General features: G+C 36.8%; 99 protein-coding genes and 1 pseudogene (2 of these 100 cut by a window edge). 55 read left to right on the forward strand and 45 right to left on the reverse strand.

The window, feature by feature from the left end:
- The 7 genes from FN817_RS02300 to FN817_RS02330 all read right to left on the reverse strand — a co-directional run.
- Nucleotides 1-999: the 5' portion of a M28 family peptidase gene (locus FN817_RS02300; protein ID WP_142716539.1), read on the reverse strand. It extends 360 nt beyond the left edge of the window; the window shows 999 of its 1,359 coding nt (coding positions 1-999); it begins with the start codon at nucleotides 997-999; its stop codon lies off the left edge, out of view.
- Nucleotides 1,000-1,003: 4 nt separating this feature from the next.
- A complete protein-coding gene (locus FN817_RS02305; RefSeq protein WP_142716540.1) occupies nucleotides 1,004-2,362 on the reverse strand; it encodes a M28 family peptidase in 1,359 nt (452 codons plus the stop codon).
- Nucleotide 2,363: 1 nt separating this feature from the next.
- Nucleotides 2,364-3,767, reverse strand: coding sequence for a M28 family peptidase (locus FN817_RS02310; RefSeq protein ID WP_142716541.1), 1,404 nt, complete (start codon nucleotides 3,765-3,767; stop codon nucleotides 2,364-2,366).
- Between the two features lie 55 nt (nucleotides 3,768-3,822).
- The gene (locus tag FN817_RS02315) at nucleotides 3,823-5,067 is read right to left on the reverse strand and encodes a DUF1015 domain-containing protein (RefSeq protein ID WP_142716542.1); all 1,245 of its coding nucleotides are present in this window, start codon (nucleotides 5,065-5,067) and stop codon (nucleotides 3,823-3,825) included.
- 2 nt (nucleotides 5,068-5,069) lie between these two features.
- On the reverse strand, nucleotides 5,070-6,035 hold the full coding sequence (locus FN817_RS02320; protein WP_142716543.1) for a D-2-hydroxyacid dehydrogenase: 966 nt from the start codon (nucleotides 6,033-6,035) through the stop codon (nucleotides 5,070-5,072).
- A 121-nt stretch (nucleotides 6,036-6,156) separates the two neighbouring features.
- Nucleotides 6,157-7,221 (reverse strand): 3-phosphoserine/phosphohydroxythreonine transaminase, encoded by a 1,065-nt coding sequence (gene serC / locus FN817_RS02325; protein WP_142716544.1) that lies wholly within the window; start codon nucleotides 7,219-7,221, stop codon nucleotides 6,157-6,159.
- A 112-nt stretch (nucleotides 7,222-7,333) separates the two neighbouring features.
- Nucleotides 7,334-7,684 carry a 4Fe-4S binding protein gene (locus FN817_RS02330; protein WP_047375361.1) on the reverse strand — a complete coding sequence of 117 codons (351 nt, stop codon included), beginning with the start codon at nucleotides 7,682-7,684 and terminating at the stop codon, nucleotides 7,334-7,336.
- A 59-nt stretch (nucleotides 7,685-7,743) separates the two neighbouring features.
- On the opposite strand from FN817_RS02330, the gene FN817_RS02335 reads away from it, so the two are divergent.
- The 3 genes from FN817_RS02335 to FN817_RS02345 are packed head-to-tail and all read left to right on the forward strand — an operon-like array spanning nucleotide 7,744 to nucleotide 9,991.
- On the forward strand, nucleotides 7,744-8,778 hold the full coding sequence (locus FN817_RS02335) for an acyl-CoA reductase (protein WP_142716545.1): 1,035 nt from the start codon (nucleotides 7,744-7,746) through the stop codon (nucleotides 8,776-8,778).
- A 48-nt stretch (nucleotides 8,779-8,826) separates the two neighbouring features.
- The gene (locus FN817_RS02340) at nucleotides 8,827-9,264 is read left to right on the forward strand and encodes a peptidylprolyl isomerase (RefSeq protein ID WP_228451446.1); all 438 of its coding nucleotides are present in this window, start codon (nucleotides 8,827-8,829) and stop codon (nucleotides 9,262-9,264) included.
- 37 nt (nucleotides 9,265-9,301) lie between these two features.
- A complete protein-coding gene (locus tag FN817_RS02345; RefSeq protein WP_142716547.1) occupies nucleotides 9,302-9,991 on the forward strand; it encodes a Bax inhibitor-1/YccA family protein in 690 nt (229 codons plus the stop codon).
- Between the two features lie 981 nt (nucleotides 9,992-10,972).
- On the opposite strand, the gene FN817_RS02350 is transcribed toward FN817_RS02345, so the two are convergent.
- From FN817_RS02350 to FN817_RS02370, 5 genes are all read right to left on the reverse strand, one after another.
- Nucleotides 10,973-11,221, reverse strand: a complete 249-nt coding sequence (locus FN817_RS02350) for a DUF6952 family protein (RefSeq protein ID WP_142716548.1) — start codon at nucleotides 11,219-11,221, stop codon at nucleotides 10,973-10,975.
- Nucleotides 11,221-11,529: a thioredoxin family protein gene (locus FN817_RS02355; RefSeq protein WP_034698499.1), complete on the reverse strand. Its 309-nt coding sequence runs from the start codon at nucleotides 11,527-11,529 to the stop codon at nucleotides 11,221-11,223. The genes FN817_RS02350 and FN817_RS02355 overlap by 1 nt, the downstream gene beginning before the upstream one ends.
- Before the next feature lie 126 nt (nucleotides 11,530-11,655).
- Complete coding sequence (locus tag FN817_RS02360; RefSeq protein WP_047098363.1) at nucleotides 11,656-12,288, reverse strand: peroxiredoxin; 633 nt, start codon at nucleotides 12,286-12,288, stop codon at nucleotides 11,656-11,658.
- A gap of 147 nt (nucleotides 12,289-12,435) precedes the next feature.
- Nucleotides 12,436-15,375, reverse strand: coding sequence for a M16 family metallopeptidase (locus FN817_RS02365; protein WP_142716549.1), 2,940 nt, complete (start codon nucleotides 15,373-15,375; stop codon nucleotides 12,436-12,438).
- A 34-nt stretch (nucleotides 15,376-15,409) separates the two neighbouring features.
- Complete coding sequence (locus FN817_RS02370; protein ID WP_142716550.1) at nucleotides 15,410-16,603, reverse strand: pyridoxal phosphate-dependent aminotransferase; 1,194 nt, start codon at nucleotides 16,601-16,603, stop codon at nucleotides 15,410-15,412.
- Between the two features lie 265 nt (nucleotides 16,604-16,868).
- Here FN817_RS02370 and FN817_RS02375 point away from each other — a divergent pair, with 265 nt between their 5' ends.
- From FN817_RS02375 to FN817_RS02400, 6 genes are all read left to right on the forward strand, one after another.
- Nucleotides 16,869-18,206, forward strand: coding sequence for a M28 family metallopeptidase (locus FN817_RS02375; protein ID WP_142716551.1), 1,338 nt, complete (start codon nucleotides 16,869-16,871; stop codon nucleotides 18,204-18,206).
- 97 nt (nucleotides 18,207-18,303) lie between these two features.
- The gene (gene rsmG, locus FN817_RS02380; protein WP_142716552.1) at nucleotides 18,304-18,939 is read left to right on the forward strand and encodes a 16S rRNA (guanine(527)-N(7))-methyltransferase RsmG; all 636 of its coding nucleotides are present in this window, start codon (nucleotides 18,304-18,306) and stop codon (nucleotides 18,937-18,939) included.
- A 62-nt stretch (nucleotides 18,940-19,001) separates the two neighbouring features.
- The gene (locus FN817_RS02385; RefSeq protein ID WP_047422686.1) at nucleotides 19,002-19,406 is read left to right on the forward strand and encodes a hypothetical protein; all 405 of its coding nucleotides are present in this window, start codon (nucleotides 19,002-19,004) and stop codon (nucleotides 19,404-19,406) included.
- Nucleotides 19,406-19,942: a DUF922 domain-containing protein gene (locus FN817_RS02390; RefSeq protein WP_142716553.1), complete on the forward strand. Its 537-nt coding sequence runs from the start codon at nucleotides 19,406-19,408 to the stop codon at nucleotides 19,940-19,942. Before FN817_RS02385 ends, FN817_RS02390 begins: the two co-directional genes overlap by 1 nt.
- Complete coding sequence (locus FN817_RS02395) at nucleotides 19,939-22,626, forward strand: PD-(D/E)XK nuclease family protein (RefSeq protein WP_142716554.1); 2,688 nt, start codon at nucleotides 19,939-19,941, stop codon at nucleotides 22,624-22,626. Before FN817_RS02390 ends, FN817_RS02395 begins: the two co-directional genes overlap by 4 nt.
- A 179-nt stretch (nucleotides 22,627-22,805) precedes the next feature.
- Nucleotides 22,806-25,169: a patatin-like phospholipase family protein gene (locus FN817_RS02400; RefSeq protein WP_142716555.1), complete on the forward strand. Its 2,364-nt coding sequence runs from the start codon at nucleotides 22,806-22,808 to the stop codon at nucleotides 25,167-25,169.
- 156 nt (nucleotides 25,170-25,325) lie between these two features.
- On the opposite strand, the gene FN817_RS02405 is transcribed toward FN817_RS02400, so the two are convergent.
- The 6 genes and pseudogenes from FN817_RS02405 to FN817_RS02430 all read right to left on the reverse strand — a co-directional run bounded on the left by FN817_RS02405 (nucleotide 25,326) and on the right by FN817_RS02430 (nucleotide 33,997).
- Entirely contained in the window at nucleotides 25,326-27,281 is a 1,956-nt protein-coding gene (locus tag FN817_RS02405) for a T9SS type A sorting domain-containing protein (protein WP_142716556.1), read from the reverse strand.
- A gap of 518 nt (nucleotides 27,282-27,799) precedes the next feature.
- Nucleotides 27,800-27,928: pseudogene (locus FN817_RS02410) on the reverse strand (acyl-CoA dehydrogenase); the annotation flags it as partial.
- Nucleotides 27,929-28,254: 326 nt separating this feature from the next.
- A complete protein-coding gene (locus tag FN817_RS02415) occupies nucleotides 28,255-30,207 on the reverse strand; it encodes a T9SS type A sorting domain-containing protein (RefSeq protein WP_142716557.1) in 1,953 nt (650 codons plus the stop codon).
- 493 nt (nucleotides 30,208-30,700) lie between these two features.
- Nucleotides 30,701-31,879, reverse strand: coding sequence for an acyl-CoA dehydrogenase family protein (locus FN817_RS02420; RefSeq protein WP_142716558.1), 1,179 nt, complete (start codon nucleotides 31,877-31,879; stop codon nucleotides 30,701-30,703).
- Between the two features lie 128 nt (nucleotides 31,880-32,007).
- Nucleotides 32,008-32,796 (reverse strand): NUDIX hydrolase, encoded by a 789-nt coding sequence (locus FN817_RS02425; RefSeq protein ID WP_052186399.1) that lies wholly within the window; start codon nucleotides 32,794-32,796, stop codon nucleotides 32,008-32,010.
- Between the two features lie 16 nt (nucleotides 32,797-32,812).
- The gene (locus tag FN817_RS02430) at nucleotides 32,813-33,997 is read right to left on the reverse strand and encodes an MFS transporter (RefSeq protein ID WP_228451448.1); all 1,185 of its coding nucleotides are present in this window, start codon (nucleotides 33,995-33,997) and stop codon (nucleotides 32,813-32,815) included.
- 176 nt (nucleotides 33,998-34,173) lie between these two features.
- On the opposite strand from FN817_RS02430, the gene FN817_RS02435 reads away from it, so the two are divergent.
- The 6 genes from FN817_RS02435 (at nucleotide 34,174) to FN817_RS02460 (ending at nucleotide 44,689) form a co-directional block, all read left to right on the forward strand.
- The gene (locus tag FN817_RS02435) at nucleotides 34,174-37,095 is read left to right on the forward strand and encodes a SusC/RagA family TonB-linked outer membrane protein (protein WP_142716559.1); all 2,922 of its coding nucleotides are present in this window, start codon (nucleotides 34,174-34,176) and stop codon (nucleotides 37,093-37,095) included.
- Nucleotides 37,096-37,106: 11 nt separating this feature from the next.
- Nucleotides 37,107-38,657 carry a RagB/SusD family nutrient uptake outer membrane protein gene (locus FN817_RS02440; RefSeq protein ID WP_142716560.1) on the forward strand — a complete coding sequence of 517 codons (1,551 nt, stop codon included), beginning with the start codon at nucleotides 37,107-37,109 and terminating at the stop codon, nucleotides 38,655-38,657.
- 2 nt (nucleotides 38,658-38,659) lie between these two features.
- A complete protein-coding gene (locus FN817_RS02445; RefSeq protein WP_142716561.1) occupies nucleotides 38,660-40,084 on the forward strand; it encodes a glycoside hydrolase family 30 protein in 1,425 nt (474 codons plus the stop codon).
- 9 nt (nucleotides 40,085-40,093) lie between these two features.
- Nucleotides 40,094-42,316 carry a beta-glucosidase BglX gene (bglX, locus tag FN817_RS02450; RefSeq protein WP_142716562.1) on the forward strand — a complete coding sequence of 741 codons (2,223 nt, stop codon included), beginning with the start codon at nucleotides 40,094-40,096 and terminating at the stop codon, nucleotides 42,314-42,316.
- Nucleotides 42,317-42,403: 87 nt separating this feature from the next.
- Nucleotides 42,404-43,213: a glycoside hydrolase family 16 protein gene (locus tag FN817_RS02455; protein WP_142716563.1), complete on the forward strand. Its 810-nt coding sequence runs from the start codon at nucleotides 42,404-42,406 to the stop codon at nucleotides 43,211-43,213.
- A 36-nt stretch (nucleotides 43,214-43,249) separates the two neighbouring features.
- Nucleotides 43,250-44,689: a glycoside hydrolase family 30 protein gene (locus tag FN817_RS02460; RefSeq protein ID WP_142716564.1), complete on the forward strand. Its 1,440-nt coding sequence runs from the start codon at nucleotides 43,250-43,252 to the stop codon at nucleotides 44,687-44,689.
- A 175-nt stretch (nucleotides 44,690-44,864) separates the two neighbouring features.
- Here the strand turns inward: FN817_RS02460 and FN817_RS02465 are convergent, their stop codons facing one another.
- Nucleotides 44,865-45,674: an enoyl-ACP reductase FabI gene (locus FN817_RS02465; RefSeq protein ID WP_142716565.1), complete on the reverse strand. Its 810-nt coding sequence runs from the start codon at nucleotides 45,672-45,674 to the stop codon at nucleotides 44,865-44,867.
- A gap of 120 nt (nucleotides 45,675-45,794) precedes the next feature.
- Entirely contained in the window at nucleotides 45,795-46,094 is a 300-nt protein-coding gene (locus FN817_RS02470; RefSeq protein ID WP_114821904.1) for a hypothetical protein, read from the reverse strand.
- A gap of 139 nt (nucleotides 46,095-46,233) precedes the next feature.
- Here FN817_RS02470 and FN817_RS02475 point away from each other — a divergent pair, with 139 nt between their 5' ends.
- Both FN817_RS02475 and FN817_RS02480 read left to right on the forward strand, forming a co-directional pair.
- Nucleotides 46,234-46,791, forward strand: coding sequence for a DNA-3-methyladenine glycosylase I (locus FN817_RS02475; RefSeq protein ID WP_142716566.1), 558 nt, complete (start codon nucleotides 46,234-46,236; stop codon nucleotides 46,789-46,791).
- A gap of 130 nt (nucleotides 46,792-46,921) precedes the next feature.
- Nucleotides 46,922-47,683, forward strand: coding sequence for a Rossmann-fold NAD(P)-binding domain-containing protein (locus tag FN817_RS02480; RefSeq protein ID WP_142716567.1), 762 nt, complete (start codon nucleotides 46,922-46,924; stop codon nucleotides 47,681-47,683).
- Nucleotides 47,684-48,004: 321 nt separating this feature from the next.
- On the opposite strand, the gene FN817_RS02485 is transcribed toward FN817_RS02480, so the two are convergent.
- Together FN817_RS02485 and FN817_RS02490 are read right to left on the reverse strand one after the other, a co-directional pair.
- The gene (locus FN817_RS02485; protein WP_047422702.1) at nucleotides 48,005-48,859 is read right to left on the reverse strand and encodes a nucleoside phosphorylase; all 855 of its coding nucleotides are present in this window, start codon (nucleotides 48,857-48,859) and stop codon (nucleotides 48,005-48,007) included.
- Between the two features lie 21 nt (nucleotides 48,860-48,880).
- The gene (locus tag FN817_RS02490) at nucleotides 48,881-49,366 is read right to left on the reverse strand and encodes a hypothetical protein (protein WP_142716568.1); all 486 of its coding nucleotides are present in this window, start codon (nucleotides 49,364-49,366) and stop codon (nucleotides 48,881-48,883) included.
- A gap of 232 nt (nucleotides 49,367-49,598) precedes the next feature.
- Between FN817_RS02490 and FN817_RS02495 the strand changes: the two genes are divergently transcribed.
- From FN817_RS02495 to FN817_RS02505, 3 genes are all read left to right on the forward strand, one after another.
- Nucleotides 49,599-51,428 (forward strand): cytochrome-c peroxidase, encoded by a 1,830-nt coding sequence (locus FN817_RS02495; RefSeq protein ID WP_142716569.1) that lies wholly within the window; start codon nucleotides 49,599-49,601, stop codon nucleotides 51,426-51,428.
- Between the two features lie 339 nt (nucleotides 51,429-51,767).
- Nucleotides 51,768-53,921, forward strand: a complete 2,154-nt coding sequence (locus tag FN817_RS02500) for an alkaline phosphatase PhoX (RefSeq protein WP_142716570.1) — start codon at nucleotides 51,768-51,770, stop codon at nucleotides 53,919-53,921.
- A gap of 58 nt (nucleotides 53,922-53,979) precedes the next feature.
- Complete coding sequence (locus FN817_RS02505) at nucleotides 53,980-54,879, forward strand: leucine-rich repeat domain-containing protein (RefSeq protein WP_142716571.1); 900 nt, start codon at nucleotides 53,980-53,982, stop codon at nucleotides 54,877-54,879.
- A gap of 2 nt (nucleotides 54,880-54,881) precedes the next feature.
- Here the strand turns inward: FN817_RS02505 and FN817_RS02510 are convergent, their stop codons facing one another.
- Nucleotides 54,882-55,205: a translation initiation factor gene (locus FN817_RS02510; protein ID WP_103293686.1), complete on the reverse strand. Its 324-nt coding sequence runs from the start codon at nucleotides 55,203-55,205 to the stop codon at nucleotides 54,882-54,884.
- A 205-nt stretch (nucleotides 55,206-55,410) separates the two neighbouring features.
- Here FN817_RS02510 and gpmI point away from each other — a divergent pair, with 205 nt between their 5' ends.
- The 5 genes from gpmI to FN817_RS02535 all read left to right on the forward strand — a co-directional run bounded on the left by gpmI (nucleotide 55,411) and on the right by FN817_RS02535 (nucleotide 60,344).
- A complete protein-coding gene (gene gpmI / locus FN817_RS02515) occupies nucleotides 55,411-56,952 on the forward strand; it encodes a 2,3-bisphosphoglycerate-independent phosphoglycerate mutase (RefSeq protein ID WP_142716572.1) in 1,542 nt (513 codons plus the stop codon).
- A gap of 150 nt (nucleotides 56,953-57,102) precedes the next feature.
- Nucleotides 57,103-58,080: an acyl-ACP desaturase gene (locus FN817_RS02520; protein WP_142716573.1), complete on the forward strand. Its 978-nt coding sequence runs from the start codon at nucleotides 57,103-57,105 to the stop codon at nucleotides 58,078-58,080.
- Between the two features lie 100 nt (nucleotides 58,081-58,180).
- Entirely contained in the window at nucleotides 58,181-58,612 is a 432-nt protein-coding gene (locus FN817_RS02525) for a BT0820 family HAD-type phosphatase (RefSeq protein ID WP_047422710.1), read from the forward strand.
- Nucleotides 58,613-58,767: 155 nt separating this feature from the next.
- On the forward strand, nucleotides 58,768-59,577 hold the full coding sequence (gene map / locus FN817_RS02530) for a type I methionyl aminopeptidase (RefSeq protein ID WP_142716574.1): 810 nt from the start codon (nucleotides 58,768-58,770) through the stop codon (nucleotides 59,575-59,577).
- Nucleotides 59,577-60,344 carry a class I SAM-dependent methyltransferase gene (locus tag FN817_RS02535; RefSeq protein WP_142716575.1) on the forward strand — a complete coding sequence of 256 codons (768 nt, stop codon included), beginning with the start codon at nucleotides 59,577-59,579 and terminating at the stop codon, nucleotides 60,342-60,344. The genes map and FN817_RS02535 overlap by 1 nt, the downstream gene beginning before the upstream one ends.
- Before the next feature lie 42 nt (nucleotides 60,345-60,386).
- Here FN817_RS02535 and FN817_RS02540 read toward each other — a convergent pair whose 3' ends face one another.
- The 3 genes from FN817_RS02540 to FN817_RS02550 all read right to left on the reverse strand — a co-directional run bounded on the left by FN817_RS02540 (nucleotide 60,387) and on the right by FN817_RS02550 (nucleotide 62,383).
- Nucleotides 60,387-61,100, reverse strand: a complete 714-nt coding sequence (locus FN817_RS02540) for a T9SS type A sorting domain-containing protein (protein WP_142716576.1) — start codon at nucleotides 61,098-61,100, stop codon at nucleotides 60,387-60,389.
- Nucleotides 61,101-61,246: 146 nt separating this feature from the next.
- Nucleotides 61,247-61,579: a DMT family transporter gene (locus FN817_RS02545; protein WP_047422714.1), complete on the reverse strand. Its 333-nt coding sequence runs from the start codon at nucleotides 61,577-61,579 to the stop codon at nucleotides 61,247-61,249.
- A 240-nt stretch (nucleotides 61,580-61,819) separates the two neighbouring features.
- Nucleotides 61,820-62,383: a Crp/Fnr family transcriptional regulator gene (locus FN817_RS02550; RefSeq protein ID WP_142716577.1), complete on the reverse strand. Its 564-nt coding sequence runs from the start codon at nucleotides 62,381-62,383 to the stop codon at nucleotides 61,820-61,822.
- Between the two features lie 349 nt (nucleotides 62,384-62,732).
- Here FN817_RS02550 and era point away from each other — a divergent pair, with 349 nt between their 5' ends.
- Both era and FN817_RS02560 read left to right on the forward strand, forming a co-directional pair.
- A complete protein-coding gene (gene era / locus FN817_RS02555) occupies nucleotides 62,733-63,608 on the forward strand; it encodes a GTPase Era (protein WP_047384549.1) in 876 nt (291 codons plus the stop codon).
- Nucleotides 63,609-63,674: 66 nt separating this feature from the next.
- Entirely contained in the window at nucleotides 63,675-64,103 is a 429-nt protein-coding gene (locus FN817_RS02560; RefSeq protein ID WP_142716578.1) for a DoxX family protein, read from the forward strand.
- 56 nt (nucleotides 64,104-64,159) lie between these two features.
- Here FN817_RS02560 and FN817_RS23030 read toward each other — a convergent pair whose 3' ends face one another.
- On the reverse strand, nucleotides 64,160-64,312 hold the full coding sequence (locus FN817_RS23030) for a bacteriocin-like protein (protein ID WP_167498800.1): 153 nt from the start codon (nucleotides 64,310-64,312) through the stop codon (nucleotides 64,160-64,162).
- 118 nt (nucleotides 64,313-64,430) lie between these two features.
- On the opposite strand from FN817_RS23030, the gene FN817_RS02565 reads away from it, so the two are divergent.
- Complete coding sequence (locus tag FN817_RS02565; RefSeq protein WP_142716579.1) at nucleotides 64,431-66,833, forward strand: alpha/beta hydrolase family protein; 2,403 nt, start codon at nucleotides 64,431-64,433, stop codon at nucleotides 66,831-66,833.
- A 139-nt stretch (nucleotides 66,834-66,972) separates the two neighbouring features.
- Here FN817_RS02565 and FN817_RS02570 read toward each other — a convergent pair whose 3' ends face one another.
- The gene (locus FN817_RS02570; protein WP_142716580.1) at nucleotides 66,973-67,662 is read right to left on the reverse strand and encodes an HAD family hydrolase; all 690 of its coding nucleotides are present in this window, start codon (nucleotides 67,660-67,662) and stop codon (nucleotides 66,973-66,975) included.
- 76 nt (nucleotides 67,663-67,738) lie between these two features.
- Between FN817_RS02570 and FN817_RS02575 the strand changes: the two genes are divergently transcribed.
- Nucleotides 67,739-68,302, forward strand: a complete 564-nt coding sequence (locus FN817_RS02575; RefSeq protein WP_142716581.1) for a Crp/Fnr family transcriptional regulator — start codon at nucleotides 67,739-67,741, stop codon at nucleotides 68,300-68,302.
- A 325-nt stretch (nucleotides 68,303-68,627) separates the two neighbouring features.
- A complete protein-coding gene (locus tag FN817_RS02580; protein WP_142716582.1) occupies nucleotides 68,628-69,131 on the forward strand; it encodes a GNAT family N-acetyltransferase in 504 nt (167 codons plus the stop codon).
- Nucleotides 69,132-69,285: 154 nt separating this feature from the next.
- Here FN817_RS02580 and FN817_RS02585 read toward each other — a convergent pair whose 3' ends face one another.
- The 9 genes from FN817_RS02585 to FN817_RS02625 all read right to left on the reverse strand — a co-directional run bounded on the left by FN817_RS02585 (nucleotide 69,286) and on the right by FN817_RS02625 (nucleotide 79,138).
- On the reverse strand, nucleotides 69,286-70,647 hold the full coding sequence (locus FN817_RS02585) for an MATE family efflux transporter (RefSeq protein ID WP_142716583.1): 1,362 nt from the start codon (nucleotides 70,645-70,647) through the stop codon (nucleotides 69,286-69,288).
- Between the two features lie 97 nt (nucleotides 70,648-70,744).
- On the reverse strand, nucleotides 70,745-71,929 hold the full coding sequence (locus tag FN817_RS02590; protein WP_047422724.1) for a sigma-54-dependent transcriptional regulator: 1,185 nt from the start codon (nucleotides 71,927-71,929) through the stop codon (nucleotides 70,745-70,747).
- A 56-nt stretch (nucleotides 71,930-71,985) separates the two neighbouring features.
- Nucleotides 71,986-72,645 (reverse strand): YggS family pyridoxal phosphate-dependent enzyme, encoded by a 660-nt coding sequence (locus FN817_RS02595; protein WP_142716584.1) that lies wholly within the window; start codon nucleotides 72,643-72,645, stop codon nucleotides 71,986-71,988.
- A gap of 75 nt (nucleotides 72,646-72,720) precedes the next feature.
- Entirely contained in the window at nucleotides 72,721-73,587 is an 867-nt protein-coding gene (locus FN817_RS02600; RefSeq protein WP_142716585.1) for a polysaccharide deacetylase family protein, read from the reverse strand.
- Nucleotides 73,588-73,879: 292 nt separating this feature from the next.
- A complete protein-coding gene (locus tag FN817_RS02605; protein WP_228451449.1) occupies nucleotides 73,880-74,611 on the reverse strand; it encodes a DUF72 domain-containing protein in 732 nt (243 codons plus the stop codon).
- A 1-nt stretch (nucleotide 74,612) separates the two neighbouring features.
- On the reverse strand, nucleotides 74,613-77,474 hold the full coding sequence (locus FN817_RS02610) for a heavy metal translocating P-type ATPase (RefSeq protein WP_142716586.1): 2,862 nt from the start codon (nucleotides 77,472-77,474) through the stop codon (nucleotides 74,613-74,615).
- A 200-nt stretch (nucleotides 77,475-77,674) separates the two neighbouring features.
- A complete protein-coding gene (locus FN817_RS02615; protein WP_142716587.1) occupies nucleotides 77,675-78,235 on the reverse strand; it encodes a helix-turn-helix domain-containing protein in 561 nt (186 codons plus the stop codon).
- The gene (locus tag FN817_RS02620; protein ID WP_142716588.1) at nucleotides 78,232-78,627 is read right to left on the reverse strand and encodes an acyl-CoA thioesterase; all 396 of its coding nucleotides are present in this window, start codon (nucleotides 78,625-78,627) and stop codon (nucleotides 78,232-78,234) included. Before FN817_RS02620 ends, FN817_RS02615 begins: the two co-directional genes overlap by 4 nt.
- A gap of 97 nt (nucleotides 78,628-78,724) precedes the next feature.
- Nucleotides 78,725-79,138, reverse strand: a complete 414-nt coding sequence (locus FN817_RS02625) for a DUF6157 family protein (RefSeq protein ID WP_142716589.1) — start codon at nucleotides 79,136-79,138, stop codon at nucleotides 78,725-78,727.
- A gap of 363 nt (nucleotides 79,139-79,501) precedes the next feature.
- On the opposite strand from FN817_RS02625, the gene FN817_RS02630 reads away from it, so the two are divergent.
- Nucleotides 79,502-79,867: an RNA recognition motif domain-containing protein gene (locus FN817_RS02630; RefSeq protein ID WP_047384580.1), complete on the forward strand. Its 366-nt coding sequence runs from the start codon at nucleotides 79,502-79,504 to the stop codon at nucleotides 79,865-79,867.
- 138 nt (nucleotides 79,868-80,005) lie between these two features.
- Entirely contained in the window at nucleotides 80,006-80,764 is a 759-nt protein-coding gene (locus FN817_RS02635) for a hypothetical protein (RefSeq protein WP_142716590.1), read from the forward strand.
- Nucleotides 80,765-80,821: 57 nt separating this feature from the next.
- On the opposite strand, the gene FN817_RS02640 is transcribed toward FN817_RS02635, so the two are convergent.
- The 3 genes from FN817_RS02640 to FN817_RS02650 are packed head-to-tail and all read right to left on the reverse strand — an operon-like array spanning nucleotide 80,822 to nucleotide 83,721.
- Nucleotides 80,822-82,606, reverse strand: coding sequence for a DUF4153 domain-containing protein (locus FN817_RS02640; protein WP_142716591.1), 1,785 nt, complete (start codon nucleotides 82,604-82,606; stop codon nucleotides 80,822-80,824).
- Nucleotides 82,607-82,630: 24 nt separating this feature from the next.
- Nucleotides 82,631-83,110: a BlaI/MecI/CopY family transcriptional regulator gene (locus FN817_RS02645; protein ID WP_047422732.1), complete on the reverse strand. Its 480-nt coding sequence runs from the start codon at nucleotides 83,108-83,110 to the stop codon at nucleotides 82,631-82,633.
- 8 nt (nucleotides 83,111-83,118) lie between these two features.
- Entirely contained in the window at nucleotides 83,119-83,721 is a 603-nt protein-coding gene (locus FN817_RS02650; RefSeq protein WP_142716592.1) for a phosphatase PAP2 family protein, read from the reverse strand.
- A 486-nt stretch (nucleotides 83,722-84,207) separates the two neighbouring features.
- Between FN817_RS02650 and pdhA the strand changes: the two genes are divergently transcribed.
- From pdhA to FN817_RS02700, 10 genes are all read left to right on the forward strand, one after another.
- The gene (gene pdhA / locus FN817_RS02655) at nucleotides 84,208-85,209 is read left to right on the forward strand and encodes a pyruvate dehydrogenase (acetyl-transferring) E1 component subunit alpha (protein WP_047422734.1); all 1,002 of its coding nucleotides are present in this window, start codon (nucleotides 84,208-84,210) and stop codon (nucleotides 85,207-85,209) included.
- An 86-nt stretch (nucleotides 85,210-85,295) separates the two neighbouring features.
- Nucleotides 85,296-86,891 carry a pyruvate dehydrogenase complex dihydrolipoamide acetyltransferase gene (locus FN817_RS02660; protein ID WP_142716593.1) on the forward strand — a complete coding sequence of 532 codons (1,596 nt, stop codon included), beginning with the start codon at nucleotides 85,296-85,298 and terminating at the stop codon, nucleotides 86,889-86,891.
- Nucleotides 86,892-87,219: 328 nt separating this feature from the next.
- Nucleotides 87,220-87,888 carry an ABC transporter ATP-binding protein gene (locus tag FN817_RS02665; RefSeq protein ID WP_047422736.1) on the forward strand — a complete coding sequence of 223 codons (669 nt, stop codon included), beginning with the start codon at nucleotides 87,220-87,222 and terminating at the stop codon, nucleotides 87,886-87,888.
- 82 nt (nucleotides 87,889-87,970) lie between these two features.
- Nucleotides 87,971-88,483 (forward strand): murein L,D-transpeptidase catalytic domain-containing protein, encoded by a 513-nt coding sequence (locus FN817_RS02670; RefSeq protein ID WP_228451450.1) that lies wholly within the window; start codon nucleotides 87,971-87,973, stop codon nucleotides 88,481-88,483.
- Nucleotides 88,484-88,500: 17 nt separating this feature from the next.
- Complete coding sequence (gene radC / locus FN817_RS02675) at nucleotides 88,501-89,178, forward strand: RadC family protein (RefSeq protein WP_142716595.1); 678 nt, start codon at nucleotides 88,501-88,503, stop codon at nucleotides 89,176-89,178.
- Nucleotides 89,175-90,089, forward strand: a complete 915-nt coding sequence (locus FN817_RS02680; RefSeq protein ID WP_142716596.1) for a hypothetical protein — start codon at nucleotides 89,175-89,177, stop codon at nucleotides 90,087-90,089. The genes radC and FN817_RS02680 overlap by 4 nt, the downstream gene beginning before the upstream one ends.
- Before the next feature lie 74 nt (nucleotides 90,090-90,163).
- Entirely contained in the window at nucleotides 90,164-91,096 is a 933-nt protein-coding gene (locus FN817_RS02685) for a phytanoyl-CoA dioxygenase family protein (protein ID WP_142716597.1), read from the forward strand.
- Nucleotides 91,097-91,241: 145 nt separating this feature from the next.
- Nucleotides 91,242-92,363, forward strand: a complete 1,122-nt coding sequence (locus FN817_RS02690) for a hypothetical protein (protein ID WP_167498801.1) — start codon at nucleotides 91,242-91,244, stop codon at nucleotides 92,361-92,363.
- A gap of 24 nt (nucleotides 92,364-92,387) precedes the next feature.
- Nucleotides 92,388-92,900 carry a DUF7935 family protein gene (locus FN817_RS02695; RefSeq protein ID WP_047375228.1) on the forward strand — a complete coding sequence of 171 codons (513 nt, stop codon included), beginning with the start codon at nucleotides 92,388-92,390 and terminating at the stop codon, nucleotides 92,898-92,900.
- A gap of 17 nt (nucleotides 92,901-92,917) precedes the next feature.
- Entirely contained in the window at nucleotides 92,918-93,529 is a 612-nt protein-coding gene (locus FN817_RS02700) for an inorganic pyrophosphatase (RefSeq protein WP_047422742.1), read from the forward strand.
- 82 nt (nucleotides 93,530-93,611) lie between these two features.
- On the opposite strand, the gene FN817_RS02705 is transcribed toward FN817_RS02700, so the two are convergent.
- Complete coding sequence (locus FN817_RS02705; RefSeq protein WP_142716599.1) at nucleotides 93,612-95,333, reverse strand: amidohydrolase; 1,722 nt, start codon at nucleotides 95,331-95,333, stop codon at nucleotides 93,612-93,614.
- Nucleotides 95,334-95,468: 135 nt separating this feature from the next.
- Here FN817_RS02705 and FN817_RS02710 point away from each other — a divergent pair, with 135 nt between their 5' ends.
- Nucleotides 95,469-98,195, forward strand: coding sequence for a sodium-translocating pyrophosphatase (locus FN817_RS02710; protein ID WP_142716600.1), 2,727 nt, complete (start codon nucleotides 95,469-95,471; stop codon nucleotides 98,193-98,195).
- A 152-nt stretch (nucleotides 98,196-98,347) separates the two neighbouring features.
- On the opposite strand, the gene FN817_RS02715 is transcribed toward FN817_RS02710, so the two are convergent.
- A complete protein-coding gene (locus FN817_RS02715) occupies nucleotides 98,348-99,487 on the reverse strand; it encodes an aminotransferase class I/II-fold pyridoxal phosphate-dependent enzyme (RefSeq protein WP_142716601.1) in 1,140 nt (379 codons plus the stop codon).
- 160 nt (nucleotides 99,488-99,647) lie between these two features.
- On the opposite strand from FN817_RS02715, the gene FN817_RS02720 reads away from it, so the two are divergent.
- The 6 genes from FN817_RS02720 to FN817_RS02745 all read left to right on the forward strand — a co-directional run bounded on the left by FN817_RS02720 (nucleotide 99,648) and on the right by FN817_RS02745 (nucleotide 104,962).
- A complete protein-coding gene (locus FN817_RS02720; RefSeq protein WP_142716602.1) occupies nucleotides 99,648-100,688 on the forward strand; it encodes a M28 family metallopeptidase in 1,041 nt (346 codons plus the stop codon).
- Nucleotides 100,689-100,768: 80 nt separating this feature from the next.
- The gene (locus FN817_RS02725; RefSeq protein ID WP_228451451.1) at nucleotides 100,769-101,218 is read left to right on the forward strand and encodes a GNAT family N-acetyltransferase; all 450 of its coding nucleotides are present in this window, start codon (nucleotides 100,769-100,771) and stop codon (nucleotides 101,216-101,218) included.
- Nucleotides 101,215-101,583, forward strand: coding sequence for a VOC family protein (locus tag FN817_RS02730; RefSeq protein WP_142716603.1), 369 nt, complete (start codon nucleotides 101,215-101,217; stop codon nucleotides 101,581-101,583). The genes FN817_RS02725 and FN817_RS02730 overlap by 4 nt, the downstream gene beginning before the upstream one ends.
- 3 nt (nucleotides 101,584-101,586) lie before the next feature.
- Nucleotides 101,587-102,087: an endonuclease V gene (locus tag FN817_RS02735; RefSeq protein WP_142716604.1), complete on the forward strand. Its 501-nt coding sequence runs from the start codon at nucleotides 101,587-101,589 to the stop codon at nucleotides 102,085-102,087.
- 148 nt (nucleotides 102,088-102,235) lie between these two features.
- Nucleotides 102,236-103,411, forward strand: a complete 1,176-nt coding sequence (locus tag FN817_RS02740) for an acetyl-CoA C-acyltransferase (RefSeq protein ID WP_142716605.1) — start codon at nucleotides 102,236-102,238, stop codon at nucleotides 103,409-103,411.
- 240 nt (nucleotides 103,412-103,651) lie between these two features.
- Entirely contained in the window at nucleotides 103,652-104,962 is a 1,311-nt protein-coding gene (locus FN817_RS02745) for a T9SS type A sorting domain-containing protein (RefSeq protein ID WP_142716606.1), read from the forward strand.
- Between the two features lie 107 nt (nucleotides 104,963-105,069).
- On the opposite strand, the gene FN817_RS02750 is transcribed toward FN817_RS02745, so the two are convergent.
- Nucleotides 105,070-108,411, reverse strand: a complete 3,342-nt coding sequence (locus tag FN817_RS02750; protein WP_142716607.1) for a DEAD/DEAH box helicase — start codon at nucleotides 108,409-108,411, stop codon at nucleotides 105,070-105,072.
- A gap of 134 nt (nucleotides 108,412-108,545) precedes the next feature.
- Between FN817_RS02750 and FN817_RS02755 the strand changes: the two genes are divergently transcribed.
- From FN817_RS02755 to FN817_RS02780, 6 genes are all read left to right on the forward strand, one after another.
- Entirely contained in the window at nucleotides 108,546-109,343 is a 798-nt protein-coding gene (locus tag FN817_RS02755; RefSeq protein ID WP_142716608.1) for an SDR family oxidoreductase, read from the forward strand.
- Between the two features lie 77 nt (nucleotides 109,344-109,420).
- Nucleotides 109,421-110,335 (forward strand): helix-turn-helix domain-containing protein, encoded by a 915-nt coding sequence (locus tag FN817_RS02760; protein ID WP_142716609.1) that lies wholly within the window; start codon nucleotides 109,421-109,423, stop codon nucleotides 110,333-110,335.
- A gap of 181 nt (nucleotides 110,336-110,516) precedes the next feature.
- Nucleotides 110,517-111,518 (forward strand): T9SS type A sorting domain-containing protein, encoded by a 1,002-nt coding sequence (locus FN817_RS02765; protein WP_142716610.1) that lies wholly within the window; start codon nucleotides 110,517-110,519, stop codon nucleotides 111,516-111,518.
- Between the two features lie 218 nt (nucleotides 111,519-111,736).
- Complete coding sequence (locus FN817_RS02770) at nucleotides 111,737-112,894, forward strand: MFS transporter (protein ID WP_142716611.1); 1,158 nt, start codon at nucleotides 111,737-111,739, stop codon at nucleotides 112,892-112,894.
- Nucleotides 112,895-113,006: 112 nt separating this feature from the next.
- Entirely contained in the window at nucleotides 113,007-113,864 is an 858-nt protein-coding gene (locus FN817_RS02775; protein ID WP_142716612.1) for an AraC family transcriptional regulator, read from the forward strand.
- 91 nt (nucleotides 113,865-113,955) lie between these two features.
- Nucleotides 113,956-114,696, forward strand: a complete 741-nt coding sequence (locus FN817_RS02780; protein ID WP_228451452.1) for an HD domain-containing protein — start codon at nucleotides 113,956-113,958, stop codon at nucleotides 114,694-114,696.
- Here FN817_RS02780 and FN817_RS02785 read toward each other — a convergent pair.
- Together FN817_RS02785 and FN817_RS02790 are read right to left on the reverse strand one after the other, a co-directional pair.
- Nucleotides 114,677-115,066 carry a hypothetical protein gene (locus tag FN817_RS02785; RefSeq protein WP_142716613.1) on the reverse strand — a complete coding sequence of 130 codons (390 nt, stop codon included), beginning with the start codon at nucleotides 115,064-115,066 and terminating at the stop codon, nucleotides 114,677-114,679. The two genes, FN817_RS02780 and FN817_RS02785, sit on opposite strands and share 20 nt — an antisense overlap.
- A 37-nt stretch (nucleotides 115,067-115,103) precedes the next feature.
- A protein-coding gene (locus FN817_RS02790) for an MFS transporter (protein ID WP_142716614.1) crosses the window boundary here: on the reverse strand, nucleotides 115,104-115,343 show its final stretch. 1,137 nt of this gene lie beyond the right edge of the window; the window shows 240 of its 1,377 coding nt (coding positions 1,138-1,377); the start codon falls outside the window, past its right edge — the gene reads right to left on this strand; the stop codon is at nucleotides 115,104-115,106.

The following is a 115,343-nucleotide window of genomic DNA, read 5'->3' on the forward strand; positions in this document are numbered from 1 at the left end:
ACCGTATTGAATTCCGCCTTTTACTCCGTTTTCTTCATTGGCAAAGCAAACTACTCTGATGATATGGTTATTTTGTATTCCCATCTTTTTAAAAGTTCGCAAAACCTCTATACTCTGAACAATTCCGGCTCCGTCGTCATGAGCGCCTTCACCTACATCCCAGGAATCAAGGTGTCCGCCGACAACAATAACGCTCTGGTCTTTTTTACCGGTAATTTCCCCGATTACAGAATGGGAAAGCTTTTCGCCTTTCATACCGCAGTTGGAATTAAGTTTAGCGCTGATTTTCTGGCTTTTCAGTAAAGCTTCCAGTTCATCTGCTGTTGTGCTTCCGATAGCTACGGCCGGTATTTTGGAGACTTTATCTTCGTAGCGCATGGCTCCTGTGTGAGGTACATCATCAAAAGCGGAAGAAAGTGATCTGACGATGGCAAACTTACCTCCTTTTTTAGCCGTTAAAGAAGCTGCAGTAGTTCTGTATTTTGCAGCATCACCATAGGCTTTGAAAGTCTCGACAAATGACTGGCTGAAAGGGTAATTGAAGAATACAATTTTATCTTTCACCTTTTCAGCCGGAAGTTTGTCGTATTCTTCCATAGATTTTACCATAATAATTTCTCCCGAAACATCTTTTCCTCCTGTTCCTTCAGAATTTCCAAGGGAAAGCATCTTAAGACTCTTCCATTTTCCGTTAGCAGCCTGGATGTGCAGGGACTCTTTTCCTCTTTCCCATACCGGGATCATGACTTCCTGAAGCCATACTTTATCAGCTCCGGCATCACGGAGTTTTTGTTCTGCCCATTTGACAGATTTTTCATAGGCTTCAGATCCGCTTAAACGGTGACCTATGTTTTTTGTAAGCTCTCTCAGCTCTGTATATCCTTTTCCATTGTTCAGGATTTCTGTAGAAATTTTTCTGAACTGGATAGAATCTTCTTTAGACTGGCCAAAAGCAGCCATTCCAACAAGTAATAATGAAGTTCCAAGTATCTTTTTCATTGTTTTACCAATTTTTATCAATCATATAAATAAGTTGTGTCATTACCGCTGAACCAAGCAGCAGTTCTCTTCGGTTGACTTTTTCAAAAGTATCTTCTTCGGTGTGGTGAATATCAAAATAACGCTGCGGATCAGGAACCAGTTCAGCTGTGGGAACTCCCATCTCATGGAGCGGAGCAATATCTGATCCGGAATATTTCCCTTCGAAATTATAAACCCCATAAGGTAAAAACAGGTTGACCCAGCTTTTGATCTGATTTCTTTGAGAGTCATCCATTTCGAGGGAAATCCCCCGTGGTGAGAAACCTCCGGCGTCTGTTTCTATAGCAAAAAGATGTTTTTCGTTGTTTTCTTTAGCAATTTTGCCATATTGTTTTCCGCCTTTCGTTCCATTTTCTTCGTTGGCAAAGCAGACGGCGCGGATAGTATGGTTGTTCTGTATCCCTAATTCTTTAAATGTTCTCAAGACCTCGATACTTTGTACAATTCCGGCTCCGTCATCATGAGCGCCTTCACCTACATCCCAGGAATCAAGGTGACCGCCGACAACAATAACGCTCTGGTCTTTTTTACCGGTAATTTCCCCGATTACAGAATGGGAAAGCTTTTCACCTTTCATTCCACAGTTGGAATTGAGCTTTGCTGTCACTTTCTGTTTTTTCAACAGCGTTTCCAGTTCATCAGCAGAAGTATTTCCGATGGTAATGGCTGGTATTTTTGAAATGTTTTCATCATAGCGCATATTGCCTGTGTGAGGAACATCGTCAAGAGCGGAAGAAAGTGACCGGATGATGGCAAATTTACCTCCTTTTTTAGCCGTTAATGAAGCGGTGGTTCGTCTGTAAGCACTGGCATCGCGGTAAGAAATGAAAGTCTGTACATTTTCCTGATTAAAAGGATAGTTGAAAAATACAATCTTATCTTTCACCTTTTCTGCGGGAAGTTGATCATATTCTTCAAGCGATTTTACCATAATAATTTCTCCTGAAACATCTTTTCCTCCTGTTCCTTCAGAATTTCCAAGGGAAAGCATTTTAATACTTTTCCATTTTCCGTTTGAAGTCTGGATGTGCAGAGATTCTTTTCCTCTTACCCATACCGGGATCATGACATCCTGAAGCCATACTTTATCAGCTCCGGCATCCCGGAGTTTCTGTGCAGCCCATTGTACTGATTTCTCATACGCTTCAGAACCGCTTAAACGGTTGCCTATCGTTTTGGTGAGCTCTCTCAGTTCATTGTATCCTTTGCCATTGTTCAGAATTTCTGTGGAAATTTTTCTGAACTGGATCGAATCTTCTTTAGCCTGACCAAAAACAGCCATTCCAAAAAGCAATAATGAAGCTCCTGCTATCTTTTTCATATTACCAGTTTTTATCAACCATAAAAATCATTTGTGTGATGGCTACTGCTCCGAGAAGCAATTCTCTTTTATTCACTTTGTCAAAAGTATCCTGTTCGGAATGGTGGTAATCGAAATACCTTTGGGTATCAACTACCAGCTCTGCTAAGGGAATATCAAGCTTTTTTAAAGGAGAAATATCCTGAATTGCCTCAGTTTGGTCGAAATCATAAACGCCATAAGGAAGAAAATATTCTTTCCATGGATAAATCAATCGTCTTCTCTGAGGTGACATATCCAGAGAAAATCCTCGTGGAGAATAACCTCCTGCATCTGTTCCTAAAGCAAAAACATGTTTTTCATCTCTCTTTTTTACAAAAGCGGCATACATCTCGCGGCCCTGGCCTCCGTTTTCACTATTGGCGTACAGGACTACCCGGATGGTATGGTTATTTTCGTATCCAAGCGCTTTCAGTGTTCTTAAAACTTCGATACATTGTACAACACCGGTTCCATCATCAATAGCACCTTCGCCAAAATCCCACGAATCAAGCTGAGCGCCTAGAAGAATGACTTTAGAATCTTTCTTACCTTGAATTTCAGCAATAATGTTAGGATTTGTAGTGTCTCCTTTTGATTCAGCAGTCATATTGATTTTGGCCATGACCTTTTGTTTTTTCAATGTTTTTTCCAGTTCATCTGCAGATCTTACTCCAATGGATAAAGCAGGAATTTTAATTTTATCATCCGGTTCATAATAAATCATTTTAGCATGAGGAGTATCATCATTGGCGGTTGTAAGTGATCTTATAATTAATCCTTTTGCGCCTGTTTTGGCAATGATAGAAGCGGAAATTAATTTTGATTTTGCAGTCTGTAAATAGGAGTCACTTGTATTGATGATTTTCGGATCCATAGGAACGTTCACGAAAACGATCTTGTCTTTTAACTGTCCTATGGACATGGCATTAAGCTCTGAAGTGGAATTAATCAAGACAATTTCACCTGTAAGGTCTTTTCCTCCTGTTCCTTCAGAGTTTCCGAAAGAAAGCATTCTGATATTTTTCCAGTCTCCATTTCCTGCTTTTATTTGTAAAGATTCTTTTCCTCTGATCCAGACAGGTGCTTTGGCTTCCTGTCTCCAGATCATGTCAATACCAATTTCCTTGAACTTTTTTTCTGCCCATTCTACGGCTTTTGTATAACCGGGACTTGCACTGAAACGTGATCCGATTCCTTTCGTAAGTTCTCCAAGATTGTCATAAGCCTTACCATTGGTCATGATTTCATCTGAAATTTTTCTGAACTCATCATGATAATTGAATTTGGCAAGCGTTGTTTTTTTTGCCGGATTTTTTTGTGGCTTTTTTTGAGAAAATAAAAATCCACTCAAAAAGAGTGGAAGTATAATGAATATTTTTTTCATTTTTTATTTACCTTTCTTTTTCCTCTGATAAAAGTAGGGAAAAAATAGGAATTTATTAAGGTTTCATATCGTACATTACCAGGGCTGTAATCAATTTTGGTTCAATAAATGTACATTTTGGAGGCATACTTAATTTTAAATCCGAAATTTTAATCATATCATTAAAACTTACAGGATAAATTCCGAAACCAACTTTGCCTTCACCGCTGTCTACCTTCTCTTTTAAAAGATTTATTCCGTTGATGTTTGAAGTTCCTTTTACATAAGAGATAAGTTCAGAGCTGTCCGGATCTTCAATTTTTAGGATATTTTTGAAAATATACTTGTCAATAAGGTGGTGATCCAGGTTATCAAGAGACATCTCTTTGGAACGAAGATCATGCTTCACGTGAAGAGAGTAGAACTTCCCATCCATATACATTGAAATGTGGAATTTTTGAGAAGGGTAGTAGGAGGTTTCTCCTTTTTCATGAATAAGGAAGTATTTTTCAAGTTCCTTCAGGAAATCTTCGGGAGAAATGCCATTCAAATCATGTAAGATTCTGTTATAATCATGAATTTTAATCGACTGATTGGAAACAATAAAACTGTATACAAAGTTGTAAAGTTCTGTACCGTTATGTTTTTTGTTTTTCTCCTTATGATATTTTGCATTTATTGCTGTAGAACCAATTCTATGGTGCCCGTCAGCAATATAAAATGAATCAATCTGATCTATTACTTCTTTAAACTGCTGTAGTTTCAGACGGTTGTCTATTCTCCAGATTTTATGTCTGATACCGATAGTATCTACATGGTTGAAGATAGGAACGTTTTTCTCCTCATGATTCATCAGCAGCTCAATTTTTGAGTTGGCCGGATAGGTAAGGAGTACGGGTTCTGCCTGCAGATTTACTTTTTCAAGGTAATGAGCTAGTTTTTCTTTTTTCTGAGGAATGGTACTTTCATGTCTTTTGATTTTTCCATTCCAGAAATCTTCAATACTCGCTAATCCCAGAAGTCCTCTGAACACCTGTTTGTTGGGGTAGATCTGCTCATAAAGATAGTAAGCTGAATTATCCTGGACCAATTTCTTCTCGTCCAGAAGTTCTTCAAATGTAGAACGGATCTTTCGCAGATTCCGGTCAATATCTTTAGATTTACTTACAACATAGGGCTTAATCATATTGATGTAAGTATTTTCAACTTGAGCTTTCTCTGCAATCTCTTCCTGGGTAAAATTATCCAGTGGATGCGTAGGGAAAGTACTCTCAAAGTCTCTATGAGGTCTTATTCCACGGAAAGGTTTAAAAACAGGCATATTTATCTTATAGTTTCTTTTTGTAGCTTAATAATTTGTTCAGCAAGTTCGATACCGATTTTTTCCTGCGCATCCACTGTATTTCCGCCAACGTGCGGAGAAAGAGATAATGCAGGGTTCATCAGTAAAGGAAGTTCGGGGCTTGGCTCATTTTCAAAAACATCCAATGCTGCTCCGGCTATTTTTCCTGATTCAATAAAATCGATTAGTGTCACTTCATTGATGACACCTCCTCTTGCAGTATTTACAATATAGACTCCGTCTTTCATTTTTTCAAACTGAGGGGTATCTATAATATATTCATTCGTTTTCGGCGTATTGATACTGATGAAGTCCGCATCTTTCAGGAATGCATCCATATCATTGGTGGAAGTGATTTCAAAGTCGACAGACTGTCCGTTGAAGAAGTTCAGGGTAAGAACTTCCGTTTTTGGGCTTCTTGTCAGAACGGTTACTTTCATTCCTAAAGCAATTCCTATTTTAATAACTTCCTGGCCAATACTTCCAAAGCCAATTACTCCTAATGTTTTCCCTGAAAGTTCATAGGCATTGCTGAATGACTTTTTCATAGCACTGAAATGAGTATCTCCTTCCAAAGGCATCAGTCTGTTGGATTCGTGAAGGAATCTTGCCAGTGAAATGAAATGTCCGAAAACTAATTCTGCCACTGATTTTGAAGATGCTGTAGGGGTATTGATTACTTTAATACCTTTGCTTCTGGCATATTCCACATCAATGTTGTCCATCCCGATACCGCCTCTTCCAATGATTTTAAGGCCGGGACATGCATCAATCAGTTCCTGTCTCACTTTCGTCACACTTCTTACAAGAAGGACGTCCACATTATTATCGTTGATAAAATTAATAACGTGATCCTGAGCGACTCTATTGTCCAGGATTTCAATTCCAGCTTCTTTTAAAGCGTTTTCTCCTGCTTTTGAGATTCCATCGTTTGCTAAAACTTTCATGAATTATTTGATTTAAAGATTGAAAAATGTAATATTTCAAAATTTTAAAACTGAGGTGCAAATTAATAAATTTAAATTAACTGCTTTTCACTCTTTCAATCTTTGAATTTTTAATACTTTATTATTTGATTGATTTCATTACATCCACCAAAACCTGTACGCTTTCAATAGGTAAGGCGTTGTATAAACTTGCTCTGTAACCGCCAAGGCTTCTGTGTCCGTTCAATCCACTGATACCTGCCGCTTTCCATGCATTGTCAAATTCTTCTTTTTTGCTTTCGTCTGTGATTTTGAAAGAAACATTCATCAGTGAACGGTCTTCTTTTACGCAGAAAGTTTCAAATAGGGGATTGCTGTCGATTTCATCATATAAAAGCTTTGCTTTAGCTTCATTTCTTTGTTCTGCAGCTGCAATTCCTCCGTTTTTTTCAAGATACTGAAGGGTAAGCAAAGAAGCATACACAGGAAATACCGGCGGCGTATTGTACATTGATTCTTTAGCGATGTGCTGAGAATAATCAAGAATCGAAAACATATTTTCTCTTCCTGTTTTTCCAAGAATTTCTTTTTTGATCACCACTAAAGTAACTCCTGCAGGTCCCATATTTTTCTGAGCACCGGCATAGATCAAATCAAATTTGGAAAAGTCCAGCTGTCTTGAGAAAATATCAGAACTCATATCACAAACCACCAGCGTATCCACTTCAGGGAAAGATTTCATCTGAGTTCCATAAATAGTGTTGTTCGAAGTACAGTGGAAATAATCGTATTCTGAACCAACCGTATAATCTTTAGGGATAAAAGAGTAATTTTCTTCTTTTGAAGAACCTACCACATCTACCGTTCCTACTTTTTTTGCTTCTTTGATGGCTCCGGCTGCCCATGTTCCTGTATCCATGTAAGCTGCTTTTCCACCTACTTTCATCAGGTTGTAAGGAACCATTGCAAATTGCAGGCTGGCACCTCCTCCTAAATAAAGGACTTCATAATCATCACCAAGATTCATTAGTCTTTTTACAATTGCACGCGCTTCGTCCATTACAGCTACGAAATCCTTACTTCTGTGAGAAATTTCAAGAAGAGACAATCCTATACCGTTAAAGTCCAGAATAGCCTGTGCTGATTTTTCAAATACCTCCTGTGGCAAAATACATGGCCCTGCGCTGAAGTTGTGCTTTTTGTTCATATTTTTTATTTTTTGGTTTGCTTCCGGATTGTATAATCCTTCAGCTTTATTTTTGGTTACATTGGGTTTTTGGACAAAAAAACCGCCTCACAGATGATGAGACGGAATTTTTTTATTCGCCGTGTAAGAATGCTTTTTTATTAAGAAGAGATTCTTCAGATTCTACGTGATCCTCGTCAGGAACGCAACAGTCTACAGGGCATACCGCCGCACACTGAGGTTCTTCATGGAATCCTTTACATTCTGTACATTTATCTGTTACAATGAAATATACATCATCACTTACAGGTTCCTGTGGTGCATCTGCATCTACAGTAAGTCCGGACGGCATTGTAATCGTACCTTGAAGAGCCGTACCGTCAGAAGCTTTCCAATCTACAGCTCCTTCATATATTGCATTGTTGGGACATTCTGGTTCACAAGCCCCACAATTAATGCATTCATCAGTTATTTTAATAGCCATCGCTAATTTTTTTTAAATTTGCACAAAATTACAAAATATTCCCCAATTTTAAAGTAATTATGAATACCGAAAATCAAGTTTTAGGACTTATTAAATTAAGTGACTATATAAAAGCGTTTTTAGCGAAGAAACCGGAAGATCACAATGAGGATGATGCAGATTTTGAATTATTATTGAAAAGGTCTGAAATAGAAAATCCATGGTTTACTATTGATAATCAGAAATTTGCTTTACAGCAATGGGCAGGTCTTTTGACTGAAGAAAACATCAAAAAGTGGCTGGGAAATTATTCAACCTCTAAAGTATCAAAAAGAGTTGGACTTATTTTAGCCGGAAATATTCCTTTGGTGGGCTTTCATGATGTGATGTCTGTGGTGTTGAGCAATCACATTCCTGTTATTAAACTGTCTTCAAAAGATAAATACATGGTTCCGTTTTTATTAAAAAAATGGAATGAGTTTTCTGACGGAAATGTAGTGTTTGAGTTTGTAGAAAGATTAGAAAATTTTGATGCTGTAATCGCTACAGGAAGCAATAATACAGCCAGATACCTGGAATATTATTTTAAGAATCATTTAAGCATTATCCGTAAAAACAGAACTTCTGTTGCCGTATTGAAAGGTGATGAAACGGAAACGGAACTACAGCTGCTGGCAAAAGATATTTTCCAGTATTTTGGGCTTGGATGCCGTAATGTGACGAGAATTTTTATTCCACAGGACTTCGTTATTGACAGGCTGTTTGAGAGCTTCATCGGATTCCAGGATATCATCAATCATAATAAATATGCCAATAATTATGACTATAACAGGGCAGTTTATCTTTTAAATCAAGATAAATTCTGGGATAATAATTTTGTGATGCTGAAAGAAGATGATAAACTTTTCAGTCCGCTTTCTGTAATCAATTTCAGCAGATATGACTCTTTGGATGACGTAAAAACATTTATTGCTGAAAACGAAGAAAATATCCAGTGTGTGGTGTCTAAAGAAGAGTTGGGATTGAATGCTATTCCTTTTGGAGAAGCACAAAATCCAGGACTTGATACTTATGCAGATAATGTAGATACAATGAAATTTTTAGAACTGGTCTGATTTTCGTATCTTCCATCACTTATTTCACCAGATAACAAAATGAATACTATGAAAAAATTATTGCTGGGAATTGCTCTCGTGGGTGCACAGCTGATGTTTGCTCAGAAAGTAGCAGGTGTAAAGGTTGAGGGTGGCCAGAAGAAAGAGCAGCCGGCTGCTATAAGTAAGGAGAAAGTAAGTCTGTATAATGATAACTTTCTTAAGTTTGTTGAGGCTTTACAGGCTTCTGACCGTAAGGCAATTGATGGATTACTTTCTGAGAAGGTAAAGGAAATTGTAACGGATGATGTTCTTAAGAAAGTAAAAGATGGCATTGATCCCAATAAAAAGCTTGAAATCTTAAAAGCAGGATATTACAAAACGATGGATGGTATTAATCATCCAAGTATTAAGTATAAATATACAGGGGAATCATCATCCAAAGAGGCTATTACGGCTGTATTTGAGGATGACGGAAAAATTCTGGGTGTATTGCCTGCGAAATAGATAAAATTTATTTTCGATTAACTAAAAAATATTAACTATGATGACAGACGTTTTAGTTGCTCATTCTTCTGATGTGGAGAAGGCGGCTTTTTACAAGAAGACCTATTTGCATGTTGCTTTATCTATTCTTGCATTTATTGGAGTTGAAACGATATTATTGAAAACGGTTCCGAAAGAAATTATTTTCATGATGTTTGCTCAGAAATATATTTGGTTACTAATCATTGGCGTTTTCTGGTTAGCTTCTGTTTTGGCTTCTAAATGGTCACTTTCACAAAGTAAGTCTACTCAGTATCTGGGATTAGGATTTTACATTCTTTTGGAAGCGATTATTTTTATGCCTCTGCTTTTTATTGCAACCAATATGGCAGGCGGTTCCAATGTAATCTTCCAGGCTGCTACTTTAACGATTGCGATGTTTGCAGGTATTTCCGCAGTGGCGTTTACTTCTAAAAGAGATTTTTCTTTTCTGAGAAATATCATTGTAATCGGTGGGTTTATCTCCATCGGACTGATTGCAGGAGGAATGATCTTTGGTTTTAACCTTGGATTATGGTTTTCAGTAGGAATGGTAATTTTAGCTTCGGCTACTATTTTATATCAGACAAGTAAATTAAAAGACTCCTACGGGACAAACCAATATGTGGGTGCGGCATTGCAGCTTTTTGCTTCTATTATGCTTCTTTTCTGGTATATTCTAAGCATTCTGATGAGCAGAAGAAACTAATTGATTTTTTATCTTTTAAAATAATAGTCCCGGTGATTTTTCATCGGGATTTCTTTTTTTAACACAAATTGTACAAATGATTTCACGGATTACACAATTGAAGAGGATTGGGATTTATTTTATAACCACAGATTTCACAGATAGGCACAGATGATTGTGTGTTGACAGAATAATTTCACATTCTCTATTTGTGAAATTAGTGCAAAAATACTTGTGTTATTAGTGGTTTTTAAGATTAAACACAAATGGCACGAATGATTTCACGAATAACACTAATTTAATAGGGGATATTTTACCTTAGATCATTATGGTGAATTCAATAGGAGCGGGCTTTAGCCCGCTTATCTTATGGGTAATGTCTCAATGGCTTTAGCCAAAAATTATATTGATTTTAAAATTGTTTTTATAACCACGGATTTCACAGATTGGCACAGATGATTGCGCATATTTTTTGATGAATAAATTTCTCATTCTTCTATTTGTGCTATTTGTGGTTTTTAAGATTAAACATAAATGTCACTAATGGCTTCACAAATAATACGAATTCAATAGGAATGGGCCCGTTTGACTTTAAATGAATATTTTTCAATGGCTTTAGCCAAAATTATATTGATTTTAAAATTGTTTTTATAACCACAGATTTCACAGATTGGCACAGATGATTGCATGTAATTTTGATGAATTGATTGGTTTTATTCTATTTGTGAAATTTGTGTAAGACATTTGTGTTATTTGTGGTTTTGGGAATTTAAACCCAAAAAATCCAGATGAAACTTCACCGGATTTTATTGGATATTCTTTAAAAGTTTTCATGCAACCAGCAGCTTCATGAGACTGGTTAAGGTCCTTTGAAGTAAGTAAGTTTTACTGTTGATGCAAAAAAAAGATTCTTAAAGAATAGAAAAAGTATAGTAATGAGGAAAACCTCAGGTATTGTATTTTGTGTTTTTTACAATCTTTTAATTAAATAATCAAAAGATATTATTTGTCGATTGATCCTAAAACCTTCTGAGCAAAAGAGTTTAAAGCATCTTTTTCACTCATTCCGTTTTGTACGTTGGCGTGAACTTCCAGAGCTCCACAAATATTGGTGATCAATTCTCCTGCAACATTTAAGTCTTCTTCGCTTGTTCCTCTGAATTCGCAAAAACTTTCCAGTACCTCTAATGTTTTTTCAAGGTTTTCAAGAGTCTGATTCTGATAAAACTGTCTGATTACGGGTAATTTCATTATGCTAATTCATTAAAAAGGTTAATTAAACTTTCTGCCTGGTTAGATTGAACCTGGTTGACCAATTCTCCGTTTTTAAAGATCGCGAAAGTAGGTAAGTTGTCCACTTTTGCTAATTTTCTGCTTTCAGGAAGCTTTTCAGCATCTACATATAAAAATGGAATAGAATCATTTTCAGATGCCAGTTTTTTGAATTTCGGCTTCATGATTCTGCAGTTTCCGCACCATGTTGCGCCATATTGAACAACTACTTTTTCGTTGTCGTTAACTATATTTTGTAATGTATCTTCGGTTAATTCTGTGTACATGATTGTAATTTGAAAATTTATTAATTTGAAAATGTGTCAATGCTTTGTAAAGAAGAAAATGAGATAATTTTTAACTATCCTGAGATTAATTTTCAAATTATCTCATTTTCAAATTAACACATTATATTAGTTCTTAGCTAAGTATTCTGCTGTAGAAGTTCTGTCAGCTTTCATTGCATCTTTTCCTTCTTCCCAGTTTGCAGGACATACTTCACCATGTTTTTGAACGTGTGTGTAAGCGTCAATTAATCTTAAGAATTCTTTTACGTTTCTTCCCAGAGGCATATCGTTTACCGCTTCGTGGAAGATTTTTCCAGTTTCGTCGATAAGGTAAGTTGCTCTGTAAGTTACGTTAGAACCTGTGAAAACTTCTTCTCCTTCTTCATTGTATTCAAAATCCTGGTCAACAATACCCAATGTGTTTGCCAATTGTCTGTGTGTATCAGCTAAAAGCGGGTAAGTTACTCCTTCAATACCTCCGTTATCTTTTGGTGTGTTCAACCATGCGAAGTGTACTTCGTTAGTATCACAAGATGCACCAATTACTTTAGTGTTTCTTTTTTCGAACTCTCCTAAAGCCTCCTGGAAAGCGTGAAGCTCAGTAGGGCATACGAAAGTAAAATCTTTAGGGTACCAGAATAAAAGAACTTTTTGCTGGTTGTTTACTGCTTCATCAAGGATGTTGATTCTTAAATCGTCACCCATTTCGGACATTGCGTCAATTGTTAAATTGGGGAATTTTTTTCCTACTAAAGACATAATTTTCTGTTTTTATATTTAAATTTCTATGGCAAAGATATGAAAGATTCATCTATCGAACAAACAAATATTGATAAATAAAATCTATAATTGTTTTTGACGTGTTGTTAAATAAAAAAGCCCTGACAACAGGGCTTTTTGTTTATTTTAGTAACCAAATACTTCGGTTAAATTAAGTTTTTTTACCTCACCTAATTTCTGCATATCGGCCTCATTTACTTTATCTTGAGAGGCGACAAGGCAGTATGTGTAGTTTTTGTTCTTCATTTCCTTATCGTGGAAAGTATTGATGTCTGTGAAAGACAGTTTTGGTGCCTGTTCATAGACATTCTGTCTCATGTCAAAATTGTTTCCAAGTCTTTGAGATTTCAGATAGGAGAAGATGATTCCGTCCTGAGTGATTCTTTCAGAAGCAATTGATTTTTTCAATCCGCTTTTTGCAGTTTCAAATAACTGTTCAGATTTTGGAAGAGTTGTTAAAAGTTCATTCATTGCTGTTGTAGACTCATTGAATTTATCAGCCTGTGTTCCTACATACGCCATAATCATATCCTTGTCTGTTTTCTTGCTTGGAAGTGCAAAATAAGAGTACGTAGAATAAGCCAGTGCTTTAGATTCTCTGATCGTCTGGAAAACAATAGATCCCATTCCGCCTCCAAAGTAGTTGTTAAACAAGCTTACGGTAGGAGTAGTTGCAGGATTGTATTGGTCTGCATTTCTTACCCAAAAAATTTCTGCCTGCACCATATCATAATGAGCAAACAATACTTTGTTTTTATCAGTCGGGATCTGAGCGAAAGTTTTAGACTTAGGCAGGTCTTTCAGGGTTGCAGGAAGCTTGTGAACAGGTTTTAGAGATGCTACCACTTCATTTCCTGTTTTAGGACCGTAATACAATACTTTATGCTTGAAATTAAACAAATCATGAAGAACGTTAATCAGATCTTCTGCTTTTAATGCGTCAAGTTCAGCATCGCTCAGTACATTGTTGAAAGGATTCTGTGCACCATATTGTGCATAACTTCTCAGTCCGGCCATGATGGTTCCTTTATTTTGCTTCGCATTGGCTCTGGCTTTCTTCAGTCTTGTTTTGTAAGCATCAAGAGCTGCCTGATCTGCCTGACAGTTTTTAATCAGATCTTCAAATAAAGAAATCGTTTTATCGAAGTTTTCATTTAAACCTTCAAGCGATACATAAGTTTCTTCATTTCCGGCACCTACATTGAAGCTTGAAGCAAGTTTGTAAAACTCTTTACTGATAACTTCTGAAGATTTGTCCTTAGTTCCTAAATACTGAAGATATTCTGCGGCTATAGGAAGTATTTTGTTGTTCCATTTTCCGGAATCAAAGTGATAATACATTCTGAACAGTGCATTGTCTGTATTTTTTACAGAAAGTACGTCTACGTCGGCCAATTTGTTTTTAGCGATGTCTTTATCATAATTTAACCATACCGGAGCGATAGGGCTTTCAGGCATTTCATCAATCTTCTTAAGGAAAGGAGACTGGTCTTCTCTGTTAACGGACACCGGAGTGATGGTTGGTTTGTCAACTTTCACAATGCTCTTATCTTCACCTTTTCTTTTGTAAACCGCAACGTAGTTGTTGTTCTGAAGATATTTGGATACGAAATCCATGATATCTTTCTTCGTAAGTTTTGAAATTTCGTCAACATATTCAAGTGATGCTTTGTGGTCAATGTCTGAAGTAAATTCATCCATCAGGATACTTGCTCTTGACGAATATTTTTCATCCTTCTGAATAATACCTTTCTTTTCATTGTTGACGATAGACTGAATAAGATCATCAGAAAATTCCCCTTTTCTTAATTTATCAATTTCCTGAAGAAGAAGGTTTTTTACTTCATCCAGAGATTGCCCTTCAGTAGGTTTCCCTTGTAAAAGTAATACGGAATAATCTTTTAAGGTATAAGAACCTGCGTATGCTCCCAGTAACTTTTGTTTTTTTACCAGATCAAGGTCAATCAATCCTGCCTGCCCGTTGGTAAGCATGTTTCCAACAAGGTTCAGCATTCTTGCATCTTTCGTGGAAGCACCCGGAAATCTGAAACCAAGCATTACATTTTCAGGATTAGGCCCTGTAACTTCTTTTACAATTGGAGCTGTAATGGGTTTTTCCTGACCAACTTTATATTCAGGAATAGGTTTAGGCTTCATATATGAGAAAGCCTTGTCAATTTTTGCAATCACTTCATCCGGGTTAAAATCTCCGGACATGATGATTCCCATATTGTTGGGAACGTAATAATTATTGTAATATTCTCTGATAGCGTGTAGAGAAGGGTTTTTCAAATGTTCAATCGTTCCGATGGTGGTCTGCTTTCCGTAATTGTTGTTAGGGAAAAGGTTGGCAAACATGGTATCGAAAACTTTATCTCCATCATCATCTAGAGATCTGTTTTTTTCTTCATATACCGCCTCAAGCTCTGTATGGAAAAGTCTCAAAACAGGCTCTCTGAATCTTTCAGCCTGCACCGCAAGAAATTTGTCAAGAACATTGGCTGGTACATCTTCTGTGTATACGGTTTGTTCAAAGGAAGTGAAGGCATTGGTTCCGTCAGCTCCCATACCGGCCATCATTTTGTCGTATTCATTCGCAATTGCATATTTGGCAGCCTCTCCGGAAACCTTGTCAATCTCTTTGTAGATTTCTTTTCTTTTAGCTTCATCTTTGGTTTGGTTGTACTTTTCGTAAAGCGCGTCAATCTGGTCTAAAAGAGGTTTTTCTTTCGCCCAGTCTTTAGATCCGAACTGATTGGTTCCTTTGAAAAGCATATGCTCCAGATAATGGGCAAGACCGGTGTGGTCTGCAGGGTCGGTTTTGCTTCCTGCCTTTGTGGCGATATACGTTTGAATTCTCGGGTCCTTGTTTGTTGGACTCAAAATAACTGTTAATCCGTTTTTTAAGGTGTAATACCTTGCGGAAGTAGGGTCGTTGGTAACGTATCTATACTTATAGCCATTAGAATTTCCTTCTTTCCATTGGAAATCCTGGCCAAAAGCATGGCCTGCAAAACTTGCAGCGGCAATACTCGTTGCGATGGTTAGTTTTTTTAACAGATTCATTGCTGTTGTGCTTTATTTTGGGTTATTAATTTTATTAGTTGAATTGTTCCAATAAATTTTTGATTCGCTTCATAGCTTCTCTTAAGTCTTCCTCAGATGCAGCGTAAGAGAATCTGATACATTCCGGGCTTCCGAAAGAGAATCCGCCGACACAGCCTACATGAGCATTTTCCAGAAGGAACATGGCAAAGTCATCAGAGTTATTAATTTCAGTTCCGTTAAGGGTTTTTCCGATATAGTGTGAAATATCCGGGAAGAAATAGAATGCTGCTTTAGGAAGCAATACTTTGAATCCTGGGATTTCTTTGATCAGTTCATACACCAGATCTCTTCTTTCTTTGAAGGCATCAATCATGTATCTGTATTCAGAAGGGTCTGTTTTCAATGCCGTGATAGAAGCTCTCTGTGCCATGGTGTTGGCTCCGCTGGTCATCTGTCCCTGTACTTTTTCACAAGCTTTTGCCAGCCATTCCGGACAAGCAGAATAACCGATTCTCCATCCTGTCATTGCAAATGCTTTTGACATTCCGTTGATCACTGCGGTCTGTTCATATACTTCAGGAAACTGTGCGATAGAAGTTGTTTTTGTTTCGTAATTGATATACTCGTAAATCTCATCAGAAATTATCGTTACCTGAGGGTATTTAGCGATAACTTTCGCGATAGATTTTAATTCGTCATATGTGTAATAACCACCGGATGGGTTACATGGAGAACTGAAAAGTACTGCTTTGGTTTTCTCCGTAATAGCCTCTTCAAGCTGCTCTGCTGTTACTTTAAAGTCTGTTAAATAAGAAGTAGGAAGCATTACGGAAGTTCCGCCCATCATTTTTACCATTTCATCATAGCTTACCCAATACGGAGCGGGAAGAAGAACTTCATCACCATCATTGATAATGGAGGCAAGAACATTTATAATTGCTTGTTTAGCACCATTTGAAACACAGATCTGGGTAGGTTTGTATTCCAGATTGTTATCTCTTTTCAATTTATGAGCAATAGCCTCACGCAGTTCCAGAAATCCCGGAACAGGAGAGTAGTGGCTGTAGTTTTGGTTGATGGCATCGAAAGCAGCCTGTTTGATATTGTCCGGAACATCGAAATCCGGTTCGCCAAGAGTTAAGCTGATCACATCTATTCCGTTGGCTTTCATTTCTCTGGCTTTGTTTGACATTACAAATGTCTGGGAGTATCCTAGTCTTTTTACTCTATCTGAAAGTTTATCCATTGTATTTCTTGAATTTTAACAAATATATAATAAAAACGTCTTCTGGGGGCAATAAAAGTAGGGGTACTTAAAAGATTTTTGTCAGGTTTTGAACAGATTTTTCCTGTTTGGAATCATTATGTTACCTGGACAGGGATAAACACTTGACTCGTGTTTTGGTCAAATAAAAATCAATAATATGAAGATAAGTGAAAATTTAGATTAAATAAAAAGTATTTCCGAAGTTTACGGTTTTGTATCTTTAAACAATCAAGATCATTATTCTATGAAATATTCCGTTTTTTTATTGCTGATTTCCTGTACTGTCTTTTCTCAGAAACATTCAAAAGATGATGAAGTGAAGAAATATGTCTCGCAGGTGAGTGAAGATTCATTGAAGTCATACATTGGTAAGTTGGTAAGCTTTGAGACCAGACATACCTTAAGCACGGTGGATGATCCAAAGCATGGAATAGGTGCCGCACGGAATTGGGTTATTAAAAAATTCAAAGATTATGCTGAAAATTCCGGTGGCAGAATGGAAGTCTACCTTCAGCAGGAAGATATTCAGCCGGATGGAAAACGAATTGATCAAGCAGTCAGTCTTGGAAATGCCGTTGCTTTTCTGAAAGGTACAGATCCTGATGACAAAAGAATCTTCCTGATCGGTGGACATCTTGATTCAAGAGTAACAGACGTGATGAACCGGACTTCAAAAGCACCGGGAGCCAATGATGATGGCAGTGGAGTAAGCGCTGTTATTGAATCTGCAAGGATATTAAGTAGATCTTCATTTCCGGCCTCCATTATCTTTGTAGCGCTTTCCGGAGAAGAGCAATCACTGTTGGGATCCAAACAATTGGCTGAAAAAATTAAGAGAGAAAATCTACAGTTGGAAGCTGTCCTGAACAATGATATGATTGGTAATCCTAAAGCAGGAGAAACAGGAGAAATCAATACCCGTACCCTCCGTGTATTCAGTGAAGGTCTGCCGTATGAAGATCTCGATAAAAAAGCAATGGCAATCAGAAATCTGGGTTTTGAAAATGACAGCGAATCCAGACAGCTGGCAAGATATATCAAAGAAATTACAGAACAATACATCAAAGGACTTGAAATTAAGCTGATCTACAGAAATGACAGGTTTTTGCGTGGAGGAGATCATACCAGCTTTGTCAATAACGGATTTCCTTCTGTCAGATTAACCGAGTATTATGAAAATTATGATCATCAGCATCAGGATATAAGAGTAGAAAATAATAAGCAATATGGCGATCTTCCGGAATTTATAGATTTTAAATACCTGAGGAAGAATGTGGCTGCCAATATCGCGGTACTTGCCAGTCTTGCAAAATCTACTTCAAAACCAGAAAAAGTGGAAATGGACGTTAAAGAACTTACCAATTCTACAATCCTGCATTGGGAGAAGCCAAAATCAGGAACTCCGGCAGGTTATTATGTGCTGGTACGGGAAACGGACAGTCCGGTATGGCAGAAAAAAATATTTACAACAGGACTTTCCATTAAAGTTCCGCTTTCCAAAGACAATTATATTTTTGCCGTACAGACCATCAGCCAGTCCGGAAACCTGAACGTACCTGTAATTCCGGGGATTGCGAAGTAATGCTCTCTGTTGAAAACAGGGGATCAGGGTCTGCCGGGAAAAGTAGATTTGAATACAAGAGAAATAAAACTTATTTTTGTGGTTTATAATAATTCACATGTCTGCATCGTTACTATTAAAATATTTCCCGGATCTTACTGAAAAACAGAAAGAACAGTTTTCACAATTGGAAAACCTGTACAATGAATGGAATGAAAAAATCAATGTAATTTCCAGAAAAGATATGGAGTCGCTGTATGAAAAGCATATTCTCCACTCTTTGGGAATTGCGAAAGTAATGGAATTTGCGCCGGGAACAAAAGTTTTGGATATCGGAACCGGAGGTGGTTTTCCGGGAATTCCTCTGGCGATCCTGTTTCCTGAGACAGAATTTACTCTGATTGATTCTATCGGTAAGAAAATCAGTGTGGTACAGGCAGTAGCAGAGGGGGTAGGATTGACGAATGTAACGGCTATCCACGGAAGAGCAGAAAAACTCAAAGAAAAATTCCACTTTGTAGTCAGCAGAGCGGTAACCCAGATGCCTGAATTTTTAAGATGGTTGAAAGGAAAATTTGAAAAAGAACAGTTTAATTCTAAACATAACGGAATTTTATATTTAAAAGGCGGTGATCTTGCAGAAGAGCTGGCCGGACTTAAATGTGAAATATTCAATCTTAAACACTATTTTGATGAAGAATTTTTTGATACTAAGAAAGTAGTTTATGTGTCAAAAGGTAATTTTAATTCCTGATTTTTATGTAAATAAGGAATAATTTTTGCTAATATTTGTTAATAATCAGAAAAGTAAAGGTTATGAAAAAACTTTTAAATATTGGATTTTCAGTATTACTGTTTGGCGGGCTTCTGGTTTCGTGTAATGATGACGATTACCATACAATCGAATCTATCGATAAGATCAAAATAGACAGTGTAAAAATTGTCAATGATACCATGGATGTTTTTGCGATACAAAGCATAAAGACTTATTCCACCTATCCGTCTCATTGTGAAGGCTTTTACGGGTATGATTATGTTTACAATAATGATCTTGACAGAACAGTTACTTCCTACAAATATATCACAAACGGACCTTGTGCGCAGGGAAATTATGTAGGAGGCAATCAAATCAACTTCAGTCCGCAGAGAAAAGGAACCTATACTTTTAAATTCTGGAACGGAGGAAATAACTGGATTACGAAAACAATTGTGGTAGAATAATGAGATTGACTTTTGTATTGTGCTTATTGGCAGCTGAGTTGGTATTCGGACAAAAAATTACATGGGAGGAAGGCAGAAAGCTGACATGGGATAATTTTAAAAGCCCGGTCAATAGGAAAAAAAATCCCGATGTAGCAGCGTATACCCATTGCGGCTGGGAGTTTTCTTCTATAAAATCTTCCAATCCAAAAGCGCCGGTTACGATTACCATAAAAACCATATTTAACGAAGAAAAATCCTGGAAGGACGTGAAAAAGATGGATGATTACATTCTTCTTCATGAGCAGAAGCATTTTGATATTGCAGAATTATTTGTAAGAAAATTCAGAAAGGCAGTCGCTGAAAAAATCAGGACTTCCGGTGATTATAACAAGTATTTCAAAGCCATTTATGACGGAATATCCAATGATTACCAAGACTTCCAGATGGCCTATGACAGAGAAACCCGTCACGGCATCAATAAAGAAAAACAGACAGAATATAATAATACGATTTCTGAACAACTAGACAACCTAAAAAGCTATCAAGCCCCTTGAAATTCCTCAATAAGATCATTCACGAACTGCTGGCGCAAAACCCGGATCTTTCTGCGTTTAATATCATTCTGCCCGGAAAACGTCCCATTGTGTTTATCAGACAAATTCTGGAGGAAAACAATTACTCAGGGCTTCTTCCCAATTTTTTTACCATAGAAGAACTTATCAATAAAATTTCTGATCAGCAGCCGATTCAGGGAATTCCATTGTGGCTTTTCTCATTCGATGTATACAGAAGCCTGAATCTTATTCCCAGGGATGATTTTTCGGACTTTTTGAAGTGGTTTCCTACGCTGCAGAAGGACTGGGATGATATTCTCAAATTCTCAGACAGTGATCAGGCAGTTCTGCAGTATATGTTTGATGAGGAAAGGATTAAAGAATGGGCTCAGGATCTTGGTGAGGATGATGATGTCCCAAGAAAGAAGTTTCTTAATTTCTGGCAGAATATGAACGTTTTTCTCCCTGTTTTAAAAGAGAGACTGAGGGAAAAGAATTGGGCGACTTCCGGAATGATTCATGAGGCAGCTAAAGCTAAGATTGCTGATTTTGCAAAAGATACCAAAGAAGAATTTATCTTTTGTGGATTCAATGCCTTTACTCCGGTAGAGGAAAAGCTGGTAAGAAATCTTTTGAAATGGAATAAAGCGCAATGTTTTTTTCAGGCAGACCGTTATTATTTCAATGACGAGAGACAGGAAGCCGGAAAGTTTCTGAGAAATCATAAAACCTGGAAAGAATTTGATGATAACAGGACTTTTCAATGGATAGAAGACGATTTTAACCAACCTAAAAAAATTAAGGTATACGAAGTATCCGGAAATGTGACCCAGACGAAAGTGCTGCCGGAAATTTTTAAGGAAATCAATAATAAAACGTATTCCAATACAGCCGTAGTATTGCTGGATGAAAACCTTCTTCCCGCAAGTCTGGATGTAATGCATGGTGTGGATAATCTGAATATCACAATGGGATTCCCATTGAAGAACCTGTCTTTCTCCAATGCTGTGAAACGTTTGTTCTATCTGCAGAAACAACTGGAAAAAAATAAATCCTCCTATTACTACAGAGATGTTTTTCCGATTCTGGAAGAACTGCCTAAATCTGATGAAGATGAGCTTCTTATCAACGATTTTAAAGCCAAAGTAGAGGAGAGGAATATTGTTTATATTTCTAATAAGCTTCTGCATGAACTGCTGAGTGGGTTATCATATTTTAACCTTCTTCAGAAAGCCCAGGGGACGAATATTTATCTGGATATGCTTATTACGTTTTGCCAGCAGGTAAAATGGCTTGAAATAGACGATATCCAGTATGAGAATGTTTCTCACTTTGAAAATGCATTCAGGATCATCAAAAACCAGCTGACTCCTTACAATATTGAGATCAAAATGGAAACGCTGGAAATTCTGATCAACCAGCATATTAATTCTGAAAGTATCGATTTTCAGGGAGAACCGTTGAGAGGACTGCAGATCATGGGATTGCTGGAAACCCGTCTCCTGAATTTTGAAAATGTTATTCTGCTTTCTGTCAACGAAGGAAAACTTCCTCTTGGAAACTCTCAGAATACCTATATTCCTTTTGATATCCGAAGGTTTTTTGATCTTCATACTTTCCTGGAAAATGACAGCATCTATGCTTATCACTTTTACAGACTGATTCAGGATGCAAAGAATGTACACTTGTTATATAATGCTCTAAGTTCCGGAGTGAATACAGGGGAGAAGAGCCGTTTCATTACACAGATTGAAATGGAGAGCTCACACGAGATTGAACATCTGATTATTGAAAATTCTTCCGAGCCTATTACCACCAAACCTATAGAAATTTCCAAGACGCAGATTGTACAGGACCGCCTTCAGAGATGGAAAGAAAAAGTATCTGCCTCCCACCTTACAAGTTACCTCTATAATCCGATTGATTTCTACCTTTCCAAGATTTTGAATACCTCAGAAACGGATGAAATCGAAGAAGAGCTGTCTGTGAAAAATTACGGAAACCTGGTCCATTATTCACTTCAAGAAGTATATGAGGTGTTGAAGGGTAAGGTTTTAAAAGAAAGTGATTTAAAAGATTCAGTTAAAGCGATAGATCACTATACAAATATTGCTATTGAAAAGCTGAAACATCAGCCGGAATTCTATGAGAAGGGAATGAATTATATTCATAAAGCAATTGCTAAAAAAGTGATTGAAAATGTCCTTAGCCATGATCTTGAATTAATAAAACAGGGAAACAAACTGGAGATTGTTGATATCGAAAGAAGGTTTGAAAACATTGATTTTCCTTTGGATGGGAATGATAAAATTTCTTTCTTCGGATTCATTGACCGGATTGATAAACTGAACGGCACTTTAAGAATCATCGATTATAAAACAGCCAAGATCAAAAATCTCAGCGTTAAAATTGATGGAGATAACGTAGCTGAATATTTCCACAACAGTGAAAGAAAACAGGCGCTTCAGCTTTGTATTTATCATTATGTGGTGCAGCATCTTCCTGAGTTTTGGGGATACCCGATTGAAACAGGAATCTGGAGCTTTGCAGATGCTAAAAAAGGAATGGTTTCCCTGCAGTTTGACAAAGGAAATATTGATGATGCCATGAAATCAGTCAAAAGTCTGATCCTTGAAATCCTGAATCCGGACGTTAATTTTGTGGAAACAATAAAAACCTATTAAAATTATTTAATATTGAGTAAGTGATATTTTTACTTGAAAATCAATAGGTTAATTATTTGAAGTGACAGGCTGAAATACATTGATTTACTTCGTAAAACAGCCGTAAAGCAGACGGTTTTTGTGTATCTTTACTCTTTATAACTTTTAAAGTTTTCAATCGGATACCCTAAGAATCACCAATGAAAAAGATCCTGATATTTTTTGCCATCGCTTTCTCTCTTACGATCAAGTCTCAGCAAAAGAATGATTCTCTGAATATTGCCCTTCAGAATGTGACTAAAGATACTAAATTTGGTCTTGCGCTCAGTGGCGGTGGTGCAAAGGGGTTTGCACACATTGGGATTCTGAAGATGATTGATTCATTGGGAATCAAGGTAGATTACATCACAGGAACCAGTATGGGTGGGATTCTGGGCGGTTTGTATGCGATGGGGTACAATGCGGACCAGCTGAAGCGTACGATCTATAAAATGGACTGGAACAGGATTCTGAGTAATAAAATTCCTTACAGCAAAGTCAATATCAGTGAAAAAGATGAGTATGACAAATACATTCTTGAATTTCCCGTAGTCAAAGGATTTCCAACTCTCCCAGGCTCGTATATTGAAGGGCAGTATATGGGAGAAGTTCTTAATACACTTACTTTCAATGCAAAACATATCAATGATTTCAGCAAGCTGAGAATTCCTGTTCAGCTTACTTCTTCTGATATCGAAAATGGCGGACTGGTGATGCAGAAGCAAGGCTCTTTACCGCTTGCTATTCGTGCTACATTGGCAATTCCTGCGGCTTTTGCACCTGTTTATATTGATGGGAAGCTTTTGGTGGATGGCGGATTGGATCGTAATTATCCAGCCAATGAGGTTCGGGAGATGGGAGCAGATTTTGTGATTGGCGGTTATACAGGTTTCAGGCTTTTTACCAAAAAAGAAATTGAAAATCCGATGAAGATGATTTATCAGACTCATGCCATCCGTTCGGTAGAGGATTTTAAGCATCAGAAGGAGCTGTCTAATGTATTGGTAGATTTTGTAGATCCTTTGGGTGAGATTACAACGAAGGATTTTGCCAAATTCAGGAGGATCATCAAAATTGGAGAAGTGGAAGCCAGAAAACACCTTCCTGAGTTTGTGGCCCTGGCAGAAGCTCAGCGAAAGGCCGGAATCCAATATGAACATCAGATGATTGAAGAGGTGAAACTGCCTACTACAAAATTCACGTTTAATGAAGAAGATGGAACTCCTATTAACGATGCCGCGGAGATTGAGGTGCTTAAAAAACAAATGGGACTGACAGAAGGAAAATATTATGATGCAAAAACCGTAAATGAAGCAATAGACAGAGTATTTGGAATGCGTCAGTATGTAAAAGTGTATTATACTTACACGAACGAAAATGATGGTCTTGTCATGAATGTTTTTGTGAAAAGAGCAAAAAAAGGGGCTTTTAAGCTGGCTCTGCATTACGATACAGAACAGTCGGTTGGGATTATTGTTAATTATACCTACAGGAATATTCTCCTGAACAGGTCCAGATTTTTAGCAACCGTAGATATTTCAGAACGTTTTAAGGCTAAACTGGCTTATCAGCAGTTTCTGGACAGCGGAGAGCGTTTGTGGCTGGATCTGGAAGCTAAGATGATTAATCTTAAAAGTAATGACCTGAACTTCAGACTGTATGATGTAAATGATGATGGCAGTGACCGTTTTCCCAATCATATGTATCGTAATATAACGGGAAAGATTGCTTTGAATTATAATGTAAGTCCAAATGCCTATCTGTCATTGGGAACAGAATTCAGTACGGAAAGAATGTACAGTTTACTGGATAAAGTGGATCAGTCAAAAGTGGATAATTACAGTAAAAAACTATATAACCATAGTAATTTCAACACATTTCTGAAGTTTGAACATAACAGTCTCAACAAAAGATACTTTACCACAAAAGGGAATCATCTTCAGGTGAGTACAAGATTTTATTACGGAGATCAGTATGAACTTTACGATCTGAATACAGTACAGCCTCTTCTGTATCTGATACTCAACCCTAAAGACTCCTATTATTACGAACCTAAAAACCTTATTTCTTTTACTTTAAATGAGAATTTTTTCTATCCGATTACACGAAGACTGACTGTCAAAGCAAATGTGTTTTTAGGAGCCAGTTTTGGATCAAAAAGAGGCGATCAGGTTCCTTATTTATTCCTGAATCAGAAATATAATCTTGGAGGAAGCGAATATAATAATGATCTATTAAGTCCTGAATTCAACGGTCTTCGTCAGAAAGAACTTCCTATGACTTCTGTTGCCAAAACAGCAATATCACTTCAGTACAGGATTATGAAAAAACTTTATCTTACCCCTTCTTTCAGCTATGGAAAAGTGAGTGAAGAGCTTTCTCCTTTTAATAATAGTTTCGATATGTTTGGGTATGGAGTGAACCTTGGATATGAATCTCTCATAGGTCCTATAAGTATCAATGTTTCCAGAAACAACCAGCTTGATTTTTCAAGGATATATTTCAGCGTTGGTTTTAAGTTTTAAGCGTCAGTAGAATTTGTTACTTAAATTATTAATTTAAGTAAGGATGTTTATTGTTTATTATATTAATGACTTATTGTAATTATTGCTATAAAAAAGCACCTCATTGCTGAAGTGCCAAAAATTAACTTGAAATGAGATATGTAAGAGTGATTGATTCTACAATTTTACTTTTTTATTAATGACTTTTCCATTAGAAAGCGTTAGTTGAACTATATAGACTCCAGCTTCTAAGCTTCCTGACTCAAATTGTGTCTTATTAACTTCCTGCTGATGTACTAAAGCCCCAGAAATACTGTAGATACTGATGTTTTTAATAGCATCATTAGCTCTGGCCTTGATTTGACGATTTTGCGTGAAGATATCGGTGCTGCTTTGTAAGGATTGGCTACCAATGGCTTTATTGAACTGCAGATTATAAAAAGGGGTTACCACTTCGAAAGTGTACATTTGAGAATCCAGTTTTTTCAGATCAATACCTCCCGCTTCCTTGTATTTTTCTTTTGAAATGCTGGTGATCAAATTTTTATTCTGATCGAAAATATTCACTGAAGAAAGCTCATCCTGACCAATTTTTAATTGTAAAATATGATTGATTTCTGACTGTACGATTTCATTTTCAGCAATCGTTGCAGGTGTATTCTTGATATACGGGATCATTTTATTTTCATTGTTTTCCGTTACTTTAAGCAGATAAACTCCATCTTTTAAAGTAGATAAATTTTGGTTTGCAGTAGATCTGCCGACTGTTTTTTCTTTATTAAAATCTGTAATTTCCATCAATTGCATATTTCCAAGATCAGGTTTTATCTGGGAAGAAGATAACGGGTTCGTATCAGGTGATTTATTGTCTGATTGCTTACCAAAAATAGACCCTGCTATTGCCCATTGGTTTAGCAATCCTCCACTTCTAAGAGAGTTAAACTTTGCATTAGATGCTAAAACAAAAGGTATAGCTCCTCCGCTGTGACCTAAAGGTCCCCACGATAAGCTCTTGATATTATATTTATTAAAATCATACCAAGGATAATAACCTCGCTGTGTATCCACTGTACTATAGGAATTGTTAGGAGGAATGATTTCATCTATTGTAGAAGTTCCCATAGTTGTAGGTGTTTTGTTGTACCAATCAGAAACATTATTGGCTTTCAGGCATTTTCTGGCGTTTGCATTCTGATTATTGATTACATCATTGATGAATTCTGATGTGAACATATTCCTCCATATAATTGGTCCCCATAATAACCCACCATTATCTTTTGTTACATGATAATCAAAGGCATTTAGATAATCAGGTGAGATAACTTCAGAAATACTGTTTGTGTATATATTATAACCTGCAGATTGACAGGAGTTTAAGATGTAGCCTATAAATGCCGTTACCGGGTAAATGTCTTTTTGCAAAATACCTTCATTAAGGGTAATGCCAGAAAGATCATAAGGACCATCTCCCATGAAAGCATATTTTATTTTAAGGTTATCAGGATTATTTACACTAAGATATTTTAAGGTAGACATTGCAGCGTGTCCTCCTTGCGAATAGCCTGCTAAGAAATATTCATCATATCTTTTTACATTCAACTGAGATAAAACCTTGTTTGCCGCTTTTACAAAATCTACGGTTGCCCCACCTTCTGTTACAGAATTTATATAGGGATGAATTCCATCTCCGGTTCCCATTCCCACATAATCAGGAGCCATTACGATGTATCCGTTCAATGCATAAGAAAGTTCCATGGCAAAACCAAACCAGAAAATACCTTTTAGATTCGATGGAACATTATTACGAGAATCTGTTGTCGGGTGGTCATGAATAACAGTAGATAGTTTGTAGTTTACATTAGGATACATGACAAGTCCAGTTGCTTTTACAAGAGCATTTTTTTCATTTTTGGTATAATAGGTAATTTTGTAAGCCTTCAATCCTACATTAAAGCCATTGAGGTAGCTTACAAAATCCGGAGCGTTCTGTTCACCAAGATTATTACCGATAAAGTTAGTAACTCCTTGTGGTGTTAGATCTAGTTTTTGTTCTACACTTACAAGGTCACCTGCTTGTTGGCCAAAATAAAAGGGCGCAGCAAAGCTTAACAGAAATAAAGATAATTTTTTCATGTGTGTGTGTGTTTAAATTATTGTTTGATTTTTAAATATTATGGGTTGATTATGTTGAATTATTAAAGTGAAATTATTTAATGTTTAGTTATTGTTTGATCTTTGAATATCATTTTTTAAGTATTGTTATTTCATCGTTTAGGGTGATAATGAAGGATGATTTAATTGCTTGAAACGGTATTCTAAAAAAGGCTTTTTTATGTATAAATGTGCTTTTTGGTTTTTAATTTATGCTTTTACATATGAAATTAACTGTATCTAAGGAATTCTTTTGGTTAAATATTTTGATATAGTTAAAAGAATATTAGCGCTGTCCGATTGTTTATTTCTTGTTATATTATAAGTTGGCTGCTTCATGTTTAATTTGTGTTTAATTTTTTGAAGTTAACTATTTATTAACAATGGTCTTGATTTTACTAGCTAAACAATTATTCATTGAATATCAATTCCTAGGAAAGTGAATAAAATAAAAGAGTCTGATCAATTGACCAGACTCTAATGATATATTTTGGCTTTACTTAAAAAGCGTTAATTCCCGTAATATCTAAACCGGTGATTAACAAATGAACGTCGTGAGTTCCTTCATATGTAATTACGGATTCCAGATTGGCAGCATGTCTCATCATTGGGAATTCACCCATAATACCCCATGCCTCACAGAATTTGTCTTTTTTCATGGAGATTTAAAAAGACTAAAGTGATTAAAACAATAAAGCTTTGTTCGGGATAGTTATTAATCAGGCCTCAGCAATTGATACCATTGAATATAAATTCAGCATTACACTTGGCTTGCAATGATCCAGAAAGCTATACTAAAATTGACAACTGAAATATTCAGCGCTTATGTTTACAGGAAGTGAAAACTTCGCCCCCTTTTGGTAACTTTCCTGTTTTGTATAAACTAAAAAGCACCCCATCCATCGCCGGAGTGCTCAAAATTAACTTGAAATAAGATATATAAGAGTGATTGATTCTACAATTTTACTTTTTTATTAATGACTTTACCATTAGCCAGCGTTAGTTGAACTATATAGACTCCAGCTTCTAAGCTTCCTGACTCAAATTGTGTCTTATTAACTTCCTGCTGATGTACCAAAGCCCCGGAAATACTGTAGATACTGATGTTTTTAATAGCATCATTAGCTCTGGCCTTGATTTGACGATTTTGCGTGAAGATATCGGTGCTGCTTTGTAGGGACTGGCTACCAATGGCTTTATTGAACTGCAGATTATAAAAAGGGGTTACCACTTCGAAAGTGTACATTTGAGAATCCAGGTTTTTCAGATCAATACCTCCCGCTTCTTTGTATTTTTCTTTTGAAATGCTGGTGATCAAATTTTTATTCTGATCGAAAATATTCACTGAAGAAAGCTCATCCTGACCAATTTTTAATTGTAAAATATGATTGATTTCTGACTGTACGATTTCATTTTCAGCAATCGTTGCAGGTGTATTTTTGATATACGGAATCATTTTATTTTCATTGTTTTCCGTTACTTTAAGCAGATAAACTCCATCTTTTAAAGTAGATAAATTTTGGCTTGCAGTAGATCTGCCGACTGTTTTTTCTTTATTGAAATCTGTAATTTCCATCAATTGCATATTTCCAAGATCAGGTTTTATCTGGGAAGAAGATAACGGGTTCGTATCAGGTGATTTATTGTCTGATTGCTTACCAAAAACAGACCCTGCTATTGCCCATTGGTTTAGCAACCCTCCACTTCTAAGAGAGTTAAACTTTGCATTAGATGCTAAAACAAAAGGTATAGCTCCTCCTTCATGGTCTAAAGGTCCCCAAAAAAATGAATTTAATTTATATTTATTTAAATCCCAAGTAGAGTAATAACTTCGTTGTACATTAAGTGTTTTTGACGTATTCTCAGGTGCAATTGTATGATCTATATTGGAATGTGATAGAGTTGTAGGAGTATTATTAAACCAGCTGTAGACATCCTTAGATCTTAGACATTTTCTAAATATGTTATTTTGATTATTAATTGCATCATTGAAACTTGAGGTGAAAAGCTCTCTCCAAATTTTGGGTCCCCATGACATACCTCCGTTATCTTGTATAACATAATAATTGTATTTCTCCAAATATGCTGGAGAAATTACCTCTGAAATGTTAGTATTATATGTTTTGTACCCTGTGTTATTGCAGGAGTTCAAAATATTGGCAATAAATGCAGATTTAGGATAGGTATCATTTATCAGTATATTTTCAAAAGTAGATTCCGAAAGGTCATATGGCCCGGCACCGAGATATGCGTATTTAAATTTTAGATTATCATTTTTTTTAAAATCACTTAATTTTTTTAATGTAGCCATTGCGGCATGTGCTCCTTGCGAGTAGCCTGCCAAAAAGTATTCATCATAGCGTTTCACCTTCAGTTGTGCCAAAACATTATTGGCTGCTGTAATGAAATCAATGGTTGCTCCGGCTTCGGTGGCAACATCTATATAAGGATGAATGCCATCTCCACTTCCCAATCCCACATAGTCAGGAGCCATTAAAATATAGCCATTGAGTACATAGGACAATTCGATTACAAATCCGAATTTTTTGATACCTTTAAGATTAGATGGGACATTATTCCTACTGTCAGTAGCCGGATGATCGGATACTATAGTTGATAATTGATAATTAACATTAGGATACATCAGTAAGCCGGTAGCTTTTACAAGAACATTATTTTCATTCTTTGTATAATACGTGATCTTATATCCTTTTAAACCTACATCGAAACTATTAAGATAGCTTGCAAAGTTCGGAGCATTTTGGTCTCCTAGATTATTGGCAATGAAATTGACTACTCCTTGTGGTGTTAAATCTAATTTTTGTTCTACACTTACAAGGTCACCTGCTTGTTGGCCAAAGTAAAAGGGCGCAGCAAGGCTTAACAGAAATAAAGATAATTTTTTCATGTGTGTGTTTTTTTAATTATTGTTTGATCTTTAAATATTATGGATTGATTATGTTGAATTATTAAAGTGAAATTATTTAATATTTAGTTATTGTTTGATCTTTAAGTATTGTTATTTTATCGTTTAGGGTGATAATGAAAGATGATTTAATTGCTTGAAACGGTATTCTAGAAAAGGCGCTTTTATATCTAAATGTTCTTTTTGTTTTCCAATTTATTCTCTTACATATGGAATTAGCTGTTGTATCTAAAGAATTCTTTTAGTTGAATATTTTGATGTAGTTAAAATAATATTCGTGCTGCCTGATTGATATTATAAGTTGGCTGCTTTATGTTTAATTTGTATTTAGTTTTTTGAAGTTAATTATTTATTAACAGTGGTGTTGATTTTACTAGGTAAATAATTATTCATTGAATATCAATTCTCAGGAAAGTGAATAAAATAAAGGAGTCTGATCAATTGACCAGACTCTGATGATATATTTTGACTTTAATTAAAAAGCGTTGATTCCCGTAATATCTAAACCGGTGATTAACAAATGAACGTCGTGAGTTCCTTCATACGTAATTACGGATTCCAGATTGGCAGCATGTCTCATCATTGGGAATTCACCCATGATACCCATACCTCCCAGAATTTGTCTTGATTCTCTGGCAATGTCGATAGCCATTTTTACATTGTTACGCTTAGCCATTGAAATTTGTGCAGGAGTAGCTTTGTGAGCATTTTTAAGAGTTCCTAACTGAAGGCATAACAACTGAGCTTTTGTAATTTCAGTTAAGAATTCAGCCAGTTTTTTCTGCTGAAGCTGGTAAGAACCGATTGGTTTTCCAAACTGTTTTCTTTCCTTAGAATACTGAACCGCAGTACAGTGGCAGTCAATAGCTGCACCGATTACGCCCCATGAAATTCCATATCGTGCAGAGTTCAGACAAGATAAAGGTCCTTTCAGTCCTGTTACTCCCGGAAGAAGGTTTTCTTTTGGTACTTTTACATCATTGAACACCAATTCTCCGGTTTTTGAAGCTCTTAAGCTCCATTTATTATGAGTTTCAGGAGTGGTGAAACCTTCCATTCCTCTTTCAACGATCAGTCCCTGCACTTTTCCTTCTTCATTTTTTGCCCACACCACAGCGATATCACATAGAGGGGAGTTCGTAATCCACATTTTAGCCCCATTCAAAAGATAATGATCTCCCATATCTTTAAAATACGTTTCCATAGAACCGGGGTCTGAACCATGATTAGGCTCTGTCAATCCAAAAGATCCAATCATTTCTCCGGCAGCAAGCTTAGGAAGATATTTCATTTTCTGTTCCTCAGAACCGAATTCATTGATAGGAAACATCACCAAAGAGCTTTGTACCGAAGCTGCAGAACGTACTGCAGAATCACCTCTTTCCAACTCCTGCATAATCAGACCATAAGAAATCTGGTCTAATCCTGAACCGCCATACTCAACCGGGATATAAGGTCCCAATGCCCCGATTTTCCCTAATTCTCTCATAAGATTAGGTATATCAGTATGATTTTGAGCGGCCTGATCTATCTGCGGCATTACAAAACTCTCAACCCAGTCTCTTACAGATTGGCGGATTAGTTTGTGTTCTTCAGTAAGTAAAGCATCAATTCCATAATAATCAGGGATGCTTGTAAGAGGATAATATGACATGATTTTTTGATTTGGTTAAAAGTAACATTTTTCGTGGTGTCTTGAAAATTTTTTTGAAAACTTATCTTTCGGTTGGTTTTCAGACAGATAATGTTCTTTTTATTTGTTTATAAGATAAATACTGTGTTTTAAGCCTCCTCATCATTGGAGATAGGATACTGATTGGTAGAATTGTGGACCTTGCTTTTAAATTTATACAGATAAGGTGCTTTATTAGCCGAGCCATCATATAATTTTTCCAGCCGGTCAAGGATATTTAAACTTAAAATTTTCCGCTGGAAGTTATTTCTTCTGAATTTTTGGCCCAAAATAGTTTCATAAAGAGACTGAAGATCTTTCATTGTGAACTTTTCAGGAAGAAGATTGCTGGCCGCTACTTCAGTATTGATATTCATCCGCAGATATTCCAGCCCTGTTTCAATGATTCTGTCATGATCAAAAGCCATTTTGGGCAGATTGTTTACCTCAAACCATTCACAACTTTCATTGAAAGCATCAGGGAAAGTGTTGGCCATTGAAAAATCAATAAGGCTGCAATATCCTACTGTAATGAATCTTTGAAAAATCCAGTGATCTTCCGGTACCTCAATTCCCTTATTGTTAAGAAGAATCTGGTGAACATTATTTTCTGTACGGTCTATTCTCCCAAACGTATGAAATTGTTTCAGAAATATATCTTTAAGGTGTGTTCTTTCGTATAAAACCCTTGCTGCAGCTTCTCTTAAATCTTCATCATTGAAAACAAAACCACCCGGAAGTGACCATAAATCCAGATCGTGATACTTCAAAAGAAGAACTTTCAAAATGTTATTATGAAAGCCGAATATAGTACAGTCCACAGAGATATGGGCAACAAAATCTTTGGTATCGATAAGTTCCCGAAGTGTTTCTTTACTTTTTGTGTCTTTGATTTTCATGGCAGTAAAAATAAAACTATTTTCTTTTTGTAACGTTAAAAAATACTAAACTGGTAACAAAAAGAATAATAACGAAAAATAATATATATAATGGATAAAAGTTTAAGAGTTGTTTTTCAAATAAAACAGCCATAATAATTGAGCTTACAGAGCTGCCCAGAGAAGAAAAAATAACAATAAGAGAGGTGAATAGGTTTACCTTTTCTTTATCCATCTGTGCAATCATTTTTGAATTGATGACAGGGTAGAGCGGTGACAAAAATAACCCGATCACAGGAAATAAGAAGAGAATGATCCTTGAATCTGCTGAATCAAAATACTGTACACCTACAATAATGACCAATAAAGAAATAATGAAAGCCATACATGAAAGGTAGTAGCCAGGCAATGAAAATCTACGGATAATATTGGCTGTTATGGTTCTTCCTACATAAGAAAATACCGCCAGAAAAGAGGTAGCCTGAAGAGCAAAAAATGAATTGACTTTCAGATGATTCTTATAAAAAGACGGAAGCCACGAGTTGAATCCCTGTTCTATAAAAACAATAAAAAATATAACCCCAAGGAATAGCATTATAGAAGGAGTTACAAACCCTGAAAGCTCAGAGAATATACTTTTGTTTTCCAAAGGTTTGGCTTCAGAAATTGTAATTTTTGATAACAGGAATATCGTTAATGCGGATAAGAAAGCGATCAATAAAAAACAAAATTTCCAATATTCAGAGTATTCACTGGATACCACCCATCCAAAGCAGGTATTCACGACAAAGATCCCGATCATAAAGGAAGCTTCTACGCTGTTCATTGTCTTTGCCAGTGATTTCTCATCCGAAATATTGTTCCTGATAATCCCGAAAACACAGATCTTACCAATCGCAAAACAGGCTCCAATGATGGCAAACCATAATTTGAAGAACCAGAAAACCTCAATGAATGGCAGCAGGCAAGAACAAAAACCAACAATTACCAAAGCTGAAATCAATGCTTTTTTTGTTCCCGTTTTGTTGATAAAGCTTACCGCAAAAAGGGAGATAAAGGCGATGGGTAAATCTTTAAAAGATTCTAATAAACCTAATTCTCCGTAAGTGATTTTCTCTTCAGATAACTGCAGAATGATCAATCCCATACAGTTCAAAACCATTGAAAAAATAAGAAAGGTAAATTTTAACGGAAGAGAAATTTTAGAAAGCTTGATGATCATTTTGGGAGTCTTCTTTATTGTTTTTTTGTGAAATTTTATGAAATATTGATGCGAAGATAGGGCTTCTAACCCTGAAAAATAAAAGAAAAATTAAAATATTTATGAATAGAATGTTAATTAATTGAAAAAAAATATATTTTTATTGTCTCAATTTGAGAATTAAACAATAACTGTATATGAATGTAAGAATATCAAGAAGCGTAGGAGTGGTTGCCGTCCTCTATTTTACGGCCAACTTCAGTGCCCAGACCACCAAGTCGAAGGACACAATTGCTAAAGAAAACAAAATAGACGAAGTAGTAGTGATTGGTTACGGTACTCAGAAGAAGAGTAATGTGACAGGAGCTATAGCAAGTATTAAAGCCAGCGATATTGAAAATATTCCATCTGGTAAGCCGGAACAGGTATTACAGGGAAGGGCAGCCGGTGTTTCGGTAGTGACCAATTCCGGTCAGCCTGGTGCTGCAGCTACAGTACGTGTAAGAGGTATTACCAGTTTTGGAGCGGGAAGTAACAGTCCTTTATGGGTGGTAGATGGTATTGTTGTAGACAATATCGGATGGCTTAACCAATCGGATATAGAAAGTATAGAAGTCCTTAAAGACGGAGCTTCATCTGCAATCTACGGAGTCTCCGCAGCAAAAGGAGTAATTCTTGTGACAACAAAAAAAGGGAAAAGAGGAAAACTGACTCTTTCTTATAATGGGTTTTATGGTTTCTCAAATGCTTCTAAAAAACTGGATCTTCTGGATGCCACGCAGTATGCTAAAATTATCAATGAAGGTTTTGTAAACGATGGAGGAACTCCTAGATTTACCAATCCTGAATCATTTGGAAAAGGAACCAACTGGCAGGATGCTATTTTCGGAACAGGTGAAAAATCGTCTCATGAAGTAAGCATTACTGGTGGTAATGAAAAATCAACCTACTATACATCATTCGGATATTTTGATCAGAGTGGTATTGTATTGAGTGATATTTCTTATTATAAAAGAATCAATGCAAGATTCAATTCAACCCATAAAGTTACAGACTACCTGACAATAGGCCAAACCTTTGCTTATACCCATGTAAAATCTCAGGGGGTAAGTGCCAATGAGGAATTTGGAGGCCCATTAGCTTCCGCAGTTAACCTGGATCCTACCACTCCGGTTGTGGTGACAGATTGGTCAATGGTAGACCCGAGTGGCTATACCAACCCTTATATCATCCGTGATTCTGAAGGCCGTCCCTATGGAATTTCAAGATATGTAAATCAGGAAATGACCAATCCGCAGGCTTTCCGTCATATACAACAGGGAAATTATAGCTGGTCTGATGATTTCGTAGGAAATGTTTTTGCCGAGCTTAAGTTTCTCGATCACTTTACATTTAAAACCAGCCTGAACGGTAAGAAATCCTATTGGGGAAGCCGTTCTTTTACCCCGAAATATTATTTAAGTCCAAACTATAACAATACCAGCTTCAACAGTCTGAATAAAGTGGATGAGAATAAATTTGAGTGGAGTATGGAAAATACTTTGACCTATCAGAATAAGTTTGGGGATCATAATATCAACATTATGATTGGGCAGGGAGTTTACCGATACAACATTGCTGGCGGGGCTAGTTTGACCTATAGTAATCTACCTATTGATAACTGGCAGGATGCTTCTTTCAACTTTAATATTCCGCAGGATAATATTACTGCAACAGGATGGGATGGAATTCAGACCCGTAAAGCATCTTATTTTGGTAGAATAATTTATGATTATGCGGACAAATATTTATTCACCGGAACAATTCGTAGAGATGGTTCTTCAAAATTTGCGACCAATCAGCATTGGGGAACTTTCCCTTCTATGTCCCTGGGATGGAATGTTCATAAGGAAAACTTCTGGCCGGAGAACAAGGTAATTAATAACTTAAAACTAAGAGGAGGTTACGGAGTATTAGGAAATGATGAAATGGATAACTTCAGATTTGCAAGCTTTATGGTTTCAGGAAGTAACTATACTAACTCTGGAAATAATATCATCATTGGATATGCACCAAGTACATTGGAAAACCCAAACCTGAAATGGGAGCAGACCAGTCAGCTCAATATTGCCGCAGATTTAAAATTATTCAACAATTTCACTCTTACTGCCGACTGGTACAAAAAGAAAACAACAGATATCCTTAGACAGATCAATATTCCTGGTTATGTAGGAGTTCCGAATTTACCTTGGTCAAACGTAGGAGATATGCAGAATACCGGTCTGGAGCTTGAGTTAGGATATAAAAAGAACTGGGAAGATTTCGGAATTTCAGTTAATGGTAACTTCGCTACGATAAAGAATGAAGTTCTTAGATTGGAAGATGACATTAAATACTTTAACCTTGCCTCTTTCCAAACAATGGGAGCTGTTTCCAGAGTAGCAGTAGGACAGCCATATGGATCGTTCTACGGGCAAACATATAGTGGCGTTTTCCAAAATCAGGCACAAATTGATAACTATGTAAATGCAAATGGAGTAAAATTACTACCTGATGCAAAACCGGGAGACTTTATCTGGCAGGATAACAACGGAGATGGTAAAATTGATGATGAAGATAAAGTAAACTTAGGAAGCTCTATCCCGAAATATACTTTCGGACTAACAGTAAATCTTAATTATAAGAATTTTGATTTAATGATGTTCGCTCAAGGACAGGCTGGTAACAAGATTTTCCAGGGTCTGAGAAGATTGGATATGCTTGATGCCAACTATCAGACAAGAATCTTAGACAGATGGACAGGTGAAGGCTCTACCAACGATAATCCTAGAGTTACGCGTAATGACCCTAACCATAACTATTCATGGATGTCAAATTATTATCTTCAGAAAGGTGATTATGTCCGTTTGAAAATTGTTCAATTAGGCTATACCATTCCTAAAGACGTTACCGAACGTTTCGGAATGAGCAAAGTAAGACTGTACATCACCGGAGAGAACCTTGTTACTTTCACAAAATATACCGGTTACGACCCGGAAATTGCAGGAAGAAATAATTCCGAACAGGATATTATTGGTGTAGACAGAGCTTATTATCCACAGGCAAGAACATTCCTGATAGGTGCTAATATTCAATTTTAATGATTAACAAAATGAAAAATAAGAATTTTATATATAAAGGACTTGCCGTTGCATTCCTGACAGGTCTGAGTTTTACCAATATGGGTTGTAGTGATTCCTACCTGGATGATGTACAGAATTCAGGATCTTTTAACACTGATTTGTATTTTCAGAATGAGCAGCAGTCTTTCAGTGCTCTGGTTTCAGTATATGATCTTTTGAGAAAATATTCCGGAGGATTCGAAAATTCAGTTACTTTCTTTAACGCAGGGTCCGATGATTTTTATTCAGGAGGAGGAAACTCTAATGATGGAGCAGGAATTCAGGGGCTAAATAACTATATGATTAACCCGAACACAATGCCAGCCAGTTACTGGAGAGACTATTATCAGGGAATTGCACGTGCTAACCTTTTAATAGAAAGAGTTCCGGGGGCAAATATGGGTGATGATATTAAGAAAAGATATATTGCAGAAGCAAAAGTTCTTCGTTCATTATATTATTTCGAACTGTTAAGAATGTTTGGAAATATTCCTTTGATCCTTAAATCCGTAAAGTTTGATGATAATTATTGGAATATTCCACAGGCTAATCCCAGTGATGTTTATAGTCAGATAGAAAGCGATATCAATACTGCTATTCCAGATCTGATGATGGTATCAAGTGGGAATGATAAAGGAAGAATCACACAGGGAACTGCAAGAGCTATTTTAGGTAAAATTTATCTTTATGATAAAAAAATGCCTCAGGCAGCAGCACAGTTCGCTGAGGTAAATGGTACTCCCGGAGGAACCAGCCAATATGGATATAAACTGGTAGCCAATTATGCAGACTTATTTAAAGTAGGACCTGAATTATCGGATCCTTATAAGTTTTCAACAGAATCTATCCTTGAAGTAATGCATACCAATAAAGGAAACTCCGATTGGGGATTCTGGGGGCAGGGTAAAGATGAAGGAAACTCTATCAACGTAATGGTAGGACCTCGTTCTTATTCACTAAAAGATATCCCGAATAATAATGCACCTGATATCTATTCAGGCTGGGCATTTAATACCGTAACAGAGAATTTTGTTACTTTCATGCAGGGAGATCCAAGACTGGATGTAACCGTTTTCAATGCAAAAAAACTGGTAGCAGATGGTAAAATTACTTACAGCCCAGCGTTTGCTGATACAGGATATTTCTTAAATAAATACTTACCTACTAATGCTTTAAAAAGTTCACTCCCAGGACCGGCAGAACTGAATTTCCGTCAGAATTATATTGCGATAAGATTAGCAGATACTTATCTGATGGAGGCAGAAGCTTTAGGTGGAGCAGGAGCAAGAGCTCAGGCTTTATTAGATGCGGTAAGATCAAGAGTTGGATTATCATCGGTTCCGGTTTCTTTACAGGCCATAAAAGATGAGAGAAGAAGAGAACTTGCAGGAGAAGGGCACAGATGGTTTGACCTTGTAAGATGGGGAGATGCTCCTTCTAAGCTTGCGTTCAAAGGATTTAAAGCCAATAAAAATGAAATTCTTCCAATTCCGTTCAATGAATTGCCGAATACAGTTTTAAAACAAAATCCTGGATACTAAAAATGAAGTTTCACAACTTATATAGTTTCTTTAGAGGTGCCGCACTACTTAGTGGTGTGGCCCTTTTTTCTTTGTCGTGTACATCAGTTGCTTTCAACAAAGGAAATGAAGTTCAGTACTGGCTTACAAAAGGTGATGGCAGTTTAAAATTACAGCAGCAGATCACTGTTAAATTTGTAAATAGCACCAACAGCTTTCAGAATATTGAAATTGACGATTCTCAAAAGTTTCAATATATTGATGGTTTTGGATATACATTAACAGGAGGAAGTGTTGAGGTAATCAACAGATTGTCATCTTCCAAAAGGAAAGCACTGCTTAATGAACTTTTTGGAAATGGCAAGAACTCAATTTCCATCAGTTATTTAAGATTAAGTATAGGAGCTTCCGATCTTGATGGTGAAGTATTTTCTTATGATGATTTGCCGGAAGGACAGACTGATCCTTCTCTTTCAAAATTCAGCCTGGCAAAAGATAAAAACCTGATTGCGATGTTAAAAGAAATTTTAGCAATTAATCCTTCTGTTAAAATCATTGCAGCGCCATGGTCACCTCCGGTTTGGATGAAAGACAATGGAAAATCAAAAGGAGGAAGCTTGAAACCTGAATTCTATAAAACATATGCTCAATATTTTGTAAAATATATTCAGGGAATGAAAAAAGAAGGGATTACCATTGATGCCGTAACTCCTCAGAATGAACCTCTGCATCCGGGAAATAACCCGAGCTTGTATATGCCTTCTGAGCAGCAGGGAAATTTTATTAAAAATCATTTAGGTCCGGTTTTTAAAGCCAATGGAATTACCACTAAAATTGTGGTTTATGATCATAATTGCAGCAAACCAGAATATGCCATTGATATTTTAAAAGATTCCGAAGCCAATCAATATATTGATGGATCTGCTTTTCATTTATATGAAGGAGATATTTCAGCATTAAGTACGGTACATGATGCTTTTCCGGATAAGAATTTATACTTTACCGAACAATGGACCGGATCCAAAGGAACTTTTGCCGAAGACCTGAACTGGCATACAAAAAATGTCATCATCGGATCTATGAGAAACTGGAGTAAAATTGCACTGGAATGGAACCTTGCCAATGATCCGGAATATGCGCCGCATACAGATGGAGGATGCACAGAATGTAAAGGAGCAATTACCGTGTCTGACAGTGAGAATTTCACCAGAAATGTTTCCTACTATATTATTGCACACGCTTCGAAATTTGTTCCGGCAGGTGCTCAGCGTATCGCTTCCACACAGACTGATAGATTGTCTACTGTTGCTTTTAAGACTCAATTTGGGAAAATAGTGTTAATTGTGCAGAACGATAACCCTTCAGATGAGAATTTTAATATTAAATTTGCCGGGAAAACCGCTGCTGTAACAATTTCAGGACGTTCTACAGCAACCTATATTTTTTAATTTGATACTATGAAAAGAGTTTATTTCTTACTGGCATTTTCAGCATTGGGATTGAATGCTTACGGACAGAAAACAATTGATCAGAAGGTAGCCGAATTGCTGTCTAAAATGACCCTTGAGGAAAAAGTAGGGCAGATGGTCCAGTACAGTGGGTTTGAATATGCTACAGGACCTCAGAAATCTAATTCGGCAGCCGTGTTAGAAGAAATTAAAAAAGGTAAAGTAGGGTCTATGCTGAATGTGGCAGGATCAGAAGAAACCAGATCGTTTCAGAAACTGGCGATGCAGTCAAGACTGAAAATTCCTTTGCTGTTCGGGCAGGACGTTATCCATGGATACCGTACCACATTTCCTGTAAATCTGGGACAGGCAGCAAGCTGGGATCTTGGAATGATAGAAAAATCAGAAAGAATCGCTGCAACAGAAGCCGCTGCTTATGGTATTCACTGGACATTTGCTCCAATGGTGGATATTGCCAGAGATCCCAGGTGGGGAAGAGTGATGGAGGGTTCCGGGGAAGATACTTACCTGGGAACAAAAATAGGATTGGCAAGAATCAAAGGATTTCAGGGCAGAGGTTTGGGAAGTTTGGATGCAGTGATGGCCTGTGCAAAACATTTTGCAGCATATGGAGCTGCTGTAGGTGGAAGAGATTACAATTCTGTAGATATGAGTCTCAGACAACTCAATGAAACATACCTTCCTCCGTTCAAAGCTGCTGCTGAAGCAGGAGTAGCTACTTTTATGAACTCTTTCAATGACATTAACGGAATTCCGGCAACGGCTAACAAATATATTCAGAGAGATCTGTTAAAAGGAAAATGGAACTATAAAGGTTTTGTGGTTTCAGACTGGGGAAGCATCGGGGAAATGGTTCCTCATGGCTATGCCAAAGATGCTAATGAAGCGGGAGAAAGAGCAATACAGGGCGGAAGCGATATGGATATGGAAAGCCGTGTCTATATGACAGAACTTCCAAAATTGGTCAAAGAAGGAAAGGTAGATCCGAAACTGGTAGATGATGCAGCAGGAAGAATTTTAACCAAGAAATTCGAGATGGGTCTTTTCGATGATCCTTATAGATTTAGTAATGAAAAAAGACAGAAAGAACAAACTGACAATCTGGAGAACAGAAAATTCGGAAGAGAATTTGGGTCAAAAAGTATTGTTCTTCTTAAAAACCAGGGAAATATTCTTCCCCTTTCAAAAACGACAAAAACAGTTGCACTGATAGGACCTTTCGGTAAAGAAACAGTAGCCAATCACGGGTTCTGGTCTGTAGCGTTCAAAGATGACAGCCAAAGAATCGTTTCACAGTTTGACGGCATTAAAAATCAACTGGATAAAAACTCCACTTTATTATATGCAAAAGGCTGCAATGTAGATGATCAGGATAAAACCCAGTTTGCAGAAGCCATAGAAACGGCTAAAAAAGCAGACGTGGTAATTATGACATTGGGAGAAGGCCATGCGATGAGCGGAGAAGCAAAAAGCAGAAGTAATATTGGTTTTACAGGTGTTCAGGAAGATTTATTGAAAGAAATTGCCAAGACAGGTAAGCCGATCATTCTGATGGTGAATGCAGGAAGACCTTTGATTTTCAACTGGGCATCAGATAATATTCCAACAATTGTGTACACATGGTGGTTGGGAACTGAAGCAGGAAACTCTATTGCAGACGTTCTGTTTGGTACCGTGAATCCCGGAGGAAAGCTTCCGATGAGCTTCCCAAGAACAGAAGGGCAGATTCCTGTGTATTACAATCACTATAATACAGGAAGACCTGCAAAAAATAATACAGACAGAAACTATGTTTCAGCCTATATAGATCTTGATAATGACCCGAAATATCCGTTTGGATATGGTTTAAGCTATACTGATTTCAAATATTCTGATATGGTATTAAGTTCAACAAGCCTTACAGGAAATCAGACTCTGAATATCAGTGTTACCGTTTCCAATACAGGAAAATACGATGGCGAGGAGGTTGTTCAGCTTTATATCAGGGATCTTTTCGGTAAAGTAGTAAGACCTGTAAAGGAACTGAAAGGTTTCCAGAAAGTACTTATCAAAAAAGGAGAAAGTAAAAAGGTCGATTTTAAACTTACTCCCGAAGATCTGAAATTCTTTGATGATGAGCTGAAATTTGACTGGGAAGGTGGAGAGTTTGATATTATGATCGGAACTGACTCTCAACATGTCCAGACAAAAAGAATAAACTGGACAAAATAAAATTGACGAGAGTTGAATTCAATAGGAGCGGGCTTTAGCCCGCTTAATAAAAGATTTTGAATATGGCTTTAGCCAAAACCTAAACCTATGCATCTCAAAGCTAAAAATATCATTAAAATAGTTGCAGCAGGAACTTTATTCCTTTCTGTTACGAACTGTGCCTCGCACAAACCTGATTCTCACAGAACCCTGATCTGGAATGATGAATTTAATGGGAAAGGTCTTCCGGATTCATTAAAATGGAATTATGATACCGGAGGAAGCGGTTTTGGTAACGAGGAAGCTCAGTTTTATACCAAAAACAGGCTTGAGAATGCCAGAATGGAAAAAGGAAACCTCATCATTGAAGCTAAAAAAGAAAATTGGGAAAACAATAAATATACTTCCGCAAGACTTTTAACCAAAGGAAAATTTGCTTTTCAATATGGAACAGTAGAAGTCAGAGCAAAGCTTCCCAAAGGTCGTGGAACATGGCCGGCAATCTGGATGATGAGTGAAAATATGAAGAAATGGCCGGATGATGGTGAACTGGATATTATGGAGCATGTTGGTTATAACCAGGGATTTATACATGCTTCCGTTCACACAAAAAAATACAATCATATTCAGGGAACACAGAAAACAGATACACTGTTTGTAAAAGATGCCAGTGAGAAGTTTCATGTCTATAAAGCAGACTGGACACCGGAAAAGATTGATGTGTATATCGATGATCAAAAATTTTTCACCTATGTGAATAAAGAGAAAAGTAGTGAAGCATGGCCCTTTGACAGACCTTACTTTATCATTTTAAACCTAGCTGTAGGTGGAATGTGGGGAGGGCAAAAAGGAATTGATGATTCTATTTTTCCACAGAAATATTATATAGACTACGTAAGAGTCTACCAGAATAAATAATGAATAGGGGACACCATTGTCCAAAATAAAAAAATCATGAGAAAACTAATTGTAAGTTGTTTTGTAGTAGGCGTTGTCATCAATGTCAATGCTCAGAATTATTGGAAAAAGAATGCCGGAAAAACAGCTAAGGTGATCCTTACCAATTCGAAAGCGGATGAGAAGATGGCGGATAAAGGAGCCGTTAAATTTGAACAATTTGGTCAGCCCAAGGAAACGGAAGCTTGTATTTTTGTAGCTCCCAACTTTAAATATCAGAAACTGATAGGAATTGGCGGTGCCATCACAGATGCATCAGCAGAAACTTTTTATAAAATGCCAAAGAACAAGCAGAAGGAAATTCTGGAGGCTTATTTTGGAAAAAACGGATTGGGTTACACTGTGGTACGTACCAATATGAACTCCTGTGACTTCTCCAGTGATTCTTACATGTATGTAGAGGATAATGATACTTCCCTGAAAACGTTTAATGTTGCTCATGATGAGAAGTATAAAATTCCGATGATTAAAGAAGCGCAGAAAGCAATAGGAAGTAATTTTACCTTCTATTTCTCTCCATGGAGCCCGCCTGCCTGGATGAAATCAAACAAAAGTTTGTATAAAGGAGGAAGATTAGAAAATGAATACTATCAGACATGGGCAGATTACTATATCAAATTCATTAAAGAATACGAAAAAAGAGGAATCAATATCTGGGGACTGACCGTTCAAAACGAGCCAATGGCTACCCAAAGCTGGGAATCATGCATCTACACCGCTGAAGAAGAAGGAGAATTCCTGAAAAAGAACCTTGGACCCACCCTTTGGAAAAACGGATATAAAGATAAAAAAGTAATGATCTGGGATCATAACAGAGACCTCATCTACCAAAGAGCCACTACTACATTAAGCGATCCTGAAACTTCAAAATACGCCAGCGGTATCGGGTATCACTGGTATGAAACATGGAACAATAAAACCCAGCTTTTTGACAATTTAGCAGAAACGCACAGAGCTTTTCCGGATAAATTCTTAGCGTTCACGGAAGGTTGCAAAGAACAGTTCAGTATGGATAAGATCTATGATGTAAGCCTGGGTGAGCTTTACAGCAAAAATATGCTGAACGATTTTAACAAAGGAAATGCATTATGGACTGACTGGAATATTCTATTGGATGAAACCGGAGGACCTAATCATAAAGGAAACTTTTGCTTTGCCCCAATTATTGCAGACACAAAAACAGGAGAGGTATTCTATACCTATGAATACTATTATATAGGCCACGTTTCAAAATATATCAAACCCAATGCTCAAAGAATCGGAAGCTCTTCCAACAGAGCTGCGTTGACATCTTCCGCTTTTATGAATGAAAACGGACAGCTGGTAACTGTTATTATGAATGATTCCGACAATGATATTGAAACGAATCTATGGATAGAAGGAATGGCTGCCAAATTGAATGCTCCTGCGCACTCTATACAGACTGTAATTTTATAGTTTCATATTACATATTAATATTATTTTTGACAGACCCGGCGGCCTCTTTGAGGCCGCCGGGTTTTATTTGTGAATGATGAGTTTCCAGATGATAGAAACAGAAAACCCATGAAGTTTTTCATGGGTTTTATTTATTCTTGAACGGAACTTTGTCCGCTATTTTTTTAATGAATGATTATTCAACATCATACTTGCTGATTACTTTCTGAGTAACACCCGAGCTGCTGAAACCTCCATCATGGAAAAGGTTCTGCATCGTTACTTTTTTAGTAAGATCAGAGAATAAAGTTACACAATAGTCTGCACATTCAAGAGCTGTGGCGTTTCCTAGTGGAGACATATCTTCTGCATATCCAAGAAATCCTCCGAAACCTTTCACACCACTACCAGCAGTAGTCATTGTAGGAGACTGAGAAACGGTATTTACACGTACTTTTCTTTCACCCCAGTAGTTTCCGAAAGTTCTTGCAATGCTTTCAAGATAAGCTTTGTTATCAGACATATCATTATAATCCGGGAATGTTCTTTGAGCCGCAATATAAGTAAGCGCCAGGATGCTTCCCCATTCGTTCATACAATCTTTTTCCCAAGCTACACGCATTACTTTATGGAAAGAAACAGCGGAGATATCCCAACCTTTTTCCAACCAATCGTAGTTCATTTCTGTATAATGTTTTCCTTTTCTTACGTTGATAGACATTCCGATAGAGTGAAGGATAAAGTCGATTTTTCCAAATTTTGCAACTGCGGCATCAAAAAGTTTTTCAAGATCTTCTATAGAAGTAGCATCAGCACCTATTACTTCAGAACCTGTTTTTTCTGCTAAACCATTAAGCTCTCCCATTCTTAAAGCAATAGGAGCATTGGATAAGATAAATTCAGCACCTTCCTCATGGCATCTTTCAGCAACTTTCCATGCGATAGATTGTTCATTAAGGGCTCCAAAAATAATTCCCTTTTTGCCTTTAAGTAAACCGTATGACATAATTTTTTAATGTTTATTATAATACAAATGTAGCAATAATTGTGGTTATGACATAATAAAAAATGGAGCCTTATCAATTTAAGACTCCATTTTATTGAAAATATTTATATGACTGAAATACTAATTGGTTTTCTTATTCCATTCTGCCTTTACATCCTCTGCCGCATCTTTGGTTTTTTCCCATGCCTCATCTGCTTTATCCTTGATATCCTCCCATGCATCGGATACATTAGCTTTTACCCTGTCGAGCCAGTCTTCCTGGCTGGCTTCCTGATCATTATTCCTTTTCTCATTAATATAATCTTTAGCCTTATCTGCCAATTCATCGATTTTCCATTTGGCCTTGTCCGTTGCATTCTGTAAAGAATTTTCTACATTGTTTACTGCATTTTCCGCTTTGTTGTACTCTGAATTGTTCATAATAGTATAAATTTTAGTTTGGTATTAGTAATTAAACAATAACCATTCCTAAAATCGGTAGCCTCTGTTAAACTTTTCATAATCTTTTGTTATATTTTTCCAAATCAGCAGTATCTTTAGTAGATAAAATTTGATAATTATGGAAAAAATACGGTGTGGATGGTGTGAAAAAGATGATCTCTACAGAAAGTATCATGACGAAGAGTGGGGAAGACCCGTGTATGATGATGAAACACTATTTGAATTTCTTATTCTTGAAAGCTTTCAGGCCGGACTGAGCTGGTATACTATCTTATCTAAAAGAGAAAACTTCAGAAGTGCTTTTGATCATTTTGATTATAAAAAAGTAGCCGCTTATTCAGAGAAGAAGATCGAAGAATTAATGAACAACCCGGGGATTATCAGAAACAGGCTTAAAATTCTTGCAGCAGTTACCAATGCTCAGCGATTCATTGAAATTCAGAAAGAATTCGGGAGTTTTTCTAATTATATCTGGAACTTTACAGGCGGAAAACCCATTGATAACAGTCCCCAGACTTTAGCTGATGTTCCTGCCACAACAGAAATTTCCGATCTTATTTCCAAAGAACTTAAAAAAAGAGGGTTCAAATTCGTGGGTTCTACAGTAATTTATGCCCATATGCAAGCTACCGGAATGGTAAATGACCACATAAAAAACTGCTTTACCAGGAAATAATTGCAGGTATTTATTCAAATTCTGGTAAAATAAATTACAAATAAAAAAATCTTGAAAGGCTTATGGATACTTTGTTTCATAACTTATCGATATTTTTGTACCATTAAAAAATGAAAACCTCTGTTGAAATATGAAGAAAATAGGAATTATAGGTTATGGCTGGCTTGGAGAAAAAATTGCATCTTCTTTATCCGGAAAATATATACTATCTGCAACGACAACAACAGATAATAAAGTAAATGATCTTAACAGCAAAGGAATTCATGCAGTACTAGCTTCTTTTCCGGATTATCAGCTGACAGAACCTGTTTCTCAATGGGAAGAAATTAAAAATATTGATGTCTTGATCATTACCATTCCGGTTTCTGAAAAAAGCTGTTGTGTAAGTTCTTTATATAACAGAATTCAAAATTTATCAGCATTTATCGGAGATTTTAAAGGACAGATGTTTCTAATGAGTTCCACAGGAGTTTATCCGGATCTTCCAAAAGAGTTTACAGAAGAGGATATTCTATTGGAAAGTGTGTCAGGAGAACGAATGCTAAGAAACAAATATCCTCAGCTCAATATTCTGAGACTTGGCGGTCTGATGGGAGACAACAGACTTTTGAAAAATTATAATGTCGGCAATCTTGATCATGCTGTGAATCATATTCATTATGCTGATATCAGCGCCATTATCACACAAATGATCGAAAACAAAACAGAAGCAAAACTTTATAATGTTACAGCTCCGATTCATCCGGCAAAAAGCCAGGTGATTAATGCACAGAAAAATATATTTGATGAAGAAAAGTTTGAGGTGAAAGGAAAGAAAGTGTTGTCTTCAAAATTAATTTCAGAACTGGATTATACATTTCAATATCCTGATCCTAGGACTTTTCATTTGTAATTAATTTGATTGGATTTGATCTTCCACCCATTTATACATACTCAATTCTTATGATACCCTTTGTCATTCCGTAGGAATCTCTATGTTATTTTTAAAAACTGTATTTAGATTCCTACGGAATGACAAACCGGATGGGTAGTTTTATTCATCGTGAAAAAAATAACTATTTTCAATATAATCAAATTTAATAGGGCTAACATCCTGAGCGTAGACGAAGGAAGCCCGTTTTCAAAATAGATCAGATTCATTGGCTTTAGCCAAAACCTATAAAAAAACCTCCGGAAACAACTTCCGGAGGTTTTTATTATATCAATAAAAGAATTATTTAATAATTCTTTCCAATACCCAGTCAATAAGGTTTTTCTCTGACGCATGGTGGTCTGCAGAGAACTCACCGCGTCTTCTGTTGGCAATAACGTTATTTACGGTAATGGCTTTATGTCCTAATAATTTTGAAAGCGCATAGATCGCAGAGGTTTCCATTTCAAAATTGGTAATTCCAAGGTCGTTCAATGTTTCTAAGAATTTGTCATCTACCGCTTTTAGACGAAGCTGTCTTCCCTGTGGAGCATAGAACCCCGGGAATGTTGCTGTATTTCCGTGGTATTTGGCATCTTTGTAATATTCTCCCATTTCTTCCGCCCAGTCTGAGAAATAAAGCATCGGTTTGATTCTTTCGTAAGGGAATTTTTCTAAGAAGTTTTTGGAAAACTCATTTTCAAAATTATAATCCTGGTAGAAATGCATCAATCCGTCTAATCCTACTACATTTTGGGTAACCAGCATATTATCAACCTGTACATCCGGGTTTACACTTCCACAAGTTCCCATACGGAATAACTCAAGAGCTTTATGTTCAGTCTTAAATTCTTTATTTTTAAGATCAATGTTCACCAAAGCATCCAGTTCGTTCATGACGATATCGATGTTTTCAGTTCCGATACCCGTAGACATTACAGTAATTCTTTCTCCACGAAGCGTTCCTGTATGTGTGTAAAATTCTCTTTTATTTTTTTTGATTTCTACCGTATCAAAGTATTTTGAAACTTTTGCCACTCTGTCAGGGTCACCCACAAGGATGATTTTGTCAGCAATATCTTCAGGTAAAAGATTCAGGTGGTATACACTTCCGTCTTCATTCAGAACAAGTTCTGAGGCAGCAAGTTTGTTTAGCATAATATGTATAATTTTGTTTTTTTAATTAATGATAATCGCATCTTTATAAGGAGATGCCATCACTTCATAGATGTCATTGTATTCTTCTACAATTCTTTTCTGGCCGTTCATCACTTCGTATACCGTAACAACAGTTTTTTCAATGTTTTTGGGATCTTTTCGCTGTGATGTGATTTCGTAGAAATGATTATCTTTTGTAAGAATAGAAATCAGTTCTTCCTTTGTAGAATTGTTGGAAGTCATCATTCCCGGGAATTCTGCCACGATATCTTTGAGATCAGAATAATTTTTATAAGGCTTGGTAACACCATTGGAATACACATACACATTGGGAATGTTTTTATCCTTTTCAAGGCGCACCAGATAATAATCAGAACCTTTTTTTTCTGCATAGACAGCCATTTCCTGTGGCTTTCCTGCTTGTTTTTCCGGTTGCTTTTTTTTCTGTGAAAATGCAGTCAGAGAAAGGAAACTTGCTGCAACAGCAAACCATAGTTTTGTTTTCATAATACTATTTTAGTTTTTTTGATGTGTTGAATTCAATTAAAAAAAATCCTCGCCCAATAATCTCCCGCCATTATTTTTACCGGTATTTCGAAAAACCGTTTTCTTTAGAATAATGAATTTGATTTCGGGGTTTAAAATTAGTGAAAAATATGATATCAGAAATATAAACATTATTTAATCTGTTATTAAAACTGAGATAACATCAGAGTAATACTTTTGCCGCTAAAAATTCATGAGATCTTATCCACTGCTTATAATCGTCCTTCTGATAGGATTTGCAGTAATGTCTTTTAATCCTGTTTATAAAGGAAAAGAAAGCGAAAATACATTTATCAATAAAGGGTTGTCTAACTTTAAGACCAAGCTTGAACAGCTGAAATCAGATGTTGATAAGTTCTCAGAAGACCGCATTTCCCTTGAAGAATTACAGAAATCTCTGAGCAGTACCAGAAATTCATTCAAAGAAATAGAATTTTATGTGGCTTATCATTATCCCGAATTTACCAAAACCCATCTGAATGCAGCCCCATTGTTTCATATTGAAGCCGCTGGAACGTCCGCTTATACGCTTCCTCCTGAAGGATTGCAGGTGCTGGATGAATTGATATTTTCAGATGAAGCAGGAAATGAAAAAGAGAAGATCAAAACCATCACTACTTTTTTATACAACAGCTATTCCGGGTTTTATTTAAGTGCTTTAAAAAATGGATTGAGCAAGGGCAATAACAAGACATTACCCTTACGTATTGAGCTGATCAGAATCTATTCTCTCGGGGTGACAGGTTTTGATACTCCGGGTTCTCTGAATATTTCCGGGGAAGCCAGCCACGCTTTTTCAGGAATGCAGAAATATATTAATGATGACCCTTATTTTAAAAATTATAATACGCAGAAAGCCAATCAGATTTTAACAGAAGGAATCACTTACCTTTCAAAAAATACCGATTTTGAAAATTTTGACAGGATCGAGTTTTACAAGAAATATGTACAGCCTTTGTATGAAGAGCTAGGGAAATGGGATGGAAGACCAGATGATCTTAAAGAATTTTCCGGCTGGAATGTAGGTAATAAGAACTTTTTCAGCAGTGATTTTTTAGATCCGTATTTTTATACCTTATTGAAATCCTCAGAAGATAATCCTGAACTCCGCAATCTTGGAAAATCAATTTTCTTTGATCAGAATTTAAGTGGCAACGAGAAAATGAGCTGTGCAACATGTCATCTTCAGGAAAATGCTTTTACAGACCTTAAAGCAAAATCACAAAGTAACGTAGAAGGAAAAACAGTACTGAGAAATTCTCCGTCTTTATATAATGCTGTTTTTGCCAAGAGGTTTTTCTATGACCTTCGTGCTTTTTATCTGGAACAGCAGGCGGAACACGTCATTTATAATGAACAGGAATTCAATACAAGCTATGAAAGTATTATTCAGAAACTAAAAACTAAACCTGAATATAAAAAGGCTTTCCGTGCAGCTTTCAAGGATGGAAAGATCAGTAAGGAAAACTTTTCTAAGGCATTAAGCTCTTATGTGGCTTCATTGTACTCATTTGACAGCGACTTTGACCGTTTTATGAGGAATGAAAAGAATGTTTCTGAGGACGTAAAAAAAGGATTCAACCTGTTTATGGGAAAAGCCAATTGTGCAACATGCCATTTTGCCCCACATTTTTCTGGTTTGGTACCACCATTCTTTAATGAAAATGAATCTGAAGTACTGGGAATACCTGCCAGACCCATCAAACAGCTTCCGGTGGAGCTTGATCAGGACTTAGGAAGAGGAAACAGTCCTGTGAAAAAGGAAAAATCATGGATTTACGATTATTCATTCAAAACCATCACCGTCAGAAATATTGCGCTTACCAAACCTTATTTCCATAACGGAGCTTTCAATACATTAGAAGAAGTTCTTGATTTTTATAATGAAGGAGGTGGAGAAGGATTAGGATTAAAAATGAAAAACCAGACCCTTGCACCGGATAAATTAAACCTCACTGAAACAGAAATAAAACAGATTATAGCCTTTCTGAATGCCCTTACAGATGTGAGTAAAGCGAAATAGGCGAGGTGCGGGATTCGGGATTCGGGGTTTTGAAATGCGGTTCGGGGTACGAGGTTCGGATTATAATGTGTTATAATTGAAGACACGCAAAAAAAAACACATCAGCTGCTCAGTTTATTTTCATCCCTGAATTTCTGTATTTGCACCCACATCCCGAAACCCCGAAATCCCGCATCTCGAAACCCGCACCCCGTAATCTGCCTCATTTAACAAAAAATTAATCCCATTAACATTAGGTTTTTGATAAGTTAATATTCACTGATTTATATTTAAAATCCTATTAACAGAGGAAAAGCGCTAAAAAAATAGTTTTGCAGTGTCTAATAAATCAAATAAAAAATGAAGAAAAAACTACTAACAATGGGAGCGTTGGCTATACTGGCCAGTTCAGGTATCCAGGCGCAGACTCTGATATTCAATAAGAATGCATCTTGGAGCTACAAAGATAATAACCAGGCTCAGCCTACAGGATGGAATGCCCAGACTTATGATATTTCAACATGGGCGGTAGGAAACGGGCCGTTGGGATATGGAGATCCTGTAACCACAACCATCAATTCAGGGCTTACTACAGCGTATTTTGCTAAAGATTTTACGATAGATCTTTCAACACTTTCCGATACTATGGAGCTGGGAATAATGAGAGATGACGGTATTATAGTTTACCTGAACGGAGAGGAAGTCGTAAGAGACAATATGCCTGCAGGTGCTGTCACATTCAATACCTTTTCATCTACAACTATAGATGGAGCAGCAGAAAGTGTTTATAACCTTTTCACGATACCAAAATCAAAATTTGTAAACGGTGTTAACAGACTTTCTATAGAATTGCACAACAGAAGTACGACCAGTTCAGATTTAAGAATTGATGCTTACCTGAAAACTACCGCTAATACAACGATTCCTGTAGCTTGTAACGGAACACATATCAGCTGCTTTACTTCAATTGTTCCTACAGCACAGACTGATAAGCTGATCATTCCTGCTGAACACAAATACCAGCTTATTTTAAAAGAAGGAGATAATTATACTGAAGGAGGAGGATTAGTGGGAGGTCAGAATGACTTTACCGCTTATGTTCCAAAAACAGGAAGCAGTACCAACGGATATCTTTCTGTAAACCATGAAACGAATCCGGGAGGAGTTACCATGGCGGAAATCAATTATAACGCGACTTCAAAGCTTTGGCAACTGTCAAAATCAAGAGCGGTAAGTTTCTCAGATCCAAGTTTGGTACAAACTATCAGAAACTGTTCAGGAGGAATTACACCTTGGGGAACCGTAGTAACCGCTGAAGAGTCTGTGACTTCCAATGACGTGAACAATGACGGATACAAAGATTATGGTTGGCTGGTAGAGATTGATCCTGCAACAGCTCAGGTGATTTCTAAAAATACTGACGGATCCAAAGGAAAACTTTGGCAGATGGGAATCATGAACCACGAAAACGTAGTGGTGAATAATGCAGGAACAACTGCTTATTATGGGGAAGACGGTGGAACTCACATGGTGTATAAATATGTAATGGACACTCCGAATAACCTTTCTTCAGGAAATCTATATGTTTTAAAATTAGATCAGGGATTATCAACTGCAGGAGATCCGGTAGGAACTACAGCAACATGGATCCAGGTTCCTAATAAAACGAAAGCAGACCAGAACAATACAGGTCCGTTAGCTCTTTCTTTAGGAGGAACAAAATTTAATGGTATTGAAGATGTTGATATCAGCCCGCTGGATGGGAAAATTTATTTTACATCAAAAGGTTTAGACAGGGTATACCGTTTACAGGATAACGGAACTACCGCTTCTCAGGTGGAAACTTTCGTAGGTGGAGGTTCTACAGTGTATTCTTTCAATACGGCTCAGGGTGTAAAGTCTGAAGTATGGGCTGATGGAAATGACAACCTTACTTTTGATGAACTTGGAAACCTTTGGGTACTTCAGGATGGAGGTAAAAACTATATCTGGGTGATTGCTCCTGATCACACACAGGCCAACCCGAAAGTAAGATTATTTGCTTCTATGCCAGCAGGTGCAGAACCTACAGGGCTTACATTTACGCCTGATCATAAATTTGGTTTCTTCTCTATTCAGCACCCGGATTCAACAATCTCTACAGATGTGGATGCTACAGGAAATACAATCAACTATAAAGGAAAATCAGCGACCATCGTTATTGCACTTAAAAATAACCTTGGAACTGAAGGAACTTTAGGAACTATTGATACCAAAACTGCAGAAAATACTGTAACGGTAGCACCAAACCCGACTTCCGGAATCGTAAAAATCAATTCAGCAAAAGGATTGAAAGATATTTCAGTGACCGCTTACAGCATGGACGGAAAAATCGTATTTACGAAGAAATTCAACGGTACAAACAAAGTATTGGATCTTGATTTCACGCAACAGTTGGAAGGATCTCGTGTTTTGGTTTTAAATATTGAAGCTGAAGGAGGTTTCCAGAAAACAGTTAAACTTGTAAAGAAATAAATTATTTATAATTCTTGTCTGTCAGTGGCTTCTGTCGCTGGCAGACCTTTTTATGTTTATGAAAAAGCTTTTCTTACTTATTTCCATCCTATCACTTTCTAAGATCAATGCACAGATTGATCCTGTGAAATATCCTACTTTTACCAATATTGAAGATGCTTTAAGCAGTAAAAAAGCAGTATATAGTATGAGTTTCAGACAGAAGGGATTGTTTAATCTTCCCCCTCAGATCGTGAAGCTGGATTCATTGTTCTTTCTGAATATTATGGCCAATAAGCTTGAGAAAATGGATCAGGAACTCTTTGAATTGAAAGAGCTGGAGATTTTAAATGTGAATGAAAACAGCATTAAATATATTCCGGATGAGGTAAGCAAGCTGAAGAAACTGACGACTTTTTCAATGAATCTGAATAGTCTGACAAGCATTAATCCCAATATTGCAAAGCTTCAGAACTTAAAAGTAGTACATTTTGATGCCAACAATCTGAATACTTTCCCCGAAGCACTTATGGAAATTGCAGCGTTGGAAGAAATTAACCTTCAGGGAAACCAGATCAGTTTTATTGCAGACAGACTGGATCAGATCAAAAATCTTAAATTTTTGAATCTTTCTGATAATCAGATTAATGATCTTGGTAATTTGTCTTTTCCTAAAAACTTAAAATATCTTGAACTGCAGCAGAATGCCATCAGCAAGCTTCCGGAAAACCTTTTCAAAGCTCAGCATCTTGAATTTCTGAATGTAAGTGGAAATAATATCTCGGAAATTTCACCCAAAGTAAAAGGGTTGAAAAGCGTAGTCAGCATGAATCTTGCCAACAATAATCTAAAAGATATTCCTGTAGAAATCAAGCAGCTGAAAAATCTGAAAACATTGATTCTTACAGGAAATCCTATACAAAAATCTACAATTGAAAATTTAAAAACCTTACTGCCGGATACGCAGATCTACTTCTAGATCTATCCGCCAACACGTTTGGTTTTATATCCCATTTCTTTAAGGATATTCATTATTTTATCACGGTTATCCCCTTGAATGATAATCGTTCCATCCTTCTCAGAACCGCCTATACCTAAGGTGGTTTTTATTTTCTTTGAGATTTTTTTCAGGTCTTCCTCACTGCCTTCCCAGCCTTCAACAATAGTGACAGGTTTACCATTTCTCCCTTTCTTCTCAAATTTGCATACCAAAGGTTCTTTCTGCTTGAATTGCTCTTCAGGCATCTCAAAATCCTGCTCTTCATGCTCAGGAAAAAGATTCTTCAATTGATCTCGTAAATCCATACCGCAAAATTAAAAAGATTTACTGATTAATGGCGGGAATTGAAGACGAAATTTTAATTTTTCAACCCTGTCAAGGTTTAAAACCTTGACAGGGTTTGATTATCTGTAATATCACCCTGATGATCAGCAATCAATAAAATTCAAGACTTCAAATTCTTCTATTCATAGGAAATTAGGTAAATTTGTCTAACAAAAGTTTTACAAAATGTCAAAAAAAGCAATACTGGCAATTCTTGACGGATGGGGATTGGGAACAAACCCTGACGTTTCTGCAATAGATAAAGCAAATACACCATTCATAGACAGCTGTTACAAAAAATTCCCGCATACTACACTTGAAGCAAGTGGATTGGCGGTAGGTTTACCAGCCGGACAGATGGGAAATTCTGAAGTGGGGCACATGAACCTGGGAGCCGGAAGAGTGGTTTACCAAAACCTGGTGAAACTGAACATGGCGGTTGAAAACGGAACACTGGGTCAGGAAAAAGTGATTCAGGATGCTTTCGAATACGCCAAAAAAGAAAATAAGAAAGTACACTTTATCGGACTGGTTTCCAATGGAGGAGTGCACTCACATATCAATCACTTAAAAGGATTACTGACGGCTGCAAAAGAATTCGGTTTGAATGAAAACGTTTTTGTTCATGCATTTACCGATGGCAGGGATTGTGATCCGCATTCAGGATTAGGATTTATCGATGAACTTCAGAAGCATATGGAAGCAACTACCGGAAAGCTGGCAACAGTAGTAGGAAGATACTATGCAATGGACAGAGATAAAAGATGGGAGCGTGTAAAACTGGCTTACGATGCCCTTGTAGAAGGAATAGGAGAGCAGACAACGGATGCTTTGGCAGCAATTAAGAGGTATTACGATAATAATGTAACCGATGAATTCCTGAAACCCATCATTTTAATGCATACTACTGCTACAGGAAATGTAGTGCCGGTAGCAAAAATCATTGAGGATGATGTAGTGATTTGCTTCAACTTCCGTACAGACAGGGGAAGAGAAATTACAGAAGTTCTTTCTCAGAAGGATTTCCCGGAATTTGGAATGAAAAAACTCAACCTTTATTATATCACGTTGACGAATTATGATAAAACATTCCAGAATGTACAGGTTGTTTTTGATGAAAACGTTTTGACGGAAACAATGGGTGAAATTCTTGAAAAAAATGGAAGATCCCAGATCAGAATTGCGGAAACAGAGAAGTATCCACACGTTACTTTCTTCTTTTCAGGAGGAAGAGAAGAAGAATTTGAAGGAGAAAGAAGACTGCTTTGCCCAAGCCCGAAAGATGTTCCTACTTATGATCTGAAGCCGGAAATGTCAGCCTATGATATTACCAATGCTATCGTACCGGAACTGGAGCAGGGAACTGCGGACTTTGTTTGTCTGAATTTCGCCAATACTGATATGGTAGGACATACAGGCGTTTTTGAAGCCGCTGTAAAAGCTGCCGAAGTAGTAGACCAGTGTATCGAAAAAGTAGCAACCGCTGCTTATGAAAACGGATATGCTGTTTTTATTCTTGCCGATCACGGAAACTCAGACGTAATGATGAATCCTGATGGAACTCCTAATACACAGCACTCAACCAATCTTGTGCCTTTCATCGTAATGGATAAAGACCAGACCTGGAATCTGAAACCAGGAAAATTAGGGGATGTAGCGCCTACAATCCTTAAAGTAATGGGCGTTGAAATACCGGCTGTAATGACGGGAGATGTTTTAGTTGATTAAAATTCAATAATATTGTCAAAAGAATGCCGTTATACTTTGTAGAACGGCATTCTTTTATGATTTATGTCAGATAAAGTATGCAAGTCATACTTTATTATGCGCTAAATAATAAATAAATCATATCTTTGTAAATTAAAACTGAATAGTAAAATGTATCAAAAGCTTGTAAGGAAAGAAGTAATGGGATTATTGGAAAAGGAAGTAGGTTCTTTTCTTGATAAATTTTTAACGCCAATTGAAAAAATATGGCAGCCTTCCGATTATTTACCAGATCCTTCAAGCGAAGAATTTAAACACGACTTAGAGGAAATCCAGACTTTTGCCCGCGAAATGCCTTATGATCTTTTTGTAACATTGATCGGGGACTGTATCACAGAAGAAGCTCTTCCTTCCTACGAGTCTTGGTTAATGGGAGTTGACGGAATTAATCAGGAAGAGAGATTAGGCTGGGCCAATTGGGTAAGAGCATGGACTGCTGAAGAAAACAGACACGGAGATTTATTAAACAAATATCTTTATCTGTGCGGAAGAGTAAACATGAGAGAGGTTGAAATTACCACTCAATACCTGATTAATGATGGTTTCGATTTGGGAACAAGTATGGACCCGTACAGAAACTTTATCTATACAAGTTTCCAGGAGACAGCTACCAACATCTCTCACAGAAGAGTAGGTACATTGGCTAAACAATCCGGAAACGGAAAATTGGCAAAAATGTGCGGTGTGATTGCTGCAGACGAAGCAAGACACGCTAAAGCTTACAAGCATTTTGTAGCGAAAATCCTTGAAGTAGACCCTTCAGAAATGATTCTTGCATTTGAAGATATGATGCGTAAAAAGATCGTAATGCCTGCTCACCTGATGAGACAGTCCGGACAAAAGGCCGGGGAACTTTGGGGACATTTTTCAGATGCTGCACAAAGATGCATGGTATATACTGGTCAGGATTATATCAATATTATGAAAGACCTTTTGGATGAATGGAAAATTGAGCACGTAAAAGGACTTACAGAAAAAGCAGAAAAAGCTCAGGAATACCTGATGAAGCTTCCTGCAAGGCTTCAGAAGATCACAGACAGAGTTTCTACTCCGGATCTTCAGTTCCAGTTTAGCTGGGTAAAAAGCTAATAAGATTTACATTATTATTTAAAATATAAAAGTAATTGAGTGCCTTTCTTTTGGGCACTCTTTTTATTTCTTATCTTTGCAAAGCTAAAAAAACAACAAAATGTTAAATAATAAAAAGATTGCTGTTGACTTTGACGGGACTATTGTTGATGACGCTTACCCGGCCATTGGAAAACCGAAAACTTTTGCATTTGAAACTTTGAAAAGACTTCAGGCTGAAGGATACAGACTTATACTTTGGACGTACAGACACGGAAAAACATTAGATGAAGCCGTAGAATTCTGCAAAAAAAATGGAATAGAATTTTATGCTGTGAATTCCAGTTTTGAAGGAGAAGTTTTTGATCATGAAACACAATCCAGAAAATTAGATGCAGATTGGTTTATTGACGACAGAAATTTAGGAGGTTTCCCGGGATGGGGTGAGATCTACAATATTATCCAGGAAAGAATAGAATTCCGTGTAGAAGGGAAGGAAGTTCTTGCCTATTCAAAACTTAAAAAAGAAAAGAAAAAAGGACTTTTCTGGTAGGATAAAAATGAGAAGCCGGATATTGGAAATTAGTTTTTAATGTCAAATCAAAGCTTCTTTTTTTATCAGAAAGAGTCTGTAGATTGTTATAATATAGAAATACGCATTATGCTGTAATCTAGCTTCTAACATCTGATATCTAACATCTATATACAATGATTCAATTAAAAACGATAGACGAATTACGTCTGATGAAGGAGAGTGCCCGACTGGTTTCTAAAACATTGGGAATGTTGGCAAAAGAAATTAAACCAGGGATTACAACCTTATATTTAGATAAACTGGCTCATGATTTTATTAAAGATCATGGTGCTGAGCCTGCATTTTTAGGATACGGAGGATTCCCAAACTCTCTTTGTATCTCTCCGAATGAGCAGGTAGTTCATGGTTTTCCAAACAATGATGTAGTAAAAGAAGGAGATGTTCTTTCTGTGGACTGTGGAGTTATTCTTAACGGGTTCGTAGGAGATCATGCCTATACTTTTGAAATCGGGGAAGTGAAACCTGAGGTTAAAAAATTACTACAGGTTACCAAAGAATCTTTATACAAAGGAATTGAGCAGGTTGTCAGAGGAAAGAGAATAGGAGATATCTCCCATGCAATCCAGACACATTGTGAAAAAGAAGGATATGGAGTGGTAAGAGAGCTTGTAGGACACGGTTTAGGAAGAAAAATGCACGAAGATCCGCAGGTTCCCAACTATGGAAGACAAGGAAGCGGAAAGATAATTAAAGACGGTTTGGCAATTGCCATCGAGCCGATGGTTAATATGGGAACTGAGAAAGTGAAATTCCATAATGACGGCTGGACGGTAACGACTTTAGATAATATGCCATCTGCTCACTTTGAACATGATGTGGCGGTGATCAATGGTAAGCCGGTATTGCTTTCTACATTTGACTATGTATATGAAGCTCTGGGGATTGTAAGTGACGAAGAAAAGCAGTTCCAACTGGATTTTTAATGAAAAAGGTAACGAAACTTTTACTGAATAAAATTCCACGCCCTATGCTTATTAAAATGAGTATCTGGGCAAGACCGCTTATTTACCAGTTTTTCAAAGGAAATCAGTTTTATGATCCTATTGATGGAAGATCTTACAGAAAATTTCTTCCGTATGGTTATGGAAAACAAAGGGAAAATGCTCTTTCTCCCGGAACTTTAAGTCTGGAGAGACACCGTCAGATGTGGCTGTATCTTCAGAATGAAACTGATTTTTTTATTAAGAATTATAAAGTTCTGCATATTGCTCCTGAGCAGGAATTTTTAAGGAAATTCAAGAGAATGAGTAACCTGAACTATATTTCGGCAGACTTATATTCTCCAATTGTAGATGTGAAAGCTGATATCCTGGATTTACCTTTTGAAGACGAAAGTTTTGATATTATTTTCTGTAACCACGTTCTGGAACATATCGAAGACGATGCCAAAGCTATAAGTGAACTGTACAGGGTAATGAAGCCTGGTGGATGGGGGATTCTTCAGGTTCCGATGAAAAATTCATTGGAGAAAACCTATGAAGATTTTACCATTAAAGATCCGAAAGAACGCCAGAAACACTTCGGCCAATATGATCACGTCCGCTGGTACGGAATGGATTATTTTGACCGCTTAAGAAAAGCTGGCTTTGAAACAGAACCGAACTTCTATTCACAGAAATTCTCAGAAGAAGAAATAAAAAAATATGGGTTAAGGCACAATGAAATCTTGCCTGTAGTTTATAAAAAATAAAAAAAACCGTTTTCAGTTACTGAAGACGGTTTTTTTATATCTCTATTGCTCTTTTGTAAAAGGATATGATTTATAATTTTCCAAAACTAAAATATACTGTCCTTTTTGCAAACGACTTGTATCAATTGATATTTTAGTGTCATTTGTTGTGGTTTCAAATACCAGTTTCCCTGATAGATCATAGATCTTAAGCGGAAGTTTTCTCTCAATATTTTCAAGATGTAAAACCTCTTTTACAGGGTTTGGATAGGCTTTAAAAGTTTTTGTCGCTGTTTCAGTTTCTCTAGTACTTAACTGTGCACTGTTGTTATAATATATCTTGTTTCCTGAAGGATCCATGATCATAAGTGTTTTAACATTACCGTTGGTTGTGATCTGATAACTGTATATAGATCCGTAAGCACCTAAAACATACGCATCACAATTTTTCTGATCATAGGCACGAACAGGTCCTGCATTTCCTCCATTATAAAACAAAAGAGTACAAGAGCTTGCTGTTTTGATGAGATTATTACCTCCCGGTATAACCCCGAAACTCATCATAGAGGTGTTATAATATCTGGAGTTAATGACATAGCTTGTTCCTCCCGCAGAATTAAAAGTAGTAGCAGGAACTCCATTGTCTATTGCAGGAGTGTTGGTTGTCTGGCCGCTGCTGGTTACCATCTTGGAAATATACCAGTTGTTGGAAAGTAATTCGGAAGTTTGCTGGGCAGTCAGTAAACTACCTGCTAAAAGGAATAGTAATTTCTTCATATGTTAAAAGTTTTCAGTAAAGATATAAAAAGAATTTATTTCTACCGGTCAGTTGATTAGGATAATAAAAGATCAGAATTCAGAACAAAAAACCGCCTTCATTACGAAGACGGTCATTTTTAAATATAGATAGAAGTTTATGCTTCTTAGTGTGATGAAGATACAGCTTTCAGACCTACTACAGAACCAATAAGCGTTACAATAAAGAAAACTCTCCAAAAGCTTACAGGATCCTTAAAGAAGATAATTCCCATTAAAGCAGTTCCTACCGCTCCAATTCCTGTCCATACCGCATAAGCAGTACCAATAGGTAAGGTTTGAGTTGCTTTAATCAATAAAACCATACTGATGGTCATGGTTATCAGGAAACCGGCATACCACAGGTACATCTCAGTTCCTGACGTTTCTTTTGCCTTTCCAAGACATGATGCGAAGGCAACTTCAAATAATCCCGCGATAACTAATATTAACCAATTCATTTTTTTAAATTTTTCTACGGCAAAGTTCAGAATTTGACAGGAGAAAAAATTTTACAATTGTTAAAAAATGAAAATGTAGAGAGAGTAAAGAAAGGAAGATGGAGGCTGGAAGAAAGAAGTTATGATAGCCTATTAAGAAATCTTGCTCAATTTTATTAATTAATGGGAATGCTTAGTAGTTATCATATGAGAAAATAACTTCCATCCTCCAGCTTCCTGCTTCCATTCTCAAAACCGGAATTACTTGATTTCAGCCCGTATCCTGCTCAAACTTACCTGAGTAATCCCAAGATACGACGCAATATACCCCAGTTGAACTCTTTTTAGCAGCTCAGGCTGATAAGCCATAATATCTTTATAACGCTCCAGCGAAGTTTTAAACTGCCTGGAAATAATGAGCTCCTCGGATTTTATCATCTCGGCTTCTGCCAGTTTTCGGCCCCAGTTGGCAATATGAATATCTTCATTGAACAGTTTTCTGAGGTTTTCCGTTTCCATTCTGTACAGATCACAGTCTTCCAGCAGTTCGATGCTTTCATAACCGGGTTTGTCCTCTACATAGCTTTTCATAGAAAGGATGCATTGTCCTTCACTACCGAACCAGAATGTAATATCATTATCAGCAGTTGAAGAATAGGCACGCGCAATCCCTTTACGGATAAAATAGAGATAAGGAATCACTTTATCAGCTTCCATCAGGCAAAAACCTTTAGGATGTGAAATCTCGGTGATATGCTCTTTTAAACTGTTTTTTGATGCTTCAGGAAGAAGGTAAACCTTGTCGAGAATCTGGTCTATATTCATAAAAGATGAATTCTAATATTCAAAAATATCAGTTTTAAGTAATGCAATACAAAATTATCGGTAACTTTTATAAGAAATATTGTAATGAAGACAATCAAAATTATTTTGACTCAGAATACATATCATTAAATATTATAACGGAAAGGGGAAAAATTCCTCTCTTCTGGAGGGGTGGCTAAAATTCAAAGAATTTTTGACGGGGTGGTTAGCCCATTAATCGAGTCACTGTAAATTTTCTTTTCATCATACCATATTTGGGAATATAACTCTCTTTTTTCTTTTAAAAATTAAGATTAACCGTAAAGACCAATTTTGTTTTAGTAACTTTGCAGTTCGTAATATTATTTTTATGCACAAAGCTGGATTTGTAAATATAGTTGGAAAGCCCAATGCGGGAAAATCGACCTTGCTTAACCAATTAATGGGAGAGAAGTTGGCGATTGTAACGCAGAAAGCTCAGACAACCCGCCACAGAATTTTTGGTATTTATAATGAAGATGACCTTCAGATTGTATTTTCCGATACTCCGGGAGTATTGGATCCAAAATACGGATTGCAGGAAAAAATGATGGATTTTGTAAAAGACTCTTTGCAGGATGCCGATGTTTTCCTGTTTATTGTAGACGTTACCGATAAAGCGGAACCATCAGAATTTTTAATTGATAAACTGAATAAAATCCCTGTACCTGTACTTCTTTTATTGAATAAAGTAGACCAGACCGATCAGGCCGGACTTGAAAAATTAGTAGAAGACTGGCACAACAGAATTCCAAAAGCTGAAATTCTGCCTATTTCTGCTTTAAATGCCTTCAATACAGAAGTTATTTTACCTAAAATAAAATCTTTACTTCCTGAAAATCCTCCTTACTACGATAAAGACCAGTATACGGATAAGCCCGAAAGATTCTTTGTAAATGAAGCGATACGTGAGAAAATTCTTTTGAACTATGATAAGGAAATTCCATACTCAGTAGAAGTCGTGACTGAGCAGTTCAAAGAGAAAGAAGGAATTATCTTCATAGACTCAATTATTTATGTAGAAAGAGATACTCAGAAAGGAATTATTATCGGCCATAAAGGTGAAGCGATCAAGAAAGTGGGAACTGAAGCAAGATTAGACCTGGAAAAGTTTTTCACCAAGAAAATTCATTTAAACTTATTTGTAAAAGTGAAAAAAGACTGGAGAAAGAATGACAGAGATCTTAAAAACTTCGGTTACAGATAAACTAAAATAGCCGGAATCCCGTTGTATTAAAAGATTTTTATTACCTTAGTATAAATTTTTTAGTAAATGAACTATAATAATTCAAATTGGAGCTCAATACCTAAAGATGTTATTTTATTAGCTGTGAGAGTATTCATTGGTTTTGCAATGCTGTCTCATGGCTTTCCAAAACTTCAGATGCTGTTGGCAGGCGGTAAAATCGAGTTCTTCGATTTTATGGGACTTGGTCCTCAGATCTCTCTGATTCTTACGGTTTTTGCAGAATTTGTTTGTTCAATACTACTTATATTAGGGCTTTTTACAAGAGTTTCTTTAGGCTTTCTGATTTTTACCATGATCATCGCTGCTTTTGCAGTACATGGAGCAGATCCTTTTGAGAAAAGAGAAATGGCACTTGTCTATCTTTCCGTTTATCTTTTACTCATGGTAATCGGAGCTGGAAAAGTTTCGGTAGATCATATGATTGAAAGAAGAAAAAGAGCTTCAGACTGGTAATCTTAAGAATATAAAATATGAAAGGCACTTCAGTACATGAAGTGCCTTTTCTGTTGTTAATAATTGCAATTTGGCAGGCATTCCCAGATAGGAGCACCGCTTGGAGTTTTACCTACTCTGCAAGCCATGTATCCCGAATCACATAATGGTGCATTTCCTCCTTTAATTGTTTTCAGATTGCTCTTTGATAATTTTCTTAAATTTTTCATATTATTTTAATTTGTAAGATAAAAGTAATGAAAAAATAAATATGACACTAAAAAGAGTCTTATTTTTTCGTGTTAGAAATTTGTTAAAATTCACTACATTCGTAGAAAATGAATTTATATGAAGATAAAACTGACTATTTGCCTATTGGCATTTCTCAATTTTTATGATGCACAGGAAAATATTACTTATCAGAAACCTTCTGCTGAAATTTTAAAATTGGCAGATTATCAAAGACCTCCAAGTGTTCTGATGAACAGCAAAAAAGACTGGGTAGTTTTTACTTATCGTCCAACATATAAAACACTGGAAGATCTCAGCCAGAGTGAAATGAAGCTTGGCGGACTTAGAATCAATCCGGTTACCAATATCTCAAGCAGCATGACCTACTCAAATAATCTGAAGATCAGAAAGATCAATGATAAAAATGAGATTCAGGTAAAAAACCTGCCTTCCAATCCAAAAATTGCTTACGTTTCGTTTTCTCCGGACGAAAAGAAACTGGCTTTTACCAATACAACAAATAAAGGAGTAGAATTGTGGATCGTAGATATGGAAACTGCTTCTGCAAAAAAAATTACAGCTGATAATCTGAATGCCAACCTGGGAATGCCTTATGTTTGGTATAATGACTCTCAAAGCTTCCTGATCAGAACACTTCCACAAAACAGACCTGCCCTTATAGATGCAGCCAAAGATCTTCCGACAGGCCCGATTGTTTCAACAGCAGATGGTAAAGTCTCTCAAAACAGAACGTATCAGGATCTTTTGAAAAATCCTCAGGACGAAAAAAACTTTGAAACGCTTACTGCTTCTGAAATCTATAATGTAGATTTTAATGGAAATCTTAAGAAATTTAAAAATCAGGATATGTATACCGGCTTAAGTTTCTCTCCGGACGGAAATTACCTGATGGCTACAACGATTAAAAAACCGTTTTCCTATATCGTTCCGCTTAGCAGATTTCCATCTACAACGGTGATATATGATATGAAAGGAAATGCTGTAAAAACAGTAAACCAAGTTCCTTTGAATGAAATAATGCCGAAAGGATTCTCCTCTGTAAGAACCGGAAAAAGAGATATGGGATGGAGAAGTGATGCGCCTGCTACGCTTACCTATGCTGAAGCTCTGGATGGAGGAGATCAGTCTAAAACAGCGGATTACAGAGACGAGATATTTACCTGGGAAGCCCCGTTTACAGCAGCTCCAAAATCTTTCTTCAAAACAAAGCAGAGATATGATAACGTAGTCTGGACTAATGATCATTATGCCATTGTCTCTGAAGGCTGGTATGACACAAGAAATACAAAATCTTACCTGATAGATACTAACAGCGGAGAATCTAAAGTTTTCGATGACAGAAATTATCAGGATGTTTACAGTGATCCGGGAAACTTTAATACAACGAAAAACCAATACGGGAGATATGTAATCGATATGAAAGGAGGGAAAGCCTACCTTATCGGAGATGGATTTACCAAAGACGGGCAGCATCCATTTATTGATGAAATGGATGTAAAATCACTAAAAAAGAAAAGACTTTATACCTCTAATATAAAAAACGGTAAAGAAGAAATCATTGATATTCTTAATGCTTCAAAGGGTGAAATTCTTACGACTCAACAGTCGCCGAGCCTTTATCCTAATTATTTCAAAAAGAATATTAAATCTAATAAAGCAGAAGCCGTAACTAACTTCGCCAATCCTTTTGAAAGTATCAAAGATGTTTACAAAGAAGTGATTACTTACAAGAGAAATGATGGTGTTACTTTAACCGGAACTCTTTATCTTCCTGCCAATTACGACAGAAAAACGAAAAAAGAGAAACTTCCGTTGCTGATCTGGGCTTATCCTACTGAATATAAAGATAAAAATACAGCAGGGCAAAATACCCAAAACCCGAATGACTTTACATTCCCTTATTACGGATCATTTGTATACTGGACAACCAAAGGATATGCAGTTCTGGATGACGCAGCCTTCCCGATTATTGGTGAAGGAAAAACAGAACCTAATGATACTTTCATTCCTCAGTTGGTAGCAAATGCAGCAGCAGCTATTGATGCAGTAGATCACCTGGGATATATTGATAGAAAGAAAGTAGCTGTAGGAGGGCATTCTTACGGTGCTTTTATGACAGCAAACCTTCTGACGCATTCTGATCTTTTTGCATGTGGAATTGCAAGAAGTGGAGCTTATAACAGAACTTTGACGCCATTCGGGTTCCAGAGTGAGCAGAGAAATTATTGGGATATTCCGGAGATTTACAACAAAATGTCTCCGTTCATGAATGCTGATAAAATGAAGACACCACTTCTTCTGATTCATGGGGATGCAGATAACAACCCGGGAACTTTCACTCTACAGACAGAAAGATACTTCCAGGCATTAAAAAATCTGGGTGCTCCGGTAAAAATGGTTCTTCTTCCAAAAGAGGCCCACGGATACCAGGCTAAAGAAAACATCTTACACCTTTTATGGGAACAGGATCAGTTCCTTGAAAAGTGTTTGAAGAAATAATTACAAAAAGAGACTGTTTATCACAACAGTCTCTTTTTTTGTTTAAAAAATATTAATTAAAACTTTATACATACAATTGCTTAAAGCGAAGCTTATCTTAATAATCTTATCAACTTAATAAATCTTAATGGTTTAAATATTAAAGATACTTCAGAATTTCATCAATACTTTTCAGCTCCATAAAATTTGGATGCTCCAGGTTAATATCATGCTGTTCATGGCTCCATGTGACATGATAAGGAATATGAGCGGCAAAACCACCAATTTCCAATACTGGCAGAACGTCTGATTTTATAGAATTCCCAAGCATCAGGAAGTTTTCAGGTTTACAATCCAGATGTTTCAGAAGCTTTTTATAATCATTTTCTTTTTTATCACTCATGATCTCGATATGATGAAAATAGTCCTGTAATCCTGAATTTTTCAGTTTACGCTCCTGATCCAGAAGATCTCCTTTTGTAGCAACAACCAATCTGTATTTTCCCTTTAAGCTTTCAAGAGTTTCTGTAACTCCATCCAATAATTCAATAGGTTTTTGAAGAAGATTCTGACCTAGTTGGATAGCTTTGTTTACCAGTTCCAGCGAAGCGGTGTTATTGGAAACCCTGCCAATAGTCTCAATCATGCAAAGCATAAATCCTTTTACTCCATAACCGTACAGATGGAGATTCTGCATTTCTGTTTTAAATAATTCCTGTGATACTGAATGTTGCGGAAGATAATCCTCAAGGAGTGTACAGAATTCTTTTTCTGCCTCCTGAAAATAGGGTTCATTGATCCAAAGCGTGTCATCTGCATCAAAGGCGATCGTGGTAATATGATTATTCATTTTTGTTTTGTAATTTTCTGTTCGCAAAATTCAGTATAAAAACTCAATACGCAAAGGACATTTGTCCCGGATCCATATGTTACGAACAAATCAGGCATTTTTAAGTTATTTTGAAGACCTTTATCATAAGCAGGAGGGTAGAGAGGAAGTCGTTTTAAAGTCTTTTTTCAGAGATGAAGATATTTTGGTTCAGGATCAGCCGCTGTCAAAGGTTATGCTGATCAAAGAAGGGATTGCCAAATGCTATTTCACCGAAGAAAATGGAAAGGAATACATTGTCGAATTTCTTGGAAACGGTGAAATCCTTGGGGAAATAGAATTGATTAAAAATATCAGCTGCTTATGTGGGGTAAAAGCAGTTTCTGAGCTAACAGTGTATGAAACGAATATTTCCTGTTTTAAATCTTTGATTAATAATGATCTTGCTCTGAACCATTTACTGCTTGATTCATTTGCGGAACGGATTATCAACACTTCTAGCAGAGCATCCTATCAACAGTTATATACCGTAGAACATACTTTAACACAATTACTGAACATGCAGTCCCAACAGGGAATTCATATTTCAAAAGAAGATATGGCAGCCTATCTTGGAATCACGGTAAGGAGCTTGAATAGAATCTTAAAGGATTTGAAATGATTTTTTATAGTCCGAAGATGCAAAGTTTTTATTCCCTTTATTATAATCTATTTAATTAGTAAATCTTCCGGTAATTAAAAATAAGCAGTGTTTAATTTTATCGGAGATAAAATCTTTGCGTCTTAAAAAACATTCAATCTTTTAATTCTATTGCGCCTTTGCGTATTCCAAAAATAAACAGTTTGATTTTTAGGCAATGATTTATTTATGTTTTTTAGGGGTGTATGTGTTTTAAATATGAAAATTTAATAATTAAGTGTGATTTTCAAGGGGTATTTTTATAAATTTAGTATTTTTGCATTAAAATAAGTTGGATCCAATATTCATGGAAAAATTAAAGTTCAGAAATGCTGAATTGGCAGATTTAAATAAAATCGTAGCTATATATAATTCAACAATTGCTTCAAGAATGGTTACTGCAGATATGGAAGAAGTCTCTGTAGAAAGCAAGTTAAAGTGGTTTGAAGAACATAATCCTCAGACAAGGCCTCTTTGGGTGGTTGAAGATGAACAAAGCCAGATCATCGGATGGGTAAGCTTCAGTTCATTCCATGAAAGAGCGGCATACAACGGAACGGTGGAAGTAAGCATTTATCTGGATGAAACCTGTAGGGGAAAAGGATATGGTAAAACGATTCTTCAGTATTGTATTGATAATGCAGGTAAATTTGGGGTGAAAAACCTGGTAGCTCTTATTTTCCTTCATAACGAGCCAAGTTTGAAGCTATTCAGACACTTTGGATTTGAAGATTGGGGAAGCCTTCCTAATGTAGCCATTCTGGATGGTGTAGAAAGAAGTCTGAAGATCTTAGGAAAAAGAATAGATTAAGCTAAGTAGAAAATTGTGCCTATTCGTGAATCTAATTTGTGCTATTTGTGTTTAAAAAATATGCATAATCATATAGATATAAATCAATGCTCTATTTTAAAATTAAAAAATATAAAAAAGGCTGTCTCAAATATTGAAACAGCCTTACTTTTTTTTATGAATTCTGCTTAATTTTTTTCGCAGACATATTCAGGAATCGTTTCACCAGGAAAACAGCAGATACCGTTAATCCTAATCCCAGTGCAATCCACATCCCGAATGCACCCATTTCCAAAGTAACACAGAAGAAATATCCCAATGGGATGGTAATCACCCAATAGGCGATGAAAGTATAAATAGATGGAATTTTCACATCTTGCAGTCCTCTCAGCATTCCTAAAGCTGTCACCTGAATTCCGTCAGAAAGCTGGAATAAAGCAGCAATGATCATTAATTTTGCAGCCAGTGTAATGACTTCCACTTCTTCTTTTTTCGTGAAGAAAGTTGGGAGTATATTTCTGCCTAAAATAAATACCAATCCACAGATACACATGAAAATAAAGGCAATTTTCAGGTTGTTGATTCCTACCTTTCTGAGTTCCACAAAATTCTGCTCACCCAGTTTTCTACCAATCATAACCGTTGAAGCAACACTAAACCCTACACATAAGTTAAAGGTAAAAGAGGCCATACTTAATGCGATTTGATGAGAAGCAATATCATGAGCAGAAATCAATCCACAGATAAATGCTGCTCCTGCAAAAGCGGTTACTTCAAAAAACATCTGTAAAGCTGTAGGTAATCCAAGTCTCACCATTTTATCAAACATCTGTTTTGAAAAATCCTGAATTTTTAAAGAAAAATCTTTGATATAACGTCTTGTTCTTTCTTCTTTCACCAATACAAAATAAAGGAAAACCACCATAAAAATTCTGGAAATCAAGGTTGCCAGAGCAGATCCCTGTACACCCATTGCAGGAACTCCCCAAAGTCCTTTGATAAAGACATAATTTAAGGCGATATTGATGATATTCGCAATAATGGTTGCTTTGGTTACCCCAATGGTATAAGATAAACCTTCAGAAACTTCACGAAGGGTCTGAAATGCCATAAATGGAATCATACTGACCACCATTATACTTAAGAAGCCTACTGTATCAGGAATAATCTTGGCCGGCTGTCCGGAGTGATAGAGCAGAGGCATCCCCAAAAGTAAAATGACCATCAGAATTACCCCCACAGACATGTTGATGATAAATCCATGGCTGAAAACGGAATTAATCGTTGCGTGGTCCTCTCTTGAATGGGCTTCCGAAACCAATGGCGGGATAGCAAATGAAAAGCCCAGCGCTAGTACAAATATGGAGAAAAACACAGCATTCCCCAATGAAACGGATGCCAACGCATCAGCACCCAAAAGTTTTCCGACAATAATATTATCGAATAAGTTTACCGAAACCTGCCCCACCTGGGTAAGCATCACAGGCAGAGCCAAAGTCAGGCATTCTTTCGTATAATTTTTGTTTAAAAATTTCATAATATTTTAAGATTCATATAGTTTATAATTCAATAGGGCAAAAAAAAATTGCAGTGGTAACACTGCAATTTTTATAATATCGTAAATAATAGCTTTATTATTTCCTTACAAAACTTGCAACGTCACCTTCAGAAACAGTGTTTCCACCAAGAATAATCAATCTTTCTACAACATTCCTTAGCTCCCTGATATTTCCAGTCCATGAAAGAGATTTTAAAGCGTCAACAGCTTTATCATCAAACTTTTTCACAGCAGTACCATGCTCATCAGCAATCATACCTGAGAAATGCTCAACAAGCAATTTGATGTCCTCTTTTCTGTCATCCAATGGCGGAACATAGATTTCAATAACAGAAAGTCTGTGGTAAAGGTCTTCTCTGAATTTTCCTTCCTCAATTTCTTTCTGCATATTCTTGTTGGTTGCCGCAATTACTCTTACGTCAACTTTTATTTCCTTATCACTTCCTACAGGAGAAACTTTGCTTTCCTGAAGAGCTCTCAATACCTTAGCCTGAGCAATAAGGCTCATATCACCAATCTCATCAAGGAAGATGGTACCGCCGTTAGCCTGCTCAAATTTTCCCTGCTTATCTTTAATTGCTCCTGTAAAAGATCCTTTTACATGGCCGAAAAGTTCAGATTCAATAAGTTCAGACGGAATTGCAGCACAGTTTACCTCTATCATAGGACCTCTTGCACGTTCACTTTGATTGTGAATGGCGTGGGCTACCAATTCTTTTCCGGCACCATTAGGTCCTGTAATCAGAACTCTGGCATCAGAAGCGGCTACCTTTTCGATCATATCCTGAATCTTTTGAAGAGCAGGAGAATTACCGATCATCTGGTATTTTTTATTTACTTTTCTCTTTAAGGTTTTGTTTTCAGTCTGAAGATTTTTGTTTTCTTTCTTCAGGGTTTCCTTCACTAAAGCATTTTTTACACTTGTAATCAATCTGTTGATGTCAATTGGCTTGGAAATAAAATCGTATGCACCCTCTTTCAAGCAGGAAACAGCAGAATCAATGTCTGCGTGGCCTGAGATCATGATAAAAGTAGTTTCTGGTTTTAAGGCGAGACTTTGCTTTAAAAGTTCAGTTCCTGAAAGTTTAGGCATTTTAATGTCAGAAATCACCAGTGCGAAATCTTCTTTTTCTACCTGCTTGTAACCTTCAAGGCCGTCTTCAGCGATAACAAATTCATAATCGGTGAGTTCATCCGAAAGAATACTGTGAAGTACTCCCGAGATTGCTTTTTCGTCTTCTACTATAAGGATTTTTTGCATAGTTGCAAATTTAAATTTTTTGTTTCAATTATTAGCAAAAACTGTACCTAAATATTCTATTTTGAATAGTCTCTTCTTCCGAAAATTGCAGATCCAACTCTCACTGAGTTAGCACCACACTCAATAGCTATCGGGAAATCATCACTCATTCCCATTGATAATGTATTCAGCGTTTTTAATTGATTTAATTCATCGAAAAGCCCCTTCAGGATTAAAAATTCATTTCTGACCTGCTGCTCATCATCCGTGAACGTTGCCATTCCCATTAAACCGGTAATTTCAACATTAGGGAATTGACCTTCAATATACTGTTGAAACAGATGTTTCGCTTCAGCAATTTCCAGCCCGAATTTACTTTCTTCAGCTGCGATTTTTACCTGTAGCAGAACCTTAATGATCCTGTTGTTCTTTCCTGATTCTTTGTTGATTTCTGATAATAATTTTTCAGAATCCACACTTTGTATCGTATCTATAAAAGGAGCAATATACTTTACTTTATTGGTCTGTAAGTGGCCAATAAGGTGCCATTGGATATCCTGAGGAAGGAGAGGAGATTTCTCCATCAGCTCCTGTACCTTATTCTCTCCAAAAACTCTCTGTCCCAGGTCATATACTTCCTGTACTGCAGAAGCGGGATGGGTTTTCGAAACAGCAACCAGCTGAACATTGGATGGCAGCTGGTCTTTTATGGATTTATAATTTTCTTTAATACTCATAAATGCAAATTTCCGAAAATTCCCTGACAGTTGCCAGTGAAGAATACATTTTACATAGTCCTTTTTATAGAAAAATTAATTCAAAACTTCATTGATCTTAGGATATTGAGAGATCTTTCTGAAAACAAACTTGTTGCTTTTCTGCAGCTTTTCAATAAACAGATCCAGCTCATTGATAGAATCTGTATCTCTTAGATATTGATCATGAGTAAGGAACACCAGATGTCTTGACGTTTTCTCAAGATCGTTAAAGAAAATACTATCCACTTTCTTAATCATGGCTTCATGGCTTCCCTTTAAAGTCATTTTCTGGGAAGGTCTCCATTCAAGATCCCAGCCGATTACTTTGTAACCTGCTTTTTTAAGACCATCAGCGGCTGCAGTAGAGCTTTTGATATCAGTTACATTTATATTGTTGAGCCTCCAGATATTCCTTCCCGGAGTTCTTGCTATTTTATCAGAAAGCTTCAAGCTGTCTTTGGCGATATCAAAATCGTGTACTACAGATTCAGCATTTTTATAAAAATCTGTGTATTTGTTATGGGCATGGCTAAAGCTATGGTTGGCTAATTCTACAAGGGGATTTTGCTTCAGAAGCAGTAAATCGTCTTTTTGTTTTTTGCTTCCATAAGCATGTTTTCCTACCAGAAAGGCGGTTGCGCAAACATTTCTTTTATCCAGGATTTTTAAAAGATTTTCGGTTCCCTGATTAGGGCCATCATCAAAAGTAAGGTAGATCACTCTTTTATCCGTATCTACACTTTCATCGTCCATTTTAGGGACTATTTCTGCGGAAGGATGTTCCTGTGAATTGACAACAGGGTCATTATTCACTTCATTTTTAAAATTACAGCTATACAATAAAGCCGAAGTTGCACTCATCAATGCAAACATCCCGAGAAAAGTCTTATTTGTTGACTTTCCCGCAAAAATTTTTCTCATAAAGATAATGGAATTTAATTTGTTAAAAATCGTTAAAAATAACAGTTGAAAGTTAACAAATTACATGCCATGCTGTGCATGTTTTTTTCTTTTTAAGTTTATTTTAAGAACTTTATTTTAAGGGATATTTCCTTTGTTCGATGAATTGTGAAGTTATGATTTCGTTTTCTTTAAATTTTAACATTTACAAATACGAAACCAATAGCTTTTCTCTATTTTTATTAAGGTTTCAATATTCTTCATAGGATGGGGAATTATTTAATTTTAACAAAATCAGAATAATACATTGGTTTTATTCTAAGATGCTTTTTAAATACAAAGAATTTGTAATAGCTGATGTGCCCCAGGTATTATTAAAAAATACAAAAGCGGTTTGCTGAGAACTTCTGATTTTCCCTGCAAGGTCATCCAAAAAGGGTTTACTGTATTCAGATTTGTAAAGAACGGGTTTTCCATGAAGTCTGTAATAGAGGATCTCCGGATGATTAATAATAAAATCTTCGGGAAGATTGCCTGGGAAACTGACACCTGAGAAGACGATATTATGTTGTTTTAAAAAATCGAATATCTCTTTTTGCCACCATGAAATGTGTCGGAATTCAATAACGTTCAGAAATGTATGATCGATACTGTTGATGATCCGTTCTGTATTTTCTGCTGTATTTTTAAAAGAAGGAGGAAGCTGATAGAGAAATCCTGCAAGCTTATCTTTCAGATTACTTTGAATGTGATCGCAGAATGCTGCAATTTCTTCTTTTGAATTTTCAAGACGATTGATATGGGTAATAGTTTTTGGGATTTTAATGAAAAATTTAAAATCATCCGGTGTTTCGTCATACCATTTCAACAAGGTCTTAGAAGTGGGTTTTCTATAAAAAGTAGAATTAATTTCTACCGAGTTGAATGTTTGTGAATATAAAGAAAGAAAATCTTTACTTGGGGCATCTTTAGGATATAAAGACCCTTTCCAGTCGTTATTATAAAATCCTGAGCACCCTATGTAAAGATTTTCTTTTGTCATCATATTATTTTATGTCCAGATCCACGGAGTTTAGTCTCAATGAATTCAGAATCACAGACAGGGAACTGAAGCTCATTGCTGCAGCTGCAATCATCGGTGATAACAGAATTCCAAAGAATGGATACAATAATCCTGCCGCAACGGGAACTCCCAGTACATTATAGATGAACGCGAAGAACAGGTTTTCTTTAATGTTTTTGAGGAGCTTTTCACTTAACAGTTTCGCTTTTGCAACCCCCATAATATCTCCTTTTAACAAGGTAATCTCAGCACTTTCAATCGCAACATCTGTTCCTGTTCCCATGGCAATTCCAACATCAGATTGGGCAAGGGCAGGAGAGTCATTGATTCCGTCTCCGGTCATAGCAACGACCTTGCCTTGCTGCTGTAGTCTTTTTACCTCGTTCAGTTTATCTTCAGGAAGACAGTTGGCTTTGAAGTGTTTGATTCCTAACTCATCAGCTACAGCTTTGGCTGTATGCTCATTATCTCCGGTCATCATAATCACATCAATTCCTTCACTCATCAGCTGCTTAACCGCTTTTTTAGAGCTTTCCTTTATCTTATCAGTAAAACTGATGAAACCTAGCACCTGCTGATCCTGTGCGATATAAGAAATGGTATGTGCTTTTGATTGTACTTCTACAGCTTTTTGCTTTAAGCTTTCCGGAATAGCGATCTGATGCGAGGTTAACAAACTTTCGTTTCCTAAATAAGCTGTTTTGCCATTGATATTTCCTTTCACTCCTTTTCCTGAAATGTTTTCAAACTGATCTACTTTTTCAGAGGTTATACTTTCTTCTTTTGCTCTTTTTATAACAGCGTTGGAAAGTGGGTGTTCCGAGTTTTGATTCAAAGAAAAGGCCAGTTTTAAAATCTGATGCTGATCTCCGGTTGTTGTTTCAATATATTCTACTGATGGTTTCCCTTCTGTTAAAGTTCCTGTTTTATCTGTGATCAGAACATTTACTTTATTCATTTGTTCAAGAGCTTCAGCATTTTTGATCAGGATTCCGTTTTTGGCACCTTTCCCGATTCCTACCATTAAAGACATAGGAGTTGCCAGTCCCAGGGCACACGGACATGCTACAATTAAAACAGCAACAGCATTCACGAAAGCAAATAGTGTTCTTTTTCCTTCCGGGCCGAAAAACTGCCACAGGATAAAAGTAAGTACAGCAATAAGAATGACTACAGGAACAAAAACTTTTGAAACTTTGTCAGTAAGCTTCTGGATTGGCGCTTTGCTTCGGCTGGCTTCATTAACCATTTTAATGATTTGTGAAAGCAGGGTTTCGTCACCTACTTTTTCAGCCTTCATTATAAATACCTGATTACCGTTTATCGTTCCCGAAGACACTTTATCATCTACATTTTTTTCAACAGGAACAGGCTCACCTGTGATCATACTTTCGTCTACGATAGAATTTCCCTCGGTAATCTTTCCGTCCACAGGAATTTTTTCTCCCGGTTTTACTTTTAATAAATCTCCAATTTTCACCTGTGAAAGCAGCACTTTCTTTTCTTCACCGTTTACTATAAGGTTGGCTTCGTCCGGTGAAAGATTCATCAGTTCTTTGATGGCGTTACCTGTTTTTTTATGGGCAGCAGCTTCCATTAACTGGCCTAAAATAACAAGGGTTAAAATCACACAGACAGCTTCAAAATACAACGGGATTTCATGATTGTGTCCACGGATTTCATGTGGGACAATATCCGGGAATATTAAAGCTACAACACTGAAAATAAATGCAGCAGCCACGCCCAGCGCAATAAGGCTGAACATATTGAGATTCCAGGTTTTGAAAGAAACCCAGCCTCTCTTCAACAGGAACCATCCGGAATAAAACATCACCGGAAGAGTTAAAGCAAGTTCAATAAACCCCTGAACCTGGTGGGAAAAAGGAAAATTGATAAACATGCCACCCATTGACAGAATGAAAACGGGAATGGTAAATGCTAATGAAGTAATGAATTTCTTCTTTAATATATTGTATGTTTCATCCTCTTCATCCTCACCGCTGTCCGGCATTCTTACGAGATCCATTCCACAGATCGGGCAGTCTCCCGGTTCGTCACGGATGATTTCCGGATGCATAGGACATGTGTATTTTGCGGTTTTCTTTTCCGGATACTTTACCAGATCCATACCGCAGACAGGACATCCTACGTTGGAATCATAGGTTTTATCTCCTTCACAATACATCGGACAGTAATATCTGCCTGCCATTTCATCAGTTACTTTTGGAGCTTCGTGGGTATGGCTGTGATGATCATGATTATGAGCGTGGGAATGAGAGTGATGCTGATGTGAGCTTCCTTTTTGAACAAGCTCTTCAGTGATCGGCTCCAAATGCATATGGCAGACAGGGCAATCTCCTTTTTCATCATATACTTTATCTCCTTCGCAAAACATTGGACAATAGTGTTTTCCGATACTGTCTTTAAAGTTTTCGGGAAGGTTGGTTGCCGAAAAGGTGGGCTTATGATTGGGGTCTTTGGCTAACTTTTCTTCAATAGGTACAAGATACATCTTGCAGACAGGGCATCTTTCACCTTGTTTGAAATATACTTTATCTCCTTCGCATTCCATTGGACAATAGTATACTGAAGACGGAGATATACGGTCCTGAGGCTTTACAAAGGCTTTCTCAGGGTTATTCGGGTCTTCAAGTCTGTATTTTCCTATTTCTGCCAAAGCATCATTTAAAACTGAAAGTTGTACTCCATGATCGGAAGTAATGGTTGCGGTATTGTTTTCCAGATTGACATCGGCTTGAACACCCTCAACACTGTTCAGTTGATTTGAAATCTTTTTCTGGCAGCCGGAACAGGTCATTCCGAGTATTTTATACTGTTGTTCCATGATTCTTAAATTTATACTACAAATTTCCAAAATGGAAGTGTAAGGTTGTTATAAATTTAAGGATAATAGTTATAAAATTAGGCGAAGATTGGGGATGAGAGTTTGAGAGTATGAGAGTATGAGGGTTTGAGAGTATGAGGATTTCTGAGAAAGATAGGAATATTTAATTGCTTCACTCACAAACTCACAACACTCTTACTTTATAGATTGTCAAGCGCTTTGCGGTTGTGTTCTTTCAATTTTTTGAATTCAGTAGGGGTAAATCCGGTTGTATTCCTGAATTGGGAAGAAAGGTGCTGAACACTTTTATAGCCAAGCTTTCCGGCGATCTCGGTAAGATTGAATTCATTATAGAGAAGAAGTTCTTTTACTTTTTCAATTTTTTGAAGAATAAAGAACTGCTCTAAGGTGATATTTTCGTTTTGTGAAAATGTTTTTGAAAGTGAACTGTAATCCTTATGAAGTTTTGAACTTAAAAATTCTGAAAGCAGAAAGTCCTCAGCGATATCGAGGTCGCTGATCTTTATAATGATCAGGTTTTTGATTTTTTCAACAACCTGATGTGCAGAATCCATGATTCTTTCAAAACCTGTATCAAGCAGCTCTTTTTCGATGGCCTGCATCTTTTCAGAAGGAACTTCAGTTTCTGTTTCGGCTTCACCCAATAAAATGGCACTTGTTTTTACACCTGCATTATTGAAGATGTTTTCTACGGCCGCAATGCACCTGTTGCAGACCATGTTTTTTATGAAAATTTTCATAGACCGCTGTTTAACCTGTTTTTTACAAATTCAATCTGGGTTTTGCCATGAGGAGAGGGGGTGCCTTCCGCATCCAGGTTTACCATTACAATTTTTTCTACCGTAATAATGGTTTGGTGGGTCATCTTATTTCTTACATCACATCTTAAAGTAACAGAAGAAGACCCGAAATGAGTTGCCTCAATCCCTATTTCTATAATGTCACCCTGCTTGGCAGAACTTACGAAATTAATTTCTGAAATAAATTTGGTCACCACCTTTGTATTTTCCAATTGGATAATAGCATACAATGCTGCTTCTTCATCGATCCATTGAAGGAGTCTTCCTCCGAAAAGTGAGTGATTAGGATTTAAGTCTTCGGGCTTTACCCATTTTCTTGTATGGTAGTTCATATCATTTAATAATTTGCAGCACAAATTTAGTGTTAAAAGCTGATGTTTTCAAAAGAATAGCATTTATTGATCTGAAAATACTGATTCATTTTCTCAATCATTTTCTTTTGGAGCGCATCGCTTTTGTTTTTGTAACAGCGGAGTCATTCAAGAACGTTTGATATTCTTCGCTTTCTACGGGAATCATTGCTACTTTTCCTTCTGAATTATGATGAAATCCCAATCCATATTTCTTCGCTAGGGGAGAGCAACGGAGGCATGGCTGGCCTTTGGAAAAGAATTTTTCTCTTTCTTTCTGTTTTTCGTGTTCTGAAATATCATTTTTAATGGCATAGCACTCAAAAATAATATCATCTGATGAATATTGATAAGGTTTTTTTATCAGTATTTCGTATTGAAGACGGGCAATTGTTTTTTCTTTTTTCTCAGCAGGAATCTGAGCGTGGGAAACAGGGCAGTCTTCGGCTACTTCAATAAGGGTGTTGGTGTAATTAGTAGTATGCTGTTTCATTTTCTGACTTTAGTGGATGTTTATTAAATTCAGATAGTAGAGAGTTCTATAAATAGAATACTATCTTATGGATTATCAAAGTTATAGATGTTAAATATCTTTTTTATTTTAAAAAAATTAACTAATTTTATAATAATGAATTTATGTGTGTAAATAGCTGTAAATCAGTATATTTTATTATATTTAGACTGTTTTGGGTTTTAGAGATTCAACATAATGTGAGAAATATTAAAAAAAAGCTTTGATTTGAAATTTTTAATTGTATCTTGCATACGTTTATATTTGGAATCAATATTTGTTCATTAATTTATGTTGTTTTTCTTTTATATACCAAATTTTTATTAATTTTTTAATTTATTCAAAATGAACATTTTTGTTTCAAACATCAATTACGCAACTAAAGAGTATGAGTTGCACGATCTATTCGCAGAATTTGGTGATGTATCATCAGCTAAAATCGTTACAGACAGAGAAACTGGTCGTTCTAGAGGTTTCGGTTTCGTAGAGATGGGTGATGAAGAAGGACAGCAGGCTATTGAAGCTCTTAATCAAAAAGAATTCAACGGAAAAGCTCTAAACGTATCTGAGGCTAAGCCTAGAGAAGAAAAACCAAGAAGAAGCTTCGACAACAACCGTGGCGGAGGTTATGGTGGTGGTAACAACAACCGTGGCGGAGGCTATGGTGGTGGTAACAACAACCGTGGCGGAGGCGGCGGAAATCGTTGGTAAAAATATGAAGCGGCTTTTAAGCCGCTTTTTTTATGCAATTTAATTTCCAGTAAATCATTTGATTAGAGTTTTGTATGAAATGTTGAAGTGTTTTGGCATAATTTTAGAAAATTATCAATCAATCAAAAAGTAATTATAATGAAAAAACATTTATTAGCATTAATGATGGTGTTTGGCGGGTTGTTGATCAATGCACAAAGTATTTATGCAGGGCAGACGCTAAGACAGGATAAAAAATACTGGGCAGATAATAATGAGTATTATCTGATTTTCCAGAATGATGGAAACCTGGTTTTTTATAACAGATCCGGTTCTCCTGCATGGGAATCGAAAACAACCAACAGAGGAGTAAGAGCAATTTTTCAGGAAGATGGTAATCTGGTAGTATATTCACGTGGAAACGGAGTTGCTTTCAGTTCAAATACTGATGGTAAAGGAGCTGACAAATTATCCGTTCAGGATGATGGTAATCTTGTTATTTATAATGGATCTAATCCTTTATGGGCATCTAAAGGCGGTATCAGAAACAATAATGGCTGGGGTAATCGTGACCGCTACGGCAGCAAAGATTATGTGTCAACAGGCTACAGATTCCGAAAGGATGCAAAACTGTATTCTTCAGACGGCCGCTATTATCTGGTATTTCAGGATGATGGTAATCTTGTTTTGGCTAATAGAAACGGGAATGCTATCTGGGCTACAGCAACTGATAATAGAGGAAGCAAAGCTGAATTTCAGGGTGATGGAAATCTGGTAGTATATGATTCTTATAACAGAGCCGTTTGGAGTTCAAATACAGAGAACAGAGGTGCTACAAAACTTACCGTACAAAATGACGGAAACCTTGTGATCTACGGAAGAAATTCTCCATTATGGAGCTCCGGAACCAATAGATAAAACGTTTTTATATACAATAAAAAAGACTGCCGCAAGGACAGTCTTTTTTTTTGATCTTTATTTTAATCTTATCAGGATATACACATTCTCATAATAAATGCCGGCAAGCTCATTATCGGAATATTTCTCTTTTGTAATTTCACTGAAAATAAGCTTGACATGGTACTTACCCAAATCAGACTCCATTTCAATATCAGGAACTTTTACGGTGCCGTTTTTATTTTTGTTTTCTTCAAATAACTGAATGATTTGCGGCCCGAAATCTACTTCTTCTTTAGAATTCAACTTCAGTCTCAATGAGGATTTATCAGTCAGCTGATCGATAAGTTCAAACTGATCTTCATTCAGTTTCTGAGCGTCTCTGCTGTAACGGTGGAAAGAAAGTAAATACTGATAGTTTTCGATGTCTATAATTTGCTTTTCAGGAACAAGAACAATTCTGTTCAGTTCATAAGGCTTATTTTTAACAGTGATATTTACATCCGAAAATTTATTTTGAATAGTATAATTAATGCTATAAAATGTGCCCTTTTCAATGTTGTCAGATAATTCAGCCTGATCTTTTTGATTCAGGAGATTGGATAAAAACTCACCTTGTTTTCTCTCCGCCAGAAATTGAAATTTATCGGCAATTTCATTACGGACTGTATCTGTCACTTTTTTATTGAAATTTATTTTACCGGCACTGATTAACTGATTTTGATTTAAAATATTTATCAGTTCTGCCTTCTGGCTTCTCTTGGCAACACTGAAAGCATTAAAGTAAGGGAAGATTAAAGCGAAAGTTCCAAATAAAAATAAACTGACAGGAATAAACTTTATGGTTGCCTTTCTGCTGAAAATGAAGTAAACAACAATGCTGAGCAGCCAAAGGGCGAGAAGAAAAACGAAATACCTCGGTTCTGTATAGCCATACTCCAGAATTCTAGTGAAAATTGCTGTGAAAAGCAAGATAATCAAAGGAACAATAGTATAGTAAAATGCCTTTGAAAATATCTTAACCCATGATTTTGCATTTTCCTCTTTTAATGGGTGTACCAGAAGCAATGCCAGAATCCCAACAACGCTGTAAGCTAAAACAAGATAAGAAACCCAGCCTCTTGGAAGCTCCCAGTTGATCAGGATCTTAAAAGAATAGAAATAAAGAATTGCTACGTAAATAAGTAACAGCGGGATTAAGATAAACTGAGTGAAAAACTTTAAAACAACGGGGTATGTTCCATCTTTTTCAAGATTATTTAACCCTTTGTCATTAAATAAAAGGAAAATAAAACTGCTTCCGAAAATAGCCAGAACAAAAAACGTATCTGTATAAATTCTGTGATGAAAATGAAAATCAAAAAGTTTATCAACAGCTAAAATGGCCAATTCAACTCCGCCGGTCAAAACCCCTGTAAATACAAGAGTAAGAAAGAAATTGATAAAAAGATTTTTATTGTATTGCCAGAATCTGAGTTCTCTGTCTTTTTCAAGAAACGGAACAAACGAAACCAATAAGTGGGAGAGAAGAGCTGTAACTGCAATGATATAAGCATAGACCTCGGTAAAATTATTCTTTTTATCAGGTAGGATACAATAGAACCCAATGAGAAAAGCAACACCACATAATTGTAATAGCAATTCTTTTCCGACTCTTTGTGATGCCATTTTCAGAGCAAACATCAGTGAAATTCCAAGGCAGGCACAAATCGTAAACTTAATGTACTTTGTAGCTTCATCAAACTCTGTTTCAGCAATGCAGATGGCGCCGATTGCTGCTAACAAAGCCACTGCCAGAACCATCGGATAGCGGAAAATGACTTCATTAGCCCGGCTTAATGTTTCCCGGAATTTTGTTTTCATGATTTGGTGTTTTTGAGAGTAAGATTAATCTTTTTTCTTCTTTTTCTTTTTGTCCTTCTCTTTTCCTTTGGTCTTCTTCTCTTTTTTAGGACTTAAGATTTCTTCAGCAATTTCAAACTTTGGTTCTTCAACTTTTGCTGGTTTTATTTCGATTTTCAGATCAAAATGACCTTTCATATCTTCCTGGGAAATTAATTTTTCGCTTAATAAAAGCTCCAGAATTTCCTTCCCTGAATTATTAAAGAAGTTATGCGAAAGTTCTTTTAATAGGAATTTTTTATATCCTTCCAAAGGAACAAGCACGGTATATTTGAAAATTCTTCCTTCTTTTACGGTGGATAGATAGCCTTTCTCAACCAATATTTTCAAATAAGTGGAAACCGTATTCTGGTGAGGCTTAGGTTCCGGATGCTGCTCCATAACGTCCTTCAGATAGAAAGATTCCATTTTCCAAAACAGCTTCATAAAGTTTTCTTCTGCGGCAGTAAGATGATTTATTTTCATAGAGTATTCTAATGTTGAAATTGAATATTGCAATAAAGATAGATAAAAGATACCATAAAAGCTATTCCAGCTCCCATAAATACTTCTTTTACGGTGTGTCTTTTTAAAATAACGCGGGTAATCCCGACCAAAGCGGCAATTCCCAGCCATAGCAGACCCATTTTCCAGTCGAGGCTAAAAAATAACGCTGCTACAAATATATTGAATGCGGTATGCATCGAGCTTTTGATAAAAAGATTGCTGATCTGTAAGGCAAAAAGAAGGATTAAAATAAACAGCATGACAAGATCAACCGATCCGTTTCTGATGTAGTGGAAAACAAGATAAGCAATCACACACGCTGCAATAAATATGTACAGTGTTTTTCTCTGAACCCTGTTTGAAACATCCATATTAGTATATCTTCCTGTCTTCACATTCCATACCAGCCAAATGACAACCGGAATGATAATCATTGCTAATATGGGAATGAAGTACATCATAGAATCTTTAAGGGTATATTCCCTGATGCTCATATAGATGAAGAAAATGATCAGAGAGACCAGCGGATTGAAAAAATCAGAGATAACTTTTGAAATTTTGTGTAATAATGAAGACTGCTTTTCTTCCATAATCAAGTTTAAAAACCAAATATACCATTATCACCTTAAAAAACAAAGGACGGGAATGAGGTAAGATAAAGGATTCATTATCTTTTGTTTTTTAATTCAGTGAGTAGAATTAAGGTTATAATTTTAAGTTTTTAAATTTGGTTCAATAAAAAAACAGCTCTTGAAATAACCAAAAGATATATTAACAATAATTAAACAGGAAAGAAATAAGATTATAAAAAGTATAGAATTCTGATATCTCTGAATTACAAATTATTTCAGAAAAGCCATATGGATAGGCAGATTCCTGATGTATCAGGGGAAGAAAGTGTCAGATGAAATATTACTTTATGAGTCTTTCGAAGGGTCGAAAATTAAGAATAATCCATTCGGCCTGCAAATAGATTTTACAGAAAAAACGAAAAGTTATCTATGTATAGAATAAAAACAAAGTTTTTTTCATAATTTTGCTCAACTATTTCATCATAAAAAAGCAAGAGCTAACACATGAAAGAATTTTCTAAAGAGGTATACCTGAAGTGGTATGAAGATATGACAATGTGGAGAAGGTTTGAAGACAAATGCCGTTCTCTTTACCTAAAACAAAAGATCAGAGGATTTTTACATTTGTATAACGGTCAGGAAGCTATCCCTGCAGGATTCACACACGCAATGGATTTGACAAAGGATAGTATGATTACTGCTTACAGATGCCACATCCATCCAATGGCGATGGGAGTAGATCCTAAAAGAATCATGGCTGAACTTTGTGGTAAAGCTACAGGAACATCCGGAGGTATGGGTGGATCTATGCACATTTTCAGTAAAGAACACCGTTTTTACGGAGGACACGGTATCGTTGGAGGACAAATTCCTTTGGGAGCAGGGATTGCTTTTGCAGATAAATATTTCGACAGAAAAGCAGTGAACATCTGTTTCTTTGGAGATGGAGCTGCAAGACAAGGGTCTTTACATGAGACATTCAACATGGCAATGAACTGGAAACTTCCTGTAGTATTTGTGGTAGAAAACAACCAATATGCAATGGGAACCTCTGTAAAAAGAACTGCCAACCACGAAGATATCTATAAATTAGGATTAGGATACGAAATGCCTTGTCTTGCTGTAGATGCAATGGATCCTGTAAAAGTGGCTGAAGCTGCTTACGAGGCTATTGAAAGAGCAAGAAGAGGGGACGGACCTACATTCATTGAAGCAAGAACATACCGTTACAGAGGACACTCTATGTCTGATGCTGAGCCATACAGATCTAAAGAAGAAGTGGCTATTCATAAAAACGATGATCCAATTGAGCTTGTAAAACACAGAATTTTAGAAAACGGATGGGCTACGGAAGCAGAATTGGAAGCGATGGACAATAAATCAAGAGACTTCGTTGAGGAGTGTATTGAATTTATGGAAAATTCTCCATATCCAGAGGCTGAAAAAATCTATGAGTATGTATATGCTCAGGAAAATTATCCATTCCTAGACAAGTTAGAAAATTAATAATTAGATAATTTGAGAATTTGAAAATGAATCAGATTTTTTAATTCTCTCATCATCACATTAACAAATTATCATATTAGAAAATTATGGCAGAAGTAATTACGATGCCCCGCCTATCCGACACTATGACGGAAGGTAAAGTGGCAAAATGGCATAAAAAAGTAGGAGATAAAGTAAAAGAAGGAGATATTTTAGCGGAAATTGAAACTGACAAAGCCGTTCAGGATTTCGAATCTGAAATAGAAGGTACCCTTTTATACGTAGGCGTAGAAGAAGGAGGTGCTGCTGCTGTAGACTCTGTTTTGGCTATTATCGGGAATGAAGGGGAAGATATTTCAGGATTGACAGGTGGAGCTGCTGCTCCTGCTGCAGAAACTGAAGAAAAAAAATCAGAAGACCAGCCTAAAGCAGAAACGTCTGCCCCTGCTGCGGCAGAAGTTCCGGCTGGAGTAGAAATTATTACAATGCCAAGACTTTCTGATACCATGACAGAAGGTAAAGTAGCTAAATGGCACAAAAATGTAGGCGATACAGTAAAAGAAGGAGATCTTCTTGCTGAGATCGAAACAGATAAAGCGGTACAGGATTTCGAATCTGAATTCAATGGAGTATTGTTGAAGCAAGGTGTAGAAGAAGGTGGTGCTGCTCCGGTTGATTCAGTATTAGCAATCATTGGCCCTGCAGGAACAGATGTTTCCGCTGTAGGAGCTCCGAAAGCTGCAACTGCATCACCTGAAAAACCAGCTGAACAAAAGGCAGAAGCTAAAACAGAAGAAAAAGCAGCTCCTGCTGCAGACTCTTCATCTTCTGACAGAGTAGCAATCTCTCCACTGGCTAAGAAAATGGCTCAGGATAAAGGAGTTGATATCAACAGTGTTCAGGGATCTGGTGAAAACGGAAGAATCGTTAAAAAAGATATCGAAAATTATCAGCCGGCTGCGAAACCAGCTGCTTCAGCTCCGGCAGCAAGCGCTGCTCCTGTTGCAGTAAGCTTCGTACAGGGTGAAGATACAGAGACTCCAAACTCTCAGGTAAGAAATATTATTGCAAAACGTCTTTCTGAAAGTAAATTCTCTGCTCCTCATTACTATCTGATGGTTGAGATCAATATGGATAAAGCAATTGAAGCAAGAAAAGAAATCAATTCTTTACCTGATACCAAGATCTCTTTCAATGATATGATCATTAAAGCGACTGCAATTGCTTTAAGAAAACACCCTCAGGTGAATTCAAGCTGGGCAGGTGATAAGATCATCCACAGAGGAAATATCAATATTGGTGTAGCAGTAGCTATTCCTGACGGATTGGTTGTTCCTGTACTGAAAAATACAGATCAGATGACGTATACTCAGATTTCTGCATCCGTAAAAGATATGGCTTCAAGAGCTAAGAGCAAAGGTCTTAAGGCTAACGAAATGGAAGGATCTACATTCTCTATTTCTAACTTGGGAATGTTCGGAATCGAAACATTTACAAGTATTATCAACCAACCTAACTCTGCCATCCTTTCAGTAGGAGCAATTATCGAGAAACCAATCGTTAAAGATGGTCAGATCGTAGTTGGAAACACAATGAAACTTTCATTGGCATGTGACCACAGAGTGGTAGACGGTGCTACAGGTGCTCAATTCCTGCAAACATTAAGAACATATTTAGAAAGTCCATTAACATTGTTACTGTAATTTTCTGAAGTGAAAATAATAAAACCTCCCAGTCTAGTCCGGGAGGTTTTTTCGTTGTTATAAATCGCAAACAATGTCAATAGCAGCACAATATCTGCAATGTCCACAAACCTTATAAGTGTATGATAATATAAAAGCAATGAAATTGAATTTATACTACCAATATCTGATTCTCATAGTCATCAGAAACAAATTTTATAAAATTCATTAAAATATATTAGGCTTTTGAAATTATTAGAAGATTTTGATCATGATACCAATTTGAGAATTAAAAATTATCACCGTATTTTTTGATGGAATTTCAAAATCAAATTACTATTTTTGAATCATGATTAAAGCAAGAAATATCCATAAATCTTATGGGAATTTAGAAGTACTGAAAGGAGTTGATATTCACATCAAAATGGGCGAGGTGGTTTCTATTGTAGGAGAATCAGGAGCAGGTAAATCTACATTGCTGCAGATTTTAGGAACGCTGGATCATCCGAGCCAATCAAACAAATATGATACTGAAATTGAGATAGCAGGAGAATCATTTATTAATATGAATGACAAGCAGCTTTCAAAGTTCAGAAATCAGAATATCGGTTTTGTATTTCAGTTTCATCAGCTTCTTCCGGAGTTTACAGCACTGGAAAATGTATTGCTTCCAACAAAAATTGCCGGAGCCAATGAAAGAGAAGCTATTGAAAAAGCGTATGCTTTATTTGAAGATTTAAAGATAGAGCAGAGGCTGAATCATAAACCCAATCAGCTTTCAGGGGGAGAAGCGCAAAGGGTAGCTGTAGCAAGAGCTTTAATCAATTCACCCAAAATTATTTTTGCGGATGAGCCTACAGGAAACCTGGATTCCAAAAATGCGGATGATCTTCACAGGTTATTTTTTGATCTGAGAGATAAATACAACCAGACATTTGTCATTGTAACCCACAACCCGAATCTTGCAGAAATTACAGACCGCAAGCTCATCATGAAAGACGGAATGATCATAGAATAAAAGCATACAACACCAGATGATAAAACACTTTATTTTTCTTTTTATAATTTTAATTTCCTGTTCAAAAGCTGAATCCCAGCGGTTGAATTCACTGAATGTGCCCCAGGCGAAGATTTCAGAGATTAAAGATTACATCAAAGGAAAAGAGTATAACCAGGAGCTGGCTGTTTTTATCAACTTTAAAATACCTTCCGGGAAATACCGTTACTTCATCTATAACCTGAAAAATAATACAATAGTACAACAGGCTGTTGTATCCCATGGTTCGGGATCTGTCATTCCAAACTCAGATGCTTTACAATTCAGTAATATTGAAGGGTCTTATCAATCATCTCTGGGAAAATATGCCATAGGAGAAAGCTATATGGGAAAATTTGGTAAAGCTTACCGTTTAAAAGGTCTTGATTCTACCAACAGTAATGCCATGCAAAGGGCAATTGTCCTTCATTCCTACGAATGTATTCCGGATGTGGAATCCAGGACTCCGGCATGTTTAAGCTTAGGATGTCCGATGCTTTCTGTGAATGCTCTTAAAGAAACAGCAAAATATGTCGATCAGTCGACAAAGCCAGTGATCCTGTATGCATTTTATTAATCATAATCTCTTTTCCAATGGCTATAAAATTTCTTGCAGAAGATGACAGACCCAGAGAAAAGTTTTTGCAGAAAGGCAAAAGCTCACTTTCTGATTCTGAACTGTTAGCCATCATTATGGGAAGTGGAAATAAAGATGAAAATGTCATAGAGCTGGCAAGAAAAATCTTAAACTCTGTAGATAATAGCTGGCATCAGCTGAGCTTGCTTTCCGTTAAAGATCTGATGAAATTCAAAGGAATCGGAATCACAAAAGCGATTTCGATCATTTCAGCTTTAGAAATCGGGAAAAGAAGAACAGTACAGGAAATTCCTGAGAAAACTGTAATTGGTAACAGTAATGATGCCTATCTTATTCTTAAAAATCAGCTTTCGGACTTAAGAACAGAAGAGTTCTGGGCTATTTTCCTTAACAACAGTAATAAAGTGATTCATGTATCACAGCTTACACAAGGAGGAATCAGTCAGTCTATCGTAGATGTCAGAATTCTGTATAAAACAGCACTGGAACATTTTTCAACAGGCATTATCATTGCTCACAATCATCCTTCCGGCAGCTTAAAACCAAGCAGGGAAGATATTAGCATTACACAAAAAATAAAAGAAGCAGGAAACATATTAAGTATCCAGCTTCTGGACCATATTATTGTCACGCAGGATACCTATTTTAGTTTCTCGGACGCCGGATTACTATGATTAGAAGATTAAAATACCATGAAATTGATTTTGTAAAATATGCTCAATGTTTAGAAAACTCCGAACAAAGAAAATATTCTGCTACAAAAGATTTTTTAGATACAACTTCGACGATGCCGTGGGAAATTCTGGTTTATAAAGATTATGAGGCTGTGATGCCCGTACCTTTTGTAAGAAAATATGGGATGAAAATTGTTCACAACCCGAAACTTTGCCAGCAGCTCGGTGTTTTTTCCGCTAAAGATGATGTAAACCTTAATGAGGCTTTTTTAGAATATCTGGAAAAGAATTATATGATCAGAGCCTATCCGTTTAATGACGTAAACCAGCTTCGTACAAAGATCAGAATCAAGAAGAACTTTTTATTATATCCTGCACCTTACGAGAAAGTACGCAATAACTATTCTCCCAAGAGAAAAAGAAAGCTGCGTTTAGATGAGGACGTTTTAAAGGAATCAGAAATCAAAACCATTTCTTTTGACAAAGCAAAAACTTTTATAGAAGCCAATACGATAGGGCTGAGTAAAGACAACGACCTGCATGAATTCATGAGGATTTTTGAAACTTTTCACAAGCTGAATTATCTGAAATTCACTGCTTTTTATTACCAGCATAAAATTGTTAATGTAATTGCAACCTATTCGGACTGTAATATGGTGGCGCTTTTAGGTAATTTTAATGATAAAGAGTATGTCAGATTATCAGGTGCTTCCGTATTGATTGATCATATCATTAAAGAAAATATCGAAACCCATATTTTTGATTTTGAAGGAGGTGAATTACCCAATATTGAAGAGTTTTTCAGAGGCTTCCGCCCGGAATTGAGACCCTATGGAATTATTGAAAATTCAAAAAAGAATCTTTTTAAAAAATTAGGATATCTTATCATAAGAAGGAAATCATTTTTATGATGAAAAGCATTGTTTAGATTGGTTCTAATTAAGTAATATTCCGTAACTTTATAAAATCCTTAGTTAAAACAGTTATGTTACAACAGATTCGTCAGTACAAATTATCATATATGCTTTATAACTTATTTAAAAAGAGTAAATTAAAGCATAATATTCCATTGTATAAAAAATACGGAATCAATAAGAACTATTTTTCAAGTATTTCGAGTAAAGATTTTGCCCATCTTCCCGCCAGCAATAGAGGGGTGGATTATGCAAAACTGACAGAAACTCCTTTTTTCAAGAAGCTTACGGAAGAGAATAAAGAAAGTGCTCTTCAGTATGATGATAATGGTTACATGATTCTGAGAAATTTTCTGACTCCGGAAACGGCAGATCAGATCAATACTGAAATTGATAAGCTGATGGAAGATGGTACACTGAAATTTATTTATGGAGGAAAACTGATGTTTGCTATCCATCATTCAGAAATCATTAAAAATATCGGAAGTGACAAAGAATTGCTAGACTTTTTATCTGTTTTACTGGACGGGAAATCCAAACTTTTCCAAAGTATCAACTTCATCAACGGAAGCCAGCAAAAAACGCATTCAGATAGTATCCACATGACGACTTATCCTTTGGGAGGGTTGTTGGGAGTATGGATTGCATTGGAAGATGTGGATGAAAGCAACGGAGCTTTGCATTATATTCCCAAAAGCCATAAACTTCCTTATTTCCTGAATTCTGATTATGATAATGAAGGGACGGCCCTGAAAATAGGTAAGAAAAGCTATAGAGCCTATGAGACATTTCTTGAGGATAAGGTAAAAGAGCTTGGATTGAAAAAAGAAATTTTCAAGGCCAAAAAAGGAGATTTATTAATCTGGCATGCCAATATTCTTCATGGAGGAGAGCCGCATACGGATAAAAACAGAACGAGAAAAAGTCTTGTTTATCATTTCTTTGATGAAAATAGTGTGTGCTATCATGAAGTAACCCAAAGGCCGGCGCTTTTTGAACTTTAATACAGGTTTATCCTTTATTATAAAAGCTTTTCATAAGAATATAAGTTTAAATGATAGTTTTTTTACATTTGTATACTTATAATATCAACGTATGAAAAAAAGGGAAAATATTCTTGTTTTTATATTTTCAATCTATGTATGCTTTATGTCATACTACCTATATACCAACCATTATTACAATACGGATATGGAAGCTTATATGGGGCTGATTTATAAAACAGAATATCCCGATATGAAAATTGAAGAGATTCATCAGAAAGTATATGATGAATTACGGGAAAAGAATCCTGATTTTGCGGGATTAGGACCTGTAGATCCAATGGTGGAAGAAGTGTCGAAAGGGGAGAGTGCTTATTATAAAATATTGTCACAAAATCCTAAAGCTTATGAAGAAGAGTTGCAGCTTTTTGTGGTGAAACCTTTTTATAACTTCATCAATTGGTCATTCTTTAAATTGGGTTTTAGTGCGTCTGCTTCCAACTCTTTAATTTCAGTGATTTCTTACGCTTTAAGTCTTGTCCTGATTTTTAGTTTTCTGATAAAAATTCTGAAAAATTATCCTCTTGCTTTTATCATCACGATTTTAATTTCCCTGTTCAAACCTTTTCCGGAAGCAGCCAGACATGTCTCTGCAGATTCTTTATCATGCCTGATGTTGCTTTTGAGCTTCTATGTATTTTTATTTAGAAGAAATTTATTTCTTGCAGGTATCTTTGCTATGCTGTGCATTCTGACAAGACCGGAGTATTTTATTTTTTATTCTTTCCTGTATGGCCTTATTTATCTTTATAGAAACAGGCTTAAAGTGAAAACAGCTCCATTATTGATATCATACGGATATCTGTTTCTATCCTTCTTTTTAATACAGGCTTTTAACCAGGTTTCATGGTCTACACTCTTTATGAATCAGTTTATTAAAGTTCAGATCTATCCTGTGTCACAGCCTGATCCGTTTATCTTTTCAGATTATATTCATTTTATTAAAAGTAAAATAATGCTGGAGTTCAACGCTTCCTATTTTCCGGTTCTGTTGATCTTTATAATCATTATTCTGGCAAATAATTTTTCATTTTATAATAAAAAAAAACAGGCTCAGATCTTATTTTTTGCAATTATTTATGGAACGGTCATGATGAGATTCCTGGTTTTCCCGTCTTTAGCAAACAGGATGATGCTGGGCTTTTATCTTATAATTATGTTGGCATTAGTTTATATACAAAATTCTAAAGTGGATATCTTTAAAAACTCTTTAGAAGACGGAAAATAATTAGTAATTTTGCAGTCTAAAATTATGACGAGTCTCTCAGGATATCTACCGTATGCATTTGCATTGATTATTGCAATTCCTTTTCTGGTTTTGCTCAGACAATTTGTACACTCGTACATTACCCTTAAAAACCAGGAAATCAAACTACTCACCGTGAAATCTAATTCAGAGAATAAAGCACATTCTTACGAAAGAATGACTTTGTTTCTGGACAGAATGAAGCCATCAAATCTTATCCAGAGATTTGATAGAGAATTAGCCGTTCATGAGTTTATTTTCCTTACCGAAAAAACAATCAATGAAGAATTTGAATATAACTCCTCACAGCAGTTATACATCACAAAAAATTCATGGAAGAATATCGTAGACTCTAAAAATGCCATCATAGAACTGCTTCACAAAACCTATGACGGATTGAAAGGAGAGGTTCAGCTGGATGAATTCAAGACGATTTTCATCATGAACTATATGGAAGGCAACGATTATATTGTGGAAACAATAGAAGATTTAAGAAAAGAAATTTTAATAATAACTTAAAAAATAACAGATAAATAATGATTCCAAATTTTAAAGCACATCCATGGCACGGAATTTCTGCAGGAGAAGATGCGCCAAATGTTGTAAACGTATTTGTGGAAATTGTTCCTTCAGATACTATTAAATATGAAGTAGATAAAGAAACAGGATACTTAAAGGTAGACAGACCACAGAAATTTTCTAACATCATCCCTGCTTTATATGGTTTTGTTCCAAGAACATACTGTGATAATGAAGTGATGAAACTTGCTGTAGAAGCAGGAGCTACGGATGTTACAATGGGAGATCATGACCCTCTTGATATTTGTGTTTTAAGTTCTCACAATATCCATGCCGGAGGTTTATTGATGGAAGCTATTCCAATCGGAGGTTTCAAAATGATCGACGGAGGAGAAGCTGATGATAAAATTGTCGCAGTAATGATCAATGACCACGCTTTCGGACACTTCAGAGATATTGCTGAATTACCGGAAGCTGAAGTAAGAAGATTAATGCACTATTTCCTTACGTATAAAAACCTGCCAGATGAGCCTGCAAAATGTAGAATTCAGGAGGTTTACGGAGCTGAGCATGCTAGAAAAGTGATCAAAGCTTCTCAAACAGACTACGCAGATAAATTCGGAGGATAATATTTTCTTCCTAAAGGATACAAAAAAGCAGATGAAGATTCATCTGCTTTTTTTGTGGATATTTTGTTCTGCCTCAACAGATTTAGTTTCTTTTGTATACGGAATTTCCTTCTTTTATGGTTTCAAGAACTTGAATGTTTCTGAGATTTTCAGGACTTATCGTTAAAGGATTCTGATCCAGAATGACAAAGTCTGCCAGTTTACCTGCTTTAACAGACCCTTTTCTATCTTCTTCCTGCAATTGATAAGCTCCATTAATGGTAATTGCTTTTAAAGCTTCAATTATAGTAATTCTTTCATTGGGTCCTAAAATCATTCCTGAACGTGTTTTTCTATTCACGGCTGCATAGACAGCGGTAATCAAATCGGGTGGGGTAACCGGAGAATCATGATGGATGGTAAACGTAATTCCTGCTTTTAATGCCGAGTTGGCCGGACTTATAAAAGCAGCCCTTTCAGGACCAAAAACACTTGAGTAATGCCAATCTCCCCATAAATAGGTATGAGTAGAAAAGTAAGAGGGAATTACTCCTAATTCTTTTATTTTTTGAATATGATCGGGACGGCTGTTTTGTACATGAATTAACGTTGCCCGCAATTCCGGTTTGTAAATGTTTTCATCTTTTAACCTTTTAATAACCCGGATTGCCTGATCTATTGCAGCATCTCCATTCACATGAAGCTGTGCGGTGATATGGTTTTTGAAAAGTGTTTTCAGATCGTTATATAAAGTTTCATCCGTAAAAATGGGAAATCCTTTGTAGTCTTTAGACTGGCCTTCAGGTGGAACTAAATAAGGTTGAGTTAGCCAGGCCGTTTTTCCTTGTGGAGAACCATCATCAGAAAATTTGAACCCGGCCAGTTTCAGGCGATTTTCATATTTCATATACTTTGGTTTGAAGCGGCTGAAATCCTTTTTGAAATATTCATAATCGGGAAAGTAAACGACATCGGCTTTAAGAAGATGTTGAGACGCTGCTTTTTCTAACAGAGTTACACTTTCTCCCATCGTTCTCCCGTCACAGATAGTGGTCTGTCCATAGCTGAGCCATTCATCCTGGGCTTTCATCAGATTTTCCATCGCATGAGCCTGGGTGTCTTTGCCTTTATTCATTTTTTCCGTTAAGGTCAATAAAGCAGTGAAACTCGCGTTCTCTTCTAATTTCCCATTCAGTTTCCCTGTTTTCTTATCCCTTCCGATGTGTCCTCCTTCAGGATCTATTGATGATTCTGTTATTCCCAGAAGTTGTAGCATTGCACTGTTTGCTACGCTGGCATGCCCTGAGGCATGAATAACAATAACAGGATTGGTTTTACTGATGGCATCCAGTTCTGTTTTTGTAGGATGACGGTGTTCTGTCATAATCGCATCATCATAACCATTTCCGATAATTGGCTGCTTAGCTGTAATTTTATTCTCTTTAATGTAGTTCTTAACCGTAATCTGTAAATCTTTAATTGAATTCACGGTACCATAAGGTTCCGGAGATAGGTCTACAGCATCCATAGTCCCGGCTCTTGAAGTAAGATGCCCATGAACATCTATAAACCCGGGAAGAAGAGTTTTTCCATTGAGATTAATCATTTTGGTGGCGGGCTCTGAAAAACGCTCTGCATCCGATTTTGTTCCGGCAAAAAGTATTTTACCATCTTTAACTGCTACAGCTTCAACCTGGGGAGAAGCGTCCTCCATTGTTATAATGGGACCTCCAAAATAAAGTATCTCAGCTTTCTCTTGTGGAATCTTGTGATGGCAGCTGCTTATGCCTGCAGATAAAAAAAGAGTATATAGTATTCTTTTCATAAATAATTAATTCAAATCATGGTGAGAAACAAATTTATAAAATAATAGATTATTATTAGTGAATTTTATTATATGTTTATAATTTCATTATATTTATAAGACTAATCTCAATTTTTTAATATAAAATAATAAACTATGGATCTATTTGTGTTAGTGCCAATTTTTGGTGTCATAGCTTTGCTTTATACATTTCTTCAGAGCAACTGGGTCAATAAACAGAATGCCGGAAATGAAAAAATGAAAATAATCAGCGGTCATATTGCAGACGGTGCAATGGCTTTTCTAAAGGCTGAATATAAAATCTTAATGTACTTCGTGGTGGTAGTCGCCATTTTACTTGCCATAATGGGATCAAGCAATGCCAATTCACATTGGAGTATCGGTATTGCCTTTGCTGTAGGAGCGGTATTTTCCGCATTAGCAGGTTTTATCGGGATGAAAATTGCTACCAAAGCCAATGTCAGGACGGCAGAAGCCGCAAGAACTTCACTGTCGAAAGCGCTTAAAGTATCTTTTACAGGAGGTTCCGTTATGGGAATGGGGGTTGCCGGACTTGCTGTTTTAGGCTTAGGAGCATTATTTCTTATTATTAAGCAAATTTTTGCACCTGATGCCACAGTAGATTCCCACGAAATGGAAAAGACTATTGAAATTCTTACCGGATTTTCTCTTGGGGCAGAATCCATAGCACTTTTTGCAAGAGTAGGAGGAGGTATTTATACAAAAGCGGCAGATGTAGGTGCTGACCTTGTTGGAAAAGTTGAGGCAGGTATTCCTGAAGATGATCCCCGAAATCCTGCAACGATTGCTGATAACGTAGGAGATAACGTAGGAGATGTAGCAGGAATGGGAGCTGACCTTTTCGGGTCTTATGTTGCAACAGTTCTGGCAACCATGGTGTTAGGTAGAGAAACTATTTCTGATGACGCTTTCGGAGGTTTTGCTCCAATCCTTTTACCGATGCTGATTGCAGGAACAGGAATTATATTTTCAATGATCGGAACTTTATTTGTGAAAATTAATGACAATGAAGGCTCATCCACTTCCAGTGTACAGAATGCTTTAAACCTTGGAAACTGGGGCAGTATTGTTATTACAGCCATTTCATCCTACTTCCTGGTAACGTATATCCTTCCTGAAAAAATGGTTCTAAGAGGTCATGAATTTACTAAAATGGGAGTATTCGGAGCGATAATGGTAGGTTTGGTCGTAGGAACTTTAATGAGTATCATAACAGAATATTATACCGCAATGGGTAAAAGACCGGTTTCCAGTATTGTGAGACAGTCTTCTACAGGCCATGCAACTAATATTATCGGAGGGCTTTCCGTTGGTATGGAATCTACTTTACTTCCGATTATTGTGCTGGCAGGCGGAATCTATGGATCTTATCTGTGTGCCGGACTTTATGGTGTTGCTATTGCAGCAGCAGGAATGATGGCTACTACAGCGATGCAGCTGGCGATTGATGCCTTTGGGCCAATTGCTGATAATGCCGGCGGTATTGCCGAAATGAGTGAACTTCCTAAGGATGTACGTGAAAAAACAGATATCCTGGATGCTGTAGGAAATACAACTGCCGCTACCGGAAAAGGATTTGCCATTGCTTCAGCAGCTTTAACAGCATTAGCGTTATTTGCAGCTTTTGTTGGAATTGCAGGAATTGACGGAATTGATATTTACAGGGCAGATGTTCTGGCCGGTCTGTTTGTTGGCGGAATGATTCCGTTTATCTTTTCATCACTGGCAATCACTGCAGTTGGGCAGGCTGCCATGGCCATGGTAGAAGAAGTAAGAAGACAGTTCCGTGAAATTCCCGGAATCTTAGAAGGAAAAGCACAACCTGAATATGAAAAATGTGTTGCGATCTCCACAGATGCCTCCATCAGAAAAATGATGCTTCCTGGTGCTATAGCAATTATTTCCCCACTTTTGATCGGATTTATTTTCGGACCTGAAGTATTGGGTGGATTCTTGGCTGGTGCTACGGTGTGTGGTGTGTTGATGGGAATGTTTCAGAATAATGCAGGAGGTGCCTGGGATAATGCTAAAAAATCATTTGAAAAAGGAGTAGATATTAATGGACAGACCTATTACAAAGGTTCAGAGCCACATAAAGCATCTGTAACAGGTGATACCGTTGGAGATCCGTTTAAAGATACTTCCGGACCATCTATGAATATTCTGATCAAATTAATGTCTATCGTTTCTTTGGTAATTGCACCTACTTTAGCGGTTTTACATAAAGATAAAATAGAGGCCAACAGAAAAGCAAAAATAGAAAGTCTTACAGGGGTTACCAGTGCTGCAACAAGTGCAGATGCCAAAATAATTGCTGTAGTTCCGGGAGAGATTAAAGGGCATCTTAATGAAAACGGAGACTTTGTCTATGAAACAGGAAATGTTCAGAAAGTAAAACTGGAGGGAGGAAAAACGATCGCCATAGGAGATGGAAGTCAGCTGTACCAGCTTTATAATGTGGTAAAACAGAAAGATAAATCGGCTTTAGATCCTAATAAATGGTACACCATTGAAAACCTTTATTTTGAAACAGGCTCAAGCGATTTGAAAGCAGGATATGAACTCCAGCTGAATAATTTAGCTGAAATCTTAAATGCTTATCCCGATTTGAAGATAAAATTAGGCGGATACACAGACAACAGCGGTAATGAAGATAGTAATCTTAAATTATCCAATCTGAGAGCGCAGACTGCAAAACTTAAATTACTGGAGCTGGGTGTTGCTGCAGACAGAGTAGAAGCAGAAGGCTACGGATCACAGCATCCGGTATGTGAAGCCAATGACACCGATGAGTGTAAAGCGAAAAACAGAAGAATTGATGTAAGAGTTCTGGCTCTTTAAAATCATTACAATACAACAAAAGCACTGCCTTGGCGGTGCTTTTGTTATTGTATTTTGGGATAACATGAAAATTGAAATCAAATGAATAGATATCTACAATCATCTGTGGAAATCCGTGAAATCTGTGGGAAAAAACAAATCTGTGAGAAAAATCAAAGATTTCTTTTTAAATGTTCCAGAGCCTGGATAATCAGTTCATCTTTTTTAGCAAAACTAAACCTGACATAATCTGAATTCTGTCTTGAGTTGTAAAAAGCCGAAAGCGGAAGACAAGACACTTTTTTCTCAATCGTAAGCCATTTTGAAAATTCTACATCCGTCATTGTTGACGAAATATTCCTGAAATTAACCACCTGAAAAACACTTCCTTCTGCCTGGTGTTCTATCTGCAGGGGAGTTTCCTGAATCAACTGATTAAAAATATCCCTTTTATTCTGCATTATCTCTTTATTGATAGCCGGGTCGAATACATCCAGATACTTTGCGATGGCATATTGTGCCGGAGCACTGGCACTGTAAGAAATATACTGTTGATGGCACTGAAATCTTGTCGTTAAAGCTTCAGAAGCAAACATGTAACTCACTTTCCAGCCGGAAGTATGAAACATTTTGCCAAAGGAAAAAATGCAGAACGTCTTTTCCCTAAGCCCAGAATGAATAAAAGAACTGTAATGCTCAGCTTCATCATAGCAATACGTATCATATATTTCTTCAGAAATCAAATAAATATTACGGTCCTTGATCAGTTCATACAATTGGTTCCAGTCTTCTTTTTTCCATACTTTTCCGGTTGGGTTTTGGGGAGAGTTGACAATGACAGCTCTGGTTTTTTCAGTAATACAGTTTTTAAACAAATCCCAGTTGATGGTAAAATCGCCGTCAAGATCATAATAAACAGGAATTCCTCCATTCATTACAACAGCAGGTCCATAGGTGTAATAAGACGGCTGAATAATAATCACTTCATCATATTGATTTAAAATGGATTTGAGAGAAGTATATAAAGCAAAGGTTGCACATGGGACAATGGTTATTTCCTTAGTGGTAACAGGAATTTTGTTAGTCCGTTTTGCATTGAAACGGATGATACTTTCAATCAGGAGAGGATTGCCGGAAAGAGGTTCATAATGATAAGTCTCTTTTTCGGCAGCTTCTTTTAAAAATATTTTAAGGCGTTCATCAATATCAAAATCGGGAAGGCCCAGAGAAAGATCAAAGCTTCCGTGCCTGTTTGCCAGCTCGGACATTTCCGTAAAAAAGGAATAATGAGTAAATCCGTAAATTTTATCCACTTATTTTGTATTGTAATCAAATATAATAAAAAATTAACACCTCAATTGGCTTTGTGTTGAATTATTGTTAATTTTAGAATGAGTAACATACGATTCTGTGATTTTGATCCCTCATGTTGGGTTTCAATAAAATTTGTTATTTTTAAGAAATTTATTCTTTATGAAAAAAATACTTATTCCGTTACTGGCCATGGCTGTAATGACCAGTTGTGGAACGGCAAAAATGGCTGATGGAAATTCTTCACATCCTGTATCTACAAAGCACAGCAAGGCATTTAATAATGCATACAAGGTAATTAACGCTGAAGATTTAAAGAAAAATCTGTATGTTATTGCAGCAGATGATATGGAAGGGCGTGATACAGGAAGTAAAGGACAGAAGAAAGCGGGAGAGTATATGATTAATTACTATAAAAATCTAGGTATTGCCGGACCGAAAGCATTAGGTTCATACTATCAGAAAGTTCCATCTGATTTTATGAAAAAAAGAGGCGGAGGCAACCTGCCTGATTCTGAAAATATTCTGGCTTTTATAGAAGGAAGCGAAAAACCAGACGAGATTGTTGTAGTTTCTGCCCATTATGACCATGTAGGAACAAAAAATGGAGTGGTGTACAACGGAGCAGATGACGACGGAAGCGGAACTGTTGCCGTAATGGAAATTGCAAAAGCATTCCAGCAGGCAAAAAAAGCAGGAAAAGGACCTAAAAGATCTATCCTGTTTCTGCATGTTACAGGAGAAGAGCACGGGTTGTTTGGTTCAGAATACTATTCCGAAAATCCTGTTTTCCCATTGGCCAACACCGTTGTTGATCTTAATATTGATATGATAGGACGTGATGATCCTGCTAACAGAGGAAAGCAGTATGTATATGTCATAGGTTCTGAAATGTTAAGTTCTCAGCTTAAAGTAATCAATGAAGCAGCCAATAAGAGAACCAATAATCTTGAACTTAATTACAAGTATGATGATTTGAATGATCCTGAACAATTATATTACCGTTCAGATCACTATAATTTTGCCAAACATAATATTCCTGTAGCCTTCTTCTTTGATGGTATTCATGAAGATTATCATAAACCAGGCGATGATCCTGAAAAGATTGATTATCAACTATTGGAGAAAAGAACCCAGCTTATCTTTACGACAGCCTGGGATATTGCCAATAGGGAAGAGAGAATTGTGGTTGACAGAAAGTAATCAGATATCATCCTTGTCAAGGTTTTAAACCTTGACAAGGATTAAGAGTAAAAAGATTTAGCATTTTTCAACAAATTACCATGAATATAGTAATTCGGGAAGCAAGACCGGAAGATATTCCACAGATTCAGGTTGTAAGAAATTCGGTGAAAGAAAATACATTATCAGATCCGGGATTGGTTACAGATAAAGATTGTGAGGAATTTCTTTTTCAAAGAGGAAAAGGATGGGTAAGTGAGGTAAAAGGTCAGATTGTAGGCTTTTCTATTGCAGATCTGAAAGAGAACAATATCTGGGCTTTGTTTGTGCATCCTGATTTTGAAAACCGGGGAATCGGCAGAAAACTTCATGACATCATGCTCAACTGGTATTTTGAACAAAAGAAAGACGATCTGTGGCTTGGTACTTCTCCCGGAACGCGGGCTGAGAATTTCTACAGAAAATCTGGCTGGAAGGAAGCAGGAACCCATGGAAAAGGAGAGATCAAGTTTGAAATGACCTATGAATACTGGAAAAATAAAATAGTATGACACCGAAACTAAAATCCATCAGACCTTTTATAGGGGCACAGAATTTTGAGATCAGCAGAAACTTTTATAAGGATCTCGGATTTGAAGAAGTTGTTCTGGAGCCCAAACTTTCACTGTTTATATGGGAGGAAACAGGCTTTTACCTTCAGGATTATTATGCAAAAGAGTGGGTTGATAATACTATGATCTTTATGGAGGTAGCCAATACAGATGAATTCTGGGAAGAACTTTTATCTTTAAAGCTTACAGATATCTATGAAAATGTGAGACTTTCCCCTGTAAGAACTATGGAATGGGGAAAAGAGTGTTTTGTGCATGATCCTTCAGGGATTTTGTGGCATTTCGGTGAATTTTTTAAGGAATAAAATATGATTTACGCATTTGACACCTATTATTATGAGGATTATGCCAATACCGTGTGTATTGCATTTGAAGATTGGACGTCTGAAAAAGAGGTGGAAGTTTTTATAGAACAGACTGCTGTAAGCTCAGCATATGAAAGTGGTGCATTTTACAAAAGAGAATTACCCTGTATTTTAAGTTTACTGGCGAAAATAGTATTAAAACCAGAAGACATTATCATTGTAGACGGATATGTTACTCTTGACAATGATGGAAAAATAGGCTTAGGCGGACATCTTTATGAAGCATTAGAAGAAAAGTGTCCTATTATTGGGATCGCCAAAAATGAATTTACAACTCCTGATTCCGAAAGGAGAAGTGTGTTCCGTGGAGAAAGTAAAACACCGCTTTTTGTGACAGCCAAAGGAATGAATGTAGATGAAGTTCAACTGAAAGTAGAACAGATGCATGGTGCTTACAGAATGCCCACGCTGCTTAAAAAACTGGATCAGCTGAGCAGAACATAAAAATTAAAATCTTACTTATTACAGTAAGTTTTTTTTAAATCTTTAATATACCAATCGGTATATTTCATTATCTTTGTATTGTTCCCTTGTGAAAAAATAGGATTTTTTTAACCAAATATATACCAATCGGTATTAAAAATAATTTCAAATGAAAGAAGTATTTATATTAGCTGCAAAGCGAACTCCAGTAGGAGGTTTTATGGGAAGCCTGTCCGGACTTACAGCTCCTCAACTTGGAGCAGTTGCCATTAAAAATGCCTATGAAAACATCAGGTTGGCTCCGGAATATATAGACAGTGTGTACATGGGAAATGTACTCAGTGCCGGGCTGGGACAATCTCCCGCAAGGCAGGCCGCTATTTTTGGAGGAATTCCAGTAGATAAAGATGCCACAACGATAAATAAAGTCTGTGCTTCCGGTATGAAGTCTGCAATGATCGGTGCACAGCAGATTCAGCTTGGTCTGGAACATATTGTCGTGACTGGTGGAATGGAAAGTATGAGCAATGTTCCCCATTACGTTAAACTTCGCCAGGGAACAAAACTCGGAGACACTCATCTTATTGATGGCGTGATCAAAGATGGGTTGTGGGATGTGTACAATGATTTCCATATGGGAAGTGCCGCTGAACTGGGTGTAAAAAAATATGGATTAACACGTCAGCAGCTTGATGAATACGCTTTGTTTTCCTATCATCGGGCTCAGGAAGCGGCAAAAAGCGGCAAGTTCAGCGATGAGCTGATCAAGATATCAATTGAAGGAAAAAAAGGCGCTATAATCGTAGATAAAGACGAAGATATTGACAAACTTATTCCGGAGAAGATTTCTCTCTTGAAACCGGCATTTGAAGCAGACGGTACATTAACAGCCGCCAACTCAAGTAATCTGAATGACGGAGCTGCAGCAATACTACTAGGATCTTCAGAAGCTGTTCAGCAGCATAATTTGAAACCCTTAGCCAGAATCGTAGCGTATGCAGATGCGGCTCAGTCTCCGGAATGGTTCACCACTTCTCCGTCTGTTGCCATTCAAAAGTTACTGAAACAGACAGGTCTCAGTTTATCTGATATTGATTATTTCGAGATTAATGAAGCTTATTCCTCTGTTATCTTATCCAATCAGCAGATTTTGGGTTACGACCTGAATAAAGTGAATGTATATGGTGGTGCGGTTGCTTTGGGACATCCGATTGGTGCTTCAGGAGCAAGAATTATCACAACATTAGTCAGTGTACTTCGCCAGGAAAAAGGAAGATTGGGGATAGCTGCCATCTGTAACGGAGGGGGAGGAGCGTCTGTTGTTCTCATTGAAAATATAAGTTAAAACATATAAAATTCCTTAGATTTTATTCTTTTATAACAAAAAGCTGTTTCTTAAAACAAAATTTGAGAAACAGCTTTTTTATTTATAACAGGTTGAGTATCCATTAGTAAAAGGAATTGTTTAATAAGTATCGTTGGCTCATTAAACATCTATTTTTATTAAACTGACAAATATCATTACATTGTTATTTTTATTCATTCTAAATAAATATAAATTTGTCCCAGGAAATTTAAACAAAAAATGAAAAAAATAACTACTCTTTCTGGTATTGTACTTTGCACACTGGCGAATGCCCAACTGCAATATTGCATGCCTGTGTTTCAGTATGGAGCTGACAGCAATATGATCAGTAATGTTACTTTCGGAAACATTAATAATTCATCGCCGGTTCAGTCCGGAAATGCGCAAATGTATGAGAATTTTACATCAATGTCTACAGATTTGCAGCCCGGAAATAATTATAATATATCTGTAACGGGTCCTTCCAGTACTTTTCCCAGTGATGTAGTTGTTTTTATAGACTTTAATCAGAATGGTAATTTTGATGATGCCGGAGAAAGTTTCTACATTGGAAGACTTGAAGCGGCCAATCCGGCCAATGCATTTACGATCAACAATATAATAGTGGTTCCTGCTACTGCAGCCAATGGAAGTACAAGAATGCGGGTTTTGAAGAATACAAATGTTCAGGCTTATTCAGATCCTAATGCTCCCAATTCTATCAGTTCAGCCTGTGATTCTGGTTTAAGAGCGGGGCAGACTGAAGATTATACCGTTAACATTGTAGGGAATGCAGTGAATTTCCCGGCTCCTTATTGTGGCGCTGAAAATGTGACCAGCCTTACAGTAAGCGAAATCAGCAAGGTAGAATTTGCAGGAACCATAAAAAACAGTGCTATTGATGGTAACTCAGACGTTCTTGAAAATTTTACGGGAACTGTATTTACTGTTAACCGTGGAAATACCTATCCTATAACAGTAACAGGAGGTACCCATGGACAGAATACCGTATCAGCGTATACTTATATTGATTTTAACCATAATAATCAGTTTGATGCAGACGAGAGGTTTAACCTGGGCTATCTGGATAATTCCAATCCGGTTCCTGCTCCGGAATCAGGAATTACATCTGGTAGCATTACCATTCCGGCAGGAGCACAGCTTGGAGAAACCCGTTTCAGATTGGTGAAAGCCTATGAATCAGATTCATGGATGGGAACTTTGGAAAATCTTCCTTGTCCTTCAGGATGGTTTATCGGGCAGGCAGAAGATTATACGATTAATATTCAGCCGGAAAGCCTTTCAACAATGGAAGTTTCTAAAGATGCTTCAGCTCATGTTAAAATATATCCGAACCCGACAGCAGATTCGGTGACAATCAGGATGAAAGAAGGGCTGGAGAAGTATGAAATTTATAATATGTCAGGGCAGAAGATGCTGGAAGGCAATTCCATGACAGTTTCTATGAACCATTTTGTTCCGGGAACATATCTTATTAAAATCCTGACAAAAAATCAAAAGACTGTCACAGAAAAAATTATCAAAAAATAGACACATCATATCTAAATCATATCCATATCAATTTTTGTTTTTAATCGACAGGTCCTTTGCCTGTCGGTTTTTTTAGTGTAATGGGTTTAATTGTTACTTTTTAGATATTATGAGCCGGATTCCAATAAATCCATAAGATCCTGCTTTGACAGTCCCTGAAATTTTGTTACGTCAGTGGTAAGCAGATTCTGAGCCAGTTGTTTTTTCTTTTTCTGAAGGGTAAGTATTTTTTCCTCTACAGTATTTGAGCAGATCATTCTTACGGCAATTACATTTTTGGTTTGTCCAATACGGTAGCTTCGGTCAATAGCCTGGTTTTCAGCTGCAGGATTCCACCATGGGTCTACCAGATAGATATAATCTGCTTGAGTAAGATTAAGACCTACACCACCAGCCTTTAAGCTGATCAGGAATACACGAATATCTTTATTTTTCTGGAAATTTGACACTTTTTCTCCTCTGTCTTTAGTTTGTCCCGTTAAATATTCAAACTGAATATTGTGGCGTTCAAGTTCTGTCTTTATCAGATCAAGCATTCCGACAAACTGTGAGAAAACCAGGATTTTATGATCTTGTGATTTTCCAAGGATCTGTTCCATCAAAATCTCGATTTTCACAGCATTTTCCCCGGAATATCCCTCTTTCATCAACACAGGAGAGTTACAGATCTGTCTGAGCCTTGTAAGACCCGTAAGGACGTGCATGCTGTTCTTATTCAGATCATCGTCATCATTCGCTGCAATAAATTCACGAAGCTCCTTTTCGTAAGCATCATATATCTTGCGCTGTTCTGCATTCATTTCACAGTAGATGACCGTTTCTGTTTTCTCAGGCAGCTCTTTTGCAACCTGTTTCTTGGTTCTTCTGAGAATAAAGGGCTTTATCTTTTGCTGAAGTTCTAACGCCCGTTTACTGTATTCAAATTTATCAATAGGAATGGCATAAATATCCTTAAAATACTGTTTACTTCCCAAAAGCCCGGGACAAGCAAAAGAAAGCTGGCTGTAAAGGTCAAAAGTACTGTTTTCAACAGGTGTACCCGTCAATACAATTCTGTTTCTCGATTGAAGCAGCCTTGCCGCTTTATATCTTTCTGAATTTGGGTTTTTAATCACCTGTGATTCATCCAGAAATACATAATTGAAATTAAAACTTTTCAGAAAACGGATATCCGAAAGCATCATTCCGTAAGTGGTAAGAACTACTTCATAGTCTTGCATGTGAGCAGTTGTTTTGGGTCTGTCTGCACCATAATGAAGCAGAACTTTTATAGAAGGTGCAAATCTGCTGAGCTCTTCCTGCCAGTTGAAAAGCAGGGAAGTAGGAACTACAATAAGATTCGTGGTGTGTCCTCGTTTTTCCCTTTGTGACAGAATAAAAGCAATGATCTGAATGGTTTTTCCAAGTCCCATATCATCGGCAAGACACCCTCCAAAGTTGAATCCATCAAGAAAATTAAGCCAGTTCAGTCCGTCATGCTGATAATCCCTGAGTTCAGCGTTCAGCGCTGCCGGAATATTAACTTTGGGAATATTTTTTACTTTTGAGAACTTCGTAGAATACGTGGCGAGTTCTTCCTGAACCTCTTGACTCAGGATTTCTTTTTCAAATAAAGAAGTAACCTCTGTAAAATTAATTTTCGGAATCTTTAAGAACTCTTCGTCTATTTCTCCGGCATGAAAATACGCGGCTATCTTTTCCATCCATTCTTCAGGGAGAATTCCCAGGCTGCCATCGTCCAGCTGAACGAATTTACTTTTATTACGGATCGAGCGGTGAAGTTGTTTTAAAGAAGCTTCTTTGGGTCCAAAACCTACTTTTAATTTAGCATTAAACCAATCCAATCCACTGGTAATCTGAATATTGATTTTAGCCCGGTGGGAATTTAATTTGTTATTTTTTAATTCATTAAAGCCCAGTATGGTTATCCCTTCATTTCTCCATGTATCAAATGCTCCAAGAAACCAGTTGTTATCCAGGAACTTATCCCTGTGAAGATAAAAATACTGATAGCCGTCCATCTGTTCTTCAAAATCAGGATGCTGCTGCATGACCAATGAAGTAAAGCGGGCCTCTGCCGGTTCGTTTCTTTCTATTTTAAATGGATTTCCATTCTGATCCGTATCAAAAAGCTGCTTTCTGGAATACACAGGAACTTCTACACCTCCGTATTTCATAACGGGAGTAATGCCAATATAATTTTCCTGCTGACGGAGGTAAATGACTCTTTCCGTGTGATAATTCTTATCTTCAAGCTGTGCTTTCGTTGCAGCTTGTATATAGTTGTAATTTATATGAATACGCTCTTCTATAGTAGAGAGGATATCCTTCATGAATGCCTCATATTTTGAAGAATGGATCAGTAAAATTTCATTATTAGCCTTAAAAAACCTGATGATTCTGAGCATGTCAGGATGATCTACAAAGCTGAAAATGTTTCGGTTATATACAAAATATTCATTTCTGAGAACAATATTTTTAAAAGGGACGGAAATATCATTAAATAACAATTCCCCTGTTATTTCGTAAAACGGATCTTTCTTAAATACAGATAATTGAACCTCGGCATCTAAAGTATTTAATTCAACCTGAGAAAGTGACTTTGCAGACACTGTTTCTGCAATTTCCCGGTCGTGATAATAGACCTCCAGTCCCAAAGGATTCTTTACAATAAGTTTTAAAGCTTCCAGTTCCGAAGGATTGTAATCTTCATTATAATTATTCTGGAAAGAGGTGATGGCTGTATAAAATTTAATGTCTGCAGGTTTCTCAGCTTTCCAGATCAACTGCATGGCATCTACAGGATTCACCGGATTTTTGAGCTTGCCTGTCTGCGTTACTTCCGCTTCCATGAGGGAGAAGGTCATATGGTTATAATAACGGTGCTTACCGATAACCAATATCTGTTTTTTTCCTGTTTCCAGTATAGCCAATTCATCCAGTCTGGACGGAAGCTGTGGAAGAAGATCTTTTTGAAGCATCACCTCATCTACAGGAAGCATTTCCTTGATCTTAGGATGGATTTCAATTTTACCATCGCTGTATTCAAGCTGAAAATATTGATCCAGATCCGGTTCATTTTCCAACCCATAGGCTTTGGCTTTGGGAAGAATGGCTTTTTTACGGAGCATATCATCAAAAAACAAGCGGTAATTTTTATCCTCTATGATACAATGGATAATCTCTGCCTGATGAGAACAAAGTAGGTTTTTCTGATTATCACACGTGCAGGAGCAGAGTAGTGAACTGCCAACCTTGCTGATGCTGACCATTGGGAAATCCTGTAATGAAGATTGCTTTGTAAATATTCCTGTATTATTTTCAATAGCAGCAGGGTAGATTTCGTGGAAATCCCTGATTCCGATAAATGCACTGTCTGAGGTATGTTTCAGCAGGTCATATACGGAAAGTGTAGTGATATTAACGTTGTCAAGAATATATTCTGCCATAAAAATTGATGAAGGCAAACTTACAAAAAACAAATGTATTTGAGAATCCATTTTGGCTACAGCTTACCCCATTTTGGCAACTCCCGGGTTTGTTCTAATGCTGAACTTTGTCCTGTAATTTTAAATAAAGAAAAATGAAAACAATTTTTATAACAGGTGCTTCTACAGGATTAGGAAAAGCAACTGCCCAATTATTTCAAAACAACGGATGGAGAGTAATCGCTACGATGAGAAACCCTGAAGCAGCTGCCGATCTTGCGGCCCTGGAGAATGTAACTGTGCTTCCATTGGATGTTACCAACCCGGAACAGATAAAGTCAACCGTTAAACAGGCTATTGAGCTTGGAGGTATCGATGTAGTTTACAATAATGCGGGATATGGGCTTATAGGCCCCTTGGAAGCGCTTTCCGATGATCAGATCGTAAAACAGCTTGACACGAATTTATTAGGGGTTATACGTGTTACCCAGGCATTTATTCCTTACTTCAGGGAACAGAAAAAAGGAATGTTTATTTCTACAACGTCTATAGGAGGACTGGTTGCCTTCCCGTTAGGTTCTACTTATCATGCTACCAAGTGGGCGCTTGAGGGATGGAGTGAAAGTTTAGCTTTCGAGCTTAATACTTTGGGAATTGATATTAAAACTGTTTCTCCGGGAGGAATCAAAACAGATTTTGTAAGCCGCTCTCTGGACTCAGCATCCAGCCCGGCGTATGAAGAGATGACGAACTCTCTGTTTTCTAAAATGGAAGGAATGATGGAAGCTGCTTCTACCCCTGAGCAGATTGCAGCAGTGGTGTATGAGGCTGCTACAGATGGCAAAAAACAGCTGAGATATGTAGCCGGAGAAGATGCTAAAGCGATCTATGCGCAGCGCCTTGAATTAGGTGATGAGGCATTCAGGGAGCAATTCGGCAAACAGTTTATTTAATCAGGTTTTTGGAAGACAGTATAAAGTAAATCACATTTATACTGTCTTTTCAATCAAATAATTTATAATTTTATATCATGGAAAAGAAAGATAACATTCCTCTGAAAATTTCATCCATATCAGAACTGCACGACATGTTGCAGCTCCCAAAGCCGCTTCATCCGTTGGTAAGCCTTGTGGATAATACGAAAATGAGCATTAAAAAGGATATGCTGAAAAGAAGTTTTATCCTGAATTTTTATAAAATTTCGTATAAATATTCTACCACAGGGAAGATGGGCTATGGGCAGGGATATTATGATTTCAATGAAGGAGGAATGATGTTCACCGCACCCGGGCAGGTTCTTTCTACGGATGAAAATGCAGAATATTGCGGTTATACATTATTGGTACACCCGGATTTTATCAGAAGTTATCCTTTAGCCAAAAATATCAAAAACTTCGGTTTCTTTTCTTACGATACGAATGAGGCACTTCATTTGTCTGACCATGAGAAAACAACCATAACCGGACTGCTTGATAATATTGAAAATGAACTGAATACCAGCATTGATGAAGTAAGTCAGGATGTTATCATTTCTTATATGGAAGTTCTTCTCAATTACAGCAACCGTTTTTATAAAAGACAGTTTATCACGAGAAAGGCTGTAAACAGCGATCTGCTGACGAAGATGGATCTTGTGCTGGAAAATTATTTTAATCAGCAGGAAACCTTGAATAAAGGACTTCCTACGGTAGAATTTCTGGCTTCCACTCTTAATTTGTCACCTCATTATCTGAGCGATATGCTTCGTAACCTTACCGGACTGAATGCCCAGCAGCATATTCATGAAAAGCTGATTGAAAAGGCGAAGGAATATCTTACCACTACAGGGTTTTCTGTATCTGAAGTAGCTTATGCCCTGGGATTTGAACATCCGCAGTCCTTCAATAAACTCTTTAAAAAGAAGACCGATAAAACTCCGCTGAGTTACAGACAGTCATTCAATTAAATAGATCACCCGGTTCAAACACCGGGTGTTTTTATTTACATAAAATAATGATTTACAGAGAAGTAAAAAATACCTGATTTCAGGTAGATAAAAATACTTTTTTTTAAGGATTGATAACCGTGGAGACTCAAAATACATTTGTATAAAAAACAAAACTCCAAATCAATCTAAAATAAACAGTATGAAAAAACTAAACTCTATTGTACTACTTGCCTTTGGAATAATGGCTTATGCCCAGCCATCGGTCACAAGAGCAGGTGTGGACAGGATTAATAATCCTATTGAGCTTAAATCAGGAGATGTAACGGCAACGGCTATCAATGCCGGTCCGGCTGGTGCCAATATTACATGGGATTTTTCTGCCTATGCAGGAACAAATACTATTACTTACACTGTTAATGCATGTCCGGGTCAGGCTAACTGTTTCAGGTTTCCCGGAGCCAACAGAATTACGAAACCAGCTTCTGCGGATACGTATGATTTTAATATCATGACGGATGCAGATGCCACAATGATTGGATCTTATTCCGGACCGGCCTTGGGAGATATCACAGTAACATATACCAATCCGTTGATAGAATATAAATTCCCGATAACGTATCTGCAGCAGTACAGCGATAATTATCAGTTCAGTAGTGTATCTGCCAGTGTAGGAAATACAGATGAATCAGGACAGGTGGATTACAGTGTAGACGGTTATGGAACTGTAATAACACCTGTAGGTACTTTTACAAATGTGTTAAGGATCAAAAGAATGAGAACTGCAACACAGACTTTTCCGGGAGTTCCTGCGCCTGTAACCTATACCAATGAGTCCTATCAATGGGTGAATCAAAGCTACGGAACGGTATTTACTTTCGGAATCAATACTTTTGTATTTAATGGAACTACCAATGTTGCAAAAACGGTTTCTTACCTTACTAACGGAACATTGTCTGCAATAGAGGCAGATGCCAAAAAAGAATCAGTATCAGTCTATCCGAATCCTGGTTCTGATTTCATCACATTAAATACCAGGGAAGATATCAGGAGTATAAAAGTAACATCTATGGACGGTAAAGTTGTTTTAACAGCAGGAAATGTTAAAACTGTTGATATTTCAAAACTTCCGAAAGGAGTATATATTCTGCAGGGAGAACTCAAGAACGGTGGTTCCGTTTCAAAAAAGATTATCAAAAAATAACAGGAATTCAGTTTTAAAATCCTTATAAAGTGACAGTATGTTATCTTTCCCTTGGAATTGATCTCATACTGTCTTTTGTTTTTTTAACTGCAGGCTGTTGATTTTCAGAATTTCAAAGCTATTGGTTAAAATGGAACGTAAAAATGACAAAAACGGACTAGATTTTAATAGGGGAGCGTGTCTACCTTTGCAAAAGGAATTTTTATCCCCCTGTTATAATGAACGAGAGAGAATCTTTTAATGCAAAAATGCCAACAGCCTGTTTTTTACTTTTCTTTGCCCACGGACTTGTTTTTTCTTCCTGGGCCAGCCGGATTCCTATCATTAAAAATGCACTTTCTATCAATGAAGCAGAGTTAGGAACACTATTGCTTCTGATGCCGATAGGACAGCTTTCAACGATGGTTTTGGCTGGAAAACTGATCAGTATTTATGGAAGCAGCGGGATTATTAAAAGATGCTTTATGCTGTATCCTTTTTTTCTGTTGTTAATTGGTTTATCGCCTTCTTACTGGACATTAGGGGTTGTGCTGTTTTTCTTCGGGGTTTCCGGGAATATGTGCAATATTGCGATCAATACGCAGGCCATTGAAATAGAATCTATTACGAAGAGATCTCTTCTCTCATCCTATCATGGAGCCTGGTGTTTTGCCGGTCTTACGGGAGCAGTTGTCGGGTTATTGATGATCAACCTTCATGTGGGAACTTTCTATCATTTTGTCACTATTTTTATGCTGGTAGGAATACTTTGGTTCTACAGTAAAAGAAATCTGACTAATATTATTCATAAAGCAGAGCCGCAAACCCGGTCAATTTTTAAGTTTGTGAATCCTACACTGGTTGGACTGGGAATCATAGGATTTCTGAGCATGGCGATTGAAGGGGCTATGTTCGACTGGAGCGGGGTTTATTTTCAAACTATAGTTAAAGCGCCTGAAAATCTTGTAATACTGGGGTATACGAGTTTTATTTTAATGATGACTTTAGGCAGGTTTATCGGGAACAGAATCATAGAAAAGTATGGAAAAAAGATCGTTTTACAATGTTGCGGTGTTCTGATGAGCGGAGGACTCTTTCTTAGTGTTTTCTTTCCGGAGCTCTGGATCTGTATCATTGCTTTTATGATCATTGGTCTCGGAAGTTCGCTGAGTGTGCCGTCCGTTTATAGTACCGTTGGAAAGGTAAGCACAGTAGCACCAAGTATTGCTTTATCATTTGTTTCCAGTATTTCATTTTTAGGATTCTTGATGGGGCCGCCTCTTATCGGATATATTGCTGAAAGTTTTGATCTCAGATATTCATATGGCCTTTTTGCCTGTTTTGGGATTTTACTGGCGGTGATGGCCGGACAGATGAAGGTTTTCAGAAAATCATAACTTTTCAGGGAATTTTGACATCCTTTAAGTGTTTTTTGACATTTTCCGGTTCATTATTCCTTGCTAATGTTGCATTTTAAAATCTTTCTATCTTTATTAAAAATTTCCTTCCATGAAGCCGGTCTCAGGAATTTTAACCGAATCTGTTATTGATCATTCTTTTTCCGTCAAGCGTTTGGAGGAGCATATTCCTTACTCCGGAAGCTTTGTAAGACTTAATTACCATCATATTTTAATGATTGAGAGCGGTAGAGGTGTGCTGGTCATAGATGAACATACTTTTGATATTGCAGGTCAGAGAATATTTTTACTCTCTAAAGGCCAGATCTGTAAGTTTGAAAACCATTCTGATGTCTGTGGCTATCATATTTCTTTTGGGGATTGTTTTTGGGAAAGAGTGCCTTCCAGTGCCAGTAACTGTAAAGCGGTTTTGTTTAATAATGCCGCAGCGAATCAACAGCTGTTACCGGATCAGACTGAAACAGACGAATTCTTAAGTTTGTTTAAGATCTTACTGACAGAATACAAAGCAGACTCTTATACCAATCAGATGGATGTATTGGCTGCCTATTTAAAGATCATTATGATCAAATTAGCTAATATAAAAATCGTAAAGGAAGAAACTTTTGACAGTCAGGATTATATTATTTACCGCAAATTTATGGAGCTGTTGAGCAGCCAGTATCATAATCTGCATGCAGTAAACGACTATTCAGAGCTGTTGAATATTACCCCACGGAGATTGAGCGAACTGTGTAAACGATGCAGTAATAAAAGCGCAAAAGAGATCATCAACGGACAGATTGTTGCGGAAGCGAAAAGACTTCTTCAGTTCAGCTCTTATACTGTAAAAGAGATTGCGTATCAGCTTAATTTCAATACATCAGAACAGTTCAGCCACTTTTTCAAAAAAAATACGGAAATATCTCCGGTGAGCTATCGCAGTAATTTCATTCATATCAGAGTATAAAACTATCTGAAATTTTGACATGTCATCAGTATTTATTGCTATTCTCAGGCACCTGTAATCAGGATACCTTTGGATAAAATTATATAAAGCTATGTCAGTACATCGTATGAAAGAAGTTGCCGGAATCATCATTCCGGACAGCAAAATCGCAACAGAAGCCACAGAACTTCTATTGGAACACGGAACAGAATTTATTTATAATCACTCCCTGCGTGTTTTTTTATTCTCATCGTTAAATGCCAAGCGGGAAAACAAGATTCATGACACAGAGCTGTTATACGTGGCATCGGTATTTCATGATCTGGGGCTTGTTTCTCATTACAGCAGTCCTGATCTGAGATTTGAGGTAGACGGAGCCAATGCTGCAAGAGACTTTTTGAAAGGACATGGGATTGCTCAGGATAAACTCCAGCTTGTTTGGGATACCATTGCGCTTCACACTACTATCGGAATTGCAGAACATAAAGAAAATGAAGTAGCCTTAATGTATTCCGGAGTAGGATTGGATGTGATGGGAGAAGGGTATGAAAACCTCAGTAAAGAACATCGCGAGGAAATTGTCAGGGCATTTCCTAGAAATGATTTTAAAAAGAAGATAATTCCTACTTTTTTTGGTGGTTTTGAACATAAAACAGAAACCACTTTTGGAAATATAAAAGCTGATGTTTGTGCCTTTATGATCCCGAATTTCCAAAGGAAAAACTTCTGTGACTGTATTTTACATTCCCATGGTCTGAATAAGCAAAATAAATTTACGCTTACAGTTACACAGCCCTGTACATTCTCAGATGCTCAGGGCTGTTGTATATTGTTTATATCCAGTTTTCAATAAGATGAAACCACGATGCTTTTTCTTCATTGAATAGAAAAATAGCTGATGACTGCCTTCTGTTTGTAGTTTCTCCTGTGATCTGAGTCTCAATATAGGTGGCAAGACCATGATGATCAGAATAATGTACCTCTATATTTTCAACCTGAATATTTCGTTCCGGAAACTTTCCAAATACGGTGGGAAGCCATTCTTCAAGCATAGATAGCGTAACAGTATCTCCGTTTCCATTAATCATTTTAAAATCCGGTAAGAATCCGGATAATAATTCCTTATAAAGACTTTCCTGGTTTTCGGTTTTCCCTTGAAACCATTTTTCAATATTCCTGTGAAATTCTTCTATTTCCCAAATAATTTTTTCTGTATTGCTCATATTTAAATGTATAATTTTTTTGTTGTTTAAATGTCTTTTAATCAATGAATTTCTTCAATCTGCTTCCTGCTCCTATTCCAATAAGTTGAAAAATGCCAATCATTCCTACCGCTGTTACAAATGCTTCTTTGAATCCCAGAACAGGGATCAGATTAAAAAATAAAGTTCCGATAACAGCCCCTCCGGTTACACTGCCAATTTGAATTCCAATGCTTACCAGCCCTGAAGCCTGGCCTGCTTTATCTTTAGAAACCAGAGAAATTGCAGTCCGCATCAT

This window comes from Chryseobacterium rhizoplanae (assembly GCF_900182655.1).
GTDB classification, from domain to species: domain Bacteria; phylum Bacteroidota; class Bacteroidia; order Flavobacteriales; family Weeksellaceae; genus Chryseobacterium; species Chryseobacterium rhizoplanae.

Excerpts from the sequence above, each read along its gene's own strand:
- FN817_RS02575 (WP_142716581.1), top strand. The coding sequence starts at position 67,739 with ATGTTACGAACAAATCAGGCATTTTTAAGTTATTTTGAAGACCTTTAT.
- FN817_RS02780 (WP_228451452.1), top strand. The coding sequence starts at position 113,956 with ATGTCAGTACATCGTATGAAAGAAGTTGCCGGAATCATCATTCCGGAC.
- FN817_RS02460 (WP_142716564.1), top strand. The coding sequence starts at position 43,250 with ATGAGAAAACTAATTGTAAGTTGTTTTGTAGTAGGCGTTGTCATCAAT.
- FN817_RS02370 (WP_142716550.1), bottom strand. The coding sequence starts at position 16,603 with ATGGATAAACTTTCAGATAGAGTAAAAAGACTAGGATACTCCCAGACA.
- FN817_RS02705 (WP_142716599.1), bottom strand. The coding sequence starts at position 95,333 with ATGAAAAGAATACTATATACTCTTTTTTTATCTGCAGGCATAAGCAGC.
- FN817_RS02745 (WP_142716606.1), top strand. The coding sequence starts at position 103,652 with ATGAAAAAAATAACTACTCTTTCTGGTATTGTACTTTGCACACTGGCG.
- FN817_RS02385 (WP_047422686.1), top strand. The coding sequence starts at position 19,002 with ATGAAAAAACTTTTAAATATTGGATTTTCAGTATTACTGTTTGGCGGG.
- FN817_RS02690 (WP_167498801.1), top strand. The coding sequence starts at position 91,242 with ATGTCATACTACCTATATACCAACCATTATTACAATACGGATATGGAA.
- FN817_RS02465 (WP_142716565.1), bottom strand. The coding sequence starts at position 45,674 with ATGTCATACGGTTTACTTAAAGGCAAAAAGGGAATTATTTTTGGAGCC.
- FN817_RS02310 (WP_142716541.1), bottom strand. The coding sequence starts at position 3,767 with ATGAAAAAAATATTCATTATACTTCCACTCTTTTTGAGTGGATTTTTA.
- FN817_RS02305 (WP_142716540.1), bottom strand. The coding sequence starts at position 2,362 with ATGAAAAAGATAGCAGGAGCTTCATTATTGCTTTTTGGAATGGCTGTT.
- FN817_RS02545 (WP_047422714.1), bottom strand. The coding sequence starts at position 61,579 with ATGAATTGGTTAATATTAGTTATCGCGGGATTATTTGAAGTTGCCTTC.
- FN817_RS02480 (WP_142716567.1), top strand. The coding sequence starts at position 46,922 with ATGAAGAAAATAGGAATTATAGGTTATGGCTGGCTTGGAGAAAAAATT.
- FN817_RS02470 (WP_114821904.1), bottom strand. The coding sequence starts at position 46,094 with ATGAACAATTCAGAGTACAACAAAGCGGAAAATGCAGTAAACAATGTA.
- FN817_RS02605 (WP_228451449.1), bottom strand. The coding sequence starts at position 74,611 with ATGATGACAAAAGAAAATCTTTACATAGGGTGCTCAGGATTTTATAAT.
- FN817_RS02375 (WP_142716551.1), top strand. The coding sequence starts at position 16,869 with ATGAAATATTCCGTTTTTTTATTGCTGATTTCCTGTACTGTCTTTTCT.
- FN817_RS02495 (WP_142716569.1), top strand. The coding sequence starts at position 49,599 with ATGAGATCTTATCCACTGCTTATAATCGTCCTTCTGATAGGATTTGCA.
- FN817_RS02455 (WP_142716563.1), top strand. The coding sequence starts at position 42,404 with ATGCATCTCAAAGCTAAAAATATCATTAAAATAGTTGCAGCAGGAACT.
- FN817_RS02425 (WP_052186399.1), bottom strand. The coding sequence starts at position 32,796 with ATGAAAATCAAAGACACAAAAAGTAAAGAAACACTTCGGGAACTTATC.
- FN817_RS02565 (WP_142716579.1), top strand. The coding sequence starts at position 64,431 with ATGAAGATAAAACTGACTATTTGCCTATTGGCATTTCTCAATTTTTAT.
- FN817_RS02355 (WP_034698499.1), bottom strand. The coding sequence starts at position 11,529 with ATGTACACAGAATTAACCGAAGATACATTACAAAATATAGTTAACGAC.
- FN817_RS02345 (WP_142716547.1), top strand. The coding sequence starts at position 9,302 with ATGATGACAGACGTTTTAGTTGCTCATTCTTCTGATGTGGAGAAGGCG.
- FN817_RS02560 (WP_142716578.1), top strand. The coding sequence starts at position 63,675 with ATGAACTATAATAATTCAAATTGGAGCTCAATACCTAAAGATGTTATT.
- FN817_RS02725 (WP_228451451.1), top strand. The coding sequence starts at position 100,769 with ATGAATATAGTAATTCGGGAAGCAAGACCGGAAGATATTCCACAGATT.
- FN817_RS02500 (WP_142716570.1), top strand. The coding sequence starts at position 51,768 with ATGAAGAAAAAACTACTAACAATGGGAGCGTTGGCTATACTGGCCAGT.
- FN817_RS02525 (WP_047422710.1), top strand. The coding sequence starts at position 58,181 with ATGTTAAATAATAAAAAGATTGCTGTTGACTTTGACGGGACTATTGTT.
- FN817_RS02660 (WP_142716593.1), top strand. The coding sequence starts at position 85,296 with ATGGCAGAAGTAATTACGATGCCCCGCCTATCCGACACTATGACGGAA.
- FN817_RS02760 (WP_142716609.1), top strand. The coding sequence starts at position 109,421 with ATGGAAAAGAAAGATAACATTCCTCTGAAAATTTCATCCATATCAGAA.
- rsmG (WP_142716552.1), top strand. The coding sequence starts at position 18,304 with ATGTCTGCATCGTTACTATTAAAATATTTCCCGGATCTTACTGAAAAA.
- FN817_RS02730 (WP_142716603.1), top strand. The coding sequence starts at position 101,215 with ATGACACCGAAACTAAAATCCATCAGACCTTTTATAGGGGCACAGAAT.
- FN817_RS02365 (WP_142716549.1), bottom strand. The coding sequence starts at position 15,375 with ATGAATCTGTTAAAAAAACTAACCATCGCAACGAGTATTGCCGCTGCA.
- FN817_RS02505 (WP_142716571.1), top strand. The coding sequence starts at position 53,980 with ATGAAAAAGCTTTTCTTACTTATTTCCATCCTATCACTTTCTAAGATC.
- FN817_RS02770 (WP_142716611.1), top strand. The coding sequence starts at position 111,737 with ATGAACGAGAGAGAATCTTTTAATGCAAAAATGCCAACAGCCTGTTTT.
- FN817_RS02400 (WP_142716555.1), top strand. The coding sequence starts at position 22,806 with ATGAAAAAGATCCTGATATTTTTTGCCATCGCTTTCTCTCTTACGATC.
- FN817_RS02700 (WP_047422742.1), top strand. The coding sequence starts at position 92,918 with ATGATTCCAAATTTTAAAGCACATCCATGGCACGGAATTTCTGCAGGA.
- FN817_RS02775 (WP_142716612.1), top strand. The coding sequence starts at position 113,007 with ATGAAGCCGGTCTCAGGAATTTTAACCGAATCTGTTATTGATCATTCT.
- FN817_RS02680 (WP_142716596.1), top strand. The coding sequence starts at position 89,175 with ATGATTAGAAGATTAAAATACCATGAAATTGATTTTGTAAAATATGCT.
- FN817_RS02610 (WP_142716586.1), bottom strand. The coding sequence starts at position 77,474 with ATGGAACAACAGTATAAAATACTCGGAATGACCTGTTCCGGCTGCCAG.
- FN817_RS02550 (WP_142716577.1), bottom strand. The coding sequence starts at position 62,383 with ATGAATATAGACCAGATTCTCGACAAGGTTTACCTTCTTCCTGAAGCA.
- FN817_RS02620 (WP_142716588.1), bottom strand. The coding sequence starts at position 78,627 with ATGAACTACCATACAAGAAAATGGGTAAAGCCCGAAGACTTAAATCCT.
- FN817_RS02625 (WP_142716589.1), bottom strand. The coding sequence starts at position 79,138 with ATGAAACAGCATACTACTAATTACACCAACACCCTTATTGAAGTAGCC.
- FN817_RS02650 (WP_142716592.1), bottom strand. The coding sequence starts at position 83,721 with ATGGAAGAAAAGCAGTCTTCATTATTACACAAAATTTCAAAAGTTATC.
- FN817_RS02585 (WP_142716583.1), bottom strand. The coding sequence starts at position 70,647 with ATGAAATTTTTAAACAAAAATTATACGAAAGAATGCCTGACTTTGGCT.
- FN817_RS02615 (WP_142716587.1), bottom strand. The coding sequence starts at position 78,235 with ATGAAAATTTTCATAAAAAACATGGTCTGCAACAGGTGCATTGCGGCC.
- FN817_RS02335 (WP_142716545.1), top strand. The coding sequence starts at position 7,744 with ATGAATACCGAAAATCAAGTTTTAGGACTTATTAAATTAAGTGACTAT.
- FN817_RS02710 (WP_142716600.1), top strand. The coding sequence starts at position 95,469 with ATGGATCTATTTGTGTTAGTGCCAATTTTTGGTGTCATAGCTTTGCTT.
- era (WP_047384549.1), top strand. The coding sequence starts at position 62,733 with ATGCACAAAGCTGGATTTGTAAATATAGTTGGAAAGCCCAATGCGGGA.
- FN817_RS02595 (WP_142716584.1), bottom strand. The coding sequence starts at position 72,645 with ATGAGTATTAAAGAAAATTATAAATCCATAAAAGACCAGCTGCCATCC.
- FN817_RS02635 (WP_142716590.1), top strand. The coding sequence starts at position 80,006 with ATGAAAAAACATTTATTAGCATTAATGATGGTGTTTGGCGGGTTGTTG.
- FN817_RS02390 (WP_142716553.1), top strand. The coding sequence starts at position 19,406 with ATGAGATTGACTTTTGTATTGTGCTTATTGGCAGCTGAGTTGGTATTC.
- FN817_RS02435 (WP_142716559.1), top strand. The coding sequence starts at position 34,174 with ATGAATGTAAGAATATCAAGAAGCGTAGGAGTGGTTGCCGTCCTCTAT.
- radC (WP_142716595.1), top strand. The coding sequence starts at position 88,501 with ATGGCTATAAAATTTCTTGCAGAAGATGACAGACCCAGAGAAAAGTTT.
- FN817_RS02415 (WP_142716557.1), bottom strand. The coding sequence starts at position 30,207 with ATGAAAAAATTATCTTTATTTCTGTTAAGCCTTGCTGCGCCCTTTTAC.
- pdhA (WP_047422734.1), top strand. The coding sequence starts at position 84,208 with ATGAAAGAATTTTCTAAAGAGGTATACCTGAAGTGGTATGAAGATATG.
- FN817_RS02755 (WP_142716608.1), top strand. The coding sequence starts at position 108,546 with ATGAAAACAATTTTTATAACAGGTGCTTCTACAGGATTAGGAAAAGCA.
- FN817_RS02490 (WP_142716568.1), bottom strand. The coding sequence starts at position 49,366 with ATGAAAACAAAACTATGGTTTGCTGTTGCAGCAAGTTTCCTTTCTCTG.
- map (WP_142716574.1), top strand. The coding sequence starts at position 58,768 with ATGATTCAATTAAAAACGATAGACGAATTACGTCTGATGAAGGAGAGT.
- FN817_RS02685 (WP_142716597.1), top strand. The coding sequence starts at position 90,164 with ATGTTACAACAGATTCGTCAGTACAAATTATCATATATGCTTTATAAC.
- FN817_RS02360 (WP_047098363.1), bottom strand. The coding sequence starts at position 12,288 with ATGTCTTTAGTAGGAAAAAAATTCCCCAATTTAACAATTGACGCAATG.
- FN817_RS02315 (WP_142716542.1), bottom strand. The coding sequence starts at position 5,067 with ATGCCTGTTTTTAAACCTTTCCGTGGAATAAGACCTCATAGAGACTTT.
- bglX (WP_142716562.1), top strand. The coding sequence starts at position 40,094 with ATGAAAAGAGTTTATTTCTTACTGGCATTTTCAGCATTGGGATTGAAT.
- FN817_RS02445 (WP_142716561.1), top strand. The coding sequence starts at position 38,660 with ATGAAGTTTCACAACTTATATAGTTTCTTTAGAGGTGCCGCACTACTT.
- FN817_RS02405 (WP_142716556.1), bottom strand. The coding sequence starts at position 27,281 with ATGAAAAAATTATCTTTATTTCTGTTAAGCTTTGCTGCGCCCTTTTAT.
- FN817_RS02570 (WP_142716580.1), bottom strand. The coding sequence starts at position 67,662 with ATGAATAATCATATTACCACGATCGCCTTTGATGCAGATGACACGCTT.
- FN817_RS02590 (WP_047422724.1), bottom strand. The coding sequence starts at position 71,929 with ATGCAAAAAATCCTTATAGTAGAAGACGAAAAAGCAATCTCGGGAGTA.
- FN817_RS02420 (WP_142716558.1), bottom strand. The coding sequence starts at position 31,879 with ATGTCATATTATCCTCTTACAAGCATCCCTGATTATTATGGAATTGAT.
- FN817_RS02540 (WP_142716576.1), bottom strand. The coding sequence starts at position 61,100 with ATGAAGAAATTACTATTCCTTTTAGCAGGTAGTTTACTGACTGCCCAG.
- FN817_RS02600 (WP_142716585.1), bottom strand. The coding sequence starts at position 73,587 with ATGAGAAAAATTTTTGCGGGAAAGTCAACAAATAAGACTTTTCTCGGG.
- FN817_RS02695 (WP_047375228.1), top strand. The coding sequence starts at position 92,388 with ATGACGAGTCTCTCAGGATATCTACCGTATGCATTTGCATTGATTATT.
- FN817_RS02440 (WP_142716560.1), top strand. The coding sequence starts at position 37,107 with ATGAAAAATAAGAATTTTATATATAAAGGACTTGCCGTTGCATTCCTG.
- serC (WP_142716544.1), bottom strand. The coding sequence starts at position 7,221 with ATGAACAAAAAGCACAACTTCAGCGCAGGGCCATGTATTTTGCCACAG.
- FN817_RS02665 (WP_047422736.1), top strand. The coding sequence starts at position 87,220 with ATGATTAAAGCAAGAAATATCCATAAATCTTATGGGAATTTAGAAGTA.
- FN817_RS02735 (WP_142716604.1), top strand. The coding sequence starts at position 101,587 with ATGATTTACGCATTTGACACCTATTATTATGAGGATTATGCCAATACC.
- FN817_RS02740 (WP_142716605.1), top strand. The coding sequence starts at position 102,236 with ATGAAAGAAGTATTTATATTAGCTGCAAAGCGAACTCCAGTAGGAGGT.
- FN817_RS02750 (WP_142716607.1), bottom strand. The coding sequence starts at position 108,411 with ATGGCAGAATATATTCTTGACAACGTTAATATCACTACACTTTCCGTA.
- FN817_RS02430 (WP_228451448.1), bottom strand. The coding sequence starts at position 33,997 with ATGATCATCAAGCTTTCTAAAATTTCTCTTCCGTTAAAATTTACCTTT.
- FN817_RS02785 (WP_142716613.1), bottom strand. The coding sequence starts at position 115,066 with ATGAGCAATACAGAAAAAATTATTTGGGAAATAGAAGAATTTCACAGG.
- FN817_RS02330 (WP_047375361.1), bottom strand. The coding sequence starts at position 7,684 with ATGGCTATTAAAATAACTGATGAATGCATTAATTGTGGGGCTTGTGAA.
- gpmI (WP_142716572.1), top strand. The coding sequence starts at position 55,411 with ATGTCAAAAAAAGCAATACTGGCAATTCTTGACGGATGGGGATTGGGA.
- FN817_RS02510 (WP_103293686.1), bottom strand. The coding sequence starts at position 55,205 with ATGGATTTACGAGATCAATTGAAGAATCTTTTTCCTGAGCATGAAGAG.
- FN817_RS02535 (WP_142716575.1), top strand. The coding sequence starts at position 59,577 with ATGAAAAAGGTAACGAAACTTTTACTGAATAAAATTCCACGCCCTATG.
- FN817_RS02320 (WP_142716543.1), bottom strand. The coding sequence starts at position 6,035 with ATGAAAGTTTTAGCAAACGATGGAATCTCAAAAGCAGGAGAAAACGCT.
- FN817_RS02340 (WP_228451446.1), top strand. The coding sequence starts at position 8,827 with ATGAAAAAATTATTGCTGGGAATTGCTCTCGTGGGTGCACAGCTGATG.
- FN817_RS02720 (WP_142716602.1), top strand. The coding sequence starts at position 99,648 with ATGAAAAAAATACTTATTCCGTTACTGGCCATGGCTGTAATGACCAGT.
- FN817_RS02520 (WP_142716573.1), top strand. The coding sequence starts at position 57,103 with ATGTATCAAAAGCTTGTAAGGAAAGAAGTAATGGGATTATTGGAAAAG.
- FN817_RS23030 (WP_167498800.1), bottom strand. The coding sequence starts at position 64,312 with ATGAAAAATTTAAGAAAATTATCAAAGAGCAATCTGAAAACAATTAAA.
- FN817_RS02580 (WP_142716582.1), top strand. The coding sequence starts at position 68,628 with ATGGAAAAATTAAAGTTCAGAAATGCTGAATTGGCAGATTTAAATAAA.
- FN817_RS02645 (WP_047422732.1), bottom strand. The coding sequence starts at position 83,110 with ATGAAAATAAATCATCTTACTGCCGCAGAAGAAAACTTTATGAAGCTG.
- FN817_RS02630 (WP_047384580.1), top strand. The coding sequence starts at position 79,502 with ATGAACATTTTTGTTTCAAACATCAATTACGCAACTAAAGAGTATGAG.
- FN817_RS02765 (WP_142716610.1), top strand. The coding sequence starts at position 110,517 with ATGAAAAAACTAAACTCTATTGTACTACTTGCCTTTGGAATAATGGCT.
- FN817_RS02475 (WP_142716566.1), top strand. The coding sequence starts at position 46,234 with ATGGAAAAAATACGGTGTGGATGGTGTGAAAAAGATGATCTCTACAGA.
- FN817_RS02485 (WP_047422702.1), bottom strand. The coding sequence starts at position 48,859 with ATGCTAAACAAACTTGCTGCCTCAGAACTTGTTCTGAATGAAGACGGA.
- FN817_RS02640 (WP_142716591.1), bottom strand. The coding sequence starts at position 82,606 with ATGAAAACAAAATTCCGGGAAACATTAAGCCGGGCTAATGAAGTCATT.
- FN817_RS02350 (WP_142716548.1), bottom strand. The coding sequence starts at position 11,221 with ATGAAATTACCCGTAATCAGACAGTTTTATCAGAATCAGACTCTTGAA.